The sequence below is a fragment of the Vibrio sp. 10N.261.51.F12 genome (genome assembly GCF_041471725.1).
Classification (GTDB): domain Bacteria; phylum Pseudomonadota; class Gammaproteobacteria; order Enterobacterales; family Vibrionaceae; genus Vibrio.
On record NZ_JBFROV010000005.1, the window covers coordinates 1 to 115,343 of the forward strand.

A 115,343-nucleotide genomic window follows, 5' to 3' on the forward strand; every position below is an offset into this window, starting at 1 on the left:
TTAACTGATCGGCATTACCGTATTACGGGGCTTTTTATTAGATAGAATGACCACAAACCAGTACAATGCCTGCAAATGATATTGAGCCCTTATCTTGAGTAACCGCACTATGAATGAAGAACAATTTGACGAGAACCACGAAGAAGAAGCGATAGAGATTGAGGCCCTTGGCATTGAAGTCTCAAGCCATCCAATCGAACTTTATAAATTGTTCAAAGTCGCAAACTTAGTTGGCGGCGGCGGAGAAGCCAAACACTTTATTTCGGAAGGCTATGTCGCGGTAAATGGAGAGCTTGAGACAAGAAAACGTCGTAAGATGTACGATGGCGATTTCTTTGAGTTTAATCAAGAGTACTATGTTGTAGTGTGTGACCAACCACCGCTAGAGCCGACAAAAGACACGGATAAAAAAGAATCTAAGAAAGCCGCAACAAAAGAATCAAAACAAAACAAAGCAACTCAAAACAAAGCAACTAAGCGTAGCTCAAAGAAAAATGCGTCATCAAAAAATGATCCTGCTAAACAAACCGGTTCAAAATTAAGCGCGTCTGCAAATAAAACAGAGTCTAAGAGCAAAAAGGGCGCTAAGTCAAAGCCGGCAGATAGCGTTAATACCAAGAATACACCTAATACCGAGAAGACAAAAAGTAAAGATCCTAATAGCGGTCGAGGCGGCATCGACTTCTTTTAATATTTCTGTGATGCGGTTTGGATAACCTGTCGGAAGGGTTGAATCTGACAGGCTTGTCGGCCATTACGATCAGGTACGCGATTAGGGTCGTCGTATGATCAAAAATCATGAGTGGCGACCACGTTATCTAATGCATACCAACCACGGCATGATGACGAACTGTTTTTACCAACTTCCATCTACATCCTCATTTTTTCAAGCAATGAAAATGAGCGCTAATAAGCCAAGCCAGGAGAGCAAACATGAAATTTGTTGTTGATACCCACACCCACACTTACGCTAGTGGCCACGCGTACAGCACAATCATGGAGAATGCGAAAGCAGCCAGTGAAAGTGGGCTAGCAATACTTTGTACCACGGACCACGCTGACTCAATGCCTGGCGCACCTCATTATTGGTTCTTTTCTAATCAACGCGTGATTCCCCGCTTTCTATTTGATGTCGCAATTATTCGTGGTGTCGAGGCGAATATTCTTAACGAGGCCGGTGATATAGACGTACACCCAACCTCGTATAAAGCTTTGGATTGGATTATTGGTAGTTTTCATGAACCTGTATTCAGACCTTCAACAAAAGAGGCCCACACCAAGGCTCTCATTAGTGTGATTGAAAAAGGCCAAATAGACGCGTTGGGACACTTAGGGAATCCGAATTTTGATTTTGATTTTGACGCAGTGACTCAGTGTGCCGCTCAGCACAATGTGGCTATTGAGATTAATAACTCGACGTTAAAAGGACATAGTCGAGTCGGCAGTGTTGATCGTTGTTACGATATCGCGAGAGCGGTGAAAAAAGCGGGTGGCTTTATCACTACGGGCAGTGATTCACATTTCTGTGACACTATTGGTCAGCTTGATTTAGCGAGCAAATTATTGACCGAGGTTGACATGCCAACGGATAAAATCATTACCTACAGTGCCCAGCAGTTTTTAGACTTCTTATCACTTAGGGGACGAGAGCCAATTGATGAATTTTCGGCGCTGCAGAAACGTTAAAAAAAGCAATTAAAGCGTTACAAGCTTTATTATGTTTTGAAACAATTTATGTGACAGCGTGTTAATGAACTTCAGTACAATGCTGTTTGCTAATGATCTTAAAAGAGTGTCATTACGAAAGACGCCATTAGACTACGATCATTTTTCTTTTAAAGGAATACTCAATGAATACAATAATAAAAGCAGGTGCTGTGGCACTCATGTTTACCGTAAGTTCTGCGGCTTTTGCAGCAGAAGGTTTTGACCTCAAGAAAAATATGCAAGCGATGAAGTTGGCATTTAAACAGGCCGCAGAAGCACAATCCATCGATGAAATGAAGACACCGGTAGCCACACTAGATACGTTAGTGGCAGACACCAAACAAGGTAATTATCCCCCAGAAAAAGCGGAGTTATACCAAGAAGGCTTTAATAAGCTGTCGTCGGCGCTGGAGCAAGTGGATAAAGATTTAGAAAAGGGTGATTTGGATGCGGCTAAGCAAACGCTGCGTGAAGTAGACAGTTTGCGTTTAGAGTACCATGACAAACGAAACCCTAGTATTTGGCAGCGCTTGTTTAGTTAAGTCTTAATCGACAAATGACGACTCGCTCAAGTCGTCATTTTTTCGTAGAACCTGCTGGTGTGTGTCATTGTCAGGCAGGACGACAGCTAGATGTTAAAGACCGAACCCAATCTTTGGTTGCATGCGCACTGACCTTACTCCCCAAGGCGTCAAGTCTGGCTTTGGTTGTCCAGTATAGTTCCCTAAACAGATGTAGCCTTTCGATAGATAGCGGTAGAGGAAGTCACCGCCATTCAAAGCATTTTCTTTGTCATTCCCTGTAATCAATTGAATACGCTCGACGCGAAGATCTCGTGCCGTTTTAAAAGCAGGGTAAACCGATGAGTTAATCTGATGGGAATCTAAGTCATTGAGCAGCGCCTTATCTGACATTTTTGCGGTGGTGCGGCTAAAGATCATAATGAGACGTTTTTGCTGTTCTGACGAGACAATGAGCATTTCCATGAGAAGGGAGTTCCTAGCGAAAAAAAACAGACTATACAGCAAGCCTAAGACGGTGACTACTGGTGAGACTCTTGACTTGATCGTTGACGTTACGCTGCTTTATAACGCCTGCTGATTATCCAATCAATATTAAGATAATCTCTATTTAGTCTTCTATTGCCCTATAAAGCGCGGCGATAACAGCGTAGGATCACGCTACTTTAGACTAAAACTAGGTCTGCACTTAGGTGCTTAAATATTTCAATCATGAAACCAACAGCAAAAGCATCACTTAACAACGCCTTACTTATTTCTATTACTACGCCAGAATTTAAAGGTGATGAGGCTAAAGAGTCTCTTGCCGAGCTTGGCCGTTTAGTGACAACCCTGGGGTTTAAAGTGGTTGGCACACAGTCGCAAAAACAAAGTTCGACACAAAGGCTGAACGTACTAGGAGCCGGCAAGTTGGCCGAGATTGCGCACCTAACGGGTCATCAGGGTTCAATTGAAGAAGATGACTACGACGAGTTCTTTGATGAAACGGACTTTTCTGATCTTCCTGAAGAAGATTTGCCTTATGCTTGCGCGGATGTAGTGGTCTTCGATTGTGATTTAAGTCCATCTCAATTGCGTAATGTTGAGAGCCACTTGGGCGTAGAAGTCTTCGACCGTACCGGTATTATCATTGAGATATTCAGTCGCCATGCACGTACTCGGACAGCACGCCTGCAAGTCGAGATTGCTCGGCTCAATTATTTAGTGCCGCGACTTCGTGAGACCGCGAGTGGTGACAAAGAACGCCAAATGGGGCAGGGTGCGGGTGAAACCTCACTTGAGTTAGACCGCCGTAAAGTTCGTGACCAATTAGCGGACCTAAAACGCGAACTGGTTAGTGTTCAGAGTGAATTGAAGAACCGTCGTACCCAGCGTTCTGAATTGTTTTGTGTCGCGTTAGTGGGGTATACCAATGCAGGGAAATCATCGATGATGCGTGCGATGACGGCGACTGAAGTGGTAGGTGAAGATAAACTTTTTGCGACACTCGATACAACGGTTCGTGCGCTGCAACCCATTACTCAACCAAGAATCTTGGTCTCCGATACGGTTGGTTTCATCAAAAAACTTCCACACGATTTAGTGGCATCGTTTCATTCAACGTTAGCGGAAGCACATGACGCATCCCTATTACTGTATGTGGTTGACGCTTCTGACCCATCATTTCGAGCGCAACTCGATGTGGTTCATGAGGTGTTGGGGGAAGTCGGTGTGGAAGACAGTGAAAAACTGTTGGTACTGAACAAGTCAGACCGCCTTAGCGCTGAACAACAGCAAGCATTGTTGGAAGAGTTTCCTGATGCCATGCTCACGTCGACTCGAGACCCTCTTGATATCAAAAAGCTACACAAATACATTGTAAGTGTTGCCGAGCAGGGGATGATAGAAGAGGAGATTATTGTGCCGTATACCGCTAATGGTGTGGTAGGTGAAATCCGTTCTAGCATGAGTGTGGTTAAGGAAGAGTATGACTATGAGCATATTAAATTAACCGTACGCTCAAGTGCGATTGATTTAGCCAGACTTAAAAAGCGTATGCAAAATATGTAACTCGCTGTGCTTTGTTAAGGCTTAGTATTTATAGCGACGATTTGTTAATACAACTTACTATATTAATGCAGTTGATTCGTTAATGCAGCTTACTAGAGGTGAGCTGCTTAATGACATTAATCGAGGCGTTACCTAGCCAGCATTATCCCTTATGTCGTTAAGTATTATCGCGTTTTCTTTCGCTTAGTATAAAGTTAACGTTAATAGTCTACTGAATGAATCGTAGAATATTTGCTGATATAGGCTCAAAGAAACAGCTTGAGATAAGGGGTTATCATTATGGAAAGACAAAATAGTATTTCACCGAGTCATCCCATTATGGTGGTTGTGCAAATGCAATCGGCACACATTTCGCAAGATGAACTCTACACCATTACGCTGGCATTGGTGAATAAAACGAGAGAAGAACCCGGTTGTATCGATTACAACTGCTATAAAAATATTGATGATGACAGTGTTATGGAAGTGATCCTGTTTGAGAATACTGATGCCCATCAGGCACACATGAGCAGCCCACATGTGTTGGCATTTTTAGATAAATATCAGTCTTTAAACTTGCAGTATGCAGTGCAGCGCGTTAATTATTCGCCAATGATAGTGTAATCAAAGGATTGGTATCCGGCCCAATACTTTGATTACACAGATTTTTCAGAGTGATGTCGCGCCGTAAACCCGCAGATTAGAATTCGCAATCGACTTGGAAGGTCATACGCGCTTTGCTGTATGGATGATCGAGTTGTAGTCGTTCTGCATGTAGATATAAGCGGTCGGCTTTCTCGCCATATAAACCGTCTCCTACCATTGGCATGTTCAAGCCTAAGTGATGGGCGCTATGGACACGCAGCTGGTGGGTTCGTCCAGTCTTTGGGTACATATATACCTTACTATATCCGTCTTTCACCTCAATTAATTGCCAGTGGGTTTCCGCTGCCTTACCGTGCTCAATGCAAATGAGTTGGCGTGGCCGGTCATCAGGATCTCCGCGCATTGGCAAATTAATATCACCGTCAGGCTGGGTAAGCTCGCCATTGAGCAAAGCGATATAGCGCTTTTGTACGCCTCGAGCGATAAACTGTTTTTGAAGGCTTTTGTTGGCACGTTTGGTTAACGCAAACACCAATAATCCCGATGTCGCCATATCTAAGCGGTGAATAACAAAAGGGCCTTCGGCGTCTGGGTACAAGGCTTGCAAGCGTGTGTAGACAGAGTCTTTGATGGTCTTTCCTGGGACCGATAACAAGCCAAACGGTTTATTGATCACCACCATGGCTTCATCCTGAAATACAATTTCTAACGTTTTGTCGGCTGCCCAATTTGTTTCTAGCGGATTCGCTTCAACATTCAGCCCTTGTAACATATGCCCTAAGATAGGCTGGCACTTATTATTACACGACGGGTAAAAATTCTTATGTTGGCGAATCTCGGATTTTGGAGATGCACCCCACCAAAATTCAGCCAAAGCGAGGGGCTTTAACCCATGTTGGTAGGCAAAATGTAAGAGTTTTGGTGCTGCACATTCGCCTGAGCCTGCTGGTGGCACCGGGGTGGCGGTTGAGGCAAAGATATCGACTAAGTCTCGAGTTGTTCCATGATGATCGAGAAAACGATATTGTTTGTGCAATTTATGTTGGAGTGCATTAGACATTGCTTTATGTTTTTCTTTACGCGCTATTAATTGGTCGTTAAGCACTGCCAAGCGCGTTTCCTTAATCGCGAGTCTGTCACTGAAAGTGTGTTTTAGATACTTGAGCTCGTTCTTTTCTGCGACACTTTGCTTACCTAACTCATCCAGTAAATCTTTGAACTGTTCGCTTGTGAGCTGCTGTTGACCTGCTTGCCTTTGTCGCTTGCGAGCGGCGCGATTTTCAATCATGACTTGGCGATAAGCTTGCTCTTTTAGAAGGTAATCTGAACGGTCTATTTCGATTTGTGTTTTGAGAGCGGCAATTTCTGGACTCGCGGCAAAAGTTTGATAATCGGCGTTGGCGGCATTGATGGCCTCGAACTCATTTCGAAAAAAACCTTCTTCAGTGAGCATATCGAAAACAGGTGGAACAAAGCCAGGTAATAGGTTTTGATCAGCAATTTTTCCAGAAAATGCACTCAAAAATCCAATTTCACCGTGTGCGTTTTTGACCAGTAATACACCAAACATCTTACCGCGGCCACCATTGTTACCCCCCAAACCAAAATCATGCTCAAAGTCGGTTTGAGTCTCCAAGTGTTGTTGTAGTTGTTTCGCCGCTAATACGCATAACGGGTGCGGCGTATAGTAAAACGGAAACGTAAATTGGCTTGGTAAATCAACCTCTGCGATAGCAACGTTGAATCGGGTAAAGCAGTGTTGAGGGGAGTGCATAATGAGGATCTGCGCGGTCTAAAAAACGTGAGCACGGATTGTACCTGTTTTTGGAGATGACAGCATTCCAAAAAGCGAATGTGATTAAAACACGTCTGACTTTTAACAATTAACGAATGCATGTTTGCATTCCAGTAAGAGAGTGATCCCCCCATAAATGTGTTCACGTTTCACATTTGTTTACTTGAATTACGTGAGCTGGTATTTCAACACGCGAATATCAGTACTACAATAAAATGTAGTAAACTGATTTATAGATGGAAAGCGGTAGGAACTCAATGACTCGAGATGATTTTTCCACTGAATTAAAAAGGCTTCGTGAAGAGCAAGGCTTATCACAAGAAGAGCTAGCAACTTTGCTCGCCCATTCCCATCGAGCCTTTGAGGGAGTGAATCAAGTAATGATCAGCAAATGGGAAAGGGGAGAAACCAAAACGAGCTTACTGAGACGTTTGGGCATTGCCAATTATTTTGCACAAGTGTATGAGTTTGATGCGAAAGAAGTGGACGTAATCTCACCTTCAGTTAAGTTGGGTGACATTCCAGTAAATCAAGATATATCCTATAGTTACGCAATCGATAATGTCGTTAGTTACACCGTCAAATCGATTCCTAGTGAGTTATGGACTGATATATTATCGGTTCACTCAAAGCTCTATTCTTTAGACTTTTTGAAATTCTATAATGCTGACCACCTGTCCGTTGATAATCTTGTTATTCTCAGCTTTTACAGTAAAGGGTTAATGATGGGTCATATCGTTTATGACGATCAGACGGATATGCTGTTAAGTGTTGGTTCGATCAGCTTATCGATTAGAAAACAGGTACTTCAATATATCGCGGATAGTATAAAAAAACCGTCTTTCGTGATTCCAGTACATGACCCTGCGATGGCACAATTTTTATACGATTTATATTTAACACCTAAGCGATCGATGTTTGGTTTGTTTCTTTTTAGGGTTGATCCACTGCCGCTCGTCAATAATCCTTTTTATCAAAATATGTCGGCCGACCGTGATCAGTCATTTAAGTACTTTAGCTATTATAGTCAAAAGATGAAAAAGAAAAGTATCGAGTTCACCGTGTAATTTGCCAATGAATCGCGCGATATGCCATTTGTATTTATTTAACGGATAAACAGTATAGAGCCCAATATGGTTTCCTTGTAAATTGCACGTCGAGACTCTTTTATTCCTTTAACCACAGGCAATTTCAATGTTCAAAAACCACACCAATCTATTGTTATCGTTACCATTAATCTTTTCACCACTTGTTGCACTCGCCTCTGATTGTTCAGAAAAAGTGGGCTGTGATAAAAAGGCATGTGAAATTCAGTACAAAATGGATATCGCAAAAACGAATGGACACACCGAAAAACTTAATGGATTGAGTGATGCGTTAGAGCAAGTGAATACGTACTGTAGTAATGATGATCTTAAAGATGAGTTATCAGACAAAATTGAAGACTCTCAAGAGGAAATCCTGGAGTATCGTTCAGACCTTAGCGAGGCTGTAGCGTATCAAGAGGAAGATAAAATAGTTAAGTACGAAACAAAAATCGAAGAAGAACAGCGTAAAATTGAACAGTTTGAAAAGGAATTGTCGCTACTACCATAGCATTTCTGATTACTGATATTCAGATAAACGCGATAATTAACGATCTATGCTTGGGTCGTTAAACAAATAAATAAAAAATAAAAGCAGCTAGGTGGCTCCAAAGTAGGGGGAGATTCAAACGTTATTGTTGAATCTCCCCTTTTCTTATTTACACTGATGTTTTATCGGACAGCTGAGGTTGCTTGACCTCAGTTAGTAAGCCTTTCACCAAGCTGATACAACCCAATACCAAAATAATAGCAAAAGGAAGCGCTGCAATAATAGTGATGGACTGTAATGCTTGAATTGAATCTGTGCCCCCAATCCACAACATCACCATTGCGATAACCGCTGAGATAACAGCCCAAACAACCTTTTGTTTAATAGGTAACTCAAGCTTACCTCCGGCTGTCATACTATCCACAACGATAGAGCCTGAATCTAAGGTCGTCACAAAGAACACAATGATTAAGATGACAGCAATAATGGATAAGATGTTGCCCATTGGATAGGCATCGAGCATATAAAATAAGCTTAGCGATACATCGCTAATACTTTGCTCTGCGCCAAGTAATCCGACTTTATCAATGATCTGCTGAATAGCGATGCCACCAAAAAATGACATCCATGCTGTTGTCACGAGTGTAGGGATAATTAGCACACAGGCTAAGAATTCTCGTACGGTTCGCCCGCGTGAAATTCGCGCCACAAACATACCAAAGAATGGGGCATAAGCAACCCACCACGCCCAGTAGAATACCGTCCAACCGTGGAGCCAGGTTGTATCTTCACGGCCCGCATTTTGACTGAGTGGGATGATATTTTTAACGTAACCCACGACGGCGGTTGCCAAGGAGTTGAAAACAGTGGTGAAATTAAGAATGGCAAGGAAAGCAAGGAACACAAAAGCAATAATCATGTTGATGTTACTCAACAGTTTAACACCGCCATCCATACCTCTAATGACAGAGAGAATAGCCAGCCCCATAATGACCAGAATAATCGATATCTGGAGGACTAGGCTGTTTTCAAACCCAAATACATGACTGATCCCGCTAGCTGCTTGTGAACCACCTAAACCAAGTGAGGTGGCAAGCCCAAACAAAATCACCAGTACGGCCATGACATCAATGACATCGCCTGTTTTTCCCCATACTCTCTCCCCCAGAAGCGGGTAGAAAACCGAACGCATCGAAAGTGGTAATCCTTTGTTATAAACAAAGTAGGCAAGCGAAAGTGCTGTCATGCCGTAGATAGCCCAAGCATGGAAACCCCAGTGGAAAACGGCAGCGCCAAGTGCTAATTCACGTCCTTCAGGCGTGTATGGCTCAACACCCAAAGGTGTACCAAACCAATTTGTATAGAACGCAGTTGGCTCTGCTACGCCCCAAAAAATAAGTCCAATTCCCATTCCTGCCGCGAATAACATGGCGATCCAAGACATGGTGGAGTAATCCGTGGTGGCACTGTCACCACCCAAGCGAATTTTGCCTAATGGGGAAAACGCGATCCCAAGAGCGAAAATTAGCATAATATTTGCGGTCCACATAAACACGAAGTCGAACTTAGATAAGGCAGCGGCCTTTACTGAATCAATAGCGGCTTTTGCATCGGCGGGTGAAAGAATCAATAGTGCAACAATGAACAGAATGGACAAACCAGCGGATGCGGTGAATACGGTGTTATGAACATCCATTCCCCATTTGGTGATATTGTCTTGACCGACTTGATAGTCTGTAGAATCTATACTGTATTTTTTTGACTTAAACTTCATAACTTAGAGGTTTTTTAATCGCAAAAGCGACTATAAAAACCAACTCCATGTTTGATTAGAAATGGATTGGATTGTTAATAAATAAAAGGAAATTTGTAATCTGACCTTTATTAACGTGGTATCGCAGTGCAGTTAGCTCCGAGAAAATGACGCAATCATACGCACGATTGCTCGAGGGTGGCGCGAAACGATATTTTAGGGGAGGTTAGTCACCTTGATACATTGTAAATCAATGCTATTTATCGCATTCAAACCCACGATTTGACATTGACAATCATATTGATAATACCGGGTATCGTAGAACGGTTATTCCTACAACGAGAGGTTGCTGGAGCTTTCCTTAGTTAGCTCTTTAGTGATTTGATACAATATTTTCCGGCGAATCACTGGTTTATCATTTAAGGAAACACACGCATAAACTGACCATATTACGTCACGCAACCGTTACGAGCGCCATTATGCCTGATTCTTAGTCTTTGAGGGAACGTACTTTGTTAGTAGTTATGATTGGGTTGATTTCAATCATTATTTATAGTGATTCCAGAGGGTTTCAGTGAGAGGGCGGTAAAGCGAGGGCGATGCCCTCACTTTGTGTTCATATATTTAATTGACCGTTCGGCTCAATTTGAGGCTTGCGGCCCATGCTAAAATACCGATAGAGGCATAAATGGCAATGTTAATCCAACCCGCCTCAGGGATAGCACTGAATGGGTTCTGGGCAAGAATAGCATGCAGTGGTAAAGAGAAAATCGCCGAGAAGAACTGATCGACACCATAATAGTTAAATATTGCAATTGGCATCCAGCGTAAAGCGTAAATGGCAATTAAGATAACCAACAGTGGTGACTTGACCTTCTGAGAAATGGCCATTGCAGCGAGTGCCAAGGGTAACAATAAGACGCCTGCAACGACCATTCTCAATAAAAACTCAATCCAATTGATGAACACGTAGCCCAGTGACGCTTGACGATACAGCAGCGCTAACTGATGCTCAGTCGAGACATTAAGAACCCATAGCATTAAGTCTGCAAAAAAGACCAGTATTGAACACACTAAAGGAATGACGAGTAAACCAAAGACTAGCTTCACGAGATGTGTTTTAACATCACTGACGGGCATACTACGCCAAAACATAATACTGCCCTCTGAACGTTCTTTACGCAGTGTTCTGGGAAAATATTGTGTGCCTAGTAAGATCGACAGTAATCCCACTCCGCCCGCGATCAGCATATTAATGTCATCACCCATACTCATATGGATGTCGCTGACGTCGCCGCTTACGTCCATTTGGAAAAATAGGTTGTCTTGCAGCGTTGCGCTGCCGATCAAACTGATAAAAAGTAATAAACCACAAGCAAACATAAACAAAGGAATACGTGTGACTAATGGGTTTTCTAACCACTCTTTGCGTAACATGGCGATGCTTGAACGCATTATATGGTCTCCTTTTGCAAGGCCAGGAATAGATCTGCTAGTTTCACACCATATATGTTCCCCAGTCCTTCAACTTGGGCGGCATATTGAGAGGAAAGCAGCCATTTGGTGGTACCGAGTCCTTTTTGTGAGGACAGGGGATTCATGGCGTTGATGTGATCGTGGTGCTCGTCGCGAGCATCAAGGATAAAGTAATCTTCACTGATACTGTCCATTGAGGCTTGTAACACTGGGCGGCCATGTTTGAGGATCAAGACATCGGTGAGCAGATGTTCAATCTCCGCTACTTCGTGACTGGCAATAATCAGTGCGCGTTCACCATCATGGAACCATTCCAACAAGTGGCGATAAAACGTATCTCGGTAGACTAAATCTAACCCTAGAGTAGGTTCATCTAAGATCAAGATTTGAGTATTTGTGGCAATGACGATGGCCAAATGCAATTGTACCTTCATTCCTTTTGAGAGTGATTTGATACGTGTGCGAGCTTTTATGTCAGTTTGACTTAGTAGCGAATCCGCTTTGTCACGACTAAACCCAGGATGGACACCTTCTGTATAATTAAGAAGCTGGGCAACGGTCATCCAACCTGGCAGCACGTTGACATCGGATATATAAGACAAGCTTTGCATGATTTTATCGCGCTGCTTAATGGGTTCAAAACCATTAATGCGAATCATACCTTGGTATTCATGCGTGCCGAGTAGGGCATTAATAAGGGTCGATTTACCTGCGCCATTGTGACCGAGCAAACCAAGAACTTGTCCCGCATGCAAATCAAAACTAACGTCATGCAGAGCGTCTCCCTGCTGGCGATATTGTTTGGAAGCGTGTTGTACGCTGACTAATGCGCTCATTGGTCACCTTTAGTGTCTGATTTTTCTATATGTGGTGTTAACTGCTGGATAAATTCTTCAAGTGACATACCCAAGCGTTGCAACGTGGCAGCGATTTGTGGAAGTTGCTGTTCAAGAAAACGCGCTTTTTCATCGGCAAGTAGCTGATGGAGGGCGCCTTGAGCGACAAACATACCCTGACCCCGTTTTTTTTCGACCAAACCCTCGTCCACGAGCAACTGATAACCTTTCATTACGGTCAGATGGTTGATTTTCATATCTGACGAAATACTGCGAACGGATGGCAAAGCGTCGCCTTCTTGCCAGATTCCTTGCAGAATTTGTTGAGTGATTTGATCGGCCAACTGACGAAAAATCGGTTGGCGATCATGCCAATGCGTCATGTATGACTTCCTATCTGATTTGGTGTTATATATATGTATAACACCAAGAATGCGTAAAGGAAAGATAAATCGATTCCACGACTTCAGTGGGGTTGAAATGTGTCGCCCAAAAGGTAGCGTTTTAATGATGTGTGGTTTTTTTCGTAGGCGTTAGTGATTCAATGGTAGGTGTGACTATTAAGTGGCATTAACTTGATTAGCAATGGGGATTGAATCAATGGTCTTCACATTATTTTTGCCGTGCTTCTTAATGTCGTACATGGCTTGGTCGGCTTTTTGATAAATATCTTCGAAACGATGTTCTCCCTTCTGAAAGAGACAAATACCGATACTCATCCCAATGTCGACATTATCAAGGCTCTGATTTATAGCAGGAATAATGGACAGAAACAGTTGCTCGCAAAGCGTCGTGAGCTCTACTTGTTCTGAGTAGGTGCATAATATAACAAATTCATCGCCACCAACGCGTCCTATATGGGAGTGCTTTGGCGCCAATTCAGTTAGACTTTTTGCGATGTTGATAAGTACGGTGTCACCCGTGTGATGGCCTAAATTGTCGTTCACGGCTTTGAAATTGTCGATATCAAAAAATATCATGGCTGATTTTTGCAACGTATCTGACTGCTCGCCGAAAAATGCGCTGTCCTCAATGGCCGTTCTATTTAACAGCCCGGTAAGTGGATCGGTGGAGGCTAGCTTTGTCAGTTGTTGCTCATAACGTTTTTCTTTTGTGATATCGATGTGAGTGCCCATCATACGAAGAGGCGCTCCACATGCGTCATACTCAACGATTCGCCCTCGGTCGTAGACCCAACTATCGCTGCCGTCATTGTGAATCATGCGGTGGATCACTTCGTATAAATCGGTTTTTCCCGCTAGGTGATCGTTTAATGCACCGACCGCAAGGTCGTAGTCATCGGGGTGCAGGTTGTTTTTCCACGTTTCTACGGTTGCGGTTAACTCGTTAGGCTGGTAGCCGAGCATTTGGCCCCATTGCATGTTGAAAATGGTAAGAGTACCGGATGGGATGTGTTGCTCCCACAAACAAAGCCCATTGCTATCCAGAGCAGCATTTAACTTTTCTTGAAGGCGAGCGTTTTTGCGCCTAAGCGCCTCGTTTTCCTTTTCCAAGTGAGCAATCTTTTTTAGATACGCTTCCATGCTATCCAGACCAAGTGAAAGTAGAATAGACAATATACGAAAGCTACGCCGCGGTTGCTATGATCAGCTTTCTATAATGGCGATATGTCCGATTAATCGTGAAGCGAGTCAACATTTACTCCGAATCGCGATGTTACTGCCAAGAATCAGCTGACCACTAATGCTTTTTTAATCAGCTCTAGGTGTATTTGAGGTGTGACTACTTCATCCATTTATAGACGGGTGCTTTCAGAGTTTGAAATAATCGCTTTACTTAAACTTAGGTTTAAGTATTAGCATGGATTGTGTTGCGTACAGACACACTCAAGGAGAGAAAAAATGATTCAACTCGAACATGTCAATCTAGTGGTAAAGGATATCCCGGAAATGTTGACCTTTTACCAAGCGGCATTCCCACACTGGTCTATTCGTGATGAGGGAAAAGGGGACTGGAATGGTAAGCCGCGGAACTGGCTGCATTTTGGTGACGATTATCAATATATTGCGCTAAGTGACAATGGTGAAGGGGGCAATCGCGATTTATCTGGACATCAGGTCGGTCTCGCTCATTTTGCCTATGTGACTGATAATATTGACAGTGTTATAGCTAGGTTGAACCAAGCGGGATTTCAGGTAGCAAAACCCGGTGCGAAAGAACCTTACCGAAAAAATAGTTATTTTATTGATCCTGCAGGATTTGAAATCGAGTTCGTGGAATACCTAACTGATGACCCTAAGCTACGTAATCGTTCCAGCTAAGGCTACTGGCAGTCAATGTTAACGCATGACAGAGGGCGGCATATGGCTAATTAGTTCTCTGTCAGTTCTAGTGGTCACCTACCCATCCAAAAGGCCAGTGAAAGCCGTAATGCCAATCAGTTAATGGAAAATAACAGATTGAACGATCCTTCCATAATGTCAAAATCCGAGTGTTACCTTAGCTCTCGGATTTTGCAACAGACCCATCAATAAGTAATACAACTGAAATGACGTAACTGTGTGAACATTGCTATTAGCACCAAGACTAGGTGAGCGTTTTTACTTCACTGTGTTCGTTGATCAAGGATATGATTCTTGGTTTACCGCCAACACTCACCACATGCTTTGAGGCGATTTCAAGTGCTGCCACACACGTCGCATAAGTCGAGTGTTCACGGCCTTGATTGAGTGCTGCGAGTGCACCCATAGCAACTTCAGCACCAGACCCTACGGACGCGTAATTGGAATGAATCTGCAACACTGAAAAATCATCTTGGATTTCAAATATGATGCTTCTGACGATGACGAGGAACGAACCACCGACTTTGACGGTGTGCTCTTGATTGCCAAAGTTACCTTTAATAAATAAGTCAATGACGGCTGGGACAAATTTATTGACCATATAGGCCATAATATCTTGTGTCTCAGGGTCGAGTGGTGGAATGTTAAAGGAAAACTCTAAGAGTTGTCCCATTCGCCAAGATGTCGTGTAACCAATTAAGAACTCGCCCGATTTAAAGACTTTTCGATTAGTAACAACGCGGCACTTTTTTTCTCCTGATGACAAAGAATCAGAGCCCATAAACATGTCTCCATCATCATTTACGACGGCAACAATACAAGTCATGAAATTTACCTTAAAGTTTTGCGGATAGAGTATCTCTTGAGTTCTAGTTAAAGCGGTAGCCTACATCGACTAACCATTGTCCTGATTTTAATCCATTTGTTTCCTTCGAGTACCCAACACCAGTCATAAAGTGCTCGCCAAATTCTCCTTTGACTCCTGCCGACGCTACAAAACTGTTGTCTTTTTCGTCTTGGCTTCCGGCAGATACTTTGTCCCATGACCAACCAGCTGTAACGTACGGTTTAACTACGATAGAGTCGGTGGCATGATACGGGACACCAAACCCTACTGCTGCTTGGTACCGGACAAGGTCAATGGATTGTGTTTCAAGGGTGCCATTTTGACTGTTGTAACCTGAATATGAATCGTTTGACGTTGTGGTTACTCGAAAATCAGTGAACAGGTTCTCTTTCATTGATGGGACAATATAACCCTGTGAATAGACCGAATAGCCTTTGAGCGTTTCGCCATGACTACTGTCGGTCGCATAGCCCCCACCAATCGTGATTCCAGAAAAAGCGTCGCTGATGACTCCTGCATGGCTCACTCCTGAGATTAAACTGAGACAAATGAGCGCGAGTGAAGAATGCTTCATGATAATAACCTTTGTAGTGAATGTGGACGTAGTATCGGGGGAATGATGAAAATAAAAGAGGAAGAGTGTGATATTGGCGTTGCATCTTTTATTTTGATTCTTAAACTTAACCTTATGAAGGGGTAAGTGAGGCTTGCCAGTTTGTTGCAAGGTCCCATTTTCAACATGACTTCAAACTAAATCGGTTACAGTGGTTAAAGCTCTATTCAAGATGATAGTGATCGACCAGATGAGTGGGTGGCGTCGATTTCATCCTCGTTGCCATCATGTCATTCAAGTGCGCTCACTAACCTCAATTCGGGCCTTACGTCTATGCGATGTCCGATACGCTCATTTAGTTTGGTTCAACACCTCGTTCATTTGTTCTAGATTTCGCTCATAAATATCACGAAATAGACATAGGGTTAGCGTGTTGAACTCAGCCTGATATGTACTGTCGTAACGGTGAATGGTTGACACCTAAACATCATTTAACATGGCGGCATAGCAAAGCGTCATTTCACACATCAGAGTTTATTTAGATGATGCCTCGGAATTTAGCTCTCCTTTTGGGAGAGGTAGCTACCGGCGGAAAATTCGAGCCAACGAGCGTTGATTATTAGTAAAAAATGGCCGTTAGTCTGGTATTCATAACATTGAATATGATGGGGTTCATGGTGTTAAATCAGGGGAAAAGGTCACTAATCACGCAATAGATCTCTCCAGATCCCAAGTCTCTCTCGCGAAATGGTGTAATCATCAAGTTTGTCATTTATCTATTTTATGTTGTCGCTCTAAAGAATTGTAGGGAGGTTCTTTGTATTTCAAACTTTAGTATTTATTCTTCCTGAATACTAAATAACGTTAACTTTGTAGGTTGTAATGAAACATCAATCTGTTTCTTATTTTAATAGTCAAATTTCTGGGTTAACTTATGGGCCTTTATCAAAGGCAGAAGTTAACCATGAATTAGGTCAGTTTGTAGAGATATTAGCTAAATGTAATACACGCAGAAAGTTAAATATAGCTTCGTTTTTACATTGGGTAAAACCGGCGATAATCCATAAACAATATAAGCTTTTAAAGTTGTCTAGTGATGTCGATTTTACTGGTTATGTTATATGGGCTTGGGTTGATGAATTGACATTAATTGATTATATGACACAACCTAGATTTTCACTCAAGCCAATGAATTGGAATGAAGGGAGTAACTTAATAGTAGTGGATTGGTTTGTTGAGAAAAATAATACAATTCAGTTAAATAAACTATACAAGTTTATCGTGTCATCCACAGGTATAAGTAGAAAAGAGGTCAATGTTTGTATTCGTGACAGTCAGGGAAATGTCGTAAAAACGAACAAGCGGAGTATTTATGAGCACTGAACTGCTAAAAACACATAAATTTGCTGGAAAAGATAACACGCCTATTATAGGTCGCGATTTACCTGAGGAGTCCTTTTTTTCATTTGATGCGTACAAATTAAATGGAACTGAAGTCGTTTGGATAAATAAAGAACTGATGCAGGAATATGATGTCGGACTCAATGAAGATATTTTTAAAAGTGAGCTGATTGAGAACTTTAGTTACGTGTCTAAAGGGTATACTAATAAAGCAAGGATTGTAGCGACTGACAAGAAAACATTCATGGCTGACCAATATGGCTCTCGACATGAGATATGCAACGGTGGTAGCGCACGATGCGGATTAAATGGGCACTTTCAAATTAAAGGGATTGGACGTAACCCTTTAGTGGCTGCAAATATGTCTGAAAGTCATTCACATGGAAAATTGTTTATCGATGAGGCAATTAGTGAAGCGATATGGGGGGAGGTTTGTCATAAGCACCTACCCTACGGAGCAATACGAACACTAGCTATTATCAAGACCAATACAAAACACAAGTTTGGATATTTGGATGATGCACCAAGTAAACACTGTGCTTTAGTTATTAGGGAAGTTTCTATACGCCCGGCACATTTTGAGCGATGTACCTTTTTCTGGCCAGAGGAGAATTATAGTTACCTTCGAGATAATGATGCGAATCGTGTAAGGAAGACGGTGCCTTATCTATCTAAGTTGCTGTTAGGTGGTATTGAGGATGATCCATTTAGAGATGCCCTTAACAAGATGATAGACCGCCTGGCTTGTCAGATTGCAGCGTCTAGAGTGAAAGGAGTCCCACATGGTTCCTTAACAAGTTCAAACATATCGATTGATGCTCGCTTTTTGGATTTCGGCACCATAACAGCCGTACCAGATTTCGGTAACTATGTGTTGGCAAATGGCGTTGGTGCCGTATGGGATGACCATGAACTTATAGAGGCCTGGCTCGTTAATTTTATTGACACACTTAATCACTATTCGAAAGGCGTTTTGACTCCGAGTCAAGTGCGAGAGTACTCGTCTAGGTTTTCGCGATTACTTGACGAATATGAGAATAAGTATTTGTTAATTGAGTTAGGGATCAAGGACCATTCAGGTTCGAATCTTCAACAAGCCAGTCGATTAAAGGAACGGCTTAAAGGAGAAGAACGAAGAGAAATCGCTCGCTTTAATAGTCAAGAATTTCGTCAGAGTATTCTAATAGAAGCCAAGAAACTTGGTCTTGAAGTTAAGTCTGTTGAATTCCCTTTACGAGAAGCCAAATACTCATCGTTTAGCATCCTTCAAGGACACTTGAATACAAAGTACGACTATCAATCTGTTTGTCAGATTATTAATAATTACTTAGCATGAGTAGGATAGTTATGATTGATGTAATTGAAGTGATTTTAATTTCTACCTCCTTACTGTCGTTTATTATAACCCTAGTTTTATTTGGATGTTATAAATTAAAAAAATCTAAGGATCAGAATAGAAATGATCCAACAGTTTCAGTTTTTTTACCTTTCTATAATGAGAATGAAGAGTATCTAGTATGCGCGTTGAGCAAATTAAATGAGCAAAGCTACCCAAGTCGAATTCAGGTTATTGTGATTGATGACGGCTCCACAAATAATGCAATAGGCCGAGTGAAAGAATGGATTGATAGTACGGAGATGAACCATGATTTCCAAATCCTAGAAAGGCCCGCAAATGGTGGTAGAAAAGGTTTTGCTTTAGATTATGTATTAGCCCTTGGCATTGCTACTGGCGATGTCTATGTCGTTGTAGACAGCGATACTTATATCGAGCCCAATGGTATCTATGAGTTGGTCATCAAGCTTTGGTCTGATGAGAAATACGCTGCGGTTTGTGGGTATATCACGCCAGAGAACTATAAAGACAGTTTTATAGGAAAACTACAGCACTATGAACACATCAGCTTTTATGGCGCAATAAGAGCAGCGCAAGATAAACTAGGTTGTGTCCCAGTATTAGCAGGCGCGTTCGTTGCTCATCGAGCTTCTGTGGTGAAAAAGTTGGGTGGGTGGAGCGAGTGGTTAGTCGAAGATATCGCTTGGTGTTGGAAGGCAATATCTAACGGCTATCGAACAGGCTATGCACCTAAAGCAAAGGCAACAACGCAGTGCCCAACTGATGCGAAAGGTCTATTTAATCAACGCCGGCGCTGGGCACGAGGCCGAGTAGAAGCGTATACAGAAGCTTGGAAGACACATTGGATAGCGGGTCTATGCGCATCCCCTTGGTTTTTACTTACGGCGGCGCAGTACATGTTTCCATCTAGCATCATTTTGTTTGTCTTCATGGTCGCAACAGGTATTTGGATTCCAATTGCAATCGGTGCTGCCAATATGATTATTTATTTTTTACTTGTGCATTCTTATATAAGAGATTTCGATCTTTCCGGTGATCTGTCAAACCGACAAGTTATTAAAGCACCAATCTATTCAGCCTTATTAGAATCCTTTACATGGCTACCAAACTTGCTCGGTTACTCAGATGAAATTTTAGGCAAGAAAAAAGGCTGGTTAACAAGATAGTTTCTATGAGCGCAGTACTCTTTACTGTAATTTAATATAAGGAAATAACGTATGTATAACTTAAGTGCTAATGAAATTTCAATGGTTGATGGTGGGGGGGATGGAGGTTCATCTAGTAAAAACTACTCGGGGTACCCTGCATCTAGTGGTAGTTATAACAAGCCGAGTCAAGGTCCATTTAGCTCTACATGTGTTGGTGCTACTTTAGCGGGGGCAATTGGTGGAATTATGACGGGAAATTTAATTAATGGAGCTGTTGGCGCCAATAGTGGTGCATATGCGGGTGGTTGTTACAATGGTAGTGGCGGTTATTAATTAAATCAACAAGCGTCAGCTTAGCTGGCGCTTATACAGTAAAGGAACTTATTATGGGTAAGGAATTCTCAAAAAAATACTCCAGTGCACTTCTAGAACTAAGTGACCATAAGATATCAAACCTGCCTTATGTAAGATTTTTAAATTACATAGGCATTCAAACTAAACCGATTCAATACGATGGTTTTTTCATGGGAGTAGCGAAACTATATCCCCTATGGTTTGTTTTGTTTAATTTATTGCTGGTGTTTGAAAGTGACTATTTAATAGGTTCTTACGTTTTAAATTCCCTTTTGTTTCCATTGCTTTCATCTATAATTTGCTCATTTTTTTTCGTGATTCAACGAAAGTTATATAAATTACAATGTTGGGATGAGCTATGATGAGGGAAATTATATCTTATACAATCTTACTGTGGAATTTTAGGAAGTGGCTTATTTTTCTAATTTGGCGGTGAAGTGATTCTTCTACGCTACTTTGGAAAGTGCATTAAGTACATAAATAAAAACGATGGATTAGTTACTATAGTGTCAAATGGTTTAAAATAAATAACTTGGTGGAAAAGACATACTCAATACTTGGGTAGTGCGAGCCTTAATTATCATATCGATGATATTAAAGATGAATCACACTTTATTGAAGTAGCGAAGTTTTTAGAAATATCACAATCGACTAGGTTAAGTGTCAATATTATGATAGTACAAGCGCGAATTAATGAATGTCTTGATTTTACAATAAATATCAAAAAGATAATTCGGTGCTTAATTGCTTTGAAACAATGTTTGAAGGCTGGGGTTGTTATGTCGGTATTGACAGTTTAGTCGTCACTTTTAGCGGCGATAGTTACCGCTCGTGGTGCGTGCAGCATGGCCCTATTGGATCAATTTATGACGAGAGTATCGTGCTTCCCGATACTTCAACCAAGTGTCGATCTTAGGTCTGCCAATGTGGTGTGGACCTCTTAGCAAAAAAGGTGAATACAAAGCTAACTCCCAATCGGCAACAAGAAATTGAAGTAATACAACTTTGGTCTCGATTGATTAGGTAAAGGAACCCCCGTGGTAGCAAGAGCCAAGTATTTGTATCGGCCAGAGTATTTTGAGCCTCAGAAATCAGATAATTAAGATCGATTTTAATCGATGTCTTATTGAGTCAGTATTTTTTTGTTGGCGCGTCTGTATTTGTTCTGATCACTATAATTTTTTGTTTTTTGCGGAATATACTTGCAGAGACACGCCCAATGGAGTGGTAAGTCCTACAGGTGATATTGTTAAAGTACAGTCTAATGATGAAGGATAGGCCGAAAATGAATTTATTACTGAAGGTCAGAACGTGCTCTCTGGCGAGCCGTTAAATGATAGCAAAACAGAACGACATGATGAGTTTGAGCAGCGGATAAAAAACGCATAGTTACGACCATCGAAAACTAAATTATTTTATTAAACAATCGTCGTAGTAAAGTGATTGAAAAATCTCAGCATCAATACCTCTCACTTCTTTGAGTGAGAGGTATAAGGAGCAATAATGAAAAACATCGAAAGATATCTAATGTCTTCGGATTACAAATTATCTGAAGATAAATGTTATTTATTTAATGAATCAGTGTTTGACAAGGTGGTTATTATTAAGGATGGCCCAGATTACAAGGTCGAATACAAAATGAAAAGTATGTTTTTTACTTTTGTAGCATACTTTATATGTGCGCTTCCATTTTTAATTTCAGATGGAGTATATTTCAAGTTCTCATTTGCTATATTATCCTTTCTGTCAATTTTATCATTAGTTAGAGTTATTATATATGAAATTAGAGTTTGTCACGTAAGAGTGATGCTGTTATTTATTCAGAATAGAGATTGTTGATGTCTGTTAGTGAATTATAAAAGAGGTGTTTCTGTGTTTATGGAACATAGGTTGTCTGTATCTGGTTGTTCTTCATATGTTAGTATTAATTGGGCTTTGACAAATAGTTGCAATTATAGCTGTACCTATTGTCACCCAGAGCTTAATAATGGTTCCATTAAAGAACCATCATATGATGATGTAGTTAGGTTTATCGATAATGTCACTCGAGGCCTAAATGTGAATGACATTAAGCTTAATTTTGAATTTGGCGGGGGGGAAGTTACTCTTGTTCGTTATTTTGGAATACTAGCTAGATATATTAATTCTAATCATGGAGAGGTAACAATTGTATCTAATGGTTCAAAAAAGCTTTCATGGTGGAGCGATTATTCTAGGTACTTGAGTGGAGTCAGTCTTAGCTACCACATTAATGATAATAAAAGTGAATCCCATTTTATTGACGTTTCTAAAGTTCTTGAAGCTTCGAAAACGACCCGTTTCCACGTCAATATTATGATGGTTCCCGAGCGCTTTGATGACTGTTTAGAGTTTGCAAACAAACTAAAACAAGAAGTTCGTTGCACTATTGCTCTCCAACCACTTTTTAAAGGCTTTGGCCATGGGGGAATTACTAAGAAATATCCGTATACCTCCGAACAAGAGCAAGTAATGAAAGACTTTCGTGGACGGCCGGAGCTTAAAGCGCTGCCACCTTCAATGGCAGAGCTAGAAGTAAAATATACTAATGGGACAGCTAAAAGCATGTCGACTTTTGATCTAATCGCAAATGACCAAACAAACTTTGTTGGGTGGGATTGTTATGCCGGTATTGACAGTTTAGTCGTCACTTTTAGCGGCGATATTTACCGCTCGTGGTGCATGCAAGATGGCCCTATTGGATCAATCTATGACAAGAATATCGAACTTCCCGAGACACCAATTAAATGTCGAACCAAGATCTGCCAATGCGGTGTGGATCTCTCAGCAAAAAAGGTGAATACAAAGCTAATGTCCAATAGGCAACTCGAAATTAAAGTAATTAAGCTTTAGTGTCGATTAATTAGGGAAAGGAACCTCCGTGGTAGCAAGAGCTAAGCATTTATATCGGCCAGAGTATTTTGAGGCTCAGAAATCAGATAATCAAGGTTCGATTTTAATCGATGTTTCATTGAATCAACATTTTTTTGTCGGTGCGTCGGTGTTCGTTCTGCTGACTATTGTTCTTTTTGTTGTTTTTGCCGAATACACACGTAGAGATACATTGAATGGAGTGGTAAGCCCTACGGGGGGGATTGTTAAGGTGCAGTCTAATGATGAAGGATATGCCGAAAATGTATTTGTAACCGAAGGCCAGAAAGTGTTCGCCGGAACTCCGCTATATGAAATTAAAACAGAGCGATATGATGAATTTGGGCAAGGCATTAAAAAACGTATTGTTACAACTATCGAAAATCAAATTACTTTATTAAACGAACGTCGAAGTAAAGAGATAGAAAAATCTCAGCATCAGTCAGAGGTGATAGATGATGACCTAGTGAGGCTGTCAGAAGAAGCTGGAATACTTAAAGTTGTTGTCGATTTATCTGAACAAGAGTTAAGTCTTGCTCAAAGCCTGGTTGATAAACAACAAGTTCTAGTCAACAAGCAGTTCATTTCTTTGATTGAGCTCCAAAGACAAAGACTAGAGTTGATATCCTTGGAAGCCAAAGTGCAAACACAGCGTCTTAGCTTACAGCGTTTGATAAGGGAGGCTGCTAAGCTGGAAGAATCGAAAGAGACGCTTCAGTTAGAACTTGACATTGCCCTACAGGATATAGACCGTCAGCTTCAACAAATTACTCAGAATAAAATCGAATACTTTTATCAAACGGATACTCAGGTTGTATCGCCGATTGAGGGGGTAATAGCGTCCATTTTTGTCAAGGAAGGTCACTCAGTCAATAAGGGGCAACCCCTATTAGTTGTTATTCCAATGGGTGAGGAACCTGTCGTCGAGCTCTATGCTCCCAGTCGTAGTATAGGCTTCATTCAAGCAGGTCAAAATGTTCGATTAAGATTTGATGCGTTTCCCTATGAAAAGTTTGGAGTTCAGCAAGGTGCCATTGCATCCATATCAAAATCCGCAGTCTCAGCGGATATGTTACCAAATAGTCCACTAATACAAAGCCAACTTACTCGTACTCATGGTGGTGTGGGTTTGTACCAAGTTAGGGTCAAATTAGATAAACCTACCATTACGGTGTATGGAGAGGAGCAACTGCTTGTGCCAGGGATGACACTGACTGCCGATATTGAACTGGATACGCGGAAGGTCTATGAGTGGCTGTTAGAGCCTTTGTACACCATTAAAGGGCGAATGTAATGATGCAAGCAGAAGGCTTGATTGACTGGGGTTGGGGTAAGAAACTCTGTTTAATTCGTCAAACTGAAAAAGCGGAATGTGGCATTGCTTGTTTAGCGATGGTTGCTGACTGGCATGGGTACAAAACTGATCTAAGATCGCTCAGGGCAAAGTGCGGCATTACCCAACACGGGATGTCGTTTGCGCGGCTCATTGAGTGTGGTGAACTTCTGAAGCTTTCGGGCCGAGCAGTACGCTTAGACCTACATGAATTAGAACAATTAGCCACGCCTTGTATCCTGCATTGGAACCTAAATCATTTTGTAGTATTAAAAAAAGTAAGTGGGAAGAAAATTGAGATTCACGATCCTTCGAATGGAGCATTGACGTTGAGTCATGATGACGTAAACAAACATTTTACGGGAATCGCCCTAGAGCTAGCGCCAACTCATGACTTCGAGGAAAAAACAGAAAGTAAAGTTGTGCGTCTATCAACCCTGATCGGTAAAACAGTTGGATTAAAAGGGGCATTAGGAAGGATTTTTGTTTTCGCATTGGTGTTGGAGGTGTTAGCGCTAACTTTACCCATCTTCAATCAAATTGTCATTGATGAAGTGTTGGTTGGTTATGATAGAAATCTTTTAGTACTCGTCATTGGCGCCATACTGATGGTGACAGCGACTCAAACCCTAATCGGTCTTGCCCAGCAATGGGCTACCATAAAGCTTTCAGTCAACTTTAATATGCAGTGGGCTGCAAATGTGTTTCATCATTTGTTCCGATTACCAATAGATTGGTTTGAAAAAAGGGACATAGGGAGCATTAGTGCAAAATTTTCCGCCGTGGATGTCATCCAACAGACATTAACAACCAGCGCAATTCAGGCTTTGCTCGACTTAGTATTAGTCGTTGGAACACTTTCGGTTATGTTGCTTTACAGTCCGCAGCTGTCACTCGTTGCAATAGCCGCTGCATTAGGCTACGTGGCTCTTAGGTTTGCTTGGTTCGGTTCGTTTAAACGGGCTGAAGAAAATACTTGGGAAGCCAGCACGCAAGAGGAAAGCTATTTTATAGAGACAGTACGTGGTGTATTGAGCTTGCGAGTCAATGGGACGTTGCCTTGGCGAGAGTCGTCGTGGAGAAATCTCAACATTAATCGCAGAAATGCGCAGTTACACGAGCAAAAGCTGGGAATGATCTACAACACAATGAATGTGGCCATTGTTAGCCTTGTATCAGCGAGTGTACTTTGGCTTGGCGCGAACTTGGTGCTTGATGGGCTCTTTACTATCGGTATGTTGATAGCATTTCTTTCTTATCAAGGGCGTTTTTCGGCCAGCGTTAGCTCCCTGATAGATAAGTACTTTGAGTTTAAGATGTTATCTGTATATAACGAGCGTCTTGCAGACATTGTCTTGACGGAAAAAGAGGTGGATCGTGACTCAGACGCTTTGAGCCTGACACAATTAAAAAATAGTGAGGGTGACAATGTTATTGAGTTTGATGATATCTACTTTTCCTATGGAAAAGACCAACCTCCCATTTTAAACGGCGCTACCTTTAGTGTGAAAAATAATGAAATCGTTGCGTTAGTAGGACCATCTGGTTGCGGCAAGTCAACGATCTCAAAACTCTTACTGGGCATATACTCAGCGACATCGGGTGGCATTTATTATTTTGGTAATAGAACAACTGCTACTCAATCACTTAGAACTCAAGTCGGGGCAGTACTACAAGAAGACCAGCTGTTTAGCGGTTCGATTATCGAGAATATTACGTTTTTCTCTGGTGATTTAGATGAAGACTGGCTTGTGAAGTGCGCACGTAAAGCTGGTATCCACGATGACATAGAACATTTGAGCATGGGTTATCACACTTTGATTGGCGAAATGGGTTCGAGTCTTTCTAGTGGTCAAAAACAAAGGATTCTCATCGCGCGAGCTTTGTACAAAAAACCCAAGTTTCTCGTGTTGGATGAAGCGACAAGCAGCTTAGATATCTATACCGAGTCGTTTGTCTGCCAAATGTTTAAAGAAATCAATATACCTATTTTGATGATTGCCCATCGTCCGGAAACCATTGCGTCAGCTGACCGAGTTTTACTCATGGATGGTGGGGTTGTTAAAGAAATTCCTAATAATTTCAAGCCGGAGGCTTAAAATGTACCACTCTAAACGAATCCTCTGCCCTGATAATCACTCTGAATTATCTGAGGTTGCGTTGATGGAACAATATGGTCAATATTTTGGTTCAGATAATTGGGTAACATTCTCTGGATGTCCGTCGATTACGTTGACTAAAGCAGGAGTTAATAGCTTAGAAAACTTACCGGAAGGAAATAAAGTGATTTCCATGAATTCTGGTTGTTATATTGAGTCTTCTAACTCTCCAGCTTTTCCATGCGGTATTACAAAGCTGACAAGCGTTTCAATTAAAGGTCGGCCTTTTGGTAAAATAGTCATTGGGAAAGGGTGTGTTCTTCAAGGAACCTCAATTTGCTCTTATGAAGAGGTTTCGATAGGAAACGATGTTATTTTGGGTCCTAATGTAGTGATTATGGACTGTAGTGGCCATGCTCTTTCAAATCGAGGACACCCCGATGAATTCGATAACCTAAAAGCTGATCCTGTTATAATCGGCAATGATGTTTGGATAGGGTACGGTTGTATCGTTCTGCCTGGCGTTAACATTGGCGATGGCGCAGTTATAGGGGCTGGTAGTGTTGTCACAAAGGATATTCCTGCCAATTGTATGGCTGCAGGCAACCCGTGTACCGTAAAGAAAATCGAGTTGAGAAAATGAGATTTCTTAGCCTTTCGCGAGTATCGTTCACTATGTTGTAGGGTGATAAACGCACTCAAGTATTTTTATGTCAGTACACTCACTATCTGTTTTTAAATTACTTTATTTGGTGTTGGCATTCTGGTTTTTTGGTTCCACATCCACATCCACATCCACATCCACATCAACGTAATACGCCAAGATCTAAATGATGCCGTATTCTATTTCTTGTCGACAGGATAGCGACACGGAACAAGAAGGGCTCAAGGAATGGGCATCGTCAGGAAGACTATTCGATGGTTTAGGAAGCGCCGTCGGCACGGAGAGCGAACAGGACATTGAAAGGATGCAACCCTTACTAGGATAGGTAACGAACAGAGGAAGGCAGTGGACACTTTGGTTACTGCTTAGGAACGAGTGAGGTAAGCTAACGAGGATGGTTAGCGGGTAAGGAACACCATTTGGGACAACCGCTAGGATGGCGATGAACGGAATAAGCTGACAGATTTTAGCATTACTGTCATGGATTGATGCACGGGGCACCTTTAATTGCGGGATTGCTGCGAGTAAGAGTTATAACCCCGAAGTCGAAAGGTCTCGGGGTTTTCTTTTTGGGTACTGGTTACTGTAATAAAGACCCAACGCCGACAACCGTCGATAAATCAATACATTGAATAATACCTTGGTTATTCATAATTCATTGTTAACCAGTATCTGAACCTTTAAGATTTTCGAACGATAATCATGCTTGTTATGCCATGTGTTAGAATACCTGCAATTAACGACCGGAAAGCAGCCATGGCAAATCCCGAATACACAGAGAAATTAGACACACATGATAAAATAAGTGTTTGCTTGTATCGCACTGGCATCAGTTTGTTTGCTGTTGCGACGTTCGCTTATTCGTTGGTTGCCGCTAGCATGAACGGCGTATTTTCGCTGTCCCCCTCTATGGCATTGGCTACTCTCATGACGCTTTGTGTCGCTAGCGCCCTGACTGCCGCAAATTTGCACGTGTACAGTAAGCATGTTCGTAGCATTATAGTGGGGGCAACATGGATTGGGTTATTGGTCATGTTGTTTGGTGGAGTCGACGTATCATCGTGGATTGCATTGGGCTTTTTGTTTGTTACTTTTTCCGGTGTCGCGCTAAAAGAATCCTTTTGCTTCAAGGTATATGGGCTTAAATTTGTCCCCGTTTTACTAGCATTGAATACGCTGTTTATTGAACAAAGTTATTGGCCAGGCGTCATGGTGTGCTCTGCGGTCGTTGGAATAATTATGACTTACCTCGCCATTCAAAAATGGAGAATGCCGCTGCACTTTGATATCGGTATCAAGGCAAATTATGAGGTGTGAAGACCGCCATTATTGGTCAGGTTTACATTTTGGTCGTCAAGCCTTGTTTGAATGACTTAAGCCGTTAATGAATGTGGTGTTTTAGGCAAGGAAAGTCTGGTCGACTCGGCAATGTATTGCGTGTATCGTCTAGAAAAATTGATCAAATAAGGTATAAATGATGAGTGGAACAACCCGAGCTAATATTCACCCAGGGCTAGAAGTAAAGATTGTTCTGAAGCAGGATCAACGAAGTGGGACATTGACGTCGGGAGTAGTGAAAGACCTTTTGACCAAATCGCCTAGTCACCCTCATGGTATTAAAGTCCGCCTTGAGAGTGGTGAAGTGGGTCGTATAAAAGTGATCATCGACTAGTTACTTTGGCCTAGGGCATTTGGTTGACTCGATGATGCTTTTATTACCGAGTCAACATTCCTTATCGTGTATATATTCAGTCTTTCTTCTCAATCGTGATTTCTAGCGTTTTGCTGTTTCCAGCAAACCACTTCTGAATATATAAAGAACCAACAATTGGCGCAGTACCTTCTTCAGGTACTTCCTTGTAGCGCACACTGTTTTTTGTCTCTTTCTCATATTCAAATTGAACGATTTTCTTTGCCATGGGTCATTCCTGTTTAATGCTTGTTATCGTAATAGTGTTTTAAAGTGACGAGTCAAACAACGGCGCTTGAGAGCTTACCAACTATGATAAATGCGCTGCACTATTACGTTTTAATATGTTGTGACTATATCAAAATCATGGTCAACAATCGATAATCTCGCGCCTTGGCAACATCGTATTAACTTGCGAATGAATGGTTATGACCATATGTCTCTTAGGCTTGTGCGAGATCGCTTACGATTCCGTGAGTGAAGGGTAGGAATGGTATTGCGAATATGAGTTATCTATGAAGGTAACTATCTGTTATTTAGCATTATATTATTCATTGTCGTTTTTTGAGTGGTTTTTTTACATCCTAGTAACACGTCAATTTATCGTGACTCCATTATTATATCTCTTGTCGACAGGATAGCGACACGGAACAGGAAAGGCTCAAGGAATGGGCATCGTCAGGAAGACGATTCGATGGTTTAGGAAGCGCCGTCGGCACGGAGAGCAAACAGGACATTGAAAGGATGCAACCGTTACTAGGATAGGTAACGAACTAAGGAAGGCAGTGGACACTTTTGGACGAAGTCGGGAATAAACATCAGGATAGATGTTAAGGACACCGCTTAGGAATGAGTGAGGTAAGCTAGCGAGGATGGTTAGCGGGTAAGGAACACCATTTGGGACACCGCTAGGATGGCGATGAACGGAATAAGCTGACGGATTTCAGCATTACTGTCATGGATTGATGCATGGAGCACCTTTAGTAGCGGGATTGCTGCGAGTAAGAGTTATAACCCCGAAGCCGAAAGGTCTCGGGGTTTTTCTTTTTATTGCTGCTTAATGGATGGGTTGTCGCTAATTTTGACCAGTTTATAAATGGTAATGGCATTGATAAGTCAAAACTACGTGAACATATGGTGTTGTTTTTAGAAGAACTCATGCCAGTGTGCGATCAGTTTGGACTCAAGTTAGCGGTTCATCCCGATGATCCACCGCGCCCAATCCTTGGCCTACCTCGTATTGTATCGACGATTGAAGATATTGAGGCGTTGACGAAAGCTGTGCCAAGCAAGATGAATGGTATTACGATGTGCACGGGGTCTTACGGTGTGCGTGGTGACAATGATCTTGTGAATATGATAGAGACATTTGGCGATCGTATTTACTTCACTCACTTACGTTCAACGCAGCGTGAAGAGAACCAGATGAGCTTTCATGAAGCGTCACACCTAGAAGGTGATGTGGATATGTATAACGTCATTAACGCACTGCTTAAAGAAGAAAAGCGTCGTAAAGATGATGGGCAAGTCCGAATGATCCCAATGCGTCCCGATCATGGCCACCAAATGATTGATGACCTAAAGAAAAAGACTAACCCTGGCTATTCATGCATCGGTCGATTAAAAGGCTTAGCTGAAATTCGAGGTTTAGAATTAGCATTGAGAAAAACGTTCTACGAGTAACCGAATAGGTTCAACAATAGGCGTTTTAATGGCTAATCATGTTTGATTAGCCATTTTTTTAACTGAGGATCAATGTCACCAGTAAGCCGCGTTCGTTATCTTGAATAGAGCACTTCGTTAATTTAATTGGGTTTCTATCTAAAGGCTAATTCTAAGGATGATAATGATGAGCGAAGTTGCTGGTCTACAACTGATAGTTGACCTCTATGCGATGATCGCCGTTTTCGAGTGAGGTATGTTCTGACCAGTTCGCAAAATAACGTATGTTTAAGCGAGGGTTTATTTGATAAGACGCCGAAAACTCGTGAGTCAATACGTTCCCACCACCGGCCATACCGTTATCCATATATTCTTGAGAACCGGATAATGTCGTCATCCACATCGGATTGTAATTTAGCCAAATGTTATCAGTGATCGCGAGTTTACTATAAGCACCCACAACAGCGAATGTACCGGGAACATGGTACCCAGAATCTGCATCGTTAGCGAATGAAACGCCTGCTCCAGCCAACGGGTACAGATTCAAGGGACCATATTGGGGTAACGCTTGGATCAAACTGTATGAAGCCGTTCCACTTTCGTTGTTGAGATCATAAGCAATGTCAATTTGGTTTCCGCGCCCGTTAGTAAGGTCAACACCAAAGTTTCGGAAGCGGAAAGAGTCAATAGAATCATTCGCGGTATCTGACCACCCTAAAGCCTCGCCACCTATTCCTTTTAGCTCAATAATATTCATAGCGGCCGTGGTTTCTTTTCCCGTATCGTATGTTTGGCCGACTTTTAAGTTAATGCCTTTATTGGTGTAACCCGCGCCAATCTGAGTAAATACAGCGAGTGGGTCAGACATGTCTTGGAGGTCGTCTTCATCTTGGGCGAAGGTATCATTCGCATATATCAAAGGCATACTGATGGCTAAAATGCTGAGCATCGTACTTTTACGACATACGTGATTTAACTTAAGAAGGTTGCCGAGATCTGTGCTGAGGGTATGGTTGGAGGTGCCAGTCATGTTGTTACATTATCATTGTTTAAGGATGCGCTATGGTAATGGAGGATGCGCTTCCTAAGTAGAGACCGACACTTACTTCAACTATTAATCATATTAATACTGGTCAAAAAGAAAACAATAAGTTAATTATCGTTTGGCAAGAGGGAAGCGAGTAAATGCCCATTTCCCTCTGTTGTCTAAACCATCGTACGATTACTTACGGACGACATGTTTATGTTCTGGTTTTTGTGACTGGTTATTAGATAATCGTCGCCAACATAAGCAAGCTCGGAGTCGAGAAAACACCATGTTGCTTTGAATGTGAGCGCTCATGTTTTGCCATTGTGGATCGGAAGAGAGACGTTTTAGTTCCACTAGGTCTGTTTTATGTCGTAGCCGCTGGTATATCAATTTGCGTGCAAGCGACCACTGCTTTCGCTTTAGAGACAGCACAAACGCTATCAGTGGCGGCAGTGGGTGAGTTCGATAGTAGTCGCGTACACCGCGAACGCCTGCTGCTGCTAACCCGCCGACTAACACAATAGCGATGACGTATACCCAATATGCTTTTATCCAAGAGGAGAAAGTGTGGCGAACCTGGAACGTGGCCCCTTCTAAATATAAGTGTTCGAGTTTTTGCGTGTCAGTGTTCCAAAATGTAATCTCAATCGGCGCTAAGGTTAACGGTCCACCTTTTTGAATCACATAGTTACGTTCTTCTTGTCGCTCCGATAGGTAGTGAGTTCGAACCCGGGAGTCGTTGAGAAAAATAGGCTTGTCGTAATAGTCAGCAGAGTCAGTCCAAGGCGTTGGGAGGAGCGTTGGAAGTAACATCGCTAAGCTATTATCAGCATGGAGATACACGGTTCGAGTGATACTGTCACCAACTGAAAGTGTGTCGTCGGACTGACGCCAAACCTGTTTCAAATCGGCGCGACTTGCGACTAACGTCGATTGATTTTGAGCAAAATCTGCCACGGGCATTTGAGCGGTAAAGTAGAGTGGTCGAGTCCGAAAGGTGGTCCTGACATCCTCCCCATTTTGTGCGCTAAACTGCACTTTTACGTCAACCGCCGGGATCGTATAGCGTCCACTTTTATGTGGATAAATAGGGATCTGCCAACGTTGATGCGACCAGCTTTCTCCTCCTTTTCGACGGTTAAAATTAGTTGCTGCCAAATCACCTTGCGGGATGATTAGATTAGGAACGTTGATGTTGCTAATTTGCGTCCCAGCAGTAAACCAACGCGATGTAGCGACTTCAATGTACATAAAAACAACTTCATTGATAGAGGTTGGTGTTGTGGTGTTGTCGCTACTTAACCAGCTACGGATCATGACGTCTTGTTCGTCGCCTCTCTCTACCGCTGAGTGAACGAGAGTCGGGTAGGAAAAACACAGGGCCCAAATAGCAATAAAACGTGATAAGTTCCGCCAGTTTTTCATAGTGTATTATCTCGTAATTGGAGAGCAAACTTTCGCTGGAGAAACAAAGCAGGATTAGCTTCTACGCGCAGAAGCCATTGCTTTGTCATCTCGGGGTTTGTAGATAAATCATCAGCTGTGATTTGTAATTCAATTTTTGAATCAGGCATGACCTCTTGGTCGTGCCCGTCTGCCGTTTGTGGTTGATCGGCAGGCAACGAAAAAGACGTTTCGCTTTGCCCTTCATCACTTCGCCCCTGTCCCTCACTAAAATCATTAATAAACTGAATAAAGTCAGAGACGACCTTGAGATTAAGAGCAATACTTTCGTCATCCGGATATTGCTTATGGAGCGTGTCGTAGAGTTTCCTAGCCGCTACATACTCTCGTTGTCCAATTAACGCGAGTCCGAGATTAAATTGACAATCCACGTCATCAAATGCTACCCAAATCTCTGCAGCTCGTTTGTAGTCACCCGCGAGAAAATACGCATTGGCTTTGTGCTTGGGTGAAACAAAATACAAGGCTGCAAGCTTAGGGTTGTCGTGCATAAGATACCATTGCCCGAGTTGATCGGGGGTGATCCACAATCCTACAAAAAAATCTACCGCACGGGCTAGCCCTGTCTGTGTTGTCTCTCCTGATGCAGGATTACCAGGCTTTCCATCCTGTGCGCTAGCCTGAGGGCTAAAGCAAAGGCTGGTAGTAATGAGCCCTAAAATACTCCACTGTACGACCCAACCTCGTCTGAACCATAAAAGGTAAAGAAATGCTAAAGGAAACAACAAGTAATAACCATTGTCTTGCCAAGGAAGCGTTGAATCGCTATTCAACTCAGTGTTCAGTCTGATTAAATCTGCGATTGCTACTACATCAGAGTTATCCGGCGTCACCTGATACAAATATGCGCCTGTTTGACTGGCTAGACTTTGCAATTGATGGGTGTCGCTGTTGCCGTTCACCGATAGCATAATCAGTTGATGACGGCTGTTGGTAAAATAATGAAGAACTTGCTCTGTCTCTTCAGCGGGTATTCCATCGGTGATCAGTAATACACTAGTAGGGACGGTTAAGTCTTGCAGTTGGGAAGTGATAACGGGCAGTGATCGGCTGACTCTTTTTCCCTTGATGGGCATAATATCTGGTGACACTGCTTCGAGAAAAGGAGTGATAACATATGGGTCTTCTGTTAAAGGCATAGCTAAGTGCGATGAACCTGCATAAACAATCAGTCCAGTTTTCCCTCCTTGGCGCAGAGCGATTAAGTCTTGAATCTTATGCTTGCTTCGCTCAAGTCGTGTTGGCGCTACATCTAGATTTAACATGCTTTGGCTACTATCGAGCACAATCAACAGTGCCGATTTATTTTGTTCAAGCGGTGATGGTTGACGCTGCCATGTTGGGCCTGCGCAAATGATTACCGCCAGTGTCATGACCAAGGCCAGTACTTTTAACGGAAGTTGTGCTCGCCAATTAGATTGGTTGATAGTCAATGCTTGTTCTAAGTGCTTTGGCAGCGAATGACATGCCTTTTTGGGACGATTATTTTTCCAACTAACCCAGAATAACACGCCAATGAATGGCAAAAGTAGTAGCCACTCAGGACGGATAAAGTGGAATTGTTTTATTAGTAACGTTACGTCAAGTGAATTAAACACGGCGCTGACTCCACACGGATAAACCAATAAACAACGTGCTGATCATCAGTGATAATCCTATAAAGAAGTGGTGTATAGATTGTTTCGGTCGAAACGGTTTACTTTCAAATTTAGAGGGTTCCAATTCACTGATTACATCATATGCTTGTGCTAGGGACGTCGTATCTAGCGCTTGGAAAGCTTGTCCGCCAGATTCGAAAGCAATGTCTCTAATGACATCCATATCCATGGCTTCATCACCAATGGTGTCGGGGTTGCCAATGGCAATAACGTGCAGCTTTATACCCGCTATTTTTGCCATTTTTGCTGCCTCGACGGGCGACACATCGCTTCCGGTATCGTTGCCATCAGTGAGAATAATGGCGACCTTGTCTCGAGTCACTGACGTCGATGTATCGATGTCAGGAGTGAATGCTTTAATAGTTAATCCAATCGCATCGCCTAGATGGGTACTTTCACCTGCCATTCCAACATCCGTTTGATTAAGCAGTTCAAGCCACACGGTTTGATCTGTGGTAAAAGGGGTTTGAATGAAAGCGGCATCGCCGAAAAGAATGAGTCCAAGTCGATCTCCTTGACGCTGGGTGACGAAGTCGGTCAGTACGTGCTTTGCGGCATCAAGTCGGCTGATTTTTTTATTGTTTTGATCGGAAAAGTCAGTATTAGCCATCGAACCAGATAAGTCGGTCACGACCATGATATCTCGGCCAAAAAATGTTTGTTGTTGTGTTGCACCAAGGATAATGGGCTGTGTCATCGCAATGACGAGGATTATCCAGTTTAATAACAATAAAAACCGTTGTGACTGAGTCGGCTTAAGTTGACTGGCCCCCTTTGTTGGACGTATTGGTAATACATCGGCAAGAACAGAGAGAAAAGGGACTTTGATAGCGGTTTTTTTTGTTTGGAATGGTGGCGCCCAGCGCATGACAAATAGTGGCGTAGGTAGTAACCAAAGCCAAAGTGGGGCACCAAAAGTTAAGTTAGACCAAATATCGCTCATGAATTTGCCTTTGCTGTCGGATGATTTCGCAGCCAATATTCTGTACGTCGATACAATTCCTGCGACTGTTCTTCAGTCAGAACATAAATAGGATTAAACAAGCTGCGCTGCCATTGATGGCCCATCGCATCGTTAAATAGTGCGTGGGGGGAGGGAGAATAATCATCAAGCCACTGTAATAAAGCTTGGCCTTGTAAAGGCGCTGTCGCACCATCAATGATGGTTGAAACGTGTTTAATCAGCCTAAATAATCCCTCTGGGTCATTGGTGTGCGCAAGATTTTGCTTTAGAAATGCCAATGCCTGCCGTCTATAGCGATTCTCTTTATAACGGACATAAGCCTTGTAAAGCCGCAAGGCCATATATAAGAGGGCGCACACAGTAACGAATGTCCACCCGGGTGCTAATGGAAAAATAGACAATGTTTCAGGCGGTTTAATTGCTGCCATTTTGTTAAATAGAAAAGCGCCATTGGATTCACTCATGATCATGATGCGTTTCCTATCGTATTCGTATTAGGCGTCATAACTTGAGAAAATTGCTTAATATGTTGCCCACTGGTATCTAATTCAAGCACACGTAGCTTTTGCCCATTCATGATCTGCGTAATGTCCTTATAGGATTGAGCAAATCGATTAAGTAAACCGTGTTGTGCGGTGTTTGCGAGCTTAGTCGAATCAATGTTTAATTGCAGATCGCCATCACTCATGACGAACCCCATCAGTTGATTGATATGGTGAGGTTTCTCCATCGGGTCTGTGATCATTACCGCTAGTACGTCGTTGTGGCGCTGTAAAACTTTGAGTGATTGCAAACTGCGATGGTCTAATTCTAACCAGTCACTTAATATAATGATGCTCGTTTGTTTAGGTTGTTTTTGCGCCAAGTGTGTAATGAGCTTGCTAAATGACATAGGTTGGCTTGTTGACGGTGTTGACGTTAACAATTGATTGGCGGTTGCTAGCGCTGCGACTTGGGCTAGTGCCGCTTTGCTGGATCGTGTGGTTGCGAATTCCGCGATCTTATCATCTTGTAAAAGCGTTAAGTTAACGCGGTCTTGGTCGTCAATGACTCGCCAAGTAATTAATGCCGCCACTTCGGCTGCGACGACGGATTTCATGGTATCGACGGAAGCAAAATACATACTGCTACGCTGATCGACACAAATAATTACTCGTCTATCGTGTTCCTCGTTGTAGGAGCGAACGTGAGGTTTACCGGTGCGTAAGGTCGTTGGCCAATCCATGTTTCGGATATCATCGCCCTGTGTGTAGTGTCGCAGCTCCTCAAAATCTAAACCTTGACCACGAGAGGTCGAAGAATGGCTGCCAGTGATGATGCTCGTGTTAGTCAAACCATGTTTAAGGGAAAAATCGCGGCTGCTCGTTTTCAGCTTCACTAGTTGCGGTAAATGGCACTCAAGACGAGGGTCGTGATTATTGATAGGCATGTGATCGTCTCCATTACCCAATCAATACGTGATCGAGTAATTCGTTTACGACGTCAGACGGCTTAACGCCATCCGCAATCGCATCAAATGTTAGTGAGATACGGTGTCCTAATACCGGCAGTGCGACAGCCCGCACGTCATCGGGCTCGATATAATCACGACCTTGCAACCAGGCGTGCGCACGAGCACAACGATCTAACGCGATTGAAGCCCTAGGGCTTGCGCCTATGGAAATCCAACGAGATAGCGATGAATTAGGGTAGCGAGTTGGGTGCCTTGTTGCCATCACGAGGGCAACGCTATAGGTTTCGACTAATTCCGAGGCGTGTAACGTAGGCAACGCCTGGCGAGCTATCATGACGGCATTAAGATCAAACGTTGGGTCGTTGTGGTGAGGTTGTTCGTGAGTAGAACTCAGTTCTGAACGGACTAATCGAACAATAGCAAGTTCTGCTTGGTCATCTGGATAATCCACTTGAACTTTGAGTTCAAATCGGTCCATCTGTGCCTCGGGCAGCGGGTAAGTACCATCTTGCTCTATTGGATTTTGAGTCGCCATGACCAAGAATACATCAGGTAATGGGTGTGTTTTACTACCAATGGTCACGGTCTGTTCAGCCATTGCTTCTAATAATGCTGCCTGAACTTTTGCTGGGGCTCGATTGATTTCGTCGGCGAGGACAATGTTGTTGAAAATAGGTCCCGGCTGGAACTCGAGTCCGAGTTCACTGCCTTTTTCTCTATAAATATTGGTCCCAGTGACGTCAGATGGCAACAGGTCTGGGGTAAATTGGATACGTCCGAAGTCCACATTTAATGCTCGAGAAAATGCTTTGATGGCGCGAGTTTTCGCTGTGCCGGGAAGCCCTTCTAACAGGATATGGCCCTGAGTAATCAAGGCAATGATCAGTGCATTGACGACGTGCGATTGGCCAATCAACTCTTGGTCAAGTTGATGTGATAACGACGAAAAAGCGGCTTGCGCGTCGGAAGAAGTGATTGGGGGCATAAAATGAGCCTTAAATAGAAGTAATTGATTAAATTGAATTATTACGTCGGATTAACGCGACTAAACCGTTCAAAATGGGATCGGCGTAGTCGTAAAAGGCTTTAAACCCAGAACACAAGTAGTTGAGGCCTTCTTCTCCTTTGGCTGTGGTCAGCAATCTGTCCTTGGGGCAACCTCCCCAGCAAAGCGATAAGTGATCACATTCGACGCACTGTGTTGGGAGGCTATCTCGTTTGGCCATCCCAAAGGCTTCTTGGCGAGTCGAGAAAACGAGATTATTGAGTGTTTCTGTATTGACGTTTCCAAGTTGATATTGAGGATAGACATAGTGATCACATGAATAAATACTGCCATCGTGTTCTAATGCAACGCCCTTACCACAGAACTCAGCCGTTGTGCATAATTGAGAAGGCAAGCCCATTTTTTGAGCGACTGCTGTTTCAAAGTAATTGACGAGAACCTTGCCCAAATCGTGATTGATCCATTCTTCAAAAATAGTGGTGAGGAAATGGCCCCAATCTTTTGGTGTCACAGACCAATCAGTAACGGGGTGGTGAACTTGTGTCGAAAAAATCACGTCACTGTTTCGCATCAGCGCCTTGTTTCTGTCCCAAAATTGAGGGGCAGTTTGCGTAAAGTCTGAGGCTTCGACACACGGGGTAAACTGCACGTAATTAGCACCTAACTCTTGCGTCAAGAACCGATATACCGTTAAGGGGTGCTTAGCATTTTCTCTATTTACGACCGTCAGTGCGTTAAAGGGGATTTTATATTTCTGTAGTAATCGAGCGGCTTTCATTACACGGTCGAAGGTTGGTTTACCAGAGCGCGTGACGCGATAGATATCATGTAAATCGCGCGGTCCATCGATCGACAAGCCAACTAAGAATTGATGTTTCTTTAGAAAAGCACACCATTCCTCGTTAATTAGCAACCCGTTTGTTTGCAGGTCGTTTTGAATAACGACACCTGTTGGTTGATATTTCTTCTGCAAAGCGATGATTTTTTTATAGTAGTCGATACCGAGCATCGTCGGCTCACCACCTTGCCATGAAAAAATGATTTCCTTGCTATCTTGACTGTTAATATAGCTCTCGATGAAGCGTTCTAGTGTCTCATCATCCATGCGAGGTTGCTTTGGTTGGTGTAGCAATCCCTCTTTATGAAGATAAAAGCAATATTGACAATCAATGTTGCATTTGGAGCCCCCTGGTTTAGCCATCACGTGAAATCTACGCAGGTACTTGGGGGTGTCAGTAATGTCCTTTTCTGCAGTTCTTAAAGGGCTAAGCTGGGTATGGGTAGAGTCTTTCATTGAAACTTTTTGCATGAGAAAACCTCAAATACAAATGGTGCGTTAAACACACCATTTGTATTAAGTGAACGTACTTTGGTTATAAAAGTATTTTTTTAACGACGATTTTAACTATTTGGTTGGCGTGAAGCTGCCTGGTTCCATGCGAGGAGGGAACTCTTTGAATGTTTCCATAACATCCGCGACGGCTTCTTTTGCGTAACCTAGAAGGTATAAACGTTCATACATCCATTGGTCATAACCAATGCCATATTCGCCACTTTCAAATGGGTCAATTTCGAGATCGAAAATTAACGGCACACGAAGTTTAGTGAAAGGCTGCTTCCACATCTCAATCCCCGTGTTGTGTTCTTGAATCATAAAGTGAAATTTCCAGCGGTCGTGACGTACTGCAAGAAGATCGCCGTCATCACTCCAATAGTAGAAACGTTCACGCGCACTTTTTTCGGTTTTACCTTGAATCATTTCTGTCTGATCGTAGCCATCGAGATGAACTTTGTATTGGCGTCCATTTAACTCGCGGCCTTTCAACAACTCTTCTTTGATCTCGCTATTCCCGGCAGCAGCCATTAATGTAGGAACAAAATCTTCAAGTGACATCATGCCGTTGACGGTAGAATTTGCAGGGATTTTTCCTTTCCAGCTCATTAATGCAGGCACTCGGAAGCCACCTTCCCAGCCCGTGGCTTTTTCTCCACGGAATGGGGATGAAGCGGCATCTGGCCACGTCCCTTTCATTGGTCCGTTATCTGTCGTGTAGATAATGATAGTATTATCGTCGATGCCAAGGTCGGTGATCTTATCGAGAAGCTGTCCAACTTGTTCGTCATGTTCAATCATGCCGTCTGCATAGAAACCTAAACCACTACGGCCCGAGTTTTCTTCACCAACATGGGTAAAGTTGTGCATGCGTGAGGTATTAACCCAAGTAAAGAATGGCTTGTCATCTTCCACTTGTCGTTCAATAAAGTCTTCAGCGGCGGCAAGAAACTCTTGGTCAACGGTTTCCATTCGTTTGCGAGTCAAAGGACCTGAATCTTCAATTTTGCCGTCAACCGTTGAACGAATCACGCCGCGAGGCGCAAATTTCTCTGTGAACGAGGCATCTTGAGGGTAATCCGTGTTTTCTGGTTCCTCCTCAGCATTTAAGTGGTAGAGGTTGCCAAAAAACTCGTCGAAACCATGGGCAGTAGGAAGAAACTCATCACGATCGCCCAAATGGTTTTTACCAAATTGGCCCGTCGCATATCCGTACTCTTTTAACATCGTCGCAAGAGTAGGGTCTTCTTTAGAAATACCTTCTTTAGCACCAGGCATACCAACTTTTGAAAGACCGGTACGCTTAGGCATTTGGCCCGTGATGAAAGCCGAGCGCCCAGCCGTAGAGCTTTGTTGTGCATAAAACTCGGTGAATTTTGTACCTTCATTGGCGATGCGATCGATATTTGGCGTTTTATACCCCAACATTCCTTGGTTATATGTACTGAGGTTAAAGTAGCCAATATCATCGCCAAAAATAACGAGGATGTTTGGTTTATCTGCGGCGGTAGCGTTGGCTGAGAGAGTACCAGCTGCAAGCGCACAAGCCGTCGCGAGCTTCTTCTTAGTCAGAGATTTCAAGTGAACAGTCCTTTACTGATTTATGATTCGGACATGGTAATAAAGCTGGCGAGGACTGAGTAGATAGTGCCAATTACTTCTAGTATTAATATGGTTTATACTAGAAGTAATTGGTCTCTGACTTTTTACTTGGGTAAATTAATGTCTAGAACCCCGTTTAGCGACGTTTAGTCCCGGCCAGAATGTAAGAGTGCTGAAGATGATTGATCTGAATTTAATACGAACTTTTATAGTAGTACACGAACATCTCTCGTTTACTAAAGCCGCAAATCAGCTTGAGGTGACACAACCGGCGGTGAGCTCTGCGATCAAACGATTGGAGAAGTCATTAGGTTATACTTTGTTTTTGCGTAAAGGGCAGAAAATTGTCCCGACTTCATCCGCTGACCATGCGGCGCAGCATTTCAAAGATGCTTTAGGGGTCATTTACGGGACGATTAACAATGATCGTAAGTTAATCGTTCATTGTGATGAGATCGCACTTAATATTATTAACGATATTAATGGCTTGCAATTGGTCGAAAAGCCGTACGATACCTCAGAGATTTTTGACCTTTTTAGAACTCAAAAAGCAGACATAGTGGTTGATGCTTTAGTGAATCACAACAGTACGCTAATTGCCGAACCATTGCTAAACGACCCATTATATGTAGTTTGTAGAGAAAACCATCCGCGTATTAATGGTACGTGTACTGAAGCGCAGTTTTATAACGAAAATCATATCCTACTTACTAGACACAGAAACGGTCTTACGGGATTTGAGTTACTTGCACAAGGTGGTGTGCAAGCACGTAATTCAATGATATCAGTCTCTTCTTTAGCGGAGATACTGCTTCAAGTTCAATGTTCCAATAATATTGGAATCGTGTCGAGTTCATTTGCTCACCGTTGGGGGCCAGTCTTAGGCCTACAAGTATTAGAAATGCCTATAAATATTAAGCCTGTAGAGTACAAGATGTTTTATCACAAACAGTACAAATCCGACCCACAACATAAAGAGGGTAGAGATAAAATAAAAGCGGCATTCATGAATGCATTAGCTAGGTAGTCGATAACATATAGGCGTTGTATAACAACGATGGGGCGTGATTAATAACAGTACAGTCATAAGCCATAAGCCATAAGCCATAAGCCAATAGCTACGAAAATATTGTAGATAAACTCGATGTCATGAGTTTTAAATTAGGGATGGAAATGTATCAATAAACTCTCATTAAAGAGAGTTTATTGATTTTGGGATGACTATGGATTACACACCTCTACCGCCGTTTGTCCCTTGCTAACGATTGAGCTTAACTCCTCGGTAAGAGGAGAGTCAGTGAACAGGTAAGTCGCTTTGCTGATCGGACCCAACTCAATGGAACCCTTTGGTATAAACTTAGTCGAGTCCAATGCAACCATTATGTGTCGTGCTGACTTCATGACGGTTTGTGTAATAAGTGTCTCGCTGAGATCATATTCGAGTAACGTTCCATCGACATCAATGGAGGCTGCGCTTGTGATGAGGTAGTCGAATCTAAAGTTAGAAATAAAATCCATTGCTTCTGTTCCAACAATACCTCCATTGAATGCTTTTACCTTGCCACTTGGTATCAACACATCAAATGTTTTGTTACCGTGTAACACATTGGCCACACGTAAACTATTAGTAATGATCTGCAGATTATTCTTATTAAGAAGGTGGCTAGCAATAACCTCAGCGGTTGTACCTATGGTAATAAAAACGGTTGAGTTATCAGGAATAATGTCCGCAATTCGTTTTGCAATCGCATTTTTTTGATCGGTCTCTGATACTTTACGAACTTCATAATCTAGGTTCGTTTTCGTTGATGGAGAACTGGCACCACCATGATGGCGAATAACCAAGCGATCTTCACTGAGCTTTTTAATATCACGACGAATGGTTTGCGTCGAGACGTCTAACATTTCCGCCAGTTCTTCAACAGTGTAATAGCCTTTGTCGTCAACTAGCTGCAATAACTTATCTTGTCTTGGATTAGTCACGATAACCCTTCTTTTTTATTATTTGTTTACAATATTAATGTCTACGTCTTTTCGGTTCGGGATACCTTCACGACCACCAAGTTTTTGGCACTTGAGGGCTGCGACAGTATTAGAAAAGATAATAGATTGACGCGTTTCCATTTGCTCTGCCACGGCGACAGCAAGGGCTCCGTGAAAAACATCTCCAGCACCTGTAGTGTCGACGACGTCTACTTTGAGGCCTACTTGATGAGCGAGTTCGCCGTTTTCAAGCCAGTAACATCCTTTTGAACCGACTGTAACATAAACTCTGCCGGGTGTCTTTTTTTGAGCGAGTTTGAGGCCTTCTATAGGATCCTTTGTTCCTGTGAATTTTTCCAGTCCTGGTTCGCTAAATGCAACGTGATCGGCTAATTTAACAAGAACATCAATGGGTTCGGGCGTTAGGTCTGCATCGAGAACCGAAGGTATCCCGAATTTTTTTGCTTGTTCTAAAGCATATGTTGCCCCTTCCAACCAACGAACATCTGTAAGAATTGTGGAATATGTCGAAAAATCAACATTTTTTAACGGCGTAATATCTTTCGATAAAGACTCGTCTTGGTAGTTGATGATCATTCGTTCACCCTCGTTGTCCACGATCACGGCGGAGAATGCTGATGAAGCACCGGGAATTTTTATAGTACGGTCAACACCAACGCCGTATCCCGCTAACTCAGATAGCATGGTATCTGCCACACCATCACAACCCACGCGACCAATAAAATCAACACTATGGCCAAGTTTAGCAACGGCTACCGATGCGGTTGCTGCTGGGCCACCACCCACTTCAAAATAATTGTGTGCAACATACTTCCCACCAGAGTTTGGAAGCTGAGAAACCAATTGGACCCGGTCTAATACTGTAATACCAACACAAGCTATCGCCATCATTTATCTCTTATTGTTTTTACATCATTGGAAAATAAGGAGTGCCGCTTCGCGCGTTTTCTTTGCATGCTTTAGTTTTTAGCTCGTTAGGCTTTAACACTACCATTCATCGCGCCATCAACCATAGCAAAGTAACCCTTAACGCTATCTCGAATGCGACGAGCTTAAAAGTCAGCTCATGGACACTATTATAAAGCGCAAAATCAGTTTGGATGAGAGTATTCTCACAAAAAGACAATAAATGGACATAAAACAACAAAATGTGACAAGTGTTGTGGTTATAAACTCTCGAATGATTATAGTAAATAGCAATTCAACAACTATAACCAACAACAGTTAAGGATTTTTCATGGCAACAGTAGGATTTATCGGTCTTGGTCAAATGGGTAGCCCTATGGCTGCAAATCTCATTAAAGGTGGGCACTCATTACGTGTGTTTGACGTGAATAAAGACGCGGTTAGCCGTATGGTTGAATTGGGGGCAACCGCAGCGTCGTCACCAGCCGAAGCGGCAACCGATGCTGAATTTGTTATTACCATGCTACCCAATGGGGCGTTAGTAAGAGAGGTCCTTTTTGGTGATGGAGGTGTGACAGAGCGCCTAGATACGCAAGCTCTACTTATTGATATGTCGACGATTCATCCATTTGAAACTGATGCCTTGATTAAAGATATGTCGAATGAAGGTTATTCAATGATGGAAGCGCCAGTGGGGCGTACATCTGATCATGCAATCAAAGGCGAATTGTTAATTCTGGCTGGTGGAACCGCGAAACAAATTGCTAAAGCACAGCCTCTATTTGATTGCATGGGCTCGGAAACTATTGACGCTGGTGGTCCAGGGAAAGGGATTAGGGTCAAGATCATTAATAACTACATGAGTATCGCGCTCAATGCGTTATCTGCTGAAGCGGCAACGCTGTCAGAAGCGATTGGACTTGAGTTTGATGCTGCGATGAAAGTGATGAGCGGCACCCCTGCGGGTAAAGGACACTTCACAACAACATGGCCTGGTAAGGTGCTTGCTGGCGACTTATCTCCTGCATTTATGGTTGACCTCGCACATAAAGATTTAGGGATTGCCCTTGATCTAGCGAATCAAGTGAATGTACCTATGCCTTGCGGTGCGGCATCGCGTGAGTTGTATAGTATCGCTCGAGCTGCTGGACGCGGACGCCAAGACTGGACGTCTATATTCGAACAGCTTCGTGTTACTTCCGGCCTTGAAGTAAAAATCCAATAATAAATATTAGAGGCCATAACGTGAAAATTACGGTAGAGAATTGGGGTCAAGTCGAAGGCCAAGCATTGCCAGTCAAACTATTTACCCTAGAAAATCGACAAGGTTTGAAAGTGCAAGTCACCAACTACGGCTGCATCGTGACCTCAATTGAAGCCCCCGACCGAGAGGGTGCGAAGGCGAACGTGGTTTTAGGTTATGACAACTTAGAACAATACCTAAAAGGGCACCCGTTCTTTGGTGCTGTCGCCGGGCGTTATGCCAACCGTATTAAAGATGGTCGCTATGAACTCGGTGGTGAAAGCTTTCAATTGGAGACCAATGAACCACCAACTCGCCAACATTTACATGGCGGGACGAAAGGCTTTGATAAGTACGTTTGGGATTTTTCGATTGAAGAACAACCTGAAGCGATTTATCTGCATCTCAGTCGAGTTTCTGTGGATGGTGAGTCTGGCTATGGCGGGACGATGAATGTCACTCACTCGGTGGGTTTGGATGAAGGCAATCAACTCCATTACAACTTCAAAGCAATGACCGACAAACCGACCGTTGTCAATTTAGTCAATCACAGCTACTACAACTTGGGTGGCCATGATTCGGGCGCCGTCGATGAGCATGAACTTGTACTTCATGCCAATCTATACACGCCAACGACTGAGGAGATGATTCCTACTGGCGAAATCAAGTCAGTAAAAGACACGGGGCTCGATTTTACTACCGCCACTCAAATTGGGTCGGGTGAATACGATCATAATTTTGTCCTGAATGGGCGTAAACGAGAAGGTGAGTACCATTACGCTGCGGAACTATATGACGCGCATAGTGGGCGGATGATGACGGTGTTAAGCACCCAGCCTGCTGTTCAGTTTTATAACGGTTTTAAGTTATCAAACAAACCATGGTTAGGCCGTCATGGTCGACATTATAAGGCACGGGAGGGGCTATGTTTGGAAACGCAACATTTCCCCGACAGCCCAAATCAGCCGCACTTTCCAAGTGTGCGCTTGAATCCTGGTGAAGTGTTCGAAGAAAAAACCATTCACCGCTTCTCCGTAAAATAACAACTGTCAGTTATCACTTAAGGGTGAGTTCTCGCCCTTATTTAGGATTTAATTATGGATATCACCGTTATTCTCGTCTCCTTAATCATTGCATTAGGGGGCTTTACACAAGGCTTGACCGGGTTTGGGTTAGCGCTCGTTTCTGTACCATTACTTTCACTGGTTATCGATGCAAAAATGGCAGTCCCCATCGCTGGAATATTTGGCTGGTTAGTGACGTTTCCGATTGTTTGGAAAATGCGTCATTCCATCCAATACAAAGTGGGATTAATTCTTGTTGCAGGGTCATTACCGGCATCATTTGTTGGCGCAAAGCTGTTGGCGAGTCTGCCGTCACAATACATCTTGATTACGATGGGGGTGGTATTGATCTTATCGAGTATTCATTCGATGAGAAGTGCTAAGCCTGCGTTCTCAAAGACCTCGGTACCGGTGACCGTAGGGACTGGTTTTGCTTCTGGCGTATTAGGGGCGAGTGTTGGTGAGGCTGGTCCGCCGGTGATCGCTTACACATCAATGCAACCTTGGACAGCCGATCAGGCAAAGTCGACGCTGGTGTTCTTTTTCATGTTGCAAATGATAGGGGCGATTGCGAGCTTTTGGAATGAGGGCTTGATTACGCCTGACGTACAAGAGCTGGTTTTATCCGCGATGCCTGCATTTCTTGTCGGTATGACTGGCGGCATGGTGGGCTACCACTTTCTACAAAAATACAAAATCAACTACCACCACATCGTGCATGGCCTACTTCTTGTTATTGGTTGTGTGCTAGTGATCAAAAATGTCCATATTTGATTATTTGTGTCACAAAAATGATGGTCAATTAACATAATTCAACGCTGCTGACTGGTAACGTCAGTAACAATAAAAATAACGAGGAAATACCCTATGAAATGGATTAATACCCGATCCCATAATGCTTGGTTGGATACAGAAACTGACCGAATTTTTGAATTTGGAAGAAATGCTGTCGTCCCTAATGGGTTTGGTTGGATTGGTAATAATGGCAACGTTCGCGAAGAAATGGGAACACGTTTGTGGATCACTGCTCGTATGTTGCATTGTTATTCTCTAGCCGCATTAATGGGAAGACCAGGGGCGTTTGATCTAGTGGAACATGGGATCGCGGCACTTGAAGGACCTCTTAAAGACGATACTCATGGTGGTTGGTATGCAACCATTGATAACGAAGGCAATGGTATCGTTGATGCTTCGAAACAGGGCTATCAACACTGCTTCGTATTATTAGGGGCGGCGAGTGCCGTGACGACGGGTCACCCACGTGCTCGCGCTCTTTTAGACGAGTCAATTGCTGTGATTGAAAAGTACTTTTGGAACGAAGAAGAACAGATGGTACTTGAATCTTGGGATGAAGCGTTCTCTGAGACAGAAGACTACCGTGGCGGTAATGCCAGCATGCATGCGGTTGAGGCATTTCTTATTGTATATGACGTGACTAAAGATAAAAAGTGGCTAGACCGAGCGCTCCATATCACTGAATTCATGATTCACAAAACGGCGAAAAATCTGAGTTATCGTGTTAATGAACATTTCGACTCTAGTTGGAATCCACTACCGGACTACAACAAAGATACGCCTGCAAGTCATTTTCGTGCTTACGGCGGTACACCGGGCCATTGGATTGAATGGGGCCGTCTAATCTGCCACCTTCGAGCAACGTTGCTTGAAATTGGAGCCGAGACTCCAGAGTGGTTACTGGATGATGCGAAAGGGCTGTTTGATGCAACCGTGCGCGACGCGTGGGCCGTGGATGGGGCCCCAGGTTTTGTCTATTCAGTGGATTGGGATGGTAAACCCGTGGTACGTGAGCGTATTCGTTGGGCTCCTGTCGAAGCTATTGGTACCGCTTATGCGCTTTTCACGGTCACTGGCGATAAAAAATACGAAGAATTCTATCAAACTTGGTGGGATTACTGTCGTACTTATCTTATTGATTATGAGGGGTGTTCTTGGTGGCAGGAGCTCGATGTAAACAACCAAGCTGGCACAAGTAAAGTCTGGGACGGTAAACAAGACATCTATCATTTGATGCACTGCTTAGTTATCCCTAGGCTGCCGTTAACGCCTGGATTAGCGCCTGCACTAGCAGAAGGTCGCTTAGACGAAAGTATGCGCTAACCTCTCATAAACGCTTTGTTAACGTTTACACTTGGTGATTTCATGAAGATGACAACCTTTGGTTGTCATCTTTTTTTATGTTCACTTTTTTAGATTGCGAGATTTTGTACATATGGACATTTAAACTGTGTCTCAACACTCACTTTTGTCCTAATTTGTACGTTTGTGTTGGAAAGTGATACATATCTAACAGAATTGAGCGCTTTAGACTGATAATTTATCACCACGACGAACGAAAAGTTAATTCAATAGGACGACTTAAAATGCCTTACGTATCTGGTAAAACGATGATCAATGAAGCATGGAACAATGGCTATGCTATCGGTGCTTTCACTGCACATAACCTTGAAACGATTAAAGCGGTATTGCTTGCAGCTCAAGAAGAGCAATCACCGATTATGATTCAAATTGGCCAAAAGGCGATTAACGAAATGGGCATGAAACCATTGCGTGATGCTATTGATTCACTGATAGAGCACCACCAAATTTCAGTCCCTATTTGTATCCATCTAGACCACAGCCGTAAATTTGAACAATGTATGGAAGCTGCGACCCGCGATTTTCAATCGTTGATGTTTGATGGTTCTGCGCTGCCATTTGAAGATAATATTCGAATCACTAAAGCGGTTGTCGATGTCGCCGCAGCGCTTGGCCTGGGTTCGGAAGGAGAGATTGGTAAAATTGGTGGCACAGAAGACGACATCACCGTTGACGAAAAAGACGCGATGATTACCACGGTAGAAGAAGCGTTAGATTTTTCTGAGCGTACCGGTGTTGACTATTTAGCGGTGTCGATTGGCACTGCGCACGGCGTTTACAAAACGACCCCAGAGCTAAAATTTGAGCGATTGTCTGAAATTAAAGAAGCCGTCAAAAAACCGATTGTTTTGCATGGCGGTTCGGGTGTGCCAGACGACCAGGTCCTAGAAGCGGTTAAGCGTGGCGTGGCAAAAATTAATGTTGATACAGAGCTTCGTCAGGGTTTCATTGATGGAATTCAAGCGCATTGGAAAGAACGTGGAACCGATTACATTTTAGCGGATGTAATGAACACAGGTATCGACTCAATGAAAGAAGTTGTACAACATAAAATTCGTTTATTCGGCTCCAACGGAAAAGCGGCATAACAAGCCTCTAAATGTCTCTTATGTGACATAAACCCTACAAAAAACGACATGTTGTGTCTGCCTGTGAATGAAATCACGGATTAGATTAATTAACTAGGTTATCAATAGAAACTCAGTAAACGATATGTCGTTTTAATAACTATACCAATATTGGTTTGATGGTGATTTTGTGCTTAAAGCTATAGAAAGTGCATTAAACAAAGTGAATGCACCACTTGCAAAAGTAACCGCTCATATTTCTGGAATTTTATTGTTGATAATGACAATTATTGTTCTTCTACAAGTTTTTTGTCGTTATGTTCTCAATATTCCGTTGAGTTGGACTGACGAATCTTCAAGATTTTTAATGATATACATGACTTATTTGTGTCTTCCGATTATTTATTTAGAAGACAAGAATATCGCAATGACATTTGTAACGGATAAGTTAAAAGGGCGCCGAATTTATGAGGTATTCATGATGCTAACGCACCTTATCGCGCTTGTTCTTTTTTCTATCTGGATTTACTTCGGGTATGCGTTTTTCAAGACAGGGTCGGTAATGGCCGATAGTCTGCCGATACCGATGTTTGTTATCTACGCGATACCGCCGGTTATGCTGACTGTGTCATGTTCGTTCGCTATCCAGAAATTAGTTGCTTCAATTCATCAGTTTATTCACTTTAAACCAGAACAAGAAAAATTGGTTTCAGCTGAAGTAGCGGAATAATAGGTGTTGTTATGATTTCTCCAGTTTTTTTACTTTATTTTCTATTTTTCTTAATTGTTGGTGTGCCAGTTTTATTTGCACTTGGGTTAGCGCCAGTAATTACTTTTTTTCAGAATGACCAAACATTATTTATTAACATGCTATACCAGCGTCTATATTCTGGTTTAGATAATTTTTTGTTGCTTGCATTGCCGTTTTTCATGTTGGCAGGCGAATGTATGTCGAGTGGCGGCATTACCCCTCGTATTATTTCGTTTGCACAGACTCGTGTTCAACACCTTAAAGGTGGGTTAGGGCATGTAGTCATCCTAGCGGCGACGTTGTTTGGTGCACTAACGGGCTCAGCGGTAGCGGCCACCTCAGCGATTGGCAATATGTTAATCCCTGAGATGTCTAAATACCGTTACGACAAAGCTTACTCTGCTGCTTTGACCGCCGCCGCTACCGTGTTAGGTACGATTATTCCGCCGTCAGGTATCATGCTGATCTACGCTTTTGTCATGAATACATCAGTGGCAGCAATGTTCTTATCAGGGATTGTTCCAGGCTTTATCTTCTGTGTTGGTTTAATGATCGTTAACCGTATTCAGATTCGTCATTATCCAGAGGTTCAACCAATGGAGAGGGCGACGAAGATAGAGCGTAGTAAAAGTCTAAAAATGGCTATTCTACCTTTGCTGACGCCCGTTATTATTCTAGGCGGCATCTACGGTGGCATCTTTACACCGACAGAAGCAGCTGCTGTTGCGGTGGCTTATGCCATTGTTATTTCGGTGTATGTTATTAAAGCAACCACCATTAAGGCCACGTACGTATTATTCTCGAAGGTCGCTGTTAACGCCGCTGCTATTTTGATTATCGTTGCTGCCGCAAGTGGATTTGCTTCTGCGATCAGCTTCTCTGGTATCTCAAATCATGTGTCTGAATTGATTAACGGTATTACAGATAATCCTTACTTGCTGTTCTTTATCATCAACATCTTTTTATTCATCGTAGGTATGTTTTTAGATGCAGGCCCTGCGATTCTGATTTTTGCTCCAATTATTGGCCCAATCATGATTAATGCGGGTATCGACCCAGTGCATTTTGGTGTTGTGATGTGTGCCAACCTATCGATTGGATTGGCGACACCGCCAATGGGTTTGGTGTTGTTTGTGGCATCCGGTGTATCAGGTGTGCCATTGCAGAAAATATCAAAGGCGATTATTCCGTTCTTAGCGGTTGAGTTCCTAATCATCTTTATGATTTCGTTCTTCCCGCAGCTCGTCATCGGATTACCAAAATTATTAGGCGTGATGTAACCCAGAGGCCAACGCTATCGGTGTTGGCTCTCAACTAATAAACAATAAATATTAATACCCCTACATGTGAAATATTGAAATAAATTAAATTATAACGATAAATTGAAAGGAACATCTTATGAAAAAGACACTTCTAGGATTAGCAGCAGCGGCAATGTTTACAGCGGGCGCAGTTAATGCGGCAGATTACAAGTTAACCGTCCCTCATGTTACCAATCTTGATGGTTACAACCACCAATCACTATTGGTGTTTAAAAACTACGTAGAGTCGCGTTCTAATGGCCAAATCAGTGTCGATATTTATCCTTCTGGTCAACTATGTGGTAACGCTAAAGAGTGTATTGCTGGGGTTCAAGCTGGCATGTTTGATTACTTCCAAACGACGACGGCAGAGCTCGCAAACTTTTGGCAACCGGTAGGGGCATTTGACTTACCGTACTTATTACCCAATGACCGTGTGGCTGAATGTGTGTATGACAATGAAAAATTCATTGGTGATGTACGTAGTGAAGTACTGAAAAAAGCGCCGAATGTGCGTCTGATGATGGTTTCAAACTCGGGTGGATGGCGAAATATTGCAACGACCAAGAAGCAAGTGAAAACACCAGATGATGTGAAAGGCCTAAAACTTCGTACGGTTCCAGCCAAGATTCAACAAGAACTTGTCAAAGATCTAGGTGGTTCGCCAACACCAATCGCCTGGCCTGAGGTCTATACTGCTTTGTCGACAGGCGTGGTTGATGGCACTAAAAATGGCATCGTTGATATTATCATGAATCGCTTCCATGAAAGCCTGAATTATATGATCTTAGACGGCCATGCGTACATGGGTGGGGCATGGGTATTTAACGACAACAAATTTAACTCATTCCCAGATGACCTGAAGAAAGTCGTTATTGATGGCATTTCTGCTCAAAATCAATACCTACGAGCGTACCCTAAGCACAAAGAATACTCAGCTTACGAAGAATTTAAGAAAGCAGATGGCACCATCTATAACCCAACGGCTGCTGAAAAAGAAGCGTTTAAAACCGCATCTGCACCAGTTAAAGATTACTTCTTAAAATCTTCAGGACCAGAAGGTCAGAAATGGTTACAGCGTTTTGAAAATGAGATCAAAACATGTGAAGCCGCGATTGATGCCGACTACAACTTACAATTCAAATAAACATACCATTTAGTTAGGGCGCACAATTGTGCGCCTTTTTTTAGCCTAAGAGTCGAATTATTGGAGATAACGATGGAACTGATTACCAGTGGAAATACGCTAACCATAAAACATAAAAATAGAACCGTATTTACGCACTCTCTACAAGCACCCGCCCTATTTCTTGGTACTGGCGAAGGCAACTTCGATATGTACCGTGGGAACTTTGATATTACTGACTACGTTGTAGAGCGTCTGCCTTTGAGACAATTTGACGTCACAGAGGCAGGAGAGAACCGTTTTTGTATTACGTTTAAGTTTGACGGAAACGACGTTATTCGCATGATTGTGTCTGAAACGGAAGAAGGACGCTTGCTGTCTGAATTTGAAGCGGTGGATCATTCATATAATCGTTTCTGGATCCGTGTTTCAGCTACACCTGATGAGCGAGTATTTGGCTGTGGTGAGCAACTGACTTATTTAAATCTACGTGGAAAAAACTTCCCATTATGGTCGAGTGAACCGGGTGTGGGTCGTAACAAAAATAGTTATGTAACTTGGCAAGCTGATGTGCATGATAGAGCTGGTGGCGATTATTACACCACGAACTATCCACAACCCACATTCGTATCGGACAAAAAGTACTTTTGCCATTTAGAAACCACTGCCTATGCGGATTTCAATTTCACAAACGATGATTTTCATGAGCTTCAGTGTTGGGATATCCCTCGTTATTTGCTGCTAGACAGCGAAGATAATTATTCAGACCTAATGGAAAACATTACGGGTGTATTTGGCCGACAACCAGAAATGCCAGAATGGGTATACAACGGCTTAATTATTGGGATCCAAGGTGGTACCGAGATCACCATTGAAAAGGTAGCAGCCGCGAAAGAAGCCGGTATCGAAGTCGCTGGAGCGTGGTGCCAAGATTGGCAAGGCATTAAGATGACCTCTTTTGGCAAGCGCTTGCAGTGGGATTGGCAGTGGAACAAAGAACTATACCCAGAGCTTGATAGTAAAATTCATCAAATGAAAGAAGAGGGCGTTCGCTTTCTTGGTTACATAAACCCGTATGTGCTCGAAGACTTTCCTCTATATAACGAAGCGAAAGAAAAAGGTTATTTGGCCACTCAACAAGATGGTTCTAAATATGTCGTCGATTTTGGTGAGTTTTACTGTGGTGTGGTTGATTTCACTAACCCAGATGCCTGCGAATGGTACAAGGGTGTGATTAAAACGAACATGATCGACTTTGGGCTTGATGGCTGGATGGGCGATTTTGGAGAATACTTACCGACAGATTGTGCATTGAGTAACGGAGTTAGTGCAGAAATAGAGCATAATAAATGGCCATATCGTTGGGCGAAAGTACAGCATGAAGCGATTGAAGAAGCGGGTAAAACGGATGATATCTTATTCTTTATGCGTGCTGGTGGTACCGGGATTCAAGGGTATTGCCACACCTTATGGGGCGGAGATCAATCGGTCAACTGGTCTCTTGACGACGGTTTAGCGTCGGTGATTCCAGCGGCATTGTCTTCAGGATTGATGGGGAACGGCATTCATCACAGCGATATTGGCGGATATACCACGTTACACGGTATGAAGCGAACGAAAGAACTGTTCCAGCGCTGGTCAGAAATGGCCGCATTCACTCCGATTATGCGCAGTCATGAAGGTAATAGACCTGGTGATAATCATCAATATGATACCGATGCCGACACGTTAGCGCACCTAGCTAAAATGACGAAAGTGTTCAAGCATTTGAAGCCGTATATTAAAGAGGCTGTTGCCTTAAATGCGAAACAAGGTATGCCAGTACAGCGCCCGCTGTTTATGCATTACGAGCAGGAAGCTGAAACGTATGAGATTAAGTACCAATACCTCTTTGGTCGAGATATCCTAGTTGCACCTGTCTACAACGAAGGCGAAACGGTTAAAACCGTGTATTTGCCAGAAGATAACTGGATTCATGCATGGACAGGGAAGGTGTTTACAGGAGGTTGGATTGATATTGATGCCCCGATTGGTGAACCTGCCGTGTTTTATAGAGAATCTTCACCGTATCGTACGTTGTTAGATGAGATAAAAACCATTTAAATTATAGAGTTACATTCTTGCTATATAGCCTCGCCATTATCGCGAGGCTTTTTTTGTAGTTAAAATTACAAAAATGTACAATTGTGGACAAAATTAAGTTGACGAAGGTCACGTAAAGATGCAAAATTGCGATATAAATCACATTGATTAGTCAATTTTACTCAACGTACCAAAGGCATCTGACATGAATAACACCGCAACGCTACAACAACCAATTCAACTGATTGATTCAAAAACTAAAATCGTCTTACGTGAAGTATTGTCATTGATGAAAATGGCATCTTTGGTTGCTGTCCCACTATTATTGCTTTCTCTGGCGTGGATTTAACCACTCACTGTACCGGAAAGCAGCGCACAAAGGATGTGCGTCCGTTATTGATAGTATTTTTCTAACATCTAACATCTAACATCTAACATCTAACCTCTAACCTCTAACCTCTAACTTCAGACGTCCAACTTACGACGTTAACCGTGATCGTCCTATTGCTCATCGCTTGCTTTTAGCCAGCGGCTCCTCTTCAATGTATTTCCGTAAACTTTGTGCGCGGTGAACAATGGTTTTGGTGGATGAGATAACCGTGTTTGGCTGAATGTTTCTTTCACAAATCATCAAAACACCAACCCAGATCAGTGATGTATCGATTAGTTTAATATTGAGTTTGTCAGTGTGAATAGGATCACTCTAGCGGCCGAAATGTCGCGGTATCATAGTCGGTCCGCAACACTGAGCGTCTGCAACGGCGCCTAAATTGGTTTATCTATGCTGTCGATTGAAGACAATAAAAAGAAGTGGGACTTTTTTCAAAAGCATCACTGGGTATCACCTGACTTTATGCTGTCGCCGATCCTGGAATCTTGGGAAAGATGCGCTAAACAGTCGAGCCCTTACAACTGGTCCAAACCGCATATTGCTTCTGGCTATACGCTTAAATCTCTGATTAAGAGAAATGAGCGTGTTATTACCTCAGCCACCACAGTGATAGAAGACACCTACGACTTACTGCGAAGCGAAGAACTGGTTCTATTTGTGACGGACGATAGCGGCTGCGTGTTATTTACTGTCGGGCATGATGCTTTGTTGCGTGAAGTCAGTGCGTTGGGTTTTAAGAAAGGCTGTTTTTTTTCAGAAGGGAAAATTGGTACCAACGCGATCAGTTTGACACTTAACACACATTTACCGACAGAAGTATTTGCGGCAGAGCATTTCAACCGTCATTTGCATTGTTACGCAACCACCGCCGCACCCATATTCGATACGTTTGGTCGCTTACGAGGAACCATCTCGTTATTCAAAAAAGCCACCGAGTACACAAAAGAAAACCACGTCATTATTGCGTCTTGTGCGAAAGAGATTGCGCTTCAGATCCACGTTCAAAATGAGCAAGAGACAATGAACCGGTTACTCAATGCTTACAATGCTACATTGGAGTGTATGGATGACGGGTTATTGTCTTGGAATGAAGATAATCGGATCACGATGGCTAATCACCAAGCCGAGGAATTGCTCAATTTCAAAACCTTAGACATTATCGATAAAGACATCTTTTCGGTGGTTCGTTTTGCACCAAATATTCAAAGAAGTATAGAAACACACAGCATGATTAGGCGTAAACAAACCATCGTTGAGGTAAATGGTGAGTTTATCGAGTCGATTGTGACGTTGAAACCGTTGGTTGATGGCTCAAATCTATTATTCATTCATCCTATCGATAAAATTAGAGAGCTCGCGCAACAACAGATAGGGGGAAATGCTAAGTATACATTTGCCAACATTAATGCTCAGTCTCGCGGAATGAAGCATGTGTTAACGATTGCTAAACGTGCCGTTAAGTCAAAAGCACCTATCTTAATCAATGGCGAAGAAGGGGTAGGGAAGTCCGATCTTGCTATGGCGATTCACAACGAAAGTAACGCAAAAAACGGCCCATTTATCACGCTGAATTGCCGCTCTTTGACATCCGAAGCCATGGTCAAAGAAATGCTTGGTTTTGATGACGAAGATGGTCAGGGCTTGCCTTCTAAGTTTGAGTTAGCACATAACGGAACGTTGTATTTAGAAAAGATCGAATATCTGAGCCCAGAGTTGCAATCTGTATTGCTGAAACTACTAAAAACGGGTTTAGTGAGCCGTTGTGATAGTGCACGGTTAATACCGGTAAGCTTTCAACTTATTACCAGCACGTCGTCGGATATTAGTGAGTATGTTGCCCGGCGATCTTTCGGGCGACAGCTGTATTATGAACTGTCATCGAATGAGCTATCAATACCGCCGTTGAGAAAACGTAAAGAAGATATTGAACATCTTATTATGGTGATTATTCACAATTATGAAAAGCGTCACAATGTGGCGGTATCGATTGAAAAAACCGTGATGGACGCGTTAGTCAAATTCAGCTGGGCGGGTAATAATTCTGAATTAAAAAGCCGAATGGAACGGATCCTTCTCAATCGCAATGGCAACTTGATTACCCTGAGTGATATTCCGGAAGAGATTAAGCACAATTTAAGCGACGAAGGCAGTCGAGATGGAAAATCGATACTTACATTGGAAGACGTAGAAAAAAAAGCCATCATTCAAGCTTGGAAAGTATACGACGGAAAAATGCAAGATATGGCCAAAGCATTGGATATTGGTCGCACGACATTATGGAGAAAGATTCAAAAATATGGGCTTGAAGACACGGCACGTTAAAGGGTTGATCTGCAATTTTCTCTGCGCTAATGACGATGACAAGAATAGACAAGAACGCCGTTAGTGCAAATAGGCATCGTTGATGCTGACAGCGTTAGGCTTAGCGTAAAGAGCGTTATTATAATTATACTGGGTGTATAACCATCGACTGATGCTGAATGTTTAACATCAGTCACTGGATCGATTTGTATCGGTGCCTCGACGATCAGTTGCTGCGAATGACTTTGGCAGGGTTGCCCACACACACTGTGTTAGAGGGTAAATCCTTTACTACGACGCTACCAGCGCCAACAACGACATTGTTTCCAATGGTTACGCCTGGACAGACCGTGACATTGGCGCCAAGCCAAACGTCATGACCAAGTGTTATCGGCAATGCTGATTCAATACCGGAAGCGCGTTCTTTTGCGTCAAGAGGGTGTATCGCGGTCGCGAGAATAACGCCTGGGCCAAGAAGGCAATTGTCACCTGCGGTAATCGTGTTGCAATCAAGAAATGTGCAGCCGTGGTTGGCATAAAACCCTTTGCCGACTTTAATGTTGTAACCATAATCACAATGAAATGGCACGTTGAGATCGGCATCGGTCTCATAGCCCAATAGTGAATTGATGGTATCAGGAATTGTGGGATCGTCAGGGTGGCTCTGGTTTAATTTAAAACACAATAACTTGGCGTTCGTACGCTCGGATTTTAGTGCTTGTTCACTAGGGTCATAATTAACACCAGACAGCATCTTTTGTTTTTCGTTCATAGGATGAATTGATATCACTTAAGTCAGAATAAAGGATAACAACGCAACAAGGTTGTATTGTCATCATTTGTTAAATGGTCTTTAGGTTGGTCGACTGCGGATGAAAAGTCTCTATTCATAACGTGCCAATGAGAGGCTTTCGACTTACATCAGTACTGATGACGAGGGATGCCACACAATCTGCCATTCCCTCGCTCTCTATATGTGTAAGATACAATTAGGTCTCTATCGTACGCTAATTATTGGCTTTTACACGTTCAAGCACAGAAGAGTCAGTGTGGGCAAATTCGCCGTCGTAGATCTTCAACATGGTGGATTGAGAGTACGTCAGTGTATCACCCTCTATGTTAAGGTTCATGGTAAACCCTGTTGTGCTTGCTTTTTGTTGCATAAAATTAGACTCAGCAACACCACGGTCTGACATGGTCAGTGTCATGTTATTGCCTGCCGGTCCTTCTGCGGTGACACAAGTGGTTCTTGGCACACAGAAAGAGTTATAAACGACCTGATTTTCTTGATCGTATATGAAGTAACCGCGTTGATCATGAAATTTAGAGTCATCAGCTTTTCTAAAGACTTCTTGTTTGTAGTAGAGCGCCACCAGTGTTTGTTCACTCGCATTGACTGCGTCAGCGGCCACTTCAAAAGTCATGACTTCGTAAAAAGGAGTAATTGCGGGTGCGCCTTTTCCCTGCTCTGTGCCGGCTTGAGCGGGAGAGAGATCAACCCCGGTGTCGACGGTTTTCCAAGTCCCCACGAGTTGTGCGAGAGGACCAAATTCGAGGCCATCTATTACGGTGTGCTCTGCCAGTGAAAAGAGAGGGAATAACGCTAATGTACCTACTGCTAGTGTTGAGACTAGTTTCATTATGCTGTCCTTAGTTTTTATTATATAAATTAGTTGTTCTTAATCAATGATGAGCGTTATTACCACGTTCTTTACGGATAAATTAATGCGGTGTTCATTTATATTTCGAGCACAAACTCAGCTCTAACTTCATCATTGTAAAACAACATTACTAGTTATTAAGTGGAGGAAAATTAATCCAAATCATTATTAAGATGATAAAAGAGATTTAATTGAAATTAATGTTTAATAATTGTAAGTTTTTATTTCCTTGGTGAATCAATAGCTGTGCTTAAATATTGTATTTATAATATATCTAATGTGTGCATTGGTTGGGTATTGTTTGGACAAACATTATTTAACGGCACAAAAAAGGCCAGCATAATGCTGACCTTGTCTTTTGGGCGTTGACGCCAATTAAGACATTATTATGAGTGGTACTATTGGCCTAATTGATGCGCAGTCAAAATAGCGGCAAATACGCTATCTGCGGTGACTGGGAACGGCATATTATGAATGGTTTCACCTTCTGCGGTCGCACCTTCAGCAACTTCAAATAGTTTCTCTTTGTTGATCTCTTTGACACCCATATCAAACAAGTTGGTAGGTAATCCCACTTCGCGACAGAAAGTGAGCACGGTTTGGATTTCTTCCATTGGCGCATTTTCTAACACTAGTTGAACGAGGGTTCCGAATGCCACTTTTTCACCATGGTACAAGTGATGGCATTCTTCTAATTTGGTTAAACCATTATGGATGGCATGCGCTGCGGCGAGACCACTACTTTCAAACCCGATGCCACTAAGGTATGTGTTCGCTTCGATGATGTTTTCTACGGCGGTTGTACTTACGCCATTTTCTACTGCGATTTTTGCTTTCACACCATCTTCAAGCAACGTCTCATAACACAGTTTTGCGAGCGCTTGTGCAGAGCGGGTCGGCGCGCCACCTGCCATCGTTGGTTTTCCTGATGTCATGTTTGCACGGGCTTCAAAGTACGTAGAAAGCGCGTCACCCATACCAGATACCAACAGCCTTACCGGTGCACCAGCAATGACTTTCGTATCCATTACGACCATATCTGGGTTTTGTGGGAACAGCAGATATTCTGCAAACTCGCCTTCTGGGGTGTAGATAACAGCAAGCGCACTTGTTGGAGCGTCGGTAGAGGCAATAGTAGGGACCACAACCACAGGAATCTTCGTATAGAAAGCAACAGATTTCGCAGTATCAAGCGTTTTACCACCACCAATGCCGATGATGACATCATTTTTCTGTGTTGCGCAGATATCCGTTAGGCGGTCAATTTCTAAGCGTGAGCACTCACCATTAAATATGTCCATCGCAAGCGGCATGTCTTCATTAATAAAGCTATCTTTTACTGTGTCGCCGACTAGGCCTGTTACGAACTCATCGGCAATCGCTAGAGGGTTTGCGCCGAGGGCTTTGACATATGTCGCAATAGAGCCTAATACGTTTTCACCTTGAACATACTTACTTGGGCTAATAATAATCTTGTCCATTTTTCTAGACCTTTTATTTTAAGTTAATAGTTATTTTTGTTTCAACGTTGGCTTCATCTTAAAGAGGGGCAGTGCATTATCGAAAGCATTTACCAAAGTGAGATCCGATTGTTTGACGTGGCTAACAAAGCGCGTTTCGTACGAGAATTGGATTTGGCAATTATGCAGGGTGAGATCACCAAAGCGTCATTTTACTGAAAGTTACGTTTCATTTTGGAACGTTTGATTTTGTTATTTGTTCCATTTTGGAACGGTTTGTTTTTTATTGTCGAGTAGCCATTTATTTTTATGATGGATGAAAAGTTACCAGTATCCAATTAACGAACATAAAAATATAAGAGAAACAAAAGATGAAAAAATTAATTAATAGTGTCGAAGACGTTGTTAGAGAGCAGATGGAAGGTCTTGCCGCTTCTCGCCCTGAACTTAAAGTGAATTACGAGCCGCGTTATATGTGGCATGAAGAAACTCCGGGTCAAGTTGCCCTTGTTTCAGGCGGCGGTTGTGGTCATGAACCATTACATGCGGGCTTCATTGGCAAAGGTATGCTGACGGGGGCTTGTCCAGGTGAGGTGTTCACTTCGCCAACACCGGACCAAATGTATGAATGTGGTAACCAGGTGAATACGGGTGAGGGCGTGTTGTTTTTTATCAAGAACTACACCGGTGATGTTCTTAACTTTGAAACCGCTGTTGAACTACTGCATTTCGATGGTATTAAAGTCGGTTCAGTACTGATCGATGATGATGTTGCGGTAAAAGATAGCTTGTACACCGCAGGTCGACGTGGCGTCGCTGGTACGGTCCTCGTTGAAAAAATTGTGGGCGCAGCTGCAGCCAAAGGTTACTCACTAGAGCAATGTGAAGCGCTAGCGACTCGGATAAACAATCGTTGCCGTTCGTTTGGGGTGGCGTTAGATGCGTGCGTTGTACCTGCCGCTGGTAAGCCATCATTCACACTGGCGGATGATGAAGTTGAATTTGGTGTAGGCATCCATGGTGAGCCAGGCATCGAGCGTATTAAATTTACCAACGCTGACGAGCTTGTCGACAAAATGTTTGTTGAGCTGTCTGAAAATGACGGATACAGCCGCACTTTGCGTTTGTGGAACCGTGTCGAAGGTCAATGGGATGAAACATCATCAAAAATTGAAGATTTTGAAGCGAATCAAGAGTATATCGCCATTGTAAATGGCCTTGGAGCAACGCCGGAATCTGAGTTGTACGGTGTGTATCGTCGCTTGGCGCAAAACTGTGAAAAGGCAGGCTTTAATATTGCGCGCAACATGGTGGGTAACTATTGCACCTCGCTCAATATGGAAGGGGTATCTATTACGCTGCTTAAAGCAGATTCCGAAATGCTAGAACTGTTTGATGCTCCGGTTGATACAGCGGCGATTAAGTGGTAATTCGAGGTCAAATTATGCAAATTGAAAAACAACACATTTTAAACTGGCTTGAGCTTTGTGCGGTGTCATACGAAGAGAACCAAGATTTCTTAACGGATCTTGATCGTGATATCGGTGATGCTGACCATGGTCTTAATATGAATCGTGGTTTTAAGAAGGTTAAAGAAACACTGCCAAAAGTTGAAAAACAAAACATCGGCGCAATATTGAAAAATACCGGTATGACGCTTCTTTCTAGCGTTGGCGGTGCCAGTGGCCCTCTATACGGTACTCTGTTTATTCGCACGGCAGCCTCAGTTGGCAGTCGAGAATCCCTTACTTTTCAAGAATTGATTGATGATCTAAAAAGTGGCGTTGATGGCGTGATTTCACGTGGTAAAGCGGAGCAAGGTGACAAAACCATGTGTGATGTTTGGTTGCCTGTGCTTAATGGTACTAAAGCGTCTTTAGAAGAAGGGGTAAGCCCTGACCATCTATTGGACGAGATGGTGTTGCTTGCAGAGAAAAGTGTGGTTTCAACTATTGAGATGCAAGCCAGAAAAGGACGTGCAAGTTACCTTGGCGAACGCAGTATAGGTCATCAAGACCCTGGCGCGACATCGTCACTTCTAATGATTAAAGCGCTAAGACAGGCAATAGCAGGGAAATAAAGCATGGTAGGCATTGTAGTCGTATCGCATAGCCGCCTGTTAGCTGAAGGAGTGGCCGAATTGGCCACTCAAATGACGCAAGGCAAAGCGAATCTAGCGATAGCAGCAGGGATCGATGATCCTGAAAACCCAATTGGTACTGACGCGATTGCTGTCATGGGCGCCATTGAAGAAGTGTGTGACGACGGCGGCGCGATTGTATTGATGGACTTAGGGAGCGCATTACTGAGTACAGAAATGGCGCTGGAGCTCCTCGATGATGACATTCGCGATAAAGTGGTGTTGGTCTCGGCACCGATTGTTGAGGGAACGATGGCAGCAAGTGTTGCCGCCGCTGCTGGGCTTTCTATTCATGACGTTATTGCAGAAGCCACGAACGCATTAGATGTTAAGAAAGAACATTTAGGAGAAGAAGCGGCGACGAGTAAAATCACAGAGATGGACTGTCTATCCCATGAAGGCGAAGTATTATCGTTTAAATGGCTTGTTAAGAACCCTCATGGTATTCACGCGCGTCCGGCTGCTGCAATTGTTGGCTGCCTTGCCAGTTTTAGTGGTGACCTTCAGCTAGATAAAGAAGGCAAAAAAGCGAATGCGAAAAGTCTAAATAGTATCGCTAAGCTTGGTGTTCGATGTGATGAAAGTATGACGCTGTTTGCGTCTGGTGATGACGCACAGCTGGCGATTGATGCCTTTACTTTGCTTGCACAGCAACACTTTGGTGAGGCTGAAGCGGTGAATAACCCGACGCCAATGGTGGCAAACGAGCACCATGACGATGATGTTGCTGAGCAATCTCAGCAAGACATTGAAGGAGCCATTGTAGGGCTTAGCGTAAATGGTGGCATTGTCACTGCGCCCGCTGTGCTCTTTGCTCAAGAAGTGCCGGATGTTCCGACGCGTGCTTTTATTGGGGCGGAAGGTGAGCAGTCTAAGCTAAACAATGCAATGTCTTCGGTCAAGCAACACTTAGAGCAGCAAGCTAAGCTACCACATGGTGAAATATTTGCTGCACATGCCATGATGCTCGATGATCCCGAGTTACATCTTCATGCCGAGCGATTGATTCTAGAGGGCAACATTGCAGAGCGAGCATGGTGTGATGTGACTACTGAATTGGCACTGCAGTATAAACGCGCTGAAAGTGATTATATGCGTGAGCGTGAAGCTGATGTTTATGATATTGCTCGACAAGTCATGATTGCGCTCACGGGAGCAGTACCAAAAGCGCTCACTATAAGTGAACCGAGTATCTTGTTAGCTCGAGATCTGATGCCATCTGATGTAGCAGGATTAGACAAGTCGAAAGTGCTAGCAATTTGTTTAAGTGAAGGCGGAAAAACGTCGCACAGCGCCATTCTAGCGCGTGCGATGGGTATCCCTGCCATTGTTAAAGCGACAGGCTGCACGGACCAAGTAAAAACCGGTGCCCAGGTGACCGTTGATGGCTTTAGTGGTTTGTTGTGGGTCACGCCTTCCACATCGATACAAGAAGAACTAAACAATAAACGTCAAGAATGGCTTGCCAAGCAAGAGGCCGCGTTAAAGAATGCACTTGAAGCAGCGGCCACTCAAGACGGTACCGCGATTCAAGCTCTGGCCAATATTGGCGGTCCTGAAGATGTGGCACAAGCACTAGAGAATGGTGCGGAAGGTGTGGGTTTATTTAGAACTGAGTTTCTATTTCAGGCAAGTGATGCACTGCCAACAGAAGACGAACAGTTCCAAATTTACCGAGATATCGCGCAATCATTTGGCGATAAACCAATCACAATCCGCAGCCTCGATGTTGGTGGAGATAAACCATTAGCCGCGTACCCAATGCCACAAGAAGAGAACCCATTTTTGGGACTTCGAGGCGTGCGTTTATGCTTAACACATGAAGCGCTTTTTGAAACCCAATTAAGAGCCGTGCTCCGTGCTCATGCTGAGCAATCCAATATACAGTTGATGATTCCGATGATAGCGACGGTTGGTGAAATTCATCGCGTCAAAGCGCTGATTAATCGAGTACAAGAGCAACTTCATATTGTAGGCAACGCGCTACCAGTTGGCATTATGATTGAGGTACCGGCTGCGGTATTTAATGCAGATGCATTAGCAAAAGAAGTGGATTTCTTCTCGATTGGCACCAACGATTTAACTCAATATGTTATGGCCGCAGATCGAGGCAATAGCGATGTTGCTGAGTTGGTGAATTACTTTGAACCGGCGGTCCTTAATGCCATAAAAATAACGATCGAGGCGGCTAACAGAGCCGGTATTCCGGTCAGTATGTGCGGTGAAATGGCGGGAGATGTGACTGCAACAGAGTTACTGCTTAGTTTTGGTCTGAGGAAATTCAGTGCCAGCTCGACGTTGTTGCCCGCATTGAAACAGAAAGTTAGAAACGTGAATATGGCGATCGTATAGTCGCCATCAGCCATCAATGCTAAACCCAAGCCCAAGCCTAGTCGCTTGGGCTTTTTTATGGCGGTCGTACTCAAAATATCAAATGGCCAAATGGTGACTATTTACCATTTGCATTATGCCCCTGCAGGTTATCAGTGTTTTAATTGCTAAATGTCTGATATAACAAATGCCTATGTTCTAGTTAGGAGTCATTATGTTGAACGTCGCATTCTTTAGTACTAAATCATACGATGAGCAGTCTTTTAATCGCTCAAATGACACAAGTCAGATGACCTTTCACTTTTACGATTTCCGCTTAACTGAGAAAACCGCAAAGCTAGCAAAAGGATGTGAGGTTGTTTGCGCCTTCGTCAATGATGACTTGTCCAAGCCGGTATTAGAGCACCTATCAGTAAGAGGTGTGAAGCTCATTGTTATGCGATGTGCCGGTTTCAATAATGTTGACGTTGAAGCAGCAAAAGCGCTGGGTATTCAAGTCGCGCGAGTGCCTGCCTACTCACCAGAAGCCATTGCTGAGCATGCTGTGGGACTGATGATGACCTTGAATCGTCGTTTTCATAAGGCGTATCAGCGTACTCGCGACGCTAATTTTAATCTTGAAGGATTAGTTGGCTTTAATTTTCATGGTAAGACTGCGGGTATCGTCGGTACGGGAAAAATAGGCTTAGCGACTATTCGAATTCTTCGTGGCCTTGGTATGAATGTCCTGTGTTTCGACCCTTATCCTAATCCGCTGGTTACCGATCTTGGCGCAACCTATGTGGATCTCGATACGCTGTTTTCGAAATCTGATGTCATTTCTCTGCATTGTCCGATGACGCCTGAGAATTATCACCTTCTTGATGAAACCGCGTTTAGTAAAATGAAAAAAGGCGTGATGTTAATCAACACCAGTCGCGGGGAGTTACTGGATTCGAGTGCCGCTATTGAGGCCCTAAAACAAGGCAAGATAGGGGCATTAGGTCTTGATGTTTACGACAATGAAAAAGAGCTATTTTTCCAAGACAACTCAAATGACGTGATAGTAGACGATATTTTCCGCCGCTTGTCAGCTTGTCATAATGTGATATTTACGGGTCATCAAGCATTTTTGACTCAAGATGCGTTAGCGAACATTGCGGATGTGACGCTCAGTAATGTTCGTTTGTTTGAACAACAAGCCACAAATGCTAATTTTCTTTAGGAGCTAGGAGCTAGGAGCTAGGAGCTAGGAGCTAGGAGCTAGGAGCTAGGACCCAGGACTTGGCAGGAGTACCTACTGGCAAAGACACGTTGCGGTGAAGCGATGCAATAAAGAAGTGGCGCACAAGTTGTCCATCTATTGAAGGTGCTTATTACGTACCTCCTACTCTAGGTGAACGTCAGCAAAGCCATAAGAAGTGAAATCACTCAGATAGATTAAAGTTCAGATTCAATGTTTAAGCTTCGAAATAGGGCGTTGCTTACTGGGCTTAGTAGCGTTGTACCAGGTTCTTTGGTGATTTTTTGTATATCGCTTTCCCATGATGTGTCGTTTTTATCTTGTTGAACATGCCAATAATAAGAATGGTCTTCGGAGAACAAGTAACGCTTTAATTGTTCGGCAAACGCTTCGCTTTCAATGACTATTCCAAACTCAAGGTTAAGAAAATCTGAGCGAGGATCGAAATTTGACGAACCGACGTAACTCAAAATGCTGTCCAAGATAAACGCTTTATTGTGGAAGTGTCCGCTAGCAGAATGATAGTTGTCGCGATGGGTCGCGTCGGTGTCATATTCATAAATATTAACACCTAAATCAAGCAACCCCTGACGATGCTGCGCGTAATAAGCAGGTACAAATGGTGAGTCGTTTGATGCGGCTGAATTGGTAAACAGCGTGACATCGGCACCATGATTAATAAAATCAGGGATGACCTTAAACCCATCATTATGCGGTATCAAATAGGGGGTCGAAATAATCAACTCCTCTTTTTTACTTGGATAGCGATAAACAAAATGTTCTAAGCGCTTTTTGAAGTAAGGCATGGAGGTGCCGACCTTGTCTACCGAGTCAAAAATAGGGGTGATTTTGGCCGGGACGTAAATAGCGTCATCAAGCGCATTGACTTCAGATTCAATACGGGTGACCAATGCCTGATTTTGTTCCACTGACTTGGTGACCGCTTGAGTCAATTCGTCACTATTTTGTTTTTTTGATGTTATTAGTGCTTCTATCGGTGTGACTAAGTCGTTCTCCCACAATGCCAAAAAGTTTTCTTCGAAAGGGTTAATGACTTGGCCCTTAATTAGGGTATCTAAATCGAAAAAATTATTTTTAGGTTTGAAACTAAAGTAATCATCACCAATGTTGCGCCCCCCTAGAATCAGCACCTCGCCATCGATGTTGAAGTATTTTTCATGTAGACGGTGGTTGAGTTGTGCTTTGTTGCTTTGATAATCAAACGACCGACCTAACCAGTTTGTTTTTCTCGACTTAAAAGGGTTGAAAATACGGATGTCGAGATTGGGGGTTTGGTTAGCGGACGCCAGCCATGTTTCGTTAAATATGAGTAAATCATCAAGGATAATTCGTACCTTTACTCCGCGCTTTGCCGCTTGTGTTAATGCGTCCATTAGCATTAAACCTGATACGTCCTTAGTCCACGAAAAATATTCGATGTCGATTGATTTTTGCGCGGTACGAACAAGGGCTAAACGTTGTGCAAACGCCTGAGGCGCAGAAGAAATTAATGACACTTCTCCGTGGAAGGTCTGATATTGCCAATCACTTTCAAAATTATTGTCTACCTGCGGCTGATGGGTGGCACAACCTGAGATTAAAGCGAAGAGAAATAATACCGTGATTAATTGACGGTTTGTTTTCTGAAGAATAGAGCTCATTAAATTCATTGGCTTTCCTAGTAATTGAGTCCATTCAATGAGGTGTGATTTTTGATTAAACGGTGGCAAAACATCGCTCCCAAAGTGCTACCGAACGTCCTTCCACACACGTGGTACTTTGAGTGTCGGTTTTTTAACCTTTTTCTTAGCGACGACATCACCAATAGCAGTTGGTGAACAGGTTTCAATATGTCGTTTTACGACATAAAAAACCTCGAATTCATATTTATACTCGCAATAAAGATGTTCGCCTTTAATAAACTGGTCAGAAAGTTGTCCAGTTAATGTCGTACTATCAGTGGACTGAGCTAAAGTGAACGGCGTTATTAGTATGCTGATGAAAAGTGAAAATTGTTTTCTTATCATGACTATTTAGCCTGTTTCTAATACAGAAACAGGCTCTATTACATCGTAGGGCAGGGTGGTTACTTGTATTCGATCACTTTCGCGACAAACTCAACCATATCTGAATTACCGACCGTGTTTTGATAGAAGTCGACCGAGAAATATTTAGGTTGATCACGTTCGATGTGCTTAATAATGTTTTTGCTAATTTGATTTGGATTGATCGCGCTGTAAACATGGAACTTTTTGATTTTTTCCAAGTTCATTTCTTTAGCTTGAACTGACGAAATGTATCGTTCACTGAAGTTTTCTTCTAATGTACCGACATATTGGATCGTTTCGAAGTTTGCTGATTGTTCCGTAACAATGAAAAGGCCAACATCAGCAGTTTGTTGCTCAAGGTGGCTCATTTCTTCATTAATGATATCGAGATTTTGCTCAGCGCTAAGGTGTGGTTGTGCAAATACACTGGCAGAGGCACTTGCGATCATGGCCGAAAAAAGTAGTTTGTTCATGGGTATCCTTTCGAAAATGTGGTGTAGAACTCGAAAGGATAATAATCGGACAAATAAAATAAAGACAATCGCTTATGGAGGACTAAAGCCTCGCAAACGGTACATGCAAGCTTAAAATTAGCTTAGGCCTGCATTTTTGTTCACGCGCTCTACATAACTGACTAATGCGCTGGCAATCTCGCTATGTAATGTGCTTAGCTGCTTGGAATGAGGGGAGCAAATCGCCACAGGGACTCGAAAAGGCTCTCTTACTACGTCGGTTTCAATTTCAACAAGCCCGTGGCCATCAAAGTCGGTGTAAGTAATAGCTCTGGGTAGCATTGCCCAGCCAACATTGTGTTGAACGAGTTCCATCGCGACAGTAAGCTGATCAACATACTCATGATCCGCAGACATAATAATTTTTTCTCCCATTTTGTCATCAAGTAGGCTTTTTATAATCAGTTGTTTCTTCGTTTTGAGTAAACCCCAGCGTTCGGATTTAGGCGCTTTGACTATGTCGCTGTCTTCTGAGGTATAGATGCTGAAAGTGAGGTTATTAATCAAGGTCGATTGGATGCTACTAATCATGCGTCGGTCGTCCGCATTGATAAGCCCGAACTGAATTTCATCCGCCAAAATACCATCACGAATCTCTTGCCGACTTTTTACCGAGAAATTCACTTTCATTGTGGGATGAAGTTCGAGTAATCGGACTCGAATTGCACGGATTGCACTGGGTGGAATAAAGCTATTATAAGCAATATTAATGCTTTCTAGCTCACCAAAAGATAGGCTAAGCGCCACTTTATCGAATGAGCGAGCTTGTTCTACAACGAGCTTTGCGTAGGAATAAAGAAGCTTAGCATCTTCAGTAGGTTTGGCTGTTCGGCCTATTCTTTGGAACAGCTCAACCGCCAATTCATCCTCAAGGTTATTGATGACTTGCCCGATAGTGGTTCGGTGCTTGTCGAGTTGAACCGCTGCTTTGCTAAATGATCCTTGTTCATAGACTGCCACGAAGCTGTTTAACTGCTCAATGCTAAAATTCATAGTGTTTGTTCCCAATCCTGTAATGTGTCGATCAGCCGCATAATTGTCAACAAGATAACATGTAGTCAAGATGATCAACACTGCGAACCGAACATGAACGAGTATAGTCATGAGGGTTACATCCTACAAACGCGATTCACCACTTTTGGGTATCAAGCATATTATATGCCCAACAACGAAGTGGTTACTTGTTTGTGTGCGTTTCATTTTATTAATGCAGTTTTAGCGCGCCAAGATAACACTTTATTTATAATTACGGATACAAGGAATTGTATATCGTAAAATAATTAACTAACGGACTTATAGTTTTGACTTCCGTTAATTAAGGTAATTAAATGTTCAAGCTTAAAAATAAAATGACTCGCACTCTTATTTCTATTTTCCCTTTGGCTTTTTCTGGTGCAGTTATTGCGAATACCGATGCTGAAAATGTTGACGCTTTACCATCAAAGCCAGCAACGATGGAAGAATATGGGGTTCCTAAGTATCTACCAAAGTTGGGAATTAGCGCGATGGTACAGGAGTTACACTTTGTTGAACATGCGCGAAAAAAAGTAACGATTGGTGATAAAGTTCGCGAATCAGAAGTTTTCCTTGTTCAGACTACGGATAAAAAAGGGAATATTGATTTACGAATTAAATATAACCCAGATAATGTGAACGAAAATGAAGATTTGTTAGAGAACATTGAATCTATTACAAAGGCCGAATATCAAATGCGCCAATACGCTGAAATGTATGATAAAGAGTCGGTGAAAATTAAAGATATTGGTAATGGTGACCTTGAAATAACGTTTGATTATTCAAAATATACGTTGCCACAAGATTTGGCGTATTTTAGATTCATGCAAGGCAAGTTGTTGTTAACCGATGGCCAACCCGTATCTTTAATTGTGACTAATCGCCAGCCGTTTATGCAGGATAAATACTCGATTGAGACTTATCAACAGACGACGTTTTTTGCTACCTTGCTTAACGGGCGCACGGTGATTAAAGATAAAAAAATAACAGCGATTGGTAAACATAAGAAAAAAGCGGCGAAAATTGAAATTGATTTAACCCCGGTCGTTTATTACGACGATAACTTGGGGGCCGTAGTGAAGGATGAAGCACTGCTCACTAAAGTTTCGGATCCACGTATGAGAGAAGAATACGTAGAGTTGGACCGTACCTTCCCGCTAATGGCTGATATGGTAAGACGTCAGGGTATTGATGTACCACTACCGTTTGGTATTTCAATCGCTTATCGTAATCAAGATATGGACTTTAATTTTACTGATTTTAATATTATGGGGATGGGGCTCAATGAATTTTTTGATCCCGAACAAACAATAGCACATGTGACGGCGGAGTCTCTAACGATTCGGGGTGATGTCAATATTCTACCTTTTTGGAATGTGTTTGGGTACGTAGGACAAATCGATGTAAATGCAGTCATTGATGCGACATTTAAAGGACTGGATACTCCTTGGCCTTTGCCTGACTTGCCATCGGTGCAATTTGATGTGCCGCTTCATCTTCGGTACGACTTAATCGGCGCTGGTACGACATTGTCGATGGGCTATAAAGAATTTTTCGCTTCAGTAACGGGTACATACTCGCTGACTAGACTTAAGGGTAACAATAATGCTGATTGGGGGGATGGTATTGTAACGGTCCAACCGATGTTAGGTTATCAGCTACTTGACTATCGAGCGCAAATATTTATTGGTGCTGAGTATCAAGCATTAAAACCACGCATGAGCGGTAACCTAGGTATGGTCGATATTCCCGTTATTGGCGAAAAAGAATTTGATTATGACGTAGGTGTGAATCTAAATCAGTGGGCTTACCTCGTCGGTTTCAATAAGCAAATAGGCAAGCACTATAATTTAACGATGTTATATAACCGAGGCGAAACAAGAAATGCGCTAACCGTTAACTTGGGTTATCGATTCTAGTTGGATTAACTCGTCTGTTTCTTAATCTTATTTATATTATTTTGTTTGAGTTCTATTATGAAAACCAAATTTGGCATCGTTGTGCTGTCAGTATTGCTGTCTGCATGTTCAACACATCACGCTTTTGATGAGCGTGTTACTAAAGAAAATTATCAACTCGTTACCGTTAGTGGGACAGAAAAACTAAATTTAGAAGAACCGGTTCGATTTTGGGGTGGTGAAAAACCCGACTTTCTTACCTCTGATGTCGCGCATTCACCTGTGATTACGGTAAATGGTGACCGCTTAAACATCTTGGCGCTTTCTGGCGGAGGGGCGAATGGCGCATTTGGTGCCGGCGTGATAAATGGTTTATACGATGCTGGTGAACTCCCTGATTATTCAATCATTACAGGCATAAGCGCTGGCGCACTCATCGCTCCGTTTGTCTATACGGGAGGCGAGGATATTCACCAACTTAAAGAAGTCATGCTGGGGTTAGATGATGACAGAGTGTTGGGGAAAAAGAACTTCCTTAATACGTTGTTCAAAGATGCCTTTACCAATGGCCAGAGTTTGTTGTTATTAATGCAAGAGATCTATGACTCCGAAATGATTGAGCGTATGGCGGAGCGACATAGACAAGGCAAGCGTCTTTTCATTGGCACAACACATTTTGATTCTGGTCAGCAATCGGTATGGAATATTGGCCAAATAGCTGACAGCAACCTTGAAAACAAGGCGGATCTCATTCATCAAATACTGGCAGCAAGTGCGTCGATACCCGGCGTTTTTCCACCACAATTTATTTCGGTAAATTACGAAGGTGAGACGCTGGAAGAGTTACACGTTGATGGCGGGTTAACCTACCAAATGTTCTTTGACCCAGCGAATTACGACTATGGACAAATGAGCAAGGCGATGGGGCTAAAAAATAAGCCACAGGTCCATGTAATCAGAAACGGGACGTTGAAAAGCTCATATCAACGCGTTGCCGATAAGGGGGTCGACTTATTAACTCGAAGCATCACGAGTTTGACGTTACAACAAACTCGTGGAGATATGTATCGAATGCTCTATATGAGTAAAGAAAGTGATTTAGATATAGATTTTACTTATGTGGATCCTGAGTTTAAAGCGCACAAACAGAGCAAAAAAATGTTTGATGCTGAGTATATGGTTAACCTGTACAACTATGGTTATAGGAAAGCACAAGGTTTAAATCTTTGGACTAAAGAAGTTCCTCAATAACGATTAATTCTTTTATATATGAAAGAACAAACACTTTAATTTTAGCTCGATTAATATTCAAGAAAAGAAAATTTTCAATATTAATCGAGCTTTTTTACGCAAGACAATATTATGCCTATTAAACATCATCAACTTTTTTTATTTACTATAATTGGTCTGTTTTCTACACCAACGTTTGCAAATTTTTTAGACCCGATTGACGGCCAATTTGATATGGGCGACTACTTGGCCAATAATGCATACGGCTTTATGCCGATACCAATACTGATCACTGAACCTGCAGTAGGGGTCGGGGGCGGGTTTTTAGGCATGTTTCTCCATGAATCAGAGAAAGACAAACAGGATAGAAAAGCACATGCTTTAAGCTCACCGGACGGTGGGGCGCAATTACTAGCGCCCGCGATTACTGTCGCAGGTGGTGCCGTTACTGACAACGGAACCTGGATGGCTTTGGTTGCTCATCGTCATACGTGGAATGATGATAGCATTAGATACTTGGGAGGAATGGGATATGGCCATGCCAATATCGATGTTTTTCGTCGTGCCCCTGATAACTGGCCTATTGATGCATCACTGCAAATGTCGACGGCTAGCGAAGGTTTTCTACTAAAACAACATGTTGAATTCCGGCTACCCAAAACTCAGCTTTTTTTGGGTGTTTCACAAAGCGTGTCAACGTTCTCTACCAGTATAAATAGTGCGTCGGTTGACTTATCAGGTCATATTATCGATATCCCCAATATTTCACCGTCATTGCAAAGCACTGTATCTTCTCTTGGTGTGATAGCGGAACTGGATACAAGGAACAACTTGTTTTTTCCAACCAAAGGGGCGTCGATTGTCGCTGAGTATATGATTTATGATGAGGCACTGGGTAGTGATTACAACTATCACACTTTGGATGTGGACGCGTTCAAATATGTGCCCGTGAATGACTCGCTGACACTGGGGTTTGCAGGCTCGTACAGTTCACTAAAAACGGAAGAAGCGTTTTTGCCTCCACTGTCTAATCCGTATATCAATATGCGAGGGGTGGCGGCGTATAAATATCAAGGCAATGAAGTCAGCACTCTGCAAGCGCAAGCGATGTGGCACATGACTTCAAGATGGACTTTAACTGGTTTTTATGGCGTCGGGTCGGCGGCAGAAGAGTCCGAAGCGCTGTATGAAAGTACGGTAAGTGCGTATGGTGCTGGTTTTAGATACAACATTGCGCGTCGCTATGGATTAAATGTCGGTATGGACTACGCTATCAGCGAAGGTGAAGGCACACTTTATTTTCAAGTTGGGACAGGTTTTTAGTTGAGTTAAACCTCTCCTATACCGGGATTGATTTAAAACAATGTTGTTATTGCCGTGGCTTATTATAAGGCACGGCTTTTTTATACCTGTGACTGTGACTGTGACTGTGACTGTGACTGTGACTGTGACTGTGACTGTAATAAATAAATGGTAGTGGTAAATCGTGTGGCTAGCGTTTTGGATATAGAAAGTGAGCCAAGGTGTGCTTTGAGCGATGTTGAGTAAGGAGTGGCACCGTAGTCTCTGATAGGGAAATGAACGGACGGTCAGCAGGGCTGTTAAGTACATGACATTCCGATTAAGCGACCACAGAGAATTATTTAATGAGGTACATCAACACACGGTCTCGATTGATATCTGCGGGGTGCTTTGGCGGCGCTCGTGAGGGAATGATAGCAGAAAAATTGGGCATCCTTTCCCAATACAAGAGCATGGCTCAAAACGTTATGTCCATTCACAAAAATTCATTACATTACCAAGAAGTGTAGTTAACTTGGTCGTCAGATTATAAGTGGGTATGGGTCAACGTGATAATCGTATTTGAAGGATTAAGCCCTTCAAATTGCCTGTTTCTAGATTAGCAGAAAGGGGAGTGATAACGCGCTGTTTACGAAGAGACGTATCAGGCATGTATTTGAACTAAAGTGAGGAGTCAGTAGTGAGCAGCAGTGCTCACTACATAATGAGCGTTTGAGAAGTCAAAACGAACGGTCCGATAACCGTGTTTAGAATATTCCGTATCGTCTGTTTTGAAGAGCAATACCTTGCGAGAACACAAGGTATTATATCTAGTAGATGCGTTGAACCATAAAGCGGTCTTTGGGTTCGATGAGGCAATCTTGTGCAGAAACAATTTGAAGCTCTCGTACATTCTGTATATGAGTTTCTTTTAGTATGCCGTAGCAAGCATTGTTAGCGTATTCGAATGCTTTGTGCGCTTCTAGTCCACTTAACAAACCTGCGGTGAAAAGTGCGGAGATTAAATCACCAACTCCAACGGGTTGTTCGTCGAACTCAATGAAAGGCCTTTGAACCATATAACATAGGTCTTTCATTGCGAATAACATGGTGAAGACATTGTCTGAAATACTATGAAGGTGTTTCACCACGACCATTGTGGGACCTAGCGTCAATGCTTTTCGGCATGCTGAAATCGCATCTTGTAAGGACTCAATAGTAATGCCAGTAATGGCCGTTAACTCAAATTGATTGGGTACGAGAACGTCGGCAATCGGTGTTAGGTGTTCGATGATAGCATTGGTGACATCATCACTAATAACGTCTTCTTTGTTGGGGCCGCCCATCACGGGATCGCAAACGTAGATTGCATTTGGGTTTGAGCGTTTTACTTGCTTTACTAACTTTCTAATCTCAAGTGCTTGAGCGCCGTTAGTTAAATAACCGGACAATACACCTTGGCATTCACTTAATGCGCCAATTCGGTCGAGTCCTAACGTCAATTCACCGATTAAACTGGCGTTAAATTTGGTTCCTGTCCAACCTTGTTTGTATTGTGCGTTATTTGAAAATTGTACGGTATGGATTGGCCATACTTCGAACCCCAAACGTTGCAACGGAAAGACTGCAGCGCTGTTGCCAGCACGTCCGTAAACCACATGGGATTGAATGGAGATAATACCTTTCATAATATGCCTACTTAATTATGAGTTAGATTAAAAGTTGAGTGTTGAACTGAGCAAAGTAGTTATCGAGAACACGACGTCTTTCAGAGTGATAGTGGCCATACTTGTTAGGCAACATAATGAAAATCAGATGAATTTAATATAACCTTATAGTTAAATTCTGAATGATGTTCATATCTACATCAGTACTTTTTATCAGTGTTTTGTTTTAATTTATTAGGGTTGAATCTGTTTGCTAATTGTAGATCCCTTCCCTTTATAGGATCCTATAATAAAGTAATCATGATATTTAAAATAATCGTTTTTGATGGGCGAAACCATCGCAAATTAGGTTTTCTCTTATGCATCAGGCAATCAATTATTGTTTTTTTAGATTGTCATTTTTGTAGATTGTTACGTTCGTGGGTTGTTTGTAAGTTATTGTAAATTCCCATGATATGTTAAATATATAGGTTTATGCAAGTAGTGGCATTAATGCTATTGTCTTATTTTACGTTTGCGAATTATTTTGTTCGTTTTATGTAGGGATAATTCGATGAGGAAATAATACCTCGGTCTGAATTAAATCTATAAAAAACTTACAAATAGCCAGAGACATGAACACAAGAATAATCATGATGATTGGTGTTTGGATATCGTATGTTGGAGTCAGGTGCAACGTTCCATTAGTCAAAACGACAAGCAGTTGCCCACCTAACATTTTTTGTAAGGGTTGTTTAAGTATGTCGCATATTAACCAAATACAAAATAAATTAGCGAAATAGAAAGCAGCAAGCTGCCACGCTTCAGTCAGTACTGGCATAATCAATACAAATTGAATCAAAATGACGACCGAAAATACTAAGAAGCCGCCGATGACATGTTTAATCATGGATTTAGGCATGGTAACCAGTGAATTAGCAAGCACACACGCTAACATTGGGAACGTTGTGCCGCCTGGTACCGGTAGGTGTATCCATATCAAAAAACTTGTTGCGACAATACATGCGTTTTGTAGAACGGTCATGAGCCGTGCTTGGTAATTAGTAAATACAGTGAGTGTTGGCTTAGTTTGTTTAATGAGCACTTTACTTTCACGTTCCGTTAGCTCTAATAAGGCTGGTAGCGTCTTGCTTGAACAATCGCTTATGGCATTTTGAGTGAGAAGGCGCTTTATTGTTGAGTAGCGGTGTATCAATAACTGCTCAGATTCTGACGATTCTATTTCTCGTTCCGCACTTTCTATCAACGCAGCAAGCAAAATCTGATAGTTTTTCTTGTTACTTGCTAGATCATGGCTTCCGTTAAGTGGTAAAGATAACAAGGAAATAAGGCGTTTTTTTGCCGTGGAAAACTCGATGTCTGTTGACGATTTATCGAAGAAACTAGGGTACCGGGCACTTACGATTTTTTTCCGTATCGCTTCAAGTGCATCTTCAAACGAACTTTTGACCAACTGCTGGGTTTCTTGTTGCCCTAAGAAGGTGTAGACAAACGTGAAGACGAGAACGCCTAGTATGGTTTCTTGTAAACGAGTCACTGCTATCTGAAACGTTGCCACGTTATCAAGACCGCCAACCATCGCGATTAAGGTACAAACGGTCAGCGCCATTTTAAACAGGTAGCCGTGATATTGGCAGCCTGATAAATAGACCAGAATTGAAGATACCGAGATAAACGTCGCCATAAAGTAAATAGGGCTTTGTGGGAACAATGCGACGAGAATAACAGCAAGTATACTGCCGAGCGCGGCACCGAGTATGCGTTCCTTGCCTGTTTTAATTGAATGCCCAAATGATTCATTGGTTGCGAGAATGACGATGGTGGCGGCAGCCCAATATGGCTTTTCCCATCCAAGCCACAAGGCAATTAACAGGGCAGTAGGAACCGCTATGCTAATTTTTAATGCTTCTCTTATATCTAACTTACCCATATCAACCTACTGAGATTTATGCACTAAGACAGACGCTGTGGTTCCAACAATGAGGTTAAAGTCATCAGGTGTTTCTGTGAGTTTAACTTTAACCGGCACACGTTGAGCCAAGCGAATCCATTGGAAATTTGGATTAACGGTCGGAAGTAGGAAAGAACCAGTGCTCCCGTCTTGTTTTGAAATACCAAACCCCATGCTTTCTACATACCCATGTAATGGGGTATCTGGGTGTGACATGAGTGTCACTTGTGCTTCAGAACCCAGTCGGATGTTGCGAAGATCGGTTTCTTCAAAAAAACCTTCCACCCAAAAACTGTCATCTTCGATCAAGGCTACGACGGGTTGATTAGCGACAACTTGAGAGCCCTGCTGTAGATTCAGGTTGGTAATGAATCCATCTGTTGGTGCAACGACTGTTGTGAACTCTAGGTTAAGTTCAGCGACTTTTGTTGCTGCCGCTGCCGCTTTAACGTTGGCACTCGCGGTTTGTATGTCATTCTCTAGGTTGTTTAACGTTAATACAGGGACTGATCCGGGTTTGATTTTTTCAAGTGCCGCAGAGCGATGTTCCTGGTTTTTTGCACGGTCGAGTAAGGCTTTGGCTTGCAGTAAATTTGCACGGGCTTGATCAAGTGATGCGATAAAGACGCTTTGGTCTATTTCAAATAATACGTCTCCGGCTTTAACAAAATGATTGTCTTCGACATTTACTTGGGTAACCGGCCCTGTTACTCGCGGTGTGACCTCGATGATATGTGCTCGAATCTGTCCGTCTCTGGTCCATGGGTTTTCGATATAATCAGTGTAACGCTGTATACCGAAGTAAGCGGCGATGACAACAATTAATAACGATGAGAGTATTTTTTTTGACATGGGGAGTACCTTTTTTACGCTCAAGCTGGATCTAAAAGAGAAGCAAGTATTGGCTGATTAATAGTGCATAAATGGTGGCAATCGCGACTTCTACGACAGCATACGCATAAAAACATCGGTGCCACTTCATATAAATAACGACTTTGCTGGTCAACAGCGTAAGCAGATAACTCAGAACGCACACTAACAAGAAAGGGGGGAAATAGATCCCTCCCAGCTCAAGTTCATGAGGCATCGAAACGAGTGAATATGGCATTGGTTTCTCATTCATCTTGTTGAAATGATAAGTGAGTGATGTCGACATTTAACACTAACTCACTTGACTAGTAGAGAGTTTATAAGTGTGTTGTAGAAATCAGTAATCGGTTTTGTAGGATGATACCCATCCAAAGTATGGTGAGTATTCATGGATAAACTTGTGAGATTTTTATGAGAACTGTGTGAAAGGGGAGATAGATATAAGGTGCATGCTTATTGGGTATTAAGAACGATCAAACCAATAAGGATGGAATTGACATGAACAAACATACTCAGCTAGGACTTATTTTTACATCGGTGACGGCCGCACTTTCCGGTGTTTCCGCACAAGCCGCTGAACTCGATATTACGCTAACCAACGCCACTAAGGGCATTTACTTTACGCCGTTGATTGTCGCGGCACACGATTCAACCCTCGTGATGTTTAGAACAGGCGAAAGTGCTTCTCCTGAACTTGAAGCGATGGCAGAAGGTGGCGATATTTCTGGGCTTTCATCCGTAATAGCGAATGCCGGTGGTGTCGTCGTAGAAAACCCAGCAAGTGGCATTCTTAACCCAGGTGATCAAACAACATTCTCTATCGACACCGGCACAATGAGTTACTTGTCAATTTCGGCTATGTTACTGCCGACAAATGATGGGTTTGTTGGACTTGATAGTTGGGAAATACCGAGCGAAGCCGGGACTTATAAGGTGCGACTCCGTGGGTACGATGCGGGTACAGAAGCAAATGATGAATTAGCAGCGAGCATGCCTAATCCACCATTCATTACTTTCGGTGCTGGGGGCACTGGTGTTGAAACAACCGTGACAAACGCCAAGGTCCACGTTCATGCGGGAAATCTTGGTGATAGTGATCCTGCCGCAGGCATCAGTGATTTAGACAGTGCAAGCCATCGTTGGTTAAATCCGGTTGCCACTTTAACTGTTGTTGTTAAGTAAGGGATTATTATGAAATATAAACTATTCATGATTGCCAGTTCCGTCGCTTTACTAGCAGGTTGTCCGGATGATTCAAACAATACGAGCGCCGACACGATGCGAACGTACACCGTAACGGTGAAGAATACGACGGCCAATCAACCCATGTCTCCTCTCGCGGTACTTGCTCATAATAACCAGTACGAACTATTTTCTGTTGGCGTTCCTGTATCGCTTGAGCTTGAAAAACTCGCAGAATCGGGCAGCAATAGTGACATTCTAAGCTTGCAAACCACCCAAAGTAATGTGGAATTGGGGATTTCTGGTAATGGACTGATCCTTCCAGGGTCATCAGATACCGTGACTTTTAGTATTGATTCCTCTAGTGCAAATGAATTGTCATTGGCATCAATGTTGGTTAACACCAATGATGCATTTATTGGGGAGACAGGTATTAGTCTCGACTCATTAAGTGTGAATGAGAGCTACGAGATGGCAATGAGCGTATGGGACGCGGGGACAGAGGGCGATAGCGAGTCTTCCAGCACCATCCCGGGTCCTGCTGGTGGAGGGGAAGGTTTTAATGCGGCTCGTGACGATATAGATAGACTTGCGTTTCATGCGGGGGTTATCTCTGTTGATGACGGATTAGTTGGCTCTGCATTGAATGCCAGTCACCGCTTTGCAAGCACCGGTGCCTTGTTGACGATAATTCGTACCAAGTGAAAGATATCGCGCCTTGCTTCGGTCTGGTTTTCTACTGCGTGATTAAATTCGCGTTATTTCACTAAACCAAAGCAAGGAGCGAGCATGGTCACAAAGGAAAGACCAGTCACTGAAGTATTAAACCCTGACGCCGCGACGATCATGCTAGTGGAGGACGACGAAGACCTCGCCGGCTTGATACAAATGCACCTTAAATTTCAGGGCCATCGCGTCATTCGAGCGACAAGTGTCAAAGAAGGCATTGAGCGCTATAGTGAACAATCCATTGATATGCTGGTACTGGATCGCGGTCTTCCTGATGGTGATGGATTAGATGTCTGCTTGCAGCTGAGACATCAAAACGACTGGGTGCCAATAATCATGATGACGGCGCGCGATTCAGAGATGGACAAAGTTGATGGACTAGAAGCAGGGGTGGACGACTATATTACTAAGCCTTTTAGTGTACTCGAGTTTCAGGCGAGGGTACGAAATACTCTTCGACGTCATCATCGCCAGCATAAGACCGAACACCTAACGCCCATCCATTCAGAAACAAAACACGAGTCGCCAGCATTAAGTTTAGGCTCATTGTCTATTTATCCTGAGCAACACACGGTAGCACTTGCAGGTCAACATCTTGATTTAACGGCGACCGAATTCACGCTCTTGCATTTTCTTGCACGTCGTCCCGGTCGCGTATACAGCAAGGATGAGTTGCTGGAACATGTTTGGGATACGCATCATAGTGGTTATCATCACACGGTTTGTAGCACCATTAACCGCCTACGAACCAAGCTACACAAGGCTCATAGCGTACATAATTATATTCAAACGGTGTGGGGCGTGGGGTACAAATTTTTGCCGGATAGTGTGTGATGCATGCTTGTGAAAATCAGCCATAACACAATCTTTCGAGTGCTTTGGAGTTGATGTGGGCGCTAAAAATAAAAAATCGTTTTGAAATTCGATGCAATGGAGGAAGTCATGGTGCCAGGTAACAAGGCTGCGATGAGTTTTAAATCTCGCTTAATTTTGCTAACCAGTGTGTGGTTTTTATTGGCGTCGGCACTTATCGCCTTCACTTACGATTGGCAAAGAAAAACGACGGAACTCCGAACAAAACAGAGCCTACATAAAGAGCTGGCTTCGCATATGCGCGACGATAACCCTTTGATGATTGGCACCGATTATAATCCAGTGGCACTCAAGTCTATTTTTCATACTTTGATGTTGATAGGTCCCGACTTTGAGATTTATTTTCTCGATAGCCAAGGCAATATTACCAGTCATGCCGCGCCAGAAGGCGCCGAGCTAATGGATAAAGTGGACACGGCTCCGATCCAACGTTTTCTGATCAACGAGCCGTTTCCTATTCTTGGTGATGATCCCCGACACCGCGACCAAAAGAAAGTGTTTTCAGTGGCTGCAATTACTGAATTAGGCTCGACCATCGGATATTTATACGTGGTTATTGGCAGTAGTCGACATACCGACATTGCTAATTCGCAACTGGATACACCCTACCTAGCACTCGCGTCACTCATTCTCTTGTCTATTTTGGGTTTCAGCCTACTTGCGTATTGGCTCGTTAAGCGCAGTTTATTGTTGCCGATGGAACGTGTGACGAGAAACTTGCAAGAGCAGGCAGAACAAGACTTTCGTTTAACCCCTGATTTTACGCATCAAGTGCCTGAACTAGTGCCGATTGCAGAGCAATATCAACTCATGGCAAAACGGATACAACAACAATTTTTGCAGCTTGAATATCAATCCAGTGCACAGCGTGAATCTCTTATGACATTAAGTCACGATCTGAAAACGCCTCTGTCGAGTGTGTTGGGTTATTTAGAAACTTGGCGCTTACAAAGCTCGACCCCTGATCCATTAATCGATATTGCTTTCAATAATAGTGTCAAACTCTCAGCTCAGTTGCAGTCTCTGCTTGAGGCTGCGAAACAGCAACCGGCGTTACCGGTTTATCAATATGAATCCGTTAATCTTTCTAAGGTGTTACACACCTGCAAACAAACGATTCAAGTTGAGCTAAACCGGCGCGCGTTAACCTTATATATGGATACAAATCGTGAAATTTGGACGATTGGAGATGAGTCACTTTTAGAGCGAATGTTGTTAAACCTCTTGGAAAATGCGATACGACATAGCCCTTTTGGGGGGCAAATTATCGCTACGGTATTGGAGAATACAGAAGGCAGACGAATTGAATTCAGTCTCGTTAATAGCATTGAACCCCAAGCAAAAAATGGCAGTCTAGGTATCGGAACGAAAATCGTAAAATCGATTCTTATGCTTCATCATAGCTATCTTCAAACCGATATTTCAAGTGACCGATACGTACAGCGGTTTGAATTAGAGTCCGTGAATGTTTCGACGTAGAAGTTAGACATTGCGAGTCTGTTTAGCTTCATATTGTCACCCTAATGGGCCGAAAAAGCCGCGCTGCTGTTTGAGCAACACGGCTTAAGTATCAACTTAATAACCTGATTTTCTATGTGGTTTACATAGAGAGTAGGTCACAAAAAATCACATCCTTTGCGTGGTTTCTGAGTCAAAGATTGAACAACGCGTCGCATCAACCTTGACGGTAATTTGATCGCCAGCATGGATCTCAAATTCAGTGGTCGTGCGGTGAGACAGTGTGTGGTCAGCATCAAACTGAGTCCAAACGAGGGTATCTGATCCCATGGGTTCAACCAACTCTATCGTGCCTGTAATACTATTTTCCTCATCATTATGCTCTAGAGACGTGAATAAATGTTCTGGTCGCATGCCTAATGTTACGGCTTTTCCGTCAGTGATTAATGACTTAAATGGATAAGACGTAACGTTTAGCACCAAATCTTTAGAACGGAAGTAAGTAATGTCACCCTCTACCTCAAGCTTCCCTTCAACACAGTTCATCGCTGGAGAACCTAAAAACGTGGCGACAAACAAGTTAGCGGGTTTGTTATAGACATTGTGAGGGGTATCCAACTGCTGGATAATACCATCTTTCATCACTGCAATTCGGTCAGCCAGCGTCAGTGCTTCGATCTGGTCATGAGTGACGTAAATCATGGTGGACTTCAATGTATTATGCAGTTTTTTGATTTCCAATCTAAGCTCTGCACGCAGCTTGGCATCAAGGTTTGATAATGGTTCGTCAAACAGATAGATGTCAGCATCTCGAACAAGGGCTCGCCCTATGGCAACACGCTGGCGTTGGCCCCCGGAAAGCGCGGAGGGTTTTCGATCAAGCAAGGGTTCAAGCTGCAATAGTTTAGCCGCCCATTGTACCTTCTTATTGATCGTATCTTTGTCGACACCCGCAATCCGCAACCCGAACGACATATTTCGCTCAACCGACATGGTTGGATAAAGGGCATAGGATTGAAAAACCATCCCAATACCGCGGTCCTTTGGATCGGTCCATGTGACATCTTTGCCGTCAAATGAAATGCTGCCGCCACTTGAGTCAATAAGGCCACCGATAGCGTTAAGCAATGTGGACTTACCACACCCTGAGGGCCCCAGTAGAACCAAAAACTCACCATCATTAATATACAGGTCTAACTGCTTGACGACTTTTGTGCTCTCATAACTAATGTCGAGCTTGTTGATGTTAACTATACCCATGATGATTATCCTTTTACTGCGCCAGAAGCTATGCCTCTAACAAACCAACGTCCCGACGCCACATAGATGATAAGAGGGACCAAAGAAGTAAGAATGGTAGCGGCCATGTTGACGTTGTAGGCACGCTCACCGGTTGTGGTGTTGACGATATTGTTAAGTTGCACGGTCATCGGTAGATTGTCTGTGCCTGCAAAGACTAACCCGATCAAGAAATCGTTCCAGATATTCGTCACTTGCATAATGACTGCTACGATGATGATAGGTACCGACATCGGTAGCATGATGGAGAAAAATACTTTAAAGAATCCTGCACCATCAATACGAGCGGCATTGAACAGTTCCATTGGTAAGGTACTGTAATAATTGCGAAACAGTAGCGTCATGATAGGCATACCAAAAATAACGTGTGAGACTACAACGCCTGTTAAAGTGCCGTAGATACCTAAATCGGCATAAACACGAATCAATGGGTAGATGAACACTTGGTACGGAATGAATGCGCCCAGCAACAAGCAAGCAAACAGCAGGTTTGCGCCTTTTATTTTCCAAAAGGAGAGGGCATAACCATTTATTGCACCAAATAAAACAGAAATAATGACACTAGGGATCAATATCTTTACTGAGTTCCAAAAGCCCACTTGTAAGCCGTTACATTCTAAGCCAGTACAGGCGCTGCTCCATGCTACTTTCCATGAATCAAAGGACAGCTGCTGTGGCAAGGCAAAAATACTGCTCATGCGAATTTCGTCGAGTTCTTTAAATGACGTGACGATCATGACATACAGTGGCAATAGGAAAAAGAGCGCGGTAATGGTTAGAAAACCATAGATGCCGATGCGTCCCCATCGTGCCTTAACCGAGGTTGGGCGTTTAGTGGCAGCTGGCGTCATCGTAGGTGAGAGAATACTCATAGCTTACCTACCTTGTTTCTTGATGTAGTTGGTGTAAATAAACGGTGCGATTAAACACAGTACGGTGGTGAGCATGACAGTAGATGCGGCGGTCGCAATGCCAATATTGGCGCGCTCAAAGAGGTTATCCATAATAAACTTCGCCGGTACTTCACTGGCGACACCCGGTCCGCCTAACGTCATGGCTACAACAACGTCATACATCTTGATGATACTGATGGACAGCAGTACGACGGTGGTAATAATCATTGGACGCAGCATCGGTAAGATGATGCTGAAATAAACTCGCCACGTCGGAATACCGTCTATTTTTGTTGCTTTCCATAAGTCTTCATCAATACCTCTTAACCCTGCTAATAATAGCGCCATCACTAGGCCAGAGCCTTGCCAAACGGCTGCAATAATAACGGTGTAGATCACCATGTCAGGATTGACGATCCAGTCAAAAGTAAACGATTCCCAGCCCAAGTTGTGCATGGCGTTTTGAATACCGAGCTGTGGGTTGAATATCCATTGCCAAACGAGTCCGGTAACGATAAAGGACATGGCATAAGGGAAAAGAAAGACAGTCCTAAAGAAACTTTCCGCTTTAATTTTTTGATCAATAAAAATAGAAAGTAAAAAGCCGAGAACAAAACAAATAGCGAGAAACAAAAAGGCGATGACTAATAGGTTTTCTAACGATGTGACCCAACGTGATGTCTCGAATAGACGTTCATATTGAGAGAATCCGACAAAGTCATACTTAGGCAGCATTCTTGAGCTGGTAAATGATAGCCTTACCGACCAAAACATCGTACCCATGTAAGCGACAATGACAGTAAAAGCCATTGGTAGTATTGCTACATAAGCCAATGTGTTTCTTCGAATGTGCCGCTTAATGGCGACTAGATCCATGCGGGATCTCCCTTATTTAGTTAGATGAGAGATAAAATAGGCACCGTCCTTGAGGGAAGGTGCCAAGTGTAAGGTGCCAAGTGCGTTTAGTCGCGAAGTGCGCGCTCGAAAATTGTCACGGCTTGCGCGGTGGTGATGTTTGGTGAGTTCCAAACCTCGGTCACGGCATCTTTTAACGAACCGTACAAATATTCTTCCATTAACATTGACCCATCTGGGATTTGGCGGTCAGCGACTTTTAGAATGGCTGCGCCTTTTTGTGCACAAATATCCATTGAGGACACATCAATATCGGTTCGAACTGGAACTGAACCTTTCAGGTTATTGAATTCGACTTGTGTCGCTGGTTTAAGCATGGATTCAACGAGACTCTGCTGAGCGGCGATTTGGTCTTTATCATCGGTTTTAGGGAAGACGAACACGTCGCCACCAACGATGTAAAGCGAGTCATCGCCTAAACCTGGGAAACAACCGTAATCTTGGCCCGGAATTTTGTTGGCCTGAGTAAACTCGCCTTTTGCCCAGTCCCCCATGACTTGAATACCGGCTTTATCGTTAATAACTAGGCTGGTGGTGTCATTCCAGTTACGACCTGGGGACCCTGTGTCAACATAAGGTTTAAGTTTTAGGAAAGTATCGACAACCGTTTTAAATCCATCAGAGTTTAATGTCTCAGCGTCTCTTTTACCTAAGGCATCGAGATAGAGTTGTTTACCCCCTATGTTACTGAGCACCGTGGCGAACAGTAGATTTTCTTGCCAGTTTTGTCCTCCCAGTGCGAGTGGGATATAACCGGCCTCTTTTAGCTTATCAAGGGCAGAGAACAATTCTTCAGGAGTTTGGGGCTCTTGCTCAATACCAGCTTTATCAAACGCTTCTTTTGAATACCAGAACCAGCCAGGCATGTGGATATTGACCGGCGCAGCATAAAAATGGCCGTTAACTTTAATCGCGTCCAGGGTAGGTTGAGGTAGGATTTGGTCCCAGTTATTTGCTTTAGCGACGGCATCAATATTATTGAGCATGTCTTCCGCAATCATCTCGTGATACTGCTGCGAGGTGTTAAACAGTGCGGCGGTTGTTGGAGAGCCACCAATCATACGGTTGATGGCCGCCGATCGTGCATTAGACCCGCCTGCGACGGCGCTGTCTTTCCATGTTCCGCCGTCCGCTTCATAAGCGTCCGCAAGTACTTTAATCGCCGCAGATTCACCGCCCGATGTCCACCAGTGCATAACTTCTGCTTCTTCTTTAGCAAAAGCGGGGGAGACGGCGATAGCGATAGCAGCAGCAAGTGTCACGTTCTTGATCATGAGAATACCCTTTCGTTGTTTTGTTATAGTCCTAAGTAGTATTTCTATAATGGAATCGATTCCATTTATTATTTTATAGCGCTTCTTTCTCATCAGATCTAGGAACTTTTTGAGTAAATTATAAACATGAGAAATTGGTCACGAATTCTGCGTATTTGTGTGTTAAGTGTAAAAATTGATGTCTTAAACGGTGTAATTTCACTAATATAAGTGAAATATAGTAGTGACTAGTCCATAGGGTGACAACAAATGGCGACGATAAAAGATGTAGCAAAACTGGCAGGAGTTGGAGTTGGAACTGTTTCCAGATACCTTTCTGGTAATGCCTCTATTTCAGCTAAGACAATGGATAAAGTGGCCGCCGCAATGTCGGATCTCAATTATCGGCCAAACAGCATGGCACGCTCATTATCGTCGAAAAAGTCGAATATCATTGGATTATGGGTGCCATCATTCTCTGGGTCGTTTCATCGAAAGATGCTGCAAACCATCGAAAGAGAACTACGGAAACGCGATAAGCACATCATCCTTGCCAATGCGGAGGATGCAACGACGGATAAAGAGCGGATAGCGTGCTTAGATTATCTCATTGAGAGAGACTGCGATGGCATTCTAATGTCGTGTCCAGAGTTGTCCGTGGTTGAACTAGCAAAAATTGAAGCACGGTACCCGAAAGTGGTGTTCATTAACCGTGATATCGACGAACTCGAGCAAAAAACCTTTAGCGCCGATCATTATCAGGGAGGCAAGTTAGCGGCTCGTCATTTGGTTGAGTTGGGGCATAAGAATATTGCCGTTGTGAGCGGACGAATGAGCGCGCAAGATGCAAAAATGCGTCACCAAGGGTTTATCGATGAGTTGAGAGCCTCAGGGATAGAGGTAGATGCCGACCTAGTTGAATCTGGTGGCTACAGTTTTGAACAAGGCGCGGTGGCCACACAAAAATTATTGGCTAAAGACAAGCCGTTTACCGCGTTGTTTTGTGGTAATGACAACAGTGCAATGGCCGCGATGGCAACACTACATCGACAAGGCATTCGTGTTGGCGTAGACATCTCAGTTATTGGTTATGACGACATCGATATATCGAGTTATACATCGCCAGCAATGACGAGCGTTCATGTGCCGTTAGAAGAAATATCTCGTAATGCTTGTCATCAATTATTGAACTTATGTTACGACGAAAAGCTGCCTATTGCCTCCCATTTTGAACCGACACTTAATGTTCGTGATTCGACGGGTTCAGTGCAAAAATAACAATACGTAGCGTAATAATACACGGGTTCATAAACCGTATTTAATGAATGTGGTTCGAAGAATGCCATTGAAGAAATCATCCTAAATTACTAGAAAATTCGTGGGCTTAGTACGTTAACAAGCCCGTCTAGATAGATAAAAACTATTACGTGTAAAGAGGTCTCATTCATGTCAACATTTCTCGATCAGGGAACCCGATTTTCATTAACGGATCCAACGCTTCTTCCTAATTCGGCGGGTTATCTCTGGAATCGTAAGATGATGATTCATGTTAATTGCCAAGGTTACGTTGTCGCGCAATACATGAATCCAGAACCAAAAAAATATACGCATGTACCAAATCTAGCCGCGACGAGTTTTATGCAGCCGGAACAGCCTTATTTTGCCCATCATCCAGGTCGCTTTTTTTATGTGCGAGATGATGAAACGGGCGAGTTGTTTTCCGCACCATTTGCGCCGATTAAATCCAAGCTGGATAGCTTTGATTTCCAACCAGGTCTAAGCGACGTTAAGTGGATCGTTAAACATCAAGGCATTGAACTGACGATTACTCTTACGTTAGGTGAAGATGAAGCCGCTGAATTGTGGCATGTCGAAGTGTCTAACAAGGGGGCCACACCGCGTAAGCTCTCTGTCATTCCTTATTTTCCAGTTGGTTACATGTCGTGGATGAACATGGGCGCACATTATGATGAGTCGCTCAATGCGATTGTTTGTACTTCAATCACCCCTTACCAAAAGCTAGAAGATTACGAAAAGAACAAGCACTTAAAAGATATGACATTTTTTGCGTCTGACGTTATCCCTGATGCTTATGAGACCAGTCTCCCTCGTTTTGAAGGGCAAAGCGGCTTACATAACCCGGCGGCATTGCAAGGATTTGCGGATCTCTGCAGTAAAGAAGCCCATTACGAGATGCCTATTTGTGCGATGCAATTTAAGCTAGACCTCGAACATGAGCAAAAGAAACAACTGAATTTCGTCTTTGGTCCGGCGCTTGATAAGTCCGAGATTAGCCATGTTGTTGCCCGTCATTCCGGAGATGAAAAAGTGGCGGCAACCCAAGCGTATGAAGAATATATATCGTCAGGCTCCGGTGTGGTAGAAATAGAGACATCTGATGTTGCGTTAAATCATTTTGTGAATCACTGGTTACCAAGACAGGTTTTTTATCATGGTGACACCAATCGATTGACGACTGATCCTCAGACTCGCAATTACCTGCAAGATGGGATGGGGATGGCGTACGTGAAAAGTGACGCTACACGAGCTGTGATCCTTACCTCATTGTCTCAACAAAAGATGGATGGAGAAATGCCTGATGGCGTATTACTGACGCCAGAAGCCACCTTGAAGTACATTAATCAAATCCCTCACACTGACCACTCTGTATGGTTGGCATTAATTCTTGATGCCTACCTCAATGAGACGAATGATTGGGGCCTCTTACAACAGGACGTCGCGTGGGTAGATGATGACGCTAGTGCGTCAGTACTCGAACATATGAATCGTGCCATGAACCACATGTGTGAAGCGAGAGATTATCGAGGCTTGCCATTCATTGCTCAAGGTGACTGGTGCGACCCGATGAACATGGTGGGTCCGAAAGGAAAAGGCGTCTCGGGTTGGCTAGCGCAAGCGCTAAGCGTTGCGTTGCAAACTTGGATAAGAATATCTAGAAAATACAATGATGAATCCATAATTCAGCAATTTGAATCTATGGTTGAAGAATTGGCCACCATTTCACATGAGTATCTGTGGAAAGGGGATTGGTACGCGCGTGGTATCACGGATGACGGCGTAACGTTTGGTGTCCCAGAAGATAGTGAAGGGCGTATCTTTTTGAATACCCAAAGCTGGGCATTTATGGCCAATATGCCTAATGCGGAACAGAAAGCAAAAATGTTAACCGCGATTGACGAGCAACTTGATACACCTTATGGCGTCATGTTATGTGCGCCTGCGTTTACTCAAATGCGAGAAGATGTGGGTCGTGTGACACAAAAGTGGCCAGGCTCAGGGGAGAATGGTTCTATTTACAATCATGCCGCCGCGTTTTATGCCGCGAGTCTTTATGCCATAGATGAACCTGACCGAGCATTTTCAGTATTGAGGAAAATGGTTGCTGATCCGCAAAGTGATACCTTTGAGCGTAGAGGCCAATTGCCTGTCTATATTCCCAATTATTATCGTGGTGCATATTATCAATACCCCGACACGGCAGGTCGTTCCAGTAACTTGTTTAATACGGGTACTGGTGCATGGTTTTATCGCATGATTATTGAAGAAATGCTCGGTCTTAAGGGATGTGAAGAAGGCCTTTCCATTCAACCTAAAGTACCTTCTGAATGGTCAAATTTTTCGGTCAAACGATCGTTTCGTGGTGCGCAGCTACATGTGACGTATCAACGTACCTCAGAGGTAACGAAGGTTGAGGTGATCATGGATGGTAAGAAACTAACGACTAATATACTGCCAGGGCTTCAATCAGGTGGTTGCTATCAAGTTACGGTACTTCTACCGCGAGAGAACGCACATTCGGTATAGCAGAGTGAATGATGTAGATGGCTAGGCAATAGACGTCGAGATCCGTGTTATAAAAAAAGCCAGTTGGTCCTCCAACTGGCTTTTTTATTCGTCTTGTACATTTAGTCCAATGTTGTCACCGGACTATAGGCTGATTATTCTGACTCAGAAGAAGCGCTGTCTTCCGTTGTCGTCACTGGTTCAGCAAACACTTCAACGGGCTTTGCAACAATACTGCGTGTTTCTTGGTTCACATCATTTAAGACGACTTTGAGTGTATCACCTAATCGATACACCAAATTTTGGTCGATAGTGACAGTGCCATTTTCGTTATTGCTAACGATTCGGTCTTTGTTGTTTACTATTAGCGAGTTTGGAATGAACACGGCAGCGCCGTTTTCAGTCAATCGAGCTCGCATACCCGCACGATTAATGTCAAAGATTTCTGCCAAAAATTCGGTGCCGTTCTTTGGTTCGTTTGCAAGAGTTCGAGCGTACAACCAATCTCCGACATTACGCTCTGCCATTCTATGATGTTTGCGGTGAACGGCTAGCTCATCACCCAAGACATCATCCGGCTTTTGTATTGGTTCCGCGTTAGTAATGTGCGCTTTTAGAAGTCGGTGGTTGACCATGTCGCCGTATTTACGAATCGGTGATGTCCATGTCGCATAAACATCGAGGCCCATCGCATAATGCGGTAGAGGTTCATTGCCTACTTCGCTGTATGCTTGGTACTTACGTACTCGGTTGTCTAGGTAGCTTGAGTCCAATCCGCCTAAATCACGGCGCAAGGCAGCAAAGCCGTCCAAAGACATGATTTGCTCTTCAGTGTAGATGGGTTCTTCATTCGGTGGGTTGACCAACTCAAGAACGTCTTTTACCTTCTCTGGTTTAAAACCAGCATGGGTGTTAAATACACCGTAACCAAAGGCTTCTTTTAGAGTGCGACCTGCACAGATGTTGGCGGTAATCATCGCTTCTTCTACAAGGCGATTAGCGCTACGTCGAGAGTCCGCATGAATCGCAACAACGTCATTATCTTCGCTGAGTTCAAATCGATAATCTGGGCGGTCTGGGAACACAACTGCGTTAGCTTGACGCCAAGCTGCACGCGCCAATGAGAAATCGTACAAGTCACGAACAACCTCAGCAATTTCTTCACTTGGTTGCCATGCTTCGCTTGAGCCATTCTCTAACCAATCAGAGACATGTTGGTAAGCAAGTCGCGCGTGAGATTTCATGTTCGCAGCAAAAAATTTGATGTCATCTTGAATAACACCGTCTTTATTGACCGTGACAGAGCAGCAAAGGGCAGGACGCTCGGCATTTTCAAGCAATGAGCATACATCGTCTGCTAAGTCGCGCGGTAACATTGGAATATTACGCCCTGGGAGATAGATGGTGTAGCCGCGTTGGCGAGCCACAATGTCCATTTCATCTTCGGGAGTAATATAGGCCGTTGGGTCAGCAATGGCGATTGTTACTTCGAAGTCGCCATTGTCTTTCTTCTTAGCAAATAGCGCATCGTCCATATCTTTGGTCGATTCGCCGTCAATAGTAACGAATGGCATAGACGTCATGTCGGTACGTGTGAGCGCTGCATCGTCTTTTATTTCCCATGCGTCTAAGCCAGCTGGCTCAGTGTTGGGTAAATCATTTTGCGCTAAGGTGACCCACCATGGCGCAATTTTGTCATCGCCGTCGGTGATTTTTTGAGAAATTTCTGCCAAAAATCCGTTGTCACCTTTTAAAGGGTGATTGATAACATGAGCGACCACCCAATCTCCGTCATTAAGATCATCGCTCTTAATGCCTTTTTGAGTTTTTGCTTTTAAAGACAGTTTTTTAAGCTGCGGATGATCCGGTGTGATATTAAGGCGGCCTTTAAAGCGCTTTACGCGGGCAATAAAGCGGGTAACACCTTGTTCAACAAGTTCTTGAGGCTCTGCTAGTTCGCGATCTTTATCCGTGCGTATAATGGCAACCACTTTATCGCCGTGCATGCATTTTTTCATATACGGTGGTGGGATAAAGAAACTGGTTTTCGCGTCGACTTCTAAAAAGCCAAATCCTTTCTCGGTTGCTTTGATTGTGCCTTCTTTTTTAGGAAGGTTCTCTTGAATCTGCTGTTTGAGTTGGGCGAGTAGCGGGTTATCTTGAAACATGTATCTACTTCTTAATAATGAAAGTGCCCTCACTATACCCAAACGCTTGGTTATTGCCTAGTTCAAACTCAAGTGTAGTCGCGCACCTATCATGCAGCAATAACGTAACGAAATGCCTAAAGTTTTGCCACATTGATGGCACATTACTCAAAAATGACAGTTCAAGAATAAAATTGTGATGTATTTCAATTTTTTCTGGCTTTTTTTGTGCTTTTAGTGAATAATCCGCCTCCTTGTTTACGTCCCTAGTGGCTTGATGCGATTTTCACTTTTCCGCATCTGAATGGAATCAGCTCTTATCTACTGTTTTTAAAGCAGTATTGGATCAGTTTGGAATTGGTAGAGCTCATGGGACCTGTGTTTATATTTACTTTAATGGGATCCCAATGCAAGAATCTGCAATTCAATTCAATGAATTAGCTCTTAACGACAACATTCTTTCTGCTCTAGACTCTATGGGCTTTGTATCGCCAACTCCAATCCAGGCGGCTGCAATTCCTCTATTGTTAGAAGGAAGAGATGCGTTAGGTAAAGCTCAGACGGGTACGGGCAAGACAGCAGCATTCTCTTTGCCGCTTCTTAACAAAATCGATCTTAATCAGCATAAGCCTCAAGCAATCATCATGGCACCAACACGTGAGCTTGCTATCCAGGTTGCTGCTGAAATCAAAAACCTTGGTCGTGACATCAAGGGCTTGAAAGTATTAGAGATCTACGGTGGCGCTTCTATCGTTGATCAAATGCGTGCTCTAAGCCGCGGTGCTCACATTGTTGTGGGTACACCTGGTCGTGTTAAAGACCTTCTAAACCGTGACCGTCTACACTTAGACCAAGCACATACATTCGTTCTTGATGAAGCGGATGAAATGCTAAAAATGGGTTTCGTAGATGACGTTACTTGGATTCTAGAGAAAGCACCAGAAACCGCTCAACGTGTTCTGTTCTCTGCAACTATGCCTCCAATGGTAAAAACGATTGTTGATCGCTACTTGCGTGATCCAGCTCGTGTTGATGTTGCAGGTACTAACCACACGGTTGATAAAGTTGCTCAAAACTACTGGGTAGTAAAAGGCGTAGAGAAAGACGAAGCAATGGCTCGCCTTCTTGAAACTGAAGAAATCGATGCGTCTATCGTTTTCGTTCGTACTCGTCAAGACACTGAGCGTCTAGCTGACTGGTTAACTGCACGTGGCTTTAGCGCGGCAGCACTACACGGCGACATCCCTCAGTCTCAACGTGAGCGTACTGTTGACAACATCAAACAGGGTTCAATCGATATCCTAGTCGCGACTGACGTTGTTGCTCGTGGTCTTGATGTACCACGTATCACTCACGTATTTAACTACGACATCCCATTCGATGTTGAGTCATACATTCACCGTATCGGTCGTACTGGTCGTGCTGGACGTAAGGGTAAAGCTATCCTTCTTGTTCGTACTAACCAAATCCGTATGCTGCGTACGATTGAGCGTGTAACTAAGTCTCAAATGGAAGAAATTCAACTTCCACCACGTGACCAAGTTGCTGAAGCTCGTCTAGTTAAGCTTGGTGCTGAGCTAGAAACTGAGAAAGGCCACAAATCACTAGAAAGCTTTGCTGAGCTAATCGAAAAGCTTCAAGAAAGCCTAGAGATCGATGCTGCGACACTTGCTGCGATTCTGCTTAAACGTCAACAAGGCAAACGTCCTTTGTTCTACGTTGGTGCTGATCCAATGATTGAAGCTATCGAGCGTGACAAAAAACGTCGTAAAGAACGCCGTGACAATCCTGATGCAGGTCGTCGTGAAGGTGGTCGTAGCTTCAACACTCAAGATTGGGATACTTACCAACTTCAGGTTGGTCGTGAGCAAGGCGTTCAAGTTAAAGATATCGTTGGTGCGCTAGCGAACGAATTAGGCCTAACTAAAGGCTCTATTGGTGCTATCAAACTTGATAAAGGCCAAACGTACGTTCAACTGCCTAAGCAGATGACTACTGATGTAGCAGGTAAGCTTCGTAAGCTTCGCATTCGTCAGAAAGAAGCGGGCGCTGTTGTTGTTGAATTCAATGATTTCCGTGAGTCTCGTGGTCCTCGTCGCGATGGCGGTGGTGCTGGTGGTCGTGACAACCACCGTGGCGCTCGTCGTGAAGGCCATCGTGGTCAACGTGATGGAAACCGTGAAGGCGGCAATCGTGAAGGCGGCGGCTACCGTGGTAACCGTGACGGTGCTAACCGTGGTCAACGTGCTGAAGGTGAACGTCGTTTCGATCGTAACCGTGGCAGCGACCAACGTGGAAGCCACCGTGGCGAACGTGGTCAATCACGTAACACTGAGTCTTAATGTCATTAAACATTAAGCACTAAATGAAAGCCGAGCAAATGCTCGGCTTTTTTGTGTCTGTTAATAAATTTTCTAAGTGAATGGCTACTAGTGATAAAAAACACGATTAAATTCAATGGGTGAATTAATTTAAAATTTGATCTTCGTCAAGAAATATCATTTTGAAACAAATATTCTTATAAAACAAATTTGAAAGATTCAAAAATTATTGAATAATACAATAAGATTATATGGGAAGGCTTCTTTCCCCTTTTCGCTCAACAACAGGATACATTTTCATGTCTGATTCGTTTGTTCTCGTCATCAACTCCGGTAGTTCATCTCTTAAATTCGCCGTCATCGATTCTCAAAGTGGAGAGGCTGTATTAAGTGGGTTAGGTGAGTGTTTCGGTTTGCCTGATGCACGCATGGCTTGGAAATTTAATGGACAAAAAACCGAAGTTGCCGTTGAAGGTGAAGGTAACCACCACAAACTTGCTATTGGTAAGTTGGTTGGCCTAACTGAAGAATTAGGTTTTTCTGATAACATCGTCGCGATTGGCCACCGAATTGTTCACGGTGGTGAGAAATTCACTTCGACGGTTCGCATCGACGAGACGGTGACACAAGAAATTGAAAAACTTGCTGACCTTGCTCCGCTGCATAATCCAGCAGGTGCCATTGGTATCCGCGCGGCTATTGAAGCATTCCCAGCGCTTCCGCAATTCGCTGTATTTGATACTGCTTTCCACCAAACAATGCCAGAGAAGGCGTTCACTGGCGCTATCTCAAATGAGTTGTACACAGAATACGGCATCCGTCGCTACGGTTTCCATGGAACAAGTCACTACTTCGTTAGTCGTGAAGCGGCGAAGATGCTCAACAAGCCAGTAGAACAATCGAGCTTTATCTCGGTTCACCTTGGTAATGGTGCGTCTGTTTGTGCAATTAGTAATGGTGAGAGTGTCGATACGTCTATGGGCTTCACTCCTTTATCTGGTTTGATGATGGGTACGCGTTGCGGAGATTTAGACCCAGGCATTATTGAATTCTTGATGAAGAAAGGTTGGAGCCAAGAGAAGGTCTTTGAGACACTAAACAAGAAGTCTGGCTTCTTAGGTGTGTCAGGCATTACTTCTGACGCTCGTGGCGTGCTAGAGGCGATGGAAGACGGTCATGAAGGTGCTAAGCTTGCCTTTGAAGTCTTCACATACCGTGTAGCGAAGTACATTGGTTCTTACTTGATTCCTCTAGATCACCTAGACGCGGTTATCTTCACCGGTGGTATTGGTGAAAACTCACTACCAATTCGTCGTGAAATCATGCGTAACCTTAAATTGCTTGGCTTTGTCGAAGACGAGAAGGGTAACGAAGACGCGCGCTTCGGTGCTGCTGGTATCGTAGGTAAGTCTGAGCTTTTGGGTGCGGTGGCTATGGTTATCCCAACCAATGAAGAATTTGTGATTGCTCAGCAGTCGGTAGAACTACTGTAATAGATTCTAAGAAAATCAGATAATGAAAAGCGAGCCCAAGTGGCTCGCTTTTTTGTTTTGCATGTTGATTAAACCATCACGAACGATACTTTCTTCGTCTAGTAGACCTTCGAGTCAACGAGGCAAGTGCTGAGTTATTTATGCTCCAAAGTGAGCTAGCTCGGTGTTGAACCTGATTTCAATCCTCGCAATTTGACTTAGTTTTCGTCATGCCTAGAGCATCTAACTATGTGGTCAAATTTGCTAATCCATTTCAGACCGATATTCTCTAATGTAAGAGGGTGACTCGGCAGATAAGTGATCTGATGTACAGAAGTTGCAAAAAATGTAGTGGGGGTCTACTTTTGTGAGAACATCCGACTTTAAGATGGTGATTGTGAATGAGCAAAAAACTAAAGAGTGCATCTAACCTTTATCTCGATGGTATCCGTGATGGCAATATCCAACAGGCTGTGAGAGATAATACAGGCCGACGCTATACGCAACATAGTACCGGTGTGAAGAATGGCATCGAAGGCTTTATTGAATTCTTCGAGCCCTTTTTGGTGCGTTGCCCGATTAGGGATATTCAGATTGTTCGCTCTATCGTTGATGGTCAGTATGTGTTTTTACAGGCATATCAGGACATCAACAATGGTGACGCAAAATGGGTGACCACGGATCTATTCGATACTGATAACCTGGACAAAATTATTGAACATTGGGATGTAATCTCGGCTTTTGAGCCTATTGTTGGCTCTAGCAATGATGCGGTCAACGGACCAACGGAGATCCATGATCTTGAGAAGACGGATACCAATAAAGAAACCGTGCGCAATTTTTTGTGCGATGTAATGGTGTTAGGACACCGTGAAAGGCTAGCCGATTACATTGATCTAGATGAGCTAGTTGTTCATGCTTCAAAGGGGGTTGGCGTGTTTGATGACTATGTTGGTAGCTATGACCACGTCTTTAAGATCATCGGACAAGGCAACTTTGTTGTCGCTTTCAGTCGAGTAAAACAAGAAGGTCAAGAGATCGCTCGTTTTGATATTTTCAGTTTGCAGGGGGGTAAAATAAGAGAGTTGTGGGTTAATCAAGAGCTTGTGCCACCTAAGGTGGAATGGGTAAACGGCGGTAAGTTTTAACGTGTTTTCAACGCTCTCAGTGGTATATATAAACTGCCACTGAGAGTGATGACTCGAGAACGAAGACCTAATTTTTGTCATGATAGGCCAGAGAAACTGCGTAGCTGTTCTCGAACCAGTTCCAACTCTTAACACTGCCATCCTCAACATGTACACGAACGGCCCAACTGAATACACCAGTATCCTTTCCAGTTTCATTGGCTATCGCACTCATCGTACCCATAAACACAGCCTGGTCACCATTCACAAAGCTGTAGTCAGTTGTCCAGCTGGTTACCTTTAAGCCTGCACCAAAGCGTGGCAGGAAGGTTTCAAGAACGGTTTTCTTTGATTCCCATGTGCCGATCCAAGGGATTTGTGAGTCACCTTCATTATGCCAAACAAAATCATCGGCCATCAATTCTTTTAGCTTGTCCATGTCACCCGAGCCAGCAGCCATTAAGAACGCCTGAGCAACCTCTAAGGTCTGCGTAGTTTGGTCTTGACCATCAGCGTTGGCCAAAGTGAGGTTGAAAGCAAAAATCAACCCAATGAAATAACGCGTTAGTTTTCCTTTGTGCATCGTAGAGTCTCCAAGAATATTCTATAGTGGTGAATAGTTCATCACTATCAACATAGTTACAGATTCCAAATTGATCAACAGGAGTCACTACAACTATACGCTCAACCAATGGTCGAAACTGGTGGTTTACTCAGGTCATCACGAGCTGCGTATCAGTAACATCACGGCTGAAAATGCTATCCGTCCGTGGTCGGTCGCAAGGCTTGGCTGTTCTCCGATATATCACAAGGTGCCAAAGCAAGTGCTGTCTGCTACAGTTTGGCTGAAACTGTTAAGTTGAACGGACTGGAACCATACAACTACCTACATACCCTTCTTACTCAGCTACCCTACGCTGAAAATCTTGAGTAAATAGAAGCGCTACTACCTTGGAACTTGGCTAAAGACTAGATCGTTGTGGTTAGCGGTTCACGCGTTACGAGACTTTGAGCCTCCTGAAATGAGAGAGGTTGTGGGTTTTCTCGATAATGGTGCAGTGGTTACAGTTGAAGGTCTACGTCAACAAATTGTTCAGGAGTTAGATGATTATCAGAGGCAAATCTTGGGCGGTGAGTTCAACACATCTAGTCGCTTCTACACGAGAGATAAACAAGGCAAACTTAGGCGATTAGGCGAAGTCGAATCTGTCAACATAGTTGCTGAGTACCTTAGTACCAGTCTTAGGGCTAAGGATATTTCTATAGTGAAAGAGCATTAGACTAAGAGTCAAAACCGTATAGATATTACGGCTACTAAATTGTTAGGAGGACGCCGCTGCTTGCTTGTCATTGAAGCTAAAGGGCAATGGCATAAAGAACTATATAGTGCCGCTTCAACTCAACTTTATGAGCGATATTCAATTCATCCAGATGCGGAACAGCAAGGTATCTATCTAGTTTTTTGGTTTGGCACTGATGAGATGGTAGCTAACTCTAAAAAACATGGCATAACTAGTGCTCAGGAGCTGAAGCTATCTATTGAGTCAACTTTACCTACTGAATTAAAAGGGGTTATTGATGTGTTTGTTCTAGATGTATCTTCTTCTTAATTTTATTTGAGTCAGTGTAAGTTACAGACCAACCTTGAATAGTTTTAGTTAAGTCACCTCACAAGCGTTGAAGGTTTCAAAATACTTTTTCCAATCTGATGCAAGTAATTTAAGGCAATGCCTCATAAATCATTTACGTCCAGAAAAGTGTCAGTTCGGTTTTTATCAGCTGTGTGATCATCAAGCGATTCTGTTGAGTTCGGTCTCAGTTGATGTATGCTTAGAAAGTGATTCGACTAAGTAGGAAGAATTGGACATGATAGATTTCATCAACAACAACCTTGCTCTTCTGCTGGGCGTTGGCTTAGGTCTGTTTGCAGGGATGATTCTAGCGTACTCATATGTTGGGAAGAGACTGGTTGCGCATCGCAGGCAGCGAGAAAGCTAACTTTGGTATGCGTGAAACTTAGTATATTGGTCAAGAGCTGAACAATATTGGATTGCCATATCTTCTCACCGAATTAAGTAACAAAGCCGACCTATGCATCCGTTACTTTGATGGCCTACTAAAGCTGACATCTAAGGGAATCGTCGATTGAAAAAACGGGGTTGTTATGTCATGAAATACCGCGTGAAGATCCTTTTGAGAATGCGCAACAAAGACAACTCGCACGTTCTCTACCGAGCGAACGGTCAAAAGTGACCGTAACCATCCAGCACAATTAGTATCTTTCAAAGCATCGACGCCATGAAGCCAAAGCCATTTTGGATGCTCACTTTGCTCAATCGCCTCATTAAGCTCTTCAGACTCAGCATATAAGTCGGTAAGCTCAACTAAATCAATGCTTATAACCGTAATACCAAGTGACTCGTTAATTCGATTGATTTCGTCGACTAGAGAAGAATCGAGTTGTTCATCAAGAACATGAAACCTTAGCATCTGTAGTTCCCAAATACCTCTGACGTAACGCTCTAAGCCTAGATCGTAATCATTGAAGTTGAACTCTATGCTATCTAAGGTTGGTGCTTGCATTGGTTGCCCTCATTGCATTAGTGCCAGTTAAGATAAGTCACCAAGCTCAATTCTACTAATGACTTCCAGTACTTTGTGGTGTCCCTGTGGCGTATCTAGAACATCCAGCGGTGTTTCATTATTGAAGACAACTTTCGGTGTTGTGAGCCACTCTTCCGCCATTAGCCTATCACCTTCAAATAACTGAAGTAATCTTGCCCTTATGTTCCTATCAATATGTTCAATTTTCATGTGTTGCTCCTCCGAGTAGGCGAGGCAAGCCTCGCCAATTCAATAACCAATTAAGTACTAGCTAAATCTTGCAAAAGCGTGATGTTGCGTAATTTTGGCATTCCTTTTTTAGGTGTCGTATCGTCGATAACACAAACAGACAAGTCAGTGCGTTCGTTAAATTTACTGGCTAGGCACTTTACTTCGATGGATATGACTTGTTTAGTGGTCTTATCTTCAATCTCCAGAATACTTCGCGTTGTATCAAGTGATTTGTATTTGTGAGTGACGCAAAACAATAGTGGCAACAGCAGCTTCTATGTCTGTCGCGGGGATGACGCATTCAGCGACATCGTGAACGTTTATGTACTGGAATTGATGCTCGCTGCTGAGTACAACTTTCAAATAGTGCTGAAGCCGTTTGCCTGTCATGAAATATTGTCGAATCTCACTCGCGAACTTTTGATAAAGAAAGTAGGGAATTGCTAACCCGTTGGTTGTATCTTGCTGTTCAAGCCAATCTATAAATGAGTAGTCTTTAATGCCTAGTAGTGCTTTGAAGTTCTCGAATCCACCAAGGACGATATTGCATTGCCTAGATGAAAGACTTTCGGTTATAAAATCAAGCTCTTCGAGCCACGGGCACTTAGTTAGTTGATCGCATACATAGTCAATAATACCGATTTCAGCTTGAGTGATACCCTGATGAAGAAAGTAAGACAAATCAAGCGTGTCACGATAACTCGCCCCATTCTGTAGAGCATTGATGAGTTGAGTACGATAGTGATTGTTTAATCGAGTCATTACGATTTCTCCCCGTCAAGGTTCACTTTGAATGCATTGACGATTACTCGCAGTTTTGGCAGTTCAAGTTTCTTTCCGTATCGACCAAACGTCATGTTCGCATTAACATGTCCGACGATCTCTGCTACTTCATGATCTAAAATACGAGCGATCTTTAGCTCATCAATAAACGTATGGCGTAAACCATAGGGAGTTGGGCGCTTGCCAGGTTTCATGCCTATTTTGGTCTGCATTTTTCCGAACACACTTCGGTAGTGTTTTGACCAGTCATCATCTCTCCCAAACGGAACAAAGTTGAAAATTGCACGATTACGACGCTTGGTTCTCTGCTCAACAAACTCAATAAACCCGTTCGCTAAAATCTCGGAGTGCAGCGGGATGGGTCTAACAGCATGCTCATTCTTTAAATGCTGCTTAGAAGCATTGTCTGTAATGGAAAGGTAGCAGATACCACCTTGATGCTTAATATCGTTTGTATGCAGCTGACATGCTTCATTCGGGCGCAAACCATGATAAAGCTGAAGCAGTGTGACCCATTTAAAGTCGTCATTTTTTCTAAGGTACTCAGGGTGAGCAAAGAGAAATTGAAGCTCCTCTTGTGTCCAGCGATCTCGCTCTTCACTAGCATGTTTTATTGCTTTGAATTTACCCGTGATGGACTCTGCTGGATTTGGCGAAGCGTAACCCATGATGTTTAACCATTTTAGGAATTGTTTTGTCGAGGCGAAGTAGTCTTTGTTTGTTTTTGGAGCACGTTTTTCACTATTGAGCACATCGAGATAACGCATGATATCAGCGGACGTTGCTTCTGCGATGTAGTGCTTCTCTGTGTACTGAATAAAGTGATTAATACGTTGCTCTAGTTGATGGCAGGTTAAATGATTAACCCGTGATGCTTTTTTACTATCAATGAAGAGCTTCAGATAGCCTCGATACGGAAAAGGGTTGTGCACATCTTCGCTAGTACTACCTTCAGGAAGGTCTGATCCAAACTCATCCTCAAAATCGACATCAGTGTCGAAAACAGTTGGCTTTGCAACAACAGGTTTTTGAATCGGTCTTGGTGGCGACGACGGGATGATGTAGAAAGACTGCTCTCTAATAGCCTGAATACGCTGGTTAAGCGCGGATTTGAAGTCTTTGTATGGAATAGGGTGTAATGTTTGGCACGCAAAGAACGCTTGCTTGATACAAGCTGCGATATCAAAGTTACGCTGGATAGCCACATGACGATCTTTGGTCATGAGCGAAACTTTAATATCGAACGGGTAACCCTGTTTCAGAAGGGGTTTAGGAGTGCAAACGCGAGAGAAATATAAGCCGTTTGTAGATTTTAAAAGGTACATTGGTCCACCTCATCGGAGAAGATAGGGGATTTGCAATGTTTAGATACGAAAAAGCCCTTGAAATTCAAGGGCTTAATGCGTTTTAGAATATGGCGGAGAGATAGGGATTTGAACCCTAGAAGGGCTATTAACCCTTGCCGGTTTTCAAGACCGGTGCTTTCGACCACTCAGCCATCTCTCCGTTGTTGGCGCTTATAATATTCATATGATTAGGTACTGTAAAGCGTAAATGTGACCAGAACGAACTGTTTGCTTAAATCATAATCACTTTGTACTTTGAATAACCAAATCTGCCATTTTAAGAACTGAAACACACGATAATGCTTTCAAATCGTTGCTATATGAAATCGGTCACAAACTAATAAAATATTGTTTTTTTAGCTAACTTATTGAATTTTAAATATAAAACACTGTTCAGAATACGCGTGTTAGCTCAAAAGAGTTTGCACAGAGTTGTGAACTGGTTCAAAATATTACAGTTAGTTTTGAAAGACTGTAATCTGAGGTCAATATGAAAGTGGTAAAATTGTTTAAACAAAGCGCTGATTCTATCAAGCATCAGTCTGAGCTTATGCAATGGATGTCGCCTGCGCTTCGTGAGTATTGGTCGGAGTTCGTTGATAAGACACAAAACCGCAATTTTCTTGCTTGGGTTAGAGACTACCATAAGCCAGCGGTAAATGAACCTGATGCATCCGATCTTACTCCGGAAATAGTATTAAAGCCTGATGCACAAAAATTGTATTTAGAGCTACAAGACCAAATTGGAACGGTTATTCATGAAGGCGATTGGTTGAATGTAGGGCAAGACCGCATTAATCAATTTGGCTTAGTCACTGAGGATAACCAGTGGATTCATACGGATCCTGAGCGTGCAGCGGCTGAATCGCCATTCAAAACTACGATTGCTCACGGCTTTCTTACGCTTTCGCTATTACCAGCACTGACGGACAGTGTTGATGCGAATAAACCAATGTTTCCAACAGCAAAAATGATGGTCAATATTGGTCTGAATCAAGTGAGATTCCCGTATCCCGTCAAAGCTGAGAGCAACCTACGCGCGAAGAGTACCTTGCTAAAGGTAACTCCAATCAGAAAAGGCTTGGAAATTGAGCGTGAAATTCGCGTTGAGATAGAAGGGGTTCGACGACCTGCTTGTATTGCCGTATCGGTTATACACCTCCACTTCTAATTTTTCGATTTAGAGTTTTTAAAGCCAGTGATGTCACTGGCTTTTTTATTATCTAGTTTATTTCGTATGAGGTTTTCGTTAATCAATGCACGGCCTATTCCATGTGAGTGACGTAGCAAACTTGATAAGCGACGCCTAATTGTTCGTATTCCTGCATCCAACGTTTTTGGTTACCTTGTAACTTATCTCCCGGTCCTTTCACTTCACACCACATGAATTGCCCATCTTTAAATGCGATGAGATCGGGCATGCCAGTTCTGAATTTTTTAAGATCCTTCAGCATTACCGTGAACAGTTGGCGAAGCAGTCGACCATCGATTGTTTGTTCGGCAAGTTTAAGCCAACGCTCGTCTACGTAAGGCCAATAAACGAATGGGTTGCTTATCCCACGTTTAGAATCTGCAAGACACAGGAACGGAGTAACCCCTGAGCATTCGATAACGTTAAGTCTTTCATCAAGTAAGCGGCGACGACGTGATGAAAAGTCAGGCTGATAAAGATCGAGTGGTTGTTGTTGATAAGCGTTGATAAATACGCCATCGACTGGACTAAAAATGATGTCCCAAAAACACAGCCCAAACAAAGTGTTCAAAAAATGATTTTCGAGGTAAAACACCTCCCAGCCCTCTGACTCCATATAGTGCTTTACCGCTAGCTCAACGCTTGCCTTTGTTAGGTCCATCTCGAGATGCCGAGTCGGTTGGCACATAATGACGCGTTTATCTTGTGGTAACGAAAGCGCCTTTTGAATCTTAGGTTTAAGCCTTAATGCAACCTCATACTCTTCAATATCAAGAGGTGAATTCAGCATAGACGTTATAATTGGCCAGCTCTTTTCTGGCGTGTTAAGTGCAAGGTGTAAACGTACTCTACGTTCGCGAGAAGGCGGTTGCGTTGTTTTGTCGTAGAGTGCTAGCGAATCGAAGGCGTGAGAGTGGCGTTCGAAATCACGAGCGATGAGGTTGATGAGCTTTTGTCTACGCCGTTCTAAATCATGATGAGTCTTAACATCCGGCAATAGAGCGATCAGCTGATGTAACGTCTCGACAGGATTCAGTTTAGATTGATAGTAATGATCGTATAGTTTACTCAGTAGGAGGGCGGTATCAACGTCGTCGCGGCACTTAAAATACCGAATAGAGGAGGTAAGTACGTAATCTTCAAAGTTTTGTAGGCCGAGGTCAGCCAAAACAAACTGACTGAGGTCCTGACGCCCATTTCCGAAAAATAATTGGCACATTAGACGGTAATGATTGGCATCCAAAAGCTGAATGACGTCAAAGTTAAGTGATGGCTTAGCACTAATATCATATTGAGAAAGGGCGAGTATTTGCTCTGACTTTTTTAACCGCGGGCTGATGAACGGGTAGGTTCGAATCAGTTCTGGCTTAGTCAGTAACTCTTGAGCCAGAATGTCGGCTTGCATCGTTTGGTTAATGGCTACAAAACCGCAGCCCGCCAACTCTTGCAGCCATTTACTTGGCTCACCAATCTCATCATAGTAAAGCTTGTCACTTCGAAACCATTCGCCTTTACGCGTTAACATGCGAACCAAAAGACATTGACTGTTTTTAGTTAAGCTTTTAAACCGCTGTAGCCAATGAACCTCATCACCGTTGAGTAAATCCATATAATAAGATTCGACATGTGTCAGCAACTTAAAAAAGTTGTCTACATAATACGTTGCTGGTAGTGAAGTACTTGGTAACATCGACGCTTTATTTTCATTCATAGAGTGGGTTGAGCGTAACATGACACGATGAACTCGCCATATGAAAAAATAGGTTAACACCGATATTATCGCCGCGATCAATTCATTGACAGCGAGGGTAAATTTGAAATTGGTCACGCAATAAGCACGTAAAATTGATTGAAGTAGACAACTTACCTTTATATGAATAAGGTAATACATGCAGAATTAAAGTGAATGTTTTGTTTTAATTCATAAGGTTATGAGGTGTAATTTTTTGTTTACACTGTGTGTAAATTATTTAATATGCAGAAATATTGCCTTTAAAGATAATTAATGATTGCACAAAGCGTTTTAAGACGATAAGTTACATGGAAAGAGCATGAAGTCGGTCTGAAAAAGGAAAAGTGACCGAATATATATGCAGTATAGATACTACGAATAGGAAGAAGTAAGCGATGTTTCAAACTGATGACGTAAGAATTAATAAAGTAAAAGAACTATTGCCACCAGTTGCAGTTTTTGAGAAGTTTCCTGCGAGTGATGTTGCTTCTTCAACAACGTTTAATGCACGCCAAGCTATTCATAATATTTTAACAGGCGAAGACGACCGATTATTGGTTATCGTGGGTCCATGCTCGATTCATGATACAGAGGCTGCTGTCGAATATGGCAAGCGTCTTAAGACACTGCGAGACGAACTGGGTGATCGCCTTGAAATTGTAATGAGAGTTTACTTTGAAAAACCACGTACTACCGTTGGTTGGAAAGGGCTAATCAATGACCCTCATATGAATGACACATTTAAAATTAATGATGGTCTACGTATGGGTCGTAAACTTTTATTGGACCTGACTGATATGGGTATGCCAACCGCAAGTGAATTCCTAGATATGATTACACCGCAGTATGTCGCGGACCTTATCAGCTGGGGAGCGATTGGTGCTCGTACTACTGAATCTCAAGTACACAGGGAATTGGCTTCGGGACTTTCATGCCCAGTAGGATTTAAAAATGGTACAGACGGCAACATTAAGATTGCAACCGATGCAATTCGTTCTGCGGGTTCATCTCACCATTTCTTATCTGTGACGAAATACGGCCATTCAGCTATTGTTGAAACTGCGGGTAACCCAGATTGCCACATTATTTTACGTGGTGGTAAAGAGCCTAACTACAGTGCGCAGCACGTGTCTGCAATAAAAGAAGAGCTAAACGCATCTGGCTTGCCGACGAAAGTTATGATTGATTTCAGCCATGCTAACAGCTCAAAGCAATTCTCACGTCAAAAAGTCGTTTCCGAGGATATCTCCTCGCAGTTAGCAAACGGTGAAGACGCTATCTTTGGGGTTATGATTGAGTCACACCTGGTTGAGGGCCGTCAAGATTTAGTCGATGGTGTTGCTCCAACTTACGGTCAATCCATTACGGACGCTTGTATAGGTTGGGAAGATACTGAGGTTGTACTACGCCAGCTCGCGGACGCTGTTGTTGCCCGTCGCAATGCGTAATTAAAATAGAAAACATGAAGCCTTTGATTTCACGTCAAAGGCTTTTTTATTTGCAGTTAACCGTACGGCGTGTTTTAATTTCATGAGTTTATAACTAGGTAGGACGTAAAATGAGCGTGTTAAAAACAATGACAACGCCAATAATTGTATTAATCGGGATAGTCTCAATATCCCAAGCGCAAGCCGCGGGTTTTTCCAACGAAGAACTGTGTAAAGCAGGACTGGCGCTAGCGCTCGACAAGAGCCCGCGCGTTATAAACAGCCAAGCAGGTAAGGGGACGCGTGTATTACTGTCTTTGAAGAAAGCCAATAGTGATTGGGATTATCGATGTGATTTAAACCGAGGATCTAAAACGGTTCAATTAGAAGCTCGTGAGATTAACCGCAGCGATAATCATCTAAGACACGTTATTCGTTACACTGTGACTAACGGCGGTCGTTCCGTTGAGGTGACAATGAAGCAACATAAAGGTCGCACTAAGTCTGAAAAATACCAAGCGATGCAGCTCAAAGGATAAAGCATACGAGACGGGGGGATCGCGAGCACGGACGGTTGCTATGCTTATTATTAGTGTTGTGTAAGTCAGAGAATCTTTCAATTAATGGCGCTAAGTCTAGGCATTAATTGAAAGATTTAGTAATGGAAAAATAACCTAATAAATCAGGCTATTGGTGAGTGATATGCTGTGCTTCAATTGAGACAGGCTCTGTCATTAAAGGGCCTGAGTCTATCTTCAACGTTTGTGTTGGGTAGGCGATATCAGCATCGTGTTTTTGGATGATGACCATGACTTGGAGTAGTACGTCTTGTTTTACTTCGTGAAATCTTGCCCAGTTAACTGTCTTGGTGAAGGCATAGATGAAAAAGTTCAGGGAAGACGGTCCAAAGGTGTCGAAGTTCACCATCAATGTTTGTTTACTGTCGATATCTTTGTGATTCTCTAGCATAGACTTAACGTCAGCCACGATAGCACTTACCTTATCGCTATCGTCATAACGTAGCCCCACCGTTTCATAAATGCGTCGGTTTAGCATTCGTGATGGGTTCTCTACCACAATGTTGCTGAATACTGAGTTAGGAACATAAAGCGGGCGTTTGTCAAACGTACGAATGATGGTCATGCGCCACCCAATACGCTCAACCGTACCTTCGATGTTTCGATCTGGAGAACGGATCCAATCGCCGACTTTGAATGGGCGGTCGAAGTAAATCATCATACCGCCAAAAAAGTTGGATAAGAGATCTTTTGCTGCCAAACCAACGATTAAACCACCAACGCCACCGAACGTAAGCAACCCAGAGAGACTTAACCCTAGCGATTGCATAACGGTGAGTACACCGAGCGTAATGAACAGCAACCGAGCAACTTTGGAAATGGCTTGTACCGTCGTTTCATCTCGTTTCTTTTGAGCCAAAACGTGTACTTCGACATTTTGAATTAAGCGGAGCGATACCCAAATAAAGGTTGCTATGACCAGCAGTAAATCGACCTTTCCGATCCATTTTGTATCGGCGTTAGAATAAGTTGCAATGATCAACCCTATCGATATGGTGGCAGGCCAAAGCCATATCAGAATGCTAATAGGGGTTTGGACTGCTCGTATCAGAAGGTCGTCCCACTCTAAGTTCGTGCGCTGGGCGAGGGATTCTAAACGGCGATAAATGATACGCCATGCTACCCAGGCGATGAAACTAGCCGCCGTTATCAATAAAACATTACTCATCCAGTCGTATCCGAAAGATTGGATGTACTGCTGAAATGCGTCCATAGAACTGTTCATAAGTTATGTGGGTCCTTGAGCGAGATACCGTTAACGTCGCACTATTAGATAACGTTACAGATGTAATTATAAGAAATTACAGGACTTATACTATATGTGATAGACATTCGCATGGATTTTTTGTTAATTAAAACGTTGAACGGTTAAGCACGGAGTTCGTTGTAGATACATGGGTAATACTTACAACGTAGGTAAATGAATAAAAAAGCGACACTCGATTGTTCAAGTATCGCTTAGGTTTTTGTTTATCTTATTCCTGTCATAAGCGGGTGATGATACAGAGGGCTTATTGTTTTTTACCATCACAGGTTACCCAGGCGCAACGGTTTACTTAAATAGAGGTAAGAATTCGTCGTAACCCATTTGTGCTAGTTTCGCTTTTGGAATGAACTTCATTGCTGCCGAGTTCATGCAATACCGTAATCCAGTTGGCTTTGGACCATCTTTAAAGACATGTCCTAGATGAGAGTCACCAACACGGCTGCGTACTTCAGTCCTTGGGTAAATGAGCTTAAAGTCGGTGGTAGTCACCACGTATTTGTCGTTGATTGGTTTGGTAAAACTAGGCCAACCTGTACCCGATTTGTATTTGTCCGTCGAAGAAAATAGGGGTTCTCCTGTGACAACATCAACATAAATACCTTCCTGTTTATTATCCCAGTATTCATTATCAAAAGGACGTTCGGTCCCATCTTCTTGGGTCACATCATACTGAATAGCGGTTAATGTTTTCTTAATCACGTCATCTGTTGGTTTTGTGTATTGCTTAGCGTTGCCATTGTTTTCGTCAATAAGCATACGCAGTGTCACTGGCATATCAGTACGGTCATCACCAAATATTTCGTCAAGGTATTGGTCACGTCCAGAGTTGTAACGGTAGTACTTGTATTTCAGGCTACTTTTTTTGTAATAATCTTGGTGATACTCTTCTGCTGGCCAGAACTTAGTGTAAGCAATCAATTCGGTCGCCAGCGGTTTTTTATAAATGCCCAATGATTCGATGTCTGCCATGAAAGATTCGGCGATTTTAAGTTGTTCGTCATTGTGATAGAAAATAGCAGGGCGATATTGTGGCCCTCTGTCAACAAAAGACCCCTTACTGTCGGTCGGATCGATGTGTCTAAAGAATTGATCTAAGACTTCTTCATATGAAACAGCATCCGAATCGTAAGTCACTTGGATTACTTCAATGTGCCCCGATTTGCCACTAGACACTTGTCTATAGGTCGGGTTTGCTACATCGCCACCAGCATATCCGGAAACTACCGTTAACACTCCTGGGAGCTTTTCTAGATCGGATTCTGTACACCAAAAACAGCCTCCTGCAAGTGTCGCCACCTCTGTATTAGATGCGTTGCTTGGATTACTTGAATCTGCATTGCCAGGCTGACTGGTCATTAGAAATAGCAGAGGCGTTGCTAACAACGCAGCGAATAATATTTTGGGAAGTGTTTTCATAAGGACCTCAATCGCTTAAACATCGTGTGATTCATCTCATAAGACACGGCAGCGTGGATAAAAATTTCAAAAAATCTCACCACAGGTTATTATCTTGTCATTGTAAGCGCGCAGTAAGGGCGTAGTTTTGTCAGATGCCTCCTTGCAATAAACGTTTAAATCAGTTGTATTGATAGGAACGTTTATCTTTGCATGGTCGGGCTTTTGGCCTCACCGTCGCTTAATTCAGGCAACAACGAATCAGATAGTATTTAGAGGTTTATATGCAAGCAGAAGTGAAATGGATCGACGGATTTAAATTTTTAGGTGAATCTCAATCCGGCCACTCGATTGTCATGGACGGAAGTGGAGGTAAAACCGCCCCAAGCCCGATGGAAATGGTTTTAATGGCTGCGGGCGGTTGTAGCTCAGTCGATGTCGTGGATGGGCTGCAAAGTGCTAATCAAACGGCCACATCATGTGTCGCAAAACTGACAACGGAACGTCGTGATACAGCACCAAAAATTTTTACTAAGGTTAACATCCATTTTGAGGTCAGTGGCGAGGATCTAGACCCGGCTATTGTTGCTCAGGTAGCAAAAGATTCGTTGGAGAAGTACTGCTCGGTTTGCCTTATGCTAGGGGCTGGCGTCGAAATGACACACAGTTGGGAAATTGTTTAGTGAAGTAACGAGCAGTGAATAAAATGGCATTTAAAGAGTTGGTGTTGGTTCTTGGCAAGCGCCTTAATCGAGACCAATTGACTGATGAGGGAATGTCGCGTGTAACAGCACTGGTGAACTATGTTTCGACGCATGATTGTTCTAGGACTATTGTTGCGTTCTGTGGTGGCGTAACTCACAATCAATCGGTTTCTGAGGCCAGTGCTATGCATGCCGCTTTTGTTTCTTTAATGGCGGATACTCAGCCGGGTCGTGTTGGGGCCGTGTTGCTGGAAGAGAAGTCAACAAACACCGTTGAAAATATTGAACAGTTATCGCGCGTTCTTATTGAAAGTCAATTAATCGCACGTGGCGGGCACATTCCCGTGCGGTTGTTATCTAATGACTACCATCTCAGACGTTTAGTCGAAATACAGAAATATCTCGATGCTCAGGGCTTATTGCGCTTGTTAAAAATGCGCTGTGAATCGCAAGGCGTGTGTATTTCGCTTTCGTATGACATCAATGACCATATCGCGGTTCCATATCCTCACAAAACGCGACAAGGACAAATGTTCTTAGCATTAGATGAACTGACCACGTATCGAGTGTATTTAGAAGGCATTAAGTCACAGGTATTCTCGAAGCCAGAGTGGAGTATTAGGGAAAAGCCATTGTCAATTGCAAAGGCCGCGTTACAGCAGTTGAGGCTGTATTCAACACATCCTTACGATCAAGAATTACAGACGGCGATCCAAGTCTTAAATGAGATTGTTGATGCGACCACACCGGGTTGCGGACATGATGTGCTTGTTAAGTATTTATCAACGTTTGACAGACAGCTAAAAAAGCTGAACGCATATTTGGATCCTGAGAGTGAAATTTGCGGTCAAACCACAACATAGATTTTAATCTAAACACCTCTAAGCTCATATATATACAAAAAATTTGTCAATTGAGTAGAAGGTCACCAATCCTGTTCTAGACTTAGTATTAATTAAACTTTTGTTTGGCAATGGAATGGTGATGTTAAACTATTGGAATAGCTTATCGGTAAAGCATAAAATATCCGCCCTAGTAATTCTGCCAGTGTTGTTAATTCTTTATTTGGCTTCTAGGCAAGTTAACACCTTGAACCACCAACTCTCTGATTTAGAAAAAGTTGAAGGGTTGGTTCTTTTCTCTCAAGTGCTCTCAGATCTTCAATCTAATGCGAACGCAGCGCGCTTATCTAATGAACCTGCGGAAACGACTTTACAAGTCGAACAACTCAATTCGCTGTCTGAGTCATTATTTACAGGTGAAAACCTCGAACACCTACAAGGGTTAGTTTCAGACTATCAAGAAAGCATTTCGTCGTTAGTTGATGTCGTCGATGCCGAAGAAAAAAATGAAGTTGTGGAATGGCAGGTTGATACTTATAAGCAAATTTTACTGTTCCTTGAAAAAGCCCCTTATAGGGGCACTATTTCAGCCGTAGATGGACACATGACCGCGTTGGCACAGCTAGAATGGTTGATGTTCTGGGCAGATGAAGAAATATGGCAAATTTTGCAACTTATTAACGCAGAAGCCAATCAAGGTAACGTTGAAGCTATCAAAGAGGAAATTCGTAGCTTAACGCAAAGTCAGCAACTGTTTGTTGAGCGGTTTGTGGCTATCAACGCTGATGAAAAACAAGTCACCTTACTTCTCAATACATTTTCCAATAGTGCTTTTGAGCAAGGGAGTCAATTTCGCTCGTTGTTATTGGCCTCCGATCCTTCCGTAGCGTTGCCCCAAAACGAAGTGAGTACCGGTCTTAGTGCATTGGCATTAAGGCTTAACCTTTTACAATCAGTTGCTGACTCAATTGAAGTCCAGTTACGTGAAGAAATTCGTGGATTGGTCGCGACTTTTGAGCAGACGCGTGCCGCATTTTTCGCTGGCATTGGGTTATTAACCGCGCTCGTTATTGTAACGGGTATAAGTCTCGCTCATCGTGTGATTAAAAACTTAAATATGGTATTGAAGTATCTTGAGCGTGGTGATCAAGATGAGCAGGTACCTCTTAGCGACCGTGTACGAGGAAATGATGAGTTAAGCCGTTTCGCTTTAGAAGTAGAGCGTTTAACCTTGGAACGACAAGAAAGCCAAAAACGATTACTTGAAGCCAAAGAAGATGCAGAACGAGCGAAAGAAGATGCAATTCAGGCAAGTAAAGCGAAAAGTAGCTTCTTGGCTAACATGTCTCATGAGATACGAACACCGCTGAATGGCGTCATCGGTATCTCAGAAGTACTGTCGGATACTGAACTGACTGCAACACAAAAAGACTACGTTGATACGATTGAAACGTCGTCACACCTATTATTAAGCTTGATTAACGACATACTGGATTTTTCGAAAATAGAATCGGGTATGTTGCAGATAAACCCTCATTCAACTTCCATACGAGAAACGATTTACGATATTGCATCGATAGTGGCCCCTAAAGTGAAAGAAAAGGGCATTAAACTCAATGTTGATATCGATTGCAGTGTGCCATTTCGAGTTCTTGCGGATGATCACCGCATGCGCCAAGTGTTAATGAATTTTATGTCTAACGCCGTTAAATTTACCAGCGAAGGTAGTGTGACTATCGGTGTCTATCACCTTGGCGAGAAAGACAATATTGCTTCATTGCGGTTTGATGTGAGAGATTCTGGGATTGGCATCGATGAAGATCGTCAAGCCAATATATTTGAAGCATTTGCGCAAGAAGATGACTCAACGACAAGACAGTTCGGTGGGACGGGTTTAGGACTGGCAATCAGTACTCAATTGATTGAGCTCATGGGTGGACATATTGAACTGGATTCAGTCAAAGGAGAAGGCAGTTGTTTTTACTTTGAACTCGACCTACCTATCGACGAAAAACAGTATCAACACCGTCACGAGTTAGAATATGACGAGTTGATTATGGTGTGTCAGGATAGCGTATATGAGGAACGAATTAAGCGTGACCTGTCGTTCTACAATTTAGAGCTTGCCCATGTTTATCCCGATATTCAGAGTGCGAAACGCGGGATGTCTGACAAGAAGAATATCGTCATATATGTAGAAGGTGGCGGTGTGTCATCTGAACAGGATGAACGTTACTTCCCTGAGCTAAACTCTGGCAGCTCAGCACTTTGTATGATTCGACAGTTCGAAGGTGTAAATAGAGATTTCGGAAGAAATATCAGCTCATTAATCACCTATCCGCTCCTTGGTAATCGACTTTTAAAATCGATCGAATCTTGTTGTAAGGTATTGGAGCAGGGGCTGTCGATCATTACACCAATAAACCAAACAGAACAAAAAATATTTGTGCTGTTAGTCGAAGATAATTTGGTTAATCAAAAAGTGGCCAGTTTGCATCTGAAAAAGTTGGGTTATGAGTATGATGTGGCTAACAATGGACTTGAAGCGGTAGAGCATTACAAATCGGGTAAAAATTACAGCGCCGTGTTAATGGATTGTATGATGCCTGTGATGGATGGTTTTAATGCAACGAAAGTCATTAGAGATCATGAAAATAAAGGTAAGCTCCCCAAGACACCAATCATCGCGCTCACTGCCAGTGTGGTTGATGATGATATTCAAAAATGTTTTGATGCGGGTATGGATGATTACGTTCCTAAGCCCTTTAAAGCTGAGATCCTCAAGCAGAAACTGATAAGTGCTGTTGAAGTTAAGCAAGATAATATCGACAACTTAAAAGACAACGCCTCTTTGCTTGATGATTCGATGGCGAAGAGCGAGCCTCTTAAGGCTGATGCCGTTGAGAGCGCAATTCGTGTTTTATTGGTTGAAGATAACATGGTTAACCAGAAAGTCGCGTCATTACACCTGCAAAAAGCTGGCT

The 115,343-nt window shown here is 43.0% G+C and carries 103 protein-coding genes, 1 tRNA gene and 1 pseudogene (1 of these 105 running past the window's edge); 59 read left to right on the forward strand and 46 right to left on the reverse strand.

Annotated features, from left to right (window positions below; all coding sequences use genetic code 11):
* The first annotated feature begins 109 nt into the window (after nucleotides 1-109).
* From AB4405_RS02620 to AB4405_RS02630, 3 genes are all read left to right on the forward strand, one after another.
* The gene (locus AB4405_RS02620) at nucleotides 110-691 is read left to right on the forward strand and encodes an RNA-binding S4 domain-containing protein (protein ID WP_372059502.1); all 582 of its coding nucleotides are present in this window, start codon (nucleotides 110-112) and stop codon (nucleotides 689-691) included.
* Nucleotides 692-933: 242 nt separating this feature from the next.
* Nucleotides 934-1,686 (forward strand): phosphatase, encoded by a 753-nt coding sequence (locus tag AB4405_RS02625; RefSeq protein ID WP_372059503.1) that lies wholly within the window; start codon nucleotides 934-936, stop codon nucleotides 1,684-1,686.
* Nucleotides 1,687-1,850: 164 nt separating this feature from the next.
* Entirely contained in the window at nucleotides 1,851-2,249 is a 399-nt protein-coding gene (locus AB4405_RS02630; RefSeq protein WP_372059504.1) for a cytochrome b562, read from the forward strand.
* A gap of 93 nt (nucleotides 2,250-2,342) precedes the next feature.
* Here the strand turns inward: AB4405_RS02630 and AB4405_RS02635 are convergent, their stop codons facing one another.
* On the reverse strand, nucleotides 2,343-2,693 hold the full coding sequence (locus AB4405_RS02635; protein WP_102469285.1) for a hypothetical protein: 351 nt from the start codon (nucleotides 2,691-2,693) through the stop codon (nucleotides 2,343-2,345).
* 246 nt (nucleotides 2,694-2,939) lie between these two features.
* On the opposite strand from AB4405_RS02635, the gene hflX reads away from it, so the two are divergent.
* Together hflX and AB4405_RS02645 are read left to right on the forward strand one after the other, a co-directional pair.
* Entirely contained in the window at nucleotides 2,940-4,277 is a 1,338-nt protein-coding gene (hflX, locus tag AB4405_RS02640) for a GTPase HflX (protein WP_372059505.1), read from the forward strand.
* Nucleotides 4,278-4,556: 279 nt separating this feature from the next.
* Nucleotides 4,557-4,880 (forward strand): putative quinol monooxygenase, encoded by a 324-nt coding sequence (locus tag AB4405_RS02645; protein WP_372059506.1) that lies wholly within the window; start codon nucleotides 4,557-4,559, stop codon nucleotides 4,878-4,880.
* 76 nt (nucleotides 4,881-4,956) lie between these two features.
* Here AB4405_RS02645 and AB4405_RS02650 read toward each other — a convergent pair whose 3' ends face one another.
* Complete coding sequence (locus AB4405_RS02650; RefSeq protein WP_372059508.1) at nucleotides 4,957-6,636, reverse strand: RluA family pseudouridine synthase; 1,680 nt, start codon at nucleotides 6,634-6,636, stop codon at nucleotides 4,957-4,959.
* Between the two features lie 278 nt (nucleotides 6,637-6,914).
* Between AB4405_RS02650 and AB4405_RS02655 the strand changes: the two genes are divergently transcribed.
* Together AB4405_RS02655 and AB4405_RS02660 are read left to right on the forward strand one after the other, a co-directional pair.
* Nucleotides 6,915-7,724 (forward strand): helix-turn-helix domain-containing protein, encoded by an 810-nt coding sequence (locus tag AB4405_RS02655; protein WP_372059510.1) that lies wholly within the window; start codon nucleotides 6,915-6,917, stop codon nucleotides 7,722-7,724.
* A gap of 127 nt (nucleotides 7,725-7,851) precedes the next feature.
* Nucleotides 7,852-8,253, forward strand: coding sequence for a DUF1090 domain-containing protein (locus AB4405_RS02660; RefSeq protein WP_372059512.1), 402 nt, complete (start codon nucleotides 7,852-7,854; stop codon nucleotides 8,251-8,253).
* Nucleotides 8,254-8,401: 148 nt separating this feature from the next.
* On the opposite strand, the gene AB4405_RS02665 is transcribed toward AB4405_RS02660, so the two are convergent.
* The 5 genes from AB4405_RS02665 to AB4405_RS02685 all read right to left on the reverse strand — a co-directional run bounded on the left by AB4405_RS02665 (nucleotide 8,402) and on the right by AB4405_RS02685 (nucleotide 13,841).
* Entirely contained in the window at nucleotides 8,402-10,006 is a 1,605-nt protein-coding gene (locus AB4405_RS02665) for a BCCT family transporter (protein ID WP_372059513.1), read from the reverse strand.
* A gap of 603 nt (nucleotides 10,007-10,609) precedes the next feature.
* Complete coding sequence (locus tag AB4405_RS02670) at nucleotides 10,610-11,440, reverse strand: hypothetical protein (RefSeq protein ID WP_372059514.1); 831 nt, start codon at nucleotides 11,438-11,440, stop codon at nucleotides 10,610-10,612.
* Nucleotides 11,440-12,297: an ABC transporter ATP-binding protein gene (locus AB4405_RS02675; protein WP_372059515.1), complete on the reverse strand. Its 858-nt coding sequence runs from the start codon at nucleotides 12,295-12,297 to the stop codon at nucleotides 11,440-11,442. The genes AB4405_RS02670 and AB4405_RS02675 overlap by 1 nt, the downstream gene beginning before the upstream one ends.
* Nucleotides 12,294-12,680 carry a GntR family transcriptional regulator gene (locus AB4405_RS02680; protein ID WP_372059516.1) on the reverse strand — a complete coding sequence of 129 codons (387 nt, stop codon included), beginning with the start codon at nucleotides 12,678-12,680 and terminating at the stop codon, nucleotides 12,294-12,296. Before AB4405_RS02680 ends, AB4405_RS02675 begins: the two co-directional genes overlap by 4 nt.
* 177 nt (nucleotides 12,681-12,857) lie before the next feature.
* Nucleotides 12,858-13,841: a diguanylate cyclase domain-containing protein gene (locus AB4405_RS02685; RefSeq protein WP_372059517.1), complete on the reverse strand. Its 984-nt coding sequence runs from the start codon at nucleotides 13,839-13,841 to the stop codon at nucleotides 12,858-12,860.
* Nucleotides 13,842-14,159: 318 nt separating this feature from the next.
* Here AB4405_RS02685 and AB4405_RS02690 point away from each other — a divergent pair, with 318 nt between their 5' ends.
* Nucleotides 14,160-14,579, forward strand: a complete 420-nt coding sequence (locus AB4405_RS02690; protein ID WP_102469273.1) for a VOC family protein — start codon at nucleotides 14,160-14,162, stop codon at nucleotides 14,577-14,579.
* Nucleotides 14,580-14,844: 265 nt separating this feature from the next.
* On the opposite strand, the gene AB4405_RS02695 is transcribed toward AB4405_RS02690, so the two are convergent.
* Both AB4405_RS02695 and AB4405_RS02700 read right to left on the reverse strand, forming a co-directional pair.
* Nucleotides 14,845-15,426 (reverse strand): hypothetical protein, encoded by a 582-nt coding sequence (locus AB4405_RS02695; RefSeq protein WP_372059518.1) that lies wholly within the window; start codon nucleotides 15,424-15,426, stop codon nucleotides 14,845-14,847.
* Nucleotides 15,427-15,469: 43 nt separating this feature from the next.
* A complete protein-coding gene (locus tag AB4405_RS02700) occupies nucleotides 15,470-16,021 on the reverse strand; it encodes an outer membrane beta-barrel protein (protein ID WP_372059519.1) in 552 nt (183 codons plus the stop codon).
* 861 nt (nucleotides 16,022-16,882) lie between these two features.
* Between AB4405_RS02700 and AB4405_RS02705 the strand changes: the two genes are divergently transcribed.
* The 9 genes from AB4405_RS02705 (at nucleotide 16,883) to AB4405_RS02745 (ending at nucleotide 27,224) form a co-directional block, all read left to right on the forward strand.
* Nucleotides 16,883-17,383 carry a toxin-activating lysine-acyltransferase gene (locus tag AB4405_RS02705; protein WP_372059520.1) on the forward strand — a complete coding sequence of 167 codons (501 nt, stop codon included), beginning with the start codon at nucleotides 16,883-16,885 and terminating at the stop codon, nucleotides 17,381-17,383.
* Complete coding sequence (locus AB4405_RS02710; RefSeq protein WP_372059521.1) at nucleotides 17,373-18,737, forward strand: protein adenylyltransferase SelO family protein; 1,365 nt, start codon at nucleotides 17,373-17,375, stop codon at nucleotides 18,735-18,737. The genes AB4405_RS02705 and AB4405_RS02710 overlap by 11 nt, the downstream gene beginning before the upstream one ends.
* A gap of 11 nt (nucleotides 18,738-18,748) precedes the next feature.
* Nucleotides 18,749-19,924 (forward strand): glycosyltransferase family 2 protein, encoded by a 1,176-nt coding sequence (locus AB4405_RS02715; protein ID WP_372059522.1) that lies wholly within the window; start codon nucleotides 18,749-18,751, stop codon nucleotides 19,922-19,924.
* Between the two features lie 51 nt (nucleotides 19,925-19,975).
* Entirely contained in the window at nucleotides 19,976-20,239 is a 264-nt protein-coding gene (locus tag AB4405_RS02720) for a hypothetical protein (protein ID WP_372059523.1), read from the forward strand.
* Between the two features lie 53 nt (nucleotides 20,240-20,292).
* A complete protein-coding gene (locus AB4405_RS02725; RefSeq protein ID WP_372059524.1) occupies nucleotides 20,293-20,622 on the forward strand; it encodes a DUF6404 family protein in 330 nt (109 codons plus the stop codon).
* Nucleotides 20,623-22,318: 1,696 nt separating this feature from the next.
* On the forward strand, nucleotides 22,319-23,131 hold the full coding sequence (locus AB4405_RS02730) for a radical SAM protein (RefSeq protein WP_372059525.1): 813 nt from the start codon (nucleotides 22,319-22,321) through the stop codon (nucleotides 23,129-23,131).
* A gap of 28 nt (nucleotides 23,132-23,159) precedes the next feature.
* A complete protein-coding gene (locus tag AB4405_RS02735; RefSeq protein ID WP_372059526.1) occupies nucleotides 23,160-24,443 on the forward strand; it encodes an HlyD family secretion protein in 1,284 nt (427 codons plus the stop codon).
* Between the two features lie 2 nt (nucleotides 24,444-24,445).
* Nucleotides 24,446-26,581, forward strand: coding sequence for a peptidase domain-containing ABC transporter (locus AB4405_RS02740; RefSeq protein WP_372059708.1), 2,136 nt, complete (start codon nucleotides 24,446-24,448; stop codon nucleotides 26,579-26,581).
* Between the two features lies 1 nt (nucleotide 26,582).
* Entirely contained in the window at nucleotides 26,583-27,224 is a 642-nt protein-coding gene (locus AB4405_RS02745) for a DapH/DapD/GlmU-related protein (protein ID WP_372059527.1), read from the forward strand.
* 183 nt (nucleotides 27,225-27,407) lie between these two features.
* Here the strand turns inward: AB4405_RS02745 and AB4405_RS02750 are convergent, their stop codons facing one another.
* A complete protein-coding gene (locus tag AB4405_RS02750; protein WP_372059528.1) occupies nucleotides 27,408-27,746 on the reverse strand; it encodes a hypothetical protein in 339 nt (112 codons plus the stop codon).
* Nucleotides 27,747-28,001: 255 nt separating this feature from the next.
* On the opposite strand from AB4405_RS02750, the gene AB4405_RS02755 reads away from it, so the two are divergent.
* Both AB4405_RS02755 and AB4405_RS02760 read left to right on the forward strand, forming a co-directional pair.
* Nucleotides 28,002-28,562, forward strand: coding sequence for a DUF2301 domain-containing membrane protein (locus AB4405_RS02755; RefSeq protein ID WP_372059529.1), 561 nt, complete (start codon nucleotides 28,002-28,004; stop codon nucleotides 28,560-28,562).
* A 160-nt stretch (nucleotides 28,563-28,722) separates the two neighbouring features.
* Nucleotides 28,723-28,917, forward strand: a complete 195-nt coding sequence (locus tag AB4405_RS02760; protein WP_372059530.1) for a YwbE family protein — start codon at nucleotides 28,723-28,725, stop codon at nucleotides 28,915-28,917.
* 76 nt (nucleotides 28,918-28,993) lie between these two features.
* Here AB4405_RS02760 and AB4405_RS02765 read toward each other — a convergent pair whose 3' ends face one another.
* Nucleotides 28,994-29,164, reverse strand: coding sequence for a hypothetical protein (locus AB4405_RS02765; RefSeq protein ID WP_372059531.1), 171 nt, complete (start codon nucleotides 29,162-29,164; stop codon nucleotides 28,994-28,996).
* Between the two features lie 872 nt (nucleotides 29,165-30,036).
* Here AB4405_RS02765 and uxuA point away from each other — a divergent pair.
* Nucleotides 30,037-30,618: pseudogene (gene uxuA, locus AB4405_RS02770) on the forward strand (mannonate dehydratase); the annotation flags it as partial.
* Nucleotides 30,619-30,802: 184 nt separating this feature from the next.
* On the opposite strand, the gene AB4405_RS02775 reads toward uxuA, so the two are convergent.
* The 9 genes from AB4405_RS02775 to AB4405_RS02815 form a co-directional block, all read right to left on the reverse strand.
* Nucleotides 30,803-31,546 (reverse strand): hypothetical protein, encoded by a 744-nt coding sequence (locus AB4405_RS02775; protein ID WP_372059709.1) that lies wholly within the window; start codon nucleotides 31,544-31,546, stop codon nucleotides 30,803-30,805.
* 273 nt (nucleotides 31,547-31,819) lie between these two features.
* Nucleotides 31,820-33,052, reverse strand: a complete 1,233-nt coding sequence (locus tag AB4405_RS02780) for a hypothetical protein (RefSeq protein ID WP_372059532.1) — start codon at nucleotides 33,050-33,052, stop codon at nucleotides 31,820-31,822.
* Complete coding sequence (locus tag AB4405_RS02785) at nucleotides 33,049-34,689, reverse strand: VWA domain-containing protein (protein WP_372059533.1); 1,641 nt, start codon at nucleotides 34,687-34,689, stop codon at nucleotides 33,049-33,051. The genes AB4405_RS02780 and AB4405_RS02785 overlap by 4 nt, the downstream gene beginning before the upstream one ends.
* A complete protein-coding gene (locus AB4405_RS02790; RefSeq protein WP_372059535.1) occupies nucleotides 34,682-35,692 on the reverse strand; it encodes a VWA domain-containing protein in 1,011 nt (336 codons plus the stop codon). Before AB4405_RS02790 ends, AB4405_RS02785 begins: the two co-directional genes overlap by 8 nt.
* Complete coding sequence (locus AB4405_RS02795) at nucleotides 35,689-36,183, reverse strand: DUF4381 domain-containing protein (protein WP_372059536.1); 495 nt, start codon at nucleotides 36,181-36,183, stop codon at nucleotides 35,689-35,691. Before AB4405_RS02795 ends, AB4405_RS02790 begins: the two co-directional genes overlap by 4 nt.
* Nucleotides 36,180-37,142: a DUF58 domain-containing protein gene (locus tag AB4405_RS02800; RefSeq protein WP_372059537.1), complete on the reverse strand. Its 963-nt coding sequence runs from the start codon at nucleotides 37,140-37,142 to the stop codon at nucleotides 36,180-36,182. Before AB4405_RS02800 ends, AB4405_RS02795 begins: the two co-directional genes overlap by 4 nt.
* Before the next feature lie 13 nt (nucleotides 37,143-37,155).
* Entirely contained in the window at nucleotides 37,156-38,151 is a 996-nt protein-coding gene (locus tag AB4405_RS02805) for an AAA family ATPase (protein ID WP_372059538.1), read from the reverse strand.
* Between the two features lie 28 nt (nucleotides 38,152-38,179).
* Nucleotides 38,180-39,481 (reverse strand): anaerobic sulfatase maturase, encoded by a 1,302-nt coding sequence (locus AB4405_RS02810; protein WP_372059539.1) that lies wholly within the window; start codon nucleotides 39,479-39,481, stop codon nucleotides 38,180-38,182.
* Between the two features lie 96 nt (nucleotides 39,482-39,577).
* On the reverse strand, nucleotides 39,578-41,086 hold the full coding sequence (locus AB4405_RS02815) for an arylsulfatase (protein WP_372059540.1): 1,509 nt from the start codon (nucleotides 41,084-41,086) through the stop codon (nucleotides 39,578-39,580).
* Between the two features lie 199 nt (nucleotides 41,087-41,285).
* On the opposite strand from AB4405_RS02815, the gene AB4405_RS02820 reads away from it, so the two are divergent.
* Nucleotides 41,286-42,134, forward strand: a complete 849-nt coding sequence (locus AB4405_RS02820) for a LysR family transcriptional regulator (protein ID WP_372059541.1) — start codon at nucleotides 41,286-41,288, stop codon at nucleotides 42,132-42,134.
* Between the two features lie 194 nt (nucleotides 42,135-42,328).
* Here AB4405_RS02820 and AB4405_RS02825 read toward each other — a convergent pair whose 3' ends face one another.
* Nucleotides 42,329-43,090: a DeoR/GlpR family DNA-binding transcription regulator gene (locus tag AB4405_RS02825; RefSeq protein ID WP_372059542.1), complete on the reverse strand. Its 762-nt coding sequence runs from the start codon at nucleotides 43,088-43,090 to the stop codon at nucleotides 42,329-42,331.
* An 18-nt stretch (nucleotides 43,091-43,108) separates the two neighbouring features.
* Complete coding sequence (locus tag AB4405_RS02830) at nucleotides 43,109-44,002, reverse strand: sugar kinase (RefSeq protein ID WP_372059543.1); 894 nt, start codon at nucleotides 44,000-44,002, stop codon at nucleotides 43,109-43,111.
* Nucleotides 44,003-44,348: 346 nt separating this feature from the next.
* On the opposite strand from AB4405_RS02830, the gene yihU reads away from it, so the two are divergent.
* The 11 genes from yihU (at nucleotide 44,349) to dhaR (ending at nucleotide 57,521) form a co-directional block, all read left to right on the forward strand.
* Nucleotides 44,349-45,242, forward strand: coding sequence for a sulfolactaldehyde 3-reductase (gene yihU, locus AB4405_RS02835; RefSeq protein WP_372059544.1), 894 nt, complete (start codon nucleotides 44,349-44,351; stop codon nucleotides 45,240-45,242).
* A gap of 20 nt (nucleotides 45,243-45,262) precedes the next feature.
* A complete protein-coding gene (locus tag AB4405_RS02840; RefSeq protein WP_372059545.1) occupies nucleotides 45,263-46,303 on the forward strand; it encodes an aldose epimerase family protein in 1,041 nt (346 codons plus the stop codon).
* 54 nt (nucleotides 46,304-46,357) lie between these two features.
* Complete coding sequence (locus AB4405_RS02845) at nucleotides 46,358-47,098, forward strand: sulfite exporter TauE/SafE family protein (protein WP_102469262.1); 741 nt, start codon at nucleotides 46,358-46,360, stop codon at nucleotides 47,096-47,098.
* Between the two features lie 93 nt (nucleotides 47,099-47,191).
* Nucleotides 47,192-48,442: an AGE family epimerase/isomerase gene (locus tag AB4405_RS02850; protein WP_372059546.1), complete on the forward strand. Its 1,251-nt coding sequence runs from the start codon at nucleotides 47,192-47,194 to the stop codon at nucleotides 48,440-48,442.
* A 263-nt stretch (nucleotides 48,443-48,705) separates the two neighbouring features.
* Nucleotides 48,706-49,569 carry a ketose-bisphosphate aldolase gene (locus AB4405_RS02855; RefSeq protein WP_372059547.1) on the forward strand — a complete coding sequence of 288 codons (864 nt, stop codon included), beginning with the start codon at nucleotides 48,706-48,708 and terminating at the stop codon, nucleotides 49,567-49,569.
* Between the two features lie 169 nt (nucleotides 49,570-49,738).
* Nucleotides 49,739-50,278, forward strand: coding sequence for a TRAP transporter small permease (locus AB4405_RS02860; protein ID WP_102469259.1), 540 nt, complete (start codon nucleotides 49,739-49,741; stop codon nucleotides 50,276-50,278).
* Nucleotides 50,279-50,289: 11 nt separating this feature from the next.
* Entirely contained in the window at nucleotides 50,290-51,579 is a 1,290-nt protein-coding gene (locus tag AB4405_RS02865) for a TRAP transporter large permease (protein ID WP_372059548.1), read from the forward strand.
* A gap of 118 nt (nucleotides 51,580-51,697) precedes the next feature.
* On the forward strand, nucleotides 51,698-52,747 hold the full coding sequence (gene dctP, locus AB4405_RS02870) for a TRAP transporter substrate-binding protein DctP (protein ID WP_372059549.1): 1,050 nt from the start codon (nucleotides 51,698-51,700) through the stop codon (nucleotides 52,745-52,747).
* A gap of 72 nt (nucleotides 52,748-52,819) precedes the next feature.
* On the forward strand, nucleotides 52,820-54,829 hold the full coding sequence (locus AB4405_RS02875; protein WP_372059551.1) for an alpha-glucosidase: 2,010 nt from the start codon (nucleotides 52,820-52,822) through the stop codon (nucleotides 54,827-54,829).
* A 184-nt stretch (nucleotides 54,830-55,013) separates the two neighbouring features.
* On the forward strand, nucleotides 55,014-55,157 hold the full coding sequence (locus tag AB4405_RS02880) for a hypothetical protein (protein WP_198593059.1): 144 nt from the start codon (nucleotides 55,014-55,016) through the stop codon (nucleotides 55,155-55,157).
* A gap of 432 nt (nucleotides 55,158-55,589) precedes the next feature.
* Nucleotides 55,590-57,521: a dihydroxyacetone kinase operon transcriptional regulator DhaR gene (gene dhaR / locus AB4405_RS02885; protein WP_372059552.1), complete on the forward strand. Its 1,932-nt coding sequence runs from the start codon at nucleotides 55,590-55,592 to the stop codon at nucleotides 57,519-57,521.
* 205 nt (nucleotides 57,522-57,726) lie between these two features.
* Here the strand turns inward: dhaR and AB4405_RS02890 are convergent, their stop codons facing one another.
* From AB4405_RS02890 to AB4405_RS02900, 3 genes are all read right to left on the reverse strand, one after another.
* The gene (locus AB4405_RS02890; RefSeq protein WP_372059553.1) at nucleotides 57,727-58,272 is read right to left on the reverse strand and encodes a sugar O-acetyltransferase; all 546 of its coding nucleotides are present in this window, start codon (nucleotides 58,270-58,272) and stop codon (nucleotides 57,727-57,729) included.
* Nucleotides 58,273-58,507: 235 nt separating this feature from the next.
* Nucleotides 58,508-59,140, reverse strand: coding sequence for a heme-binding beta-barrel domain-containing protein (locus tag AB4405_RS02895; RefSeq protein ID WP_372059554.1), 633 nt, complete (start codon nucleotides 59,138-59,140; stop codon nucleotides 58,508-58,510).
* A gap of 419 nt (nucleotides 59,141-59,559) precedes the next feature.
* Nucleotides 59,560-60,642, reverse strand: coding sequence for a glycerol dehydrogenase (locus AB4405_RS02900; protein WP_372059555.1), 1,083 nt, complete (start codon nucleotides 60,640-60,642; stop codon nucleotides 59,560-59,562).
* Between the two features lie 350 nt (nucleotides 60,643-60,992).
* Here AB4405_RS02900 and dhaK point away from each other — a divergent pair, with 350 nt between their 5' ends.
* From dhaK to AB4405_RS02920, 4 genes are all read left to right on the forward strand, one after another.
* A complete protein-coding gene (gene dhaK / locus AB4405_RS02905) occupies nucleotides 60,993-62,051 on the forward strand; it encodes a dihydroxyacetone kinase subunit DhaK (protein ID WP_102469249.1) in 1,059 nt (352 codons plus the stop codon).
* Between the two features lie 14 nt (nucleotides 62,052-62,065).
* Entirely contained in the window at nucleotides 62,066-62,701 is a 636-nt protein-coding gene (gene dhaL / locus AB4405_RS02910) for a dihydroxyacetone kinase subunit DhaL (protein WP_102469248.1), read from the forward strand.
* Between the two features lie 3 nt (nucleotides 62,702-62,704).
* The gene (gene ptsP, locus AB4405_RS02915) at nucleotides 62,705-65,113 is read left to right on the forward strand and encodes a phosphoenolpyruvate--protein phosphotransferase (protein WP_372059556.1); all 2,409 of its coding nucleotides are present in this window, start codon (nucleotides 62,705-62,707) and stop codon (nucleotides 65,111-65,113) included.
* Nucleotides 65,114-65,306: 193 nt separating this feature from the next.
* Complete coding sequence (locus AB4405_RS02920; protein ID WP_372059557.1) at nucleotides 65,307-66,296, forward strand: 2-hydroxyacid dehydrogenase; 990 nt, start codon at nucleotides 65,307-65,309, stop codon at nucleotides 66,294-66,296.
* Between the two features lie 215 nt (nucleotides 66,297-66,511).
* Here AB4405_RS02920 and AB4405_RS02925 read toward each other — a convergent pair whose 3' ends face one another.
* The 3 genes from AB4405_RS02925 to AB4405_RS02935 form a co-directional block, all read right to left on the reverse strand.
* Nucleotides 66,512-67,984 carry a phosphatidylserine/phosphatidylglycerophosphate/cardiolipin synthase family protein gene (locus AB4405_RS02925; RefSeq protein ID WP_372059558.1) on the reverse strand — a complete coding sequence of 491 codons (1,473 nt, stop codon included), beginning with the start codon at nucleotides 67,982-67,984 and terminating at the stop codon, nucleotides 66,512-66,514.
* A gap of 416 nt (nucleotides 67,985-68,400) precedes the next feature.
* The gene (locus AB4405_RS02930) at nucleotides 68,401-68,835 is read right to left on the reverse strand and encodes a hypothetical protein (protein ID WP_372059559.1); all 435 of its coding nucleotides are present in this window, start codon (nucleotides 68,833-68,835) and stop codon (nucleotides 68,401-68,403) included.
* A 117-nt stretch (nucleotides 68,836-68,952) separates the two neighbouring features.
* Nucleotides 68,953-69,867, reverse strand: a complete 915-nt coding sequence (locus AB4405_RS02935; protein ID WP_372059560.1) for a LysR family transcriptional regulator — start codon at nucleotides 69,865-69,867, stop codon at nucleotides 68,953-68,955.
* A 335-nt stretch (nucleotides 69,868-70,202) separates the two neighbouring features.
* Between AB4405_RS02935 and AB4405_RS02940 the strand changes: the two genes are divergently transcribed.
* From AB4405_RS02940 to AB4405_RS02950, 3 genes are all read left to right on the forward strand, one after another.
* Nucleotides 70,203-71,807 (forward strand): hypothetical protein, encoded by a 1,605-nt coding sequence (locus tag AB4405_RS02940; protein ID WP_372059561.1) that lies wholly within the window; start codon nucleotides 70,203-70,205, stop codon nucleotides 71,805-71,807.
* A 57-nt stretch (nucleotides 71,808-71,864) separates the two neighbouring features.
* Entirely contained in the window at nucleotides 71,865-73,037 is a 1,173-nt protein-coding gene (locus AB4405_RS02945; protein WP_372059562.1) for a patatin-like phospholipase family protein, read from the forward strand.
* A gap of 111 nt (nucleotides 73,038-73,148) precedes the next feature.
* Entirely contained in the window at nucleotides 73,149-74,339 is a 1,191-nt protein-coding gene (locus tag AB4405_RS02950; protein WP_372059563.1) for a BamA/TamA family outer membrane protein, read from the forward strand.
* A 788-nt stretch (nucleotides 74,340-75,127) separates the two neighbouring features.
* Here AB4405_RS02950 and pdxY read toward each other — a convergent pair.
* The 4 genes from pdxY to AB4405_RS02970 form a co-directional block, all read right to left on the reverse strand.
* Nucleotides 75,128-75,985: a pyridoxal kinase PdxY gene (gene pdxY, locus AB4405_RS02955; RefSeq protein ID WP_372059564.1), complete on the reverse strand. Its 858-nt coding sequence runs from the start codon at nucleotides 75,983-75,985 to the stop codon at nucleotides 75,128-75,130.
* 514 nt (nucleotides 75,986-76,499) lie between these two features.
* On the reverse strand, nucleotides 76,500-77,894 hold the full coding sequence (locus AB4405_RS02960; RefSeq protein WP_372059565.1) for an FUSC family protein: 1,395 nt from the start codon (nucleotides 77,892-77,894) through the stop codon (nucleotides 76,500-76,502).
* Between the two features lie 6 nt (nucleotides 77,895-77,900).
* Complete coding sequence (locus AB4405_RS02965; RefSeq protein WP_372059566.1) at nucleotides 77,901-78,767, reverse strand: efflux RND transporter periplasmic adaptor subunit; 867 nt, start codon at nucleotides 78,765-78,767, stop codon at nucleotides 77,901-77,903.
* A gap of 31 nt (nucleotides 78,768-78,798) precedes the next feature.
* Nucleotides 78,799-79,023 carry a DUF1656 domain-containing protein gene (locus tag AB4405_RS02970; RefSeq protein WP_372059567.1) on the reverse strand — a complete coding sequence of 75 codons (225 nt, stop codon included), beginning with the start codon at nucleotides 79,021-79,023 and terminating at the stop codon, nucleotides 78,799-78,801.
* A gap of 260 nt (nucleotides 79,024-79,283) precedes the next feature.
* Here AB4405_RS02970 and AB4405_RS02975 point away from each other — a divergent pair, with 260 nt between their 5' ends.
* From AB4405_RS02975 to AB4405_RS02990, 4 genes are all read left to right on the forward strand, one after another.
* Nucleotides 79,284-79,967: a spondin domain-containing protein gene (locus AB4405_RS02975; protein ID WP_372059568.1), complete on the forward strand. Its 684-nt coding sequence runs from the start codon at nucleotides 79,284-79,286 to the stop codon at nucleotides 79,965-79,967.
* Nucleotides 79,968-79,976: 9 nt separating this feature from the next.
* Nucleotides 79,977-80,672 (forward strand): spondin domain-containing protein, encoded by a 696-nt coding sequence (locus AB4405_RS02980; protein WP_372059569.1) that lies wholly within the window; start codon nucleotides 79,977-79,979, stop codon nucleotides 80,670-80,672.
* Nucleotides 80,673-80,756: 84 nt separating this feature from the next.
* Nucleotides 80,757-81,530, forward strand: a complete 774-nt coding sequence (locus tag AB4405_RS02985) for a response regulator transcription factor (protein ID WP_372059570.1) — start codon at nucleotides 80,757-80,759, stop codon at nucleotides 81,528-81,530.
* A 132-nt stretch (nucleotides 81,531-81,662) separates the two neighbouring features.
* Nucleotides 81,663-83,048 carry a sensor histidine kinase gene (locus tag AB4405_RS02990; RefSeq protein WP_372059710.1) on the forward strand — a complete coding sequence of 462 codons (1,386 nt, stop codon included), beginning with the start codon at nucleotides 81,663-81,665 and terminating at the stop codon, nucleotides 83,046-83,048.
* 147 nt (nucleotides 83,049-83,195) lie between these two features.
* Here AB4405_RS02990 and AB4405_RS02995 read toward each other — a convergent pair whose 3' ends face one another.
* The 4 genes from AB4405_RS02995 to AB4405_RS03010 form a co-directional block, all read right to left on the reverse strand.
* The gene (locus AB4405_RS02995) at nucleotides 83,196-84,287 is read right to left on the reverse strand and encodes an ABC transporter ATP-binding protein (RefSeq protein WP_372059571.1); all 1,092 of its coding nucleotides are present in this window, start codon (nucleotides 84,285-84,287) and stop codon (nucleotides 83,196-83,198) included.
* A gap of 5 nt (nucleotides 84,288-84,292) precedes the next feature.
* Nucleotides 84,293-85,177 (reverse strand): carbohydrate ABC transporter permease, encoded by an 885-nt coding sequence (locus tag AB4405_RS03000; RefSeq protein ID WP_198593062.1) that lies wholly within the window; start codon nucleotides 85,175-85,177, stop codon nucleotides 84,293-84,295.
* 24 nt (nucleotides 85,178-85,201) lie between these two features.
* Entirely contained in the window at nucleotides 85,202-86,095 is an 894-nt protein-coding gene (locus AB4405_RS03005; protein WP_372059573.1) for a carbohydrate ABC transporter permease, read from the reverse strand.
* Between the two features lie 86 nt (nucleotides 86,096-86,181).
* The gene (locus AB4405_RS03010) at nucleotides 86,182-87,408 is read right to left on the reverse strand and encodes an ABC transporter substrate-binding protein (protein WP_372059574.1); all 1,227 of its coding nucleotides are present in this window, start codon (nucleotides 87,406-87,408) and stop codon (nucleotides 86,182-86,184) included.
* A 249-nt stretch (nucleotides 87,409-87,657) separates the two neighbouring features.
* Here AB4405_RS03010 and AB4405_RS03015 point away from each other — a divergent pair, with 249 nt between their 5' ends.
* Together AB4405_RS03015 and AB4405_RS03020 are read left to right on the forward strand one after the other, a co-directional pair.
* Complete coding sequence (locus tag AB4405_RS03015; RefSeq protein ID WP_372059575.1) at nucleotides 87,658-88,665, forward strand: LacI family DNA-binding transcriptional regulator; 1,008 nt, start codon at nucleotides 87,658-87,660, stop codon at nucleotides 88,663-88,665.
* A 168-nt stretch (nucleotides 88,666-88,833) separates the two neighbouring features.
* A complete protein-coding gene (locus tag AB4405_RS03020; protein WP_372059576.1) occupies nucleotides 88,834-91,212 on the forward strand; it encodes a GH36-type glycosyl hydrolase domain-containing protein in 2,379 nt (792 codons plus the stop codon).
* A 134-nt stretch (nucleotides 91,213-91,346) separates the two neighbouring features.
* Here AB4405_RS03020 and rnb read toward each other — a convergent pair whose 3' ends face one another.
* Nucleotides 91,347-93,359 carry an exoribonuclease II gene (gene rnb / locus AB4405_RS03025; protein ID WP_372059577.1) on the reverse strand — a complete coding sequence of 671 codons (2,013 nt, stop codon included), beginning with the start codon at nucleotides 93,357-93,359 and terminating at the stop codon, nucleotides 91,347-91,349.
* A 386-nt stretch (nucleotides 93,360-93,745) separates the two neighbouring features.
* Here rnb and AB4405_RS03030 point away from each other — a divergent pair, with 386 nt between their 5' ends.
* From AB4405_RS03030 to AB4405_RS03040, 3 genes are all read left to right on the forward strand, one after another.
* Nucleotides 93,746-95,680, forward strand: a complete 1,935-nt coding sequence (locus tag AB4405_RS03030) for a DEAD/DEAH box helicase (protein WP_372059578.1) — start codon at nucleotides 93,746-93,748, stop codon at nucleotides 95,678-95,680.
* Nucleotides 95,681-95,958: 278 nt separating this feature from the next.
* A complete protein-coding gene (locus AB4405_RS03035) occupies nucleotides 95,959-97,152 on the forward strand; it encodes an acetate/propionate family kinase (RefSeq protein WP_372059579.1) in 1,194 nt (397 codons plus the stop codon).
* A gap of 380 nt (nucleotides 97,153-97,532) precedes the next feature.
* Nucleotides 97,533-98,279 (forward strand): hypothetical protein, encoded by a 747-nt coding sequence (locus AB4405_RS03040; protein ID WP_372059580.1) that lies wholly within the window; start codon nucleotides 97,533-97,535, stop codon nucleotides 98,277-98,279.
* A 67-nt stretch (nucleotides 98,280-98,346) separates the two neighbouring features.
* On the opposite strand, the gene AB4405_RS03045 is transcribed toward AB4405_RS03040, so the two are convergent.
* Nucleotides 98,347-98,841 carry a nuclear transport factor 2 family protein gene (locus AB4405_RS03045; protein ID WP_372059582.1) on the reverse strand — a complete coding sequence of 165 codons (495 nt, stop codon included), beginning with the start codon at nucleotides 98,839-98,841 and terminating at the stop codon, nucleotides 98,347-98,349.
* A 121-nt stretch (nucleotides 98,842-98,962) separates the two neighbouring features.
* Between AB4405_RS03045 and AB4405_RS03050 the strand changes: the two genes are divergently transcribed.
* The 5 genes from AB4405_RS03050 (at nucleotide 98,963) to AB4405_RS03070 (ending at nucleotide 100,256) form a co-directional block, all read left to right on the forward strand.
* Nucleotides 98,963-99,121 carry a hypothetical protein gene (locus AB4405_RS03050; protein WP_372059711.1) on the forward strand — a complete coding sequence of 53 codons (159 nt, stop codon included), beginning with the start codon at nucleotides 98,963-98,965 and terminating at the stop codon, nucleotides 99,119-99,121.
* On the forward strand, nucleotides 99,118-99,192 hold the full coding sequence (locus AB4405_RS03055) for a hypothetical protein (protein ID WP_372059712.1): 75 nt from the start codon (nucleotides 99,118-99,120) through the stop codon (nucleotides 99,190-99,192). Before AB4405_RS03050 ends, AB4405_RS03055 begins: the two co-directional genes overlap by 4 nt.
* A gap of 43 nt (nucleotides 99,193-99,235) precedes the next feature.
* Nucleotides 99,236-99,538, forward strand: coding sequence for a hypothetical protein (locus AB4405_RS03060; RefSeq protein WP_372059583.1), 303 nt, complete (start codon nucleotides 99,236-99,238; stop codon nucleotides 99,536-99,538).
* Nucleotides 99,539-99,598: 60 nt separating this feature from the next.
* On the forward strand, nucleotides 99,599-99,868 hold the full coding sequence (locus AB4405_RS03065; RefSeq protein ID WP_372059584.1) for a hypothetical protein: 270 nt from the start codon (nucleotides 99,599-99,601) through the stop codon (nucleotides 99,866-99,868).
* Between the two features lie 256 nt (nucleotides 99,869-100,124).
* Nucleotides 100,125-100,256 carry a hypothetical protein gene (locus tag AB4405_RS03070; protein ID WP_372059585.1) on the forward strand — a complete coding sequence of 44 codons (132 nt, stop codon included), beginning with the start codon at nucleotides 100,125-100,127 and terminating at the stop codon, nucleotides 100,254-100,256.
* Nucleotides 100,257-100,358: 102 nt separating this feature from the next.
* On the opposite strand, the gene AB4405_RS03075 is transcribed toward AB4405_RS03070, so the two are convergent.
* The 5 genes from AB4405_RS03075 to AB4405_RS03095 all read right to left on the reverse strand — a co-directional run bounded on the left by AB4405_RS03075 (nucleotide 100,359) and on the right by AB4405_RS03095 (nucleotide 103,382).
* Nucleotides 100,359-100,841: a hypothetical protein gene (locus tag AB4405_RS03075; protein ID WP_372059586.1), complete on the reverse strand. Its 483-nt coding sequence runs from the start codon at nucleotides 100,839-100,841 to the stop codon at nucleotides 100,359-100,361.
* A 27-nt stretch (nucleotides 100,842-100,868) separates the two neighbouring features.
* On the reverse strand, nucleotides 100,869-101,072 hold the full coding sequence (locus AB4405_RS03080) for an antitoxin Xre/MbcA/ParS toxin-binding domain-containing protein (RefSeq protein ID WP_372059587.1): 204 nt from the start codon (nucleotides 101,070-101,072) through the stop codon (nucleotides 100,869-100,871).
* 243 nt (nucleotides 101,073-101,315) lie between these two features.
* Entirely contained in the window at nucleotides 101,316-101,855 is a 540-nt protein-coding gene (locus tag AB4405_RS03085; RefSeq protein ID WP_372059588.1) for a hypothetical protein, read from the reverse strand.
* Nucleotides 101,855-103,099 carry a tyrosine-type recombinase/integrase gene (locus AB4405_RS03090; protein ID WP_372059589.1) on the reverse strand — a complete coding sequence of 415 codons (1,245 nt, stop codon included), beginning with the start codon at nucleotides 103,097-103,099 and terminating at the stop codon, nucleotides 101,855-101,857. The genes AB4405_RS03085 and AB4405_RS03090 overlap by 1 nt, the downstream gene beginning before the upstream one ends.
* Before the next feature lie 192 nt (nucleotides 103,100-103,291).
* Nucleotides 103,292-103,382 (reverse strand) — tRNA-Ser (locus tag AB4405_RS03095).
* A 330-nt stretch (nucleotides 103,383-103,712) separates the two neighbouring features.
* Here AB4405_RS03095 and AB4405_RS03100 point away from each other — a divergent pair.
* Nucleotides 103,713-104,393 carry a MaoC family dehydratase gene (locus AB4405_RS03100; RefSeq protein WP_102468601.1) on the forward strand — a complete coding sequence of 227 codons (681 nt, stop codon included), beginning with the start codon at nucleotides 103,713-103,715 and terminating at the stop codon, nucleotides 104,391-104,393.
* A gap of 94 nt (nucleotides 104,394-104,487) precedes the next feature.
* Here the strand turns inward: AB4405_RS03100 and AB4405_RS03105 are convergent, their stop codons facing one another.
* A complete protein-coding gene (locus AB4405_RS03105) occupies nucleotides 104,488-106,242 on the reverse strand; it encodes a VRR-NUC domain-containing protein (protein WP_372059590.1) in 1,755 nt (584 codons plus the stop codon).
* A gap of 299 nt (nucleotides 106,243-106,541) precedes the next feature.
* Between AB4405_RS03105 and aroG the strand changes: the two genes are divergently transcribed.
* Together aroG and AB4405_RS03115 are read left to right on the forward strand one after the other, a co-directional pair.
* On the forward strand, nucleotides 106,542-107,594 hold the full coding sequence (gene aroG, locus AB4405_RS03110) for a 3-deoxy-7-phosphoheptulonate synthase AroG (RefSeq protein ID WP_102468599.1): 1,053 nt from the start codon (nucleotides 106,542-106,544) through the stop codon (nucleotides 107,592-107,594).
* Nucleotides 107,595-107,704: 110 nt separating this feature from the next.
* Entirely contained in the window at nucleotides 107,705-108,112 is a 408-nt protein-coding gene (locus AB4405_RS03115; protein ID WP_372059591.1) for a hypothetical protein, read from the forward strand.
* 148 nt (nucleotides 108,113-108,260) lie between these two features.
* On the opposite strand, the gene AB4405_RS03120 is transcribed toward AB4405_RS03115, so the two are convergent.
* Together AB4405_RS03120 and msrB are read right to left on the reverse strand one after the other, a co-directional pair.
* The gene (locus AB4405_RS03120; RefSeq protein WP_241903137.1) at nucleotides 108,261-109,376 is read right to left on the reverse strand and encodes a mechanosensitive ion channel family protein; all 1,116 of its coding nucleotides are present in this window, start codon (nucleotides 109,374-109,376) and stop codon (nucleotides 108,261-108,263) included.
* A 327-nt stretch (nucleotides 109,377-109,703) separates the two neighbouring features.
* Nucleotides 109,704-110,834 carry a peptide-methionine (R)-S-oxide reductase MsrB gene (msrB, locus tag AB4405_RS03125; RefSeq protein ID WP_372059592.1) on the reverse strand — a complete coding sequence of 377 codons (1,131 nt, stop codon included), beginning with the start codon at nucleotides 110,832-110,834 and terminating at the stop codon, nucleotides 109,704-109,706.
* 263 nt (nucleotides 110,835-111,097) lie between these two features.
* Here msrB and AB4405_RS03130 point away from each other — a divergent pair, with 263 nt between their 5' ends.
* The 3 genes from AB4405_RS03130 to AB4405_RS03140 form a co-directional block, all read left to right on the forward strand.
* Entirely contained in the window at nucleotides 111,098-111,496 is a 399-nt protein-coding gene (locus AB4405_RS03130) for an OsmC family protein (protein ID WP_372059594.1), read from the forward strand.
* Between the two features lie 23 nt (nucleotides 111,497-111,519).
* On the forward strand, nucleotides 111,520-112,380 hold the full coding sequence (locus AB4405_RS03135) for a YdcF family protein (RefSeq protein WP_372059713.1): 861 nt from the start codon (nucleotides 111,520-111,522) through the stop codon (nucleotides 112,378-112,380).
* 118 nt (nucleotides 112,381-112,498) lie between these two features.
* Nucleotides 112,499-115,343, forward strand: the 5' portion of a protein-coding gene (locus AB4405_RS03140) for a response regulator (RefSeq protein WP_372059714.1). Its footprint extends 296 nt past the window's final position; only the first 2,845 of its 3,141 coding nucleotides appear in the window; it begins with the start codon at nucleotides 112,499-112,501; the stop codon falls past the right edge of the window.

Bases quoted from the DNA above. Each gene is read 5' to 3' on its own strand.
- AB4405_RS02620 (WP_372059502.1), top strand. From the start codon at position 110: ATGAATGAAGAACAATTTGACGAGAACCACGAAGAAGAAGCGATAGAG.
- AB4405_RS02625 (WP_372059503.1), top strand. From the start codon at position 934: ATGAAATTTGTTGTTGATACCCACACCCACACTTACGCTAGTGGCCAC.
- AB4405_RS02630 (WP_372059504.1), top strand. From the start codon at position 1,851: ATGAATACAATAATAAAAGCAGGTGCTGTGGCACTCATGTTTACCGTA.
- AB4405_RS02635 (WP_102469285.1), bottom strand. From the start codon at position 2,693: ATGGAAATGCTCATTGTCTCGTCAGAACAGCAAAAACGTCTCATTATG.
- hflX (WP_372059505.1), top strand. From the start codon at position 2,940: ATGAAACCAACAGCAAAAGCATCACTTAACAACGCCTTACTTATTTCT.
- AB4405_RS02645 (WP_372059506.1), top strand. From the start codon at position 4,557: ATGGAAAGACAAAATAGTATTTCACCGAGTCATCCCATTATGGTGGTT.
- AB4405_RS02650 (WP_372059508.1), bottom strand. From the start codon at position 6,636: ATGCACTCCCCTCAACACTGCTTTACCCGATTCAACGTTGCTATCGCA.
- AB4405_RS02655 (WP_372059510.1), top strand. From the start codon at position 6,915: ATGACTCGAGATGATTTTTCCACTGAATTAAAAAGGCTTCGTGAAGAG.
- AB4405_RS02660 (WP_372059512.1), top strand. From the start codon at position 7,852: ATGTTCAAAAACCACACCAATCTATTGTTATCGTTACCATTAATCTTT.
- AB4405_RS02665 (WP_372059513.1), bottom strand. From the start codon at position 10,006: ATGAAGTTTAAGTCAAAAAAATACAGTATAGATTCTACAGACTATCAA.
- AB4405_RS02670 (WP_372059514.1), bottom strand. From the start codon at position 11,440: ATGCGTTCAAGCATCGCCATGTTACGCAAAGAGTGGTTAGAAAACCCA.
- AB4405_RS02675 (WP_372059515.1), bottom strand. From the start codon at position 12,297: ATGAGCGCATTAGTCAGCGTACAACACGCTTCCAAACAATATCGCCAG.
- AB4405_RS02680 (WP_372059516.1), bottom strand. From the start codon at position 12,680: ATGACGCATTGGCATGATCGCCAACCGATTTTTCGTCAGTTGGCCGAT.
- AB4405_RS02685 (WP_372059517.1), bottom strand. From the start codon at position 13,841: ATGGAAGCGTATCTAAAAAAGATTGCTCACTTGGAAAAGGAAAACGAG.
- AB4405_RS02690 (WP_102469273.1), top strand. From the start codon at position 14,160: ATGATTCAACTCGAACATGTCAATCTAGTGGTAAAGGATATCCCGGAA.
- AB4405_RS02695 (WP_372059518.1), bottom strand. From the start codon at position 15,426: ATGACTTGTATTGTTGCCGTCGTAAATGATGATGGAGACATGTTTATG.
- AB4405_RS02700 (WP_372059519.1), bottom strand. From the start codon at position 16,021: ATGAAGCATTCTTCACTCGCGCTCATTTGTCTCAGTTTAATCTCAGGA.
- AB4405_RS02705 (WP_372059520.1), top strand. From the start codon at position 16,883: ATGAAACATCAATCTGTTTCTTATTTTAATAGTCAAATTTCTGGGTTA.
- AB4405_RS02710 (WP_372059521.1), top strand. From the start codon at position 17,373: ATGAGCACTGAACTGCTAAAAACACATAAATTTGCTGGAAAAGATAAC.
- AB4405_RS02715 (WP_372059522.1), top strand. From the start codon at position 18,749: ATGATTGATGTAATTGAAGTGATTTTAATTTCTACCTCCTTACTGTCG.
- AB4405_RS02720 (WP_372059523.1), top strand. From the start codon at position 19,976: ATGTATAACTTAAGTGCTAATGAAATTTCAATGGTTGATGGTGGGGGG.
- AB4405_RS02725 (WP_372059524.1), top strand. From the start codon at position 20,293: ATGGGTAAGGAATTCTCAAAAAAATACTCCAGTGCACTTCTAGAACTA.
- AB4405_RS02740 (WP_372059708.1), top strand. From the start codon at position 24,446: ATGCAAGCAGAAGGCTTGATTGACTGGGGTTGGGGTAAGAAACTCTGT.
- AB4405_RS02745 (WP_372059527.1), top strand. From the start codon at position 26,583: ATGTACCACTCTAAACGAATCCTCTGCCCTGATAATCACTCTGAATTA.
- AB4405_RS02755 (WP_372059529.1), top strand. From the start codon at position 28,002: ATGGCAAATCCCGAATACACAGAGAAATTAGACACACATGATAAAATA.
- AB4405_RS02760 (WP_372059530.1), top strand. From the start codon at position 28,723: ATGAGTGGAACAACCCGAGCTAATATTCACCCAGGGCTAGAAGTAAAG.
- AB4405_RS02765 (WP_372059531.1), bottom strand. From the start codon at position 29,164: ATGGCAAAGAAAATCGTTCAATTTGAATATGAGAAAGAGACAAAAAAC.
- AB4405_RS02775 (WP_372059709.1), bottom strand. From the start codon at position 31,546: ATGCTCAGCATTTTAGCCATCAGTATGCCTTTGATATATGCGAATGAT.
- AB4405_RS02780 (WP_372059532.1), bottom strand. From the start codon at position 33,052: ATGAAAAACTGGCGGAACTTATCACGTTTTATTGCTATTTGGGCCCTG.
- AB4405_RS02790 (WP_372059535.1), bottom strand. From the start codon at position 35,692: ATGAGCGATATTTGGTCTAACTTAACTTTTGGTGCCCCACTTTGGCTT.
- AB4405_RS02795 (WP_372059536.1), bottom strand. From the start codon at position 36,183: ATGATCATGAGTGAATCCAATGGCGCTTTTCTATTTAACAAAATGGCA.
- AB4405_RS02800 (WP_372059537.1), bottom strand. From the start codon at position 37,142: ATGCCTATCAATAATCACGACCCTCGTCTTGAGTGCCATTTACCGCAA.
- AB4405_RS02805 (WP_372059538.1), bottom strand. From the start codon at position 38,151: ATGCCCCCAATCACTTCTTCCGACGCGCAAGCCGCTTTTTCGTCGTTA.
- AB4405_RS02810 (WP_372059539.1), bottom strand. From the start codon at position 39,481: ATGCAAAAAGTTTCAATGAAAGACTCTACCCATACCCAGCTTAGCCCT.
- AB4405_RS02820 (WP_372059541.1), top strand. From the start codon at position 41,286: ATGATTGATCTGAATTTAATACGAACTTTTATAGTAGTACACGAACAT.
- AB4405_RS02830 (WP_372059543.1), bottom strand. From the start codon at position 44,002: ATGATGGCGATAGCTTGTGTTGGTATTACAGTATTAGACCGGGTCCAA.
- yihU (WP_372059544.1), top strand. From the start codon at position 44,349: ATGGCAACAGTAGGATTTATCGGTCTTGGTCAAATGGGTAGCCCTATG.
- AB4405_RS02845 (WP_102469262.1), top strand. From the start codon at position 46,358: ATGGATATCACCGTTATTCTCGTCTCCTTAATCATTGCATTAGGGGGC.
- AB4405_RS02850 (WP_372059546.1), top strand. From the start codon at position 47,192: ATGAAATGGATTAATACCCGATCCCATAATGCTTGGTTGGATACAGAA.
- AB4405_RS02855 (WP_372059547.1), top strand. From the start codon at position 48,706: ATGCCTTACGTATCTGGTAAAACGATGATCAATGAAGCATGGAACAAT.
- AB4405_RS02865 (WP_372059548.1), top strand. From the start codon at position 50,290: ATGATTTCTCCAGTTTTTTTACTTTATTTTCTATTTTTCTTAATTGTT.
- dctP (WP_372059549.1), top strand. From the start codon at position 51,698: ATGAAAAAGACACTTCTAGGATTAGCAGCAGCGGCAATGTTTACAGCG.
- AB4405_RS02875 (WP_372059551.1), top strand. From the start codon at position 52,820: ATGGAACTGATTACCAGTGGAAATACGCTAACCATAAAACATAAAAAT.
- AB4405_RS02880 (WP_198593059.1), top strand. From the start codon at position 55,014: ATGAATAACACCGCAACGCTACAACAACCAATTCAACTGATTGATTCA.
- dhaR (WP_372059552.1), top strand. From the start codon at position 55,590: ATGCTGTCGATTGAAGACAATAAAAAGAAGTGGGACTTTTTTCAAAAG.
- AB4405_RS02890 (WP_372059553.1), bottom strand. From the start codon at position 58,272: ATGAACGAAAAACAAAAGATGCTGTCTGGTGTTAATTATGACCCTAGT.
- AB4405_RS02895 (WP_372059554.1), bottom strand. From the start codon at position 59,140: ATGAAACTAGTCTCAACACTAGCAGTAGGTACATTAGCGTTATTCCCT.
- AB4405_RS02900 (WP_372059555.1), bottom strand. From the start codon at position 60,642: ATGGACAAGATTATTATTAGCCCAAGTAAGTATGTTCAAGGTGAAAAC.
- dhaK (WP_102469249.1), top strand. From the start codon at position 60,993: ATGAAAAAATTAATTAATAGTGTCGAAGACGTTGTTAGAGAGCAGATG.
- dhaL (WP_102469248.1), top strand. From the start codon at position 62,066: ATGCAAATTGAAAAACAACACATTTTAAACTGGCTTGAGCTTTGTGCG.
- ptsP (WP_372059556.1), top strand. From the start codon at position 62,705: ATGGTAGGCATTGTAGTCGTATCGCATAGCCGCCTGTTAGCTGAAGGA.
- AB4405_RS02920 (WP_372059557.1), top strand. From the start codon at position 65,307: ATGTTGAACGTCGCATTCTTTAGTACTAAATCATACGATGAGCAGTCT.
- AB4405_RS02925 (WP_372059558.1), bottom strand. From the start codon at position 67,984: ATGAATTTAATGAGCTCTATTCTTCAGAAAACAAACCGTCAATTAATC.
- AB4405_RS02930 (WP_372059559.1), bottom strand. From the start codon at position 68,835: ATGAACAAACTACTTTTTTCGGCCATGATCGCAAGTGCCTCTGCCAGT.
- AB4405_RS02935 (WP_372059560.1), bottom strand. From the start codon at position 69,867: ATGAATTTTAGCATTGAGCAGTTAAACAGCTTCGTGGCAGTCTATGAA.
- AB4405_RS02940 (WP_372059561.1), top strand. From the start codon at position 70,203: ATGTTCAAGCTTAAAAATAAAATGACTCGCACTCTTATTTCTATTTTC.
- AB4405_RS02945 (WP_372059562.1), top strand. From the start codon at position 71,865: ATGAAAACCAAATTTGGCATCGTTGTGCTGTCAGTATTGCTGTCTGCA.
- AB4405_RS02950 (WP_372059563.1), top strand. From the start codon at position 73,149: ATGCCTATTAAACATCATCAACTTTTTTTATTTACTATAATTGGTCTG.
- pdxY (WP_372059564.1), bottom strand. From the start codon at position 75,985: ATGAAAGGTATTATCTCCATTCAATCCCATGTGGTTTACGGACGTGCT.
- AB4405_RS02960 (WP_372059565.1), bottom strand. From the start codon at position 77,894: ATGGGTAAGTTAGATATAAGAGAAGCATTAAAAATTAGCATAGCGGTT.
- AB4405_RS02965 (WP_372059566.1), bottom strand. From the start codon at position 78,767: ATGTCAAAAAAAATACTCTCATCGTTATTAATTGTTGTCATCGCCGCT.
- AB4405_RS02970 (WP_372059567.1), bottom strand. From the start codon at position 79,023: ATGCCATATTCACTCGTTTCGATGCCTCATGAACTTGAGCTGGGAGGG.
- AB4405_RS02975 (WP_372059568.1), top strand. From the start codon at position 79,284: ATGAACAAACATACTCAGCTAGGACTTATTTTTACATCGGTGACGGCC.
- AB4405_RS02980 (WP_372059569.1), top strand. From the start codon at position 79,977: ATGAAATATAAACTATTCATGATTGCCAGTTCCGTCGCTTTACTAGCA.
- AB4405_RS02985 (WP_372059570.1), top strand. From the start codon at position 80,757: ATGGTCACAAAGGAAAGACCAGTCACTGAAGTATTAAACCCTGACGCC.
- AB4405_RS02990 (WP_372059710.1), top strand. From the start codon at position 81,663: ATGAGTTTTAAATCTCGCTTAATTTTGCTAACCAGTGTGTGGTTTTTA.
- AB4405_RS02995 (WP_372059571.1), bottom strand. From the start codon at position 84,287: ATGGGTATAGTTAACATCAACAAGCTCGACATTAGTTATGAGAGCACA.
- AB4405_RS03000 (WP_198593062.1), bottom strand. From the start codon at position 85,177: ATGACGCCAGCTGCCACTAAACGCCCAACCTCGGTTAAGGCACGATGG.
- AB4405_RS03005 (WP_372059573.1), bottom strand. From the start codon at position 86,095: ATGGATCTAGTCGCCATTAAGCGGCACATTCGAAGAAACACATTGGCT.
- AB4405_RS03010 (WP_372059574.1), bottom strand. From the start codon at position 87,408: ATGATCAAGAACGTGACACTTGCTGCTGCTATCGCTATCGCCGTCTCC.
- AB4405_RS03015 (WP_372059575.1), top strand. From the start codon at position 87,658: ATGGCGACGATAAAAGATGTAGCAAAACTGGCAGGAGTTGGAGTTGGA.
- AB4405_RS03020 (WP_372059576.1), top strand. From the start codon at position 88,834: ATGTCAACATTTCTCGATCAGGGAACCCGATTTTCATTAACGGATCCA.
- rnb (WP_372059577.1), bottom strand. From the start codon at position 93,359: ATGTTTCAAGATAACCCGCTACTCGCCCAACTCAAACAGCAGATTCAA.
- AB4405_RS03030 (WP_372059578.1), top strand. From the start codon at position 93,746: ATGCAAGAATCTGCAATTCAATTCAATGAATTAGCTCTTAACGACAAC.
- AB4405_RS03035 (WP_372059579.1), top strand. From the start codon at position 95,959: ATGTCTGATTCGTTTGTTCTCGTCATCAACTCCGGTAGTTCATCTCTT.
- AB4405_RS03040 (WP_372059580.1), top strand. From the start codon at position 97,533: ATGAGCAAAAAACTAAAGAGTGCATCTAACCTTTATCTCGATGGTATC.
- AB4405_RS03045 (WP_372059582.1), bottom strand. From the start codon at position 98,841: ATGCACAAAGGAAAACTAACGCGTTATTTCATTGGGTTGATTTTTGCT.
- AB4405_RS03070 (WP_372059585.1), top strand. From the start codon at position 100,125: ATGATAGATTTCATCAACAACAACCTTGCTCTTCTGCTGGGCGTTGGC.
- AB4405_RS03075 (WP_372059586.1), bottom strand. From the start codon at position 100,841: ATGCAAGCACCAACCTTAGATAGCATAGAGTTCAACTTCAATGATTAC.
- AB4405_RS03080 (WP_372059587.1), bottom strand. From the start codon at position 101,072: ATGAAAATTGAACATATTGATAGGAACATAAGGGCAAGATTACTTCAG.
- AB4405_RS03085 (WP_372059588.1), bottom strand. From the start codon at position 101,855: ATGACTCGATTAAACAATCACTATCGTACTCAACTCATCAATGCTCTA.
- AB4405_RS03090 (WP_372059589.1), bottom strand. From the start codon at position 103,099: ATGACCAAAGATCGTCATGTGGCTATCCAGCGTAACTTTGATATCGCA.
- AB4405_RS03100 (WP_102468601.1), top strand. From the start codon at position 103,713: ATGAAAGTGGTAAAATTGTTTAAACAAAGCGCTGATTCTATCAAGCAT.
- aroG (WP_102468599.1), top strand. From the start codon at position 106,542: ATGTTTCAAACTGATGACGTAAGAATTAATAAAGTAAAAGAACTATTG.
- AB4405_RS03115 (WP_372059591.1), top strand. From the start codon at position 107,705: ATGAGCGTGTTAAAAACAATGACAACGCCAATAATTGTATTAATCGGG.
- AB4405_RS03120 (WP_241903137.1), bottom strand. From the start codon at position 109,376: ATGAACAGTTCTATGGACGCATTTCAGCAGTACATCCAATCTTTCGGA.
- msrB (WP_372059592.1), bottom strand. From the start codon at position 110,834: ATGAAAACACTTCCCAAAATATTATTCGCTGCGTTGTTAGCAACGCCT.
- AB4405_RS03130 (WP_372059594.1), top strand. From the start codon at position 111,098: ATGCAAGCAGAAGTGAAATGGATCGACGGATTTAAATTTTTAGGTGAA.
- AB4405_RS03135 (WP_372059713.1), top strand. From the start codon at position 111,520: ATGGCATTTAAAGAGTTGGTGTTGGTTCTTGGCAAGCGCCTTAATCGA.